Source organism: Acinetobacter sp. TG2027 (genome assembly GCF_000302435.1).
GTDB classification, from domain to species: domain Bacteria; phylum Pseudomonadota; class Gammaproteobacteria; order Pseudomonadales; family Moraxellaceae; genus Acinetobacter; species Acinetobacter pittii.
This window is the reverse complement of the sequence record NZ_AMJN01000054.1, coordinates 55,451-170,793: the sequence shown is the minus strand read 5'-3', so window position 1 is coordinate 170,793 and position 115,343 is coordinate 55,451. Positions and strand designations below refer to the sequence as shown.

Annotated in this window: 107 protein-coding genes and 3 pseudogenes (2 of these 110 running past the window's edge); 68 read left to right on the top strand and 42 right to left on the bottom strand. The window is 38.9% G+C overall.

Features of this window, described 5'->3' with window-relative positions; genetic code table 11:
- The 13 genes from pilQ to B806_RS0116985 all read left to right on the top strand — a co-directional run.
- Window positions 1-1,989, top strand: the 3' portion of a protein-coding gene (gene pilQ / locus B806_RS0117045; protein ID WP_017387053.1) for a type IV pilus secretin PilQ. Its footprint begins 177 nt before the window's first position; only the last 1,989 of its 2,166 coding nucleotides appear in the window; its start codon lies beyond the left edge, outside the window; its stop codon occupies window positions 1,987-1,989.
- Between the two features lie 11 nt (window positions 1,990-2,000).
- Complete coding sequence (gene aroK / locus B806_RS0117040) at window positions 2,001-2,570, top strand: shikimate kinase AroK (protein ID WP_002116987.1); 570 nt, start codon at window positions 2,001-2,003, stop codon at window positions 2,568-2,570.
- A 28-nt stretch (window positions 2,571-2,598) separates the two neighbouring features.
- A complete protein-coding gene (gene aroB, locus B806_RS0117035; RefSeq protein ID WP_017403271.1) occupies window positions 2,599-3,681 on the top strand; it encodes a 3-dehydroquinate synthase in 1,083 nt (360 codons plus the stop codon).
- 16 nt (window positions 3,682-3,697) lie between these two features.
- On the top strand, window positions 3,698-4,567 hold the full coding sequence (locus B806_RS0117030; protein ID WP_017387052.1) for a hypothetical protein: 870 nt from the start codon (window positions 3,698-3,700) through the stop codon (window positions 4,565-4,567).
- Window positions 4,568-5,028: 461 nt separating this feature from the next.
- Window positions 5,029-9,504, top strand: a complete 4,476-nt coding sequence (gltB, locus tag B806_RS0117025; protein WP_171057080.1) for a glutamate synthase large subunit — start codon at window positions 5,029-5,031, stop codon at window positions 9,502-9,504.
- Between the two features lie 69 nt (window positions 9,505-9,573).
- Complete coding sequence (locus B806_RS0117020; protein WP_017387050.1) at window positions 9,574-10,995, top strand: FAD-dependent oxidoreductase; 1,422 nt, start codon at window positions 9,574-9,576, stop codon at window positions 10,993-10,995.
- Window positions 10,996-11,169: 174 nt separating this feature from the next.
- Entirely contained in the window at window positions 11,170-12,057 is an 888-nt protein-coding gene (locus B806_RS0117015; protein ID WP_014207824.1) for a metal-dependent hydrolase, read from the top strand.
- 130 nt (window positions 12,058-12,187) lie between these two features.
- Window positions 12,188-12,778 (top strand): LemA family protein, encoded by a 591-nt coding sequence (locus tag B806_RS0117010; protein WP_002117090.1) that lies wholly within the window; start codon window positions 12,188-12,190, stop codon window positions 12,776-12,778.
- Window positions 12,779-12,802: 24 nt separating this feature from the next.
- Window positions 12,803-13,885, top strand: a complete 1,083-nt coding sequence (locus tag B806_RS0117005; protein WP_017403270.1) for a TPM domain-containing protein — start codon at window positions 12,803-12,805, stop codon at window positions 13,883-13,885.
- Window positions 13,879-14,439 (top strand): TPM domain-containing protein, encoded by a 561-nt coding sequence (locus B806_RS0117000; RefSeq protein ID WP_017387048.1) that lies wholly within the window; start codon window positions 13,879-13,881, stop codon window positions 14,437-14,439. The genes B806_RS0117005 and B806_RS0117000 overlap by 7 nt, the downstream gene beginning before the upstream one ends.
- Window positions 14,440-14,788: 349 nt before the next feature.
- The gene (locus tag B806_RS0116995) at window positions 14,789-15,250 is read left to right on the top strand and encodes a pilin (protein ID WP_000993711.1); all 462 of its coding nucleotides are present in this window, start codon (window positions 14,789-14,791) and stop codon (window positions 15,248-15,250) included.
- A gap of 56 nt (window positions 15,251-15,306) precedes the next feature.
- A complete protein-coding gene (locus B806_RS0116990) occupies window positions 15,307-16,620 on the top strand; it encodes an O-antigen ligase family protein (RefSeq protein WP_017387047.1) in 1,314 nt (437 codons plus the stop codon).
- Window positions 16,621-16,725: 105 nt separating this feature from the next.
- Window positions 16,726-18,354, top strand: coding sequence for an O-antigen ligase family protein (locus B806_RS0116985; RefSeq protein WP_017387046.1), 1,629 nt, complete (start codon window positions 16,726-16,728; stop codon window positions 18,352-18,354).
- 43 nt (window positions 18,355-18,397) lie between these two features.
- Here the strand turns inward: B806_RS0116985 and bfr are convergent, their stop codons facing one another.
- Entirely contained in the window at window positions 18,398-18,862 is a 465-nt protein-coding gene (gene bfr / locus B806_RS0116980) for a bacterioferritin (RefSeq protein ID WP_017387045.1), read from the bottom strand.
- Between the two features lie 243 nt (window positions 18,863-19,105).
- A complete protein-coding gene (locus B806_RS0116975; RefSeq protein WP_000289091.1) occupies window positions 19,106-19,300 on the bottom strand; it encodes a bacterioferritin-associated ferredoxin in 195 nt (64 codons plus the stop codon).
- Window positions 19,301-19,402: 102 nt separating this feature from the next.
- Here B806_RS0116975 and B806_RS19805 point away from each other — a divergent pair.
- Window positions 19,403-19,503, top strand: a pseudogene (locus tag B806_RS19805) (hypothetical protein).
- Between the two features lie 16 nt (window positions 19,504-19,519).
- On the opposite strand, the gene B806_RS0116970 reads toward B806_RS19805, so the two are convergent.
- The 5 genes and pseudogenes from B806_RS0116970 to gmk all read right to left on the bottom strand — a co-directional run bounded on the left by B806_RS0116970 (window position 19,520) and on the right by gmk (window position 23,346).
- Window positions 19,520-19,903 (bottom strand): RidA family protein, encoded by a 384-nt coding sequence (locus B806_RS0116970; RefSeq protein ID WP_017387044.1) that lies wholly within the window; start codon window positions 19,901-19,903, stop codon window positions 19,520-19,522.
- Between the two features lie 147 nt (window positions 19,904-20,050).
- Entirely contained in the window at window positions 20,051-22,156 is a 2,106-nt protein-coding gene (locus B806_RS0116965) for an HD domain-containing protein (protein ID WP_002116807.1), read from the bottom strand.
- A 15-nt stretch (window positions 22,157-22,171) separates the two neighbouring features.
- Window positions 22,172-22,327 (bottom strand): annotated as a pseudogene (locus B806_RS19800) (hypothetical protein).
- Window positions 22,328-22,365: 38 nt separating this feature from the next.
- Complete coding sequence (gene rpoZ, locus B806_RS0116955) at window positions 22,366-22,644, bottom strand: DNA-directed RNA polymerase subunit omega (RefSeq protein WP_002116990.1); 279 nt, start codon at window positions 22,642-22,644, stop codon at window positions 22,366-22,368.
- 72 nt (window positions 22,645-22,716) lie between these two features.
- Entirely contained in the window at window positions 22,717-23,346 is a 630-nt protein-coding gene (gene gmk, locus B806_RS0116950) for a guanylate kinase (RefSeq protein ID WP_002116973.1), read from the bottom strand.
- Window positions 23,347-23,468: 122 nt separating this feature from the next.
- Between gmk and ispH the strand changes: the two genes are divergently transcribed.
- The 12 genes from ispH (at window position 23,469) to rplS (ending at window position 34,557) form a co-directional block, all read left to right on the top strand.
- Window positions 23,469-24,419, top strand: a complete 951-nt coding sequence (ispH, locus tag B806_RS0116945) for a 4-hydroxy-3-methylbut-2-enyl diphosphate reductase (protein ID WP_017387043.1) — start codon at window positions 23,469-23,471, stop codon at window positions 24,417-24,419.
- 169 nt (window positions 24,420-24,588) lie between these two features.
- Window positions 24,589-25,062 (top strand): GspH/FimT family pseudopilin, encoded by a 474-nt coding sequence (locus B806_RS0116940; protein WP_017387042.1) that lies wholly within the window; start codon window positions 24,589-24,591, stop codon window positions 25,060-25,062.
- Window positions 25,056-25,616, top strand: a complete 561-nt coding sequence (pilV, locus tag B806_RS0116935) for a type IV pilus modification protein PilV (RefSeq protein WP_079381023.1) — start codon at window positions 25,056-25,058, stop codon at window positions 25,614-25,616. The genes B806_RS0116940 and pilV overlap by 7 nt, the downstream gene beginning before the upstream one ends.
- The gene (locus tag B806_RS0116930) at window positions 25,616-26,617 is read left to right on the top strand and encodes a PilW family protein (protein WP_017387040.1); all 1,002 of its coding nucleotides are present in this window, start codon (window positions 25,616-25,618) and stop codon (window positions 26,615-26,617) included. The genes pilV and B806_RS0116930 overlap by 1 nt, the downstream gene beginning before the upstream one ends.
- A complete protein-coding gene (locus tag B806_RS0116925) occupies window positions 26,614-27,423 on the top strand; it encodes a PilX N-terminal domain-containing pilus assembly protein (RefSeq protein WP_005078460.1) in 810 nt (269 codons plus the stop codon). Before B806_RS0116930 ends, B806_RS0116925 begins: the two co-directional genes overlap by 4 nt.
- 11 nt (window positions 27,424-27,434) lie before the next feature.
- Window positions 27,435-31,289, top strand: coding sequence for a PilC/PilY family type IV pilus protein (locus tag B806_RS0116920; protein WP_017403269.1), 3,855 nt, complete (start codon window positions 27,435-27,437; stop codon window positions 31,287-31,289).
- 10 nt (window positions 31,290-31,299) lie between these two features.
- On the top strand, window positions 31,300-31,782 hold the full coding sequence (locus B806_RS0116915) for a type IV pilin protein (protein WP_017387038.1): 483 nt from the start codon (window positions 31,300-31,302) through the stop codon (window positions 31,780-31,782).
- Window positions 31,779-32,204, top strand: coding sequence for a type IV pilin protein (locus B806_RS0116910; protein ID WP_017387037.1), 426 nt, complete (start codon window positions 31,779-31,781; stop codon window positions 32,202-32,204). The genes B806_RS0116915 and B806_RS0116910 overlap by 4 nt, the downstream gene beginning before the upstream one ends.
- Window positions 32,205-32,351: 147 nt before the next feature.
- A complete protein-coding gene (gene rpsP / locus B806_RS0116905; RefSeq protein ID WP_000260334.1) occupies window positions 32,352-32,603 on the top strand; it encodes a 30S ribosomal protein S16 in 252 nt (83 codons plus the stop codon).
- 19 nt (window positions 32,604-32,622) lie between these two features.
- Window positions 32,623-33,171: a ribosome maturation factor RimM gene (gene rimM / locus B806_RS0116900; protein WP_002116736.1), complete on the top strand. Its 549-nt coding sequence runs from the start codon at window positions 32,623-32,625 to the stop codon at window positions 33,169-33,171.
- Window positions 33,172-33,213: 42 nt separating this feature from the next.
- Complete coding sequence (trmD, locus tag B806_RS0116895; protein WP_017387036.1) at window positions 33,214-33,969, top strand: tRNA (guanosine(37)-N1)-methyltransferase TrmD; 756 nt, start codon at window positions 33,214-33,216, stop codon at window positions 33,967-33,969.
- A gap of 219 nt (window positions 33,970-34,188) precedes the next feature.
- On the top strand, window positions 34,189-34,557 hold the full coding sequence (gene rplS, locus B806_RS0116890; protein WP_002116654.1) for a 50S ribosomal protein L19: 369 nt from the start codon (window positions 34,189-34,191) through the stop codon (window positions 34,555-34,557).
- 50 nt (window positions 34,558-34,607) lie between these two features.
- Here the strand turns inward: rplS and B806_RS0116885 are convergent, their stop codons facing one another.
- Both B806_RS0116885 and B806_RS0116880 read right to left on the bottom strand, forming a co-directional pair.
- Window positions 34,608-35,549 (bottom strand): alpha/beta fold hydrolase, encoded by a 942-nt coding sequence (locus B806_RS0116885; RefSeq protein WP_014207808.1) that lies wholly within the window; start codon window positions 35,547-35,549, stop codon window positions 34,608-34,610.
- Between the two features lie 115 nt (window positions 35,550-35,664).
- The gene (locus B806_RS0116880; RefSeq protein WP_017403268.1) at window positions 35,665-36,696 is read right to left on the bottom strand and encodes a lipase secretion chaperone; all 1,032 of its coding nucleotides are present in this window, start codon (window positions 36,694-36,696) and stop codon (window positions 35,665-35,667) included.
- A 153-nt stretch (window positions 36,697-36,849) separates the two neighbouring features.
- Here B806_RS0116880 and truB point away from each other — a divergent pair, with 153 nt between their 5' ends.
- The 3 genes from truB to B806_RS0116865 all read left to right on the top strand — a co-directional run bounded on the left by truB (window position 36,850) and on the right by B806_RS0116865 (window position 39,206).
- Window positions 36,850-37,755: a tRNA pseudouridine(55) synthase TruB gene (gene truB / locus B806_RS0116875; protein WP_017403267.1), complete on the top strand. Its 906-nt coding sequence runs from the start codon at window positions 36,850-36,852 to the stop codon at window positions 37,753-37,755.
- A 19-nt stretch (window positions 37,756-37,774) separates the two neighbouring features.
- The gene (locus B806_RS0116870) at window positions 37,775-38,551 is read left to right on the top strand and encodes a TSUP family transporter (RefSeq protein WP_000525218.1); all 777 of its coding nucleotides are present in this window, start codon (window positions 37,775-37,777) and stop codon (window positions 38,549-38,551) included.
- A 211-nt stretch (window positions 38,552-38,762) separates the two neighbouring features.
- On the top strand, window positions 38,763-39,206 hold the full coding sequence (locus tag B806_RS0116865) for a hemerythrin domain-containing protein (protein ID WP_001019905.1): 444 nt from the start codon (window positions 38,763-38,765) through the stop codon (window positions 39,204-39,206).
- A gap of 7 nt (window positions 39,207-39,213) precedes the next feature.
- Here B806_RS0116865 and B806_RS0116860 read toward each other — a convergent pair whose 3' ends face one another.
- The 3 genes from B806_RS0116860 to serA form a co-directional block, all read right to left on the bottom strand.
- Window positions 39,214-40,077, bottom strand: a complete 864-nt coding sequence (locus tag B806_RS0116860; RefSeq protein ID WP_017403266.1) for an EamA family transporter — start codon at window positions 40,075-40,077, stop codon at window positions 39,214-39,216.
- 90 nt (window positions 40,078-40,167) lie between these two features.
- The gene (locus B806_RS0116855) at window positions 40,168-41,052 is read right to left on the bottom strand and encodes an EamA family transporter (RefSeq protein WP_017403265.1); all 885 of its coding nucleotides are present in this window, start codon (window positions 41,050-41,052) and stop codon (window positions 40,168-40,170) included.
- A gap of 98 nt (window positions 41,053-41,150) precedes the next feature.
- Window positions 41,151-42,383, bottom strand: a complete 1,233-nt coding sequence (serA, locus tag B806_RS0116850; protein WP_002116919.1) for a phosphoglycerate dehydrogenase — start codon at window positions 42,381-42,383, stop codon at window positions 41,151-41,153.
- 379 nt (window positions 42,384-42,762) lie between these two features.
- On the opposite strand from serA, the gene B806_RS0116845 reads away from it, so the two are divergent.
- Together B806_RS0116845 and B806_RS0116840 are read left to right on the top strand one after the other, a co-directional pair.
- Window positions 42,763-44,172, top strand: a complete 1,410-nt coding sequence (locus B806_RS0116845) for an FAD-binding oxidoreductase (RefSeq protein ID WP_017403264.1) — start codon at window positions 42,763-42,765, stop codon at window positions 44,170-44,172.
- Between the two features lie 93 nt (window positions 44,173-44,265).
- Window positions 44,266-44,634 (top strand): hypothetical protein, encoded by a 369-nt coding sequence (locus tag B806_RS0116840; protein ID WP_017400479.1) that lies wholly within the window; start codon window positions 44,266-44,268, stop codon window positions 44,632-44,634.
- A 45-nt stretch (window positions 44,635-44,679) separates the two neighbouring features.
- Here the strand turns inward: B806_RS0116840 and B806_RS0116835 are convergent, their stop codons facing one another.
- Entirely contained in the window at window positions 44,680-44,994 is a 315-nt protein-coding gene (locus B806_RS0116835; RefSeq protein WP_017403263.1) for a putative quinol monooxygenase, read from the bottom strand.
- 13 nt (window positions 44,995-45,007) lie between these two features.
- Entirely contained in the window at window positions 45,008-45,595 is a 588-nt protein-coding gene (locus tag B806_RS0116830; protein WP_002117050.1) for an NAD(P)H-dependent oxidoreductase, read from the bottom strand.
- 237 nt (window positions 45,596-45,832) lie between these two features.
- Between B806_RS0116830 and B806_RS0116825 the strand changes: the two genes are divergently transcribed.
- A complete protein-coding gene (locus B806_RS0116825) occupies window positions 45,833-46,201 on the top strand; it encodes a hypothetical protein (RefSeq protein WP_079381024.1) in 369 nt (122 codons plus the stop codon).
- 368 nt (window positions 46,202-46,569) lie between these two features.
- Complete coding sequence (locus B806_RS0116820) at window positions 46,570-47,799, top strand: MFS transporter (protein WP_017403261.1); 1,230 nt, start codon at window positions 46,570-46,572, stop codon at window positions 47,797-47,799.
- 40 nt (window positions 47,800-47,839) lie between these two features.
- On the opposite strand, the gene yccS is transcribed toward B806_RS0116820, so the two are convergent.
- From yccS to B806_RS0116800, 4 genes are all read right to left on the bottom strand, one after another.
- The gene (gene yccS / locus B806_RS0116815; protein WP_017403260.1) at window positions 47,840-49,990 is read right to left on the bottom strand and encodes a YccS family putative transporter; all 2,151 of its coding nucleotides are present in this window, start codon (window positions 49,988-49,990) and stop codon (window positions 47,840-47,842) included.
- A gap of 203 nt (window positions 49,991-50,193) precedes the next feature.
- A complete protein-coding gene (gene sodC, locus B806_RS0116810; RefSeq protein WP_075383285.1) occupies window positions 50,194-50,763 on the bottom strand; it encodes a superoxide dismutase family protein in 570 nt (189 codons plus the stop codon).
- A gap of 125 nt (window positions 50,764-50,888) precedes the next feature.
- Window positions 50,889-52,007 (bottom strand): AI-2E family transporter, encoded by a 1,119-nt coding sequence (locus B806_RS0116805; protein WP_002117074.1) that lies wholly within the window; start codon window positions 52,005-52,007, stop codon window positions 50,889-50,891.
- A 124-nt stretch (window positions 52,008-52,131) separates the two neighbouring features.
- The gene (locus B806_RS0116800) at window positions 52,132-52,776 is read right to left on the bottom strand and encodes a ParA family protein (protein WP_005804567.1); all 645 of its coding nucleotides are present in this window, start codon (window positions 52,774-52,776) and stop codon (window positions 52,132-52,134) included.
- Window positions 52,777-52,934: 158 nt separating this feature from the next.
- On the opposite strand from B806_RS0116800, the gene B806_RS0116795 reads away from it, so the two are divergent.
- Window positions 52,935-53,402, top strand: coding sequence for a Holliday junction resolvase-like protein (locus tag B806_RS0116795; protein ID WP_002116954.1), 468 nt, complete (start codon window positions 52,935-52,937; stop codon window positions 53,400-53,402).
- 139 nt (window positions 53,403-53,541) lie between these two features.
- Window positions 53,542-54,105: a hypothetical protein gene (locus B806_RS0116790; protein WP_017387028.1), complete on the top strand. Its 564-nt coding sequence runs from the start codon at window positions 53,542-53,544 to the stop codon at window positions 54,103-54,105.
- A 53-nt stretch (window positions 54,106-54,158) separates the two neighbouring features.
- Here the strand turns inward: B806_RS0116790 and B806_RS0116785 are convergent, their stop codons facing one another.
- Entirely contained in the window at window positions 54,159-54,689 is a 531-nt protein-coding gene (locus tag B806_RS0116785) for a hypothetical protein (RefSeq protein WP_017387027.1), read from the bottom strand.
- Window positions 54,690-54,715: 26 nt separating this feature from the next.
- Window positions 54,716-55,504: a class I SAM-dependent methyltransferase gene (locus B806_RS0116780; protein ID WP_017387026.1), complete on the bottom strand. Its 789-nt coding sequence runs from the start codon at window positions 55,502-55,504 to the stop codon at window positions 54,716-54,718.
- 127 nt (window positions 55,505-55,631) lie between these two features.
- Here B806_RS0116780 and B806_RS0116775 point away from each other — a divergent pair, with 127 nt between their 5' ends.
- The 8 genes from B806_RS0116775 (at window position 55,632) to astE (ending at window position 67,279) form a co-directional block, all read left to right on the top strand.
- Window positions 55,632-56,909, top strand: coding sequence for a hypothetical protein (locus B806_RS0116775; RefSeq protein ID WP_017387025.1), 1,278 nt, complete (start codon window positions 55,632-55,634; stop codon window positions 56,907-56,909).
- Between the two features lie 413 nt (window positions 56,910-57,322).
- Complete coding sequence (locus B806_RS0116770; protein WP_017387024.1) at window positions 57,323-58,750, top strand: amino acid permease; 1,428 nt, start codon at window positions 57,323-57,325, stop codon at window positions 58,748-58,750.
- Window positions 58,751-59,787: 1,037 nt separating this feature from the next.
- Window positions 59,788-61,059, top strand: a complete 1,272-nt coding sequence (locus tag B806_RS0116765) for a Glu/Leu/Phe/Val dehydrogenase (protein WP_017403259.1) — start codon at window positions 59,788-59,790, stop codon at window positions 61,057-61,059.
- A 136-nt stretch (window positions 61,060-61,195) separates the two neighbouring features.
- Window positions 61,196-62,410: an aspartate aminotransferase family protein gene (locus tag B806_RS0116760; protein WP_005078409.1), complete on the top strand. Its 1,215-nt coding sequence runs from the start codon at window positions 61,196-61,198 to the stop codon at window positions 62,408-62,410.
- A gap of 18 nt (window positions 62,411-62,428) precedes the next feature.
- Window positions 62,429-63,460: an arginine N-succinyltransferase gene (astA, locus tag B806_RS0116755; protein ID WP_002116871.1), complete on the top strand. Its 1,032-nt coding sequence runs from the start codon at window positions 62,429-62,431 to the stop codon at window positions 63,458-63,460.
- A complete protein-coding gene (astD, locus tag B806_RS0116750) occupies window positions 63,460-64,929 on the top strand; it encodes a succinylglutamate-semialdehyde dehydrogenase (protein WP_017387022.1) in 1,470 nt (489 codons plus the stop codon). Before astA ends, astD begins: the two co-directional genes overlap by 1 nt.
- A gap of 19 nt (window positions 64,930-64,948) precedes the next feature.
- Complete coding sequence (astB, locus tag B806_RS0116745) at window positions 64,949-66,292, top strand: N-succinylarginine dihydrolase (RefSeq protein WP_017387021.1); 1,344 nt, start codon at window positions 64,949-64,951, stop codon at window positions 66,290-66,292.
- 12 nt (window positions 66,293-66,304) lie between these two features.
- Window positions 66,305-67,279: a succinylglutamate desuccinylase gene (gene astE, locus B806_RS0116740; RefSeq protein WP_017387020.1), complete on the top strand. Its 975-nt coding sequence runs from the start codon at window positions 66,305-66,307 to the stop codon at window positions 67,277-67,279.
- Between the two features lie 59 nt (window positions 67,280-67,338).
- Here the strand turns inward: astE and B806_RS0116735 are convergent, their stop codons facing one another.
- Complete coding sequence (locus tag B806_RS0116735; protein WP_017387019.1) at window positions 67,339-68,133, bottom strand: hypothetical protein; 795 nt, start codon at window positions 68,131-68,133, stop codon at window positions 67,339-67,341.
- A gap of 586 nt (window positions 68,134-68,719) precedes the next feature.
- On the opposite strand from B806_RS0116735, the gene B806_RS0116730 reads away from it, so the two are divergent.
- Window positions 68,720-69,028, top strand: a complete 309-nt coding sequence (locus B806_RS0116730; protein WP_005078399.1) for a hypothetical protein — start codon at window positions 68,720-68,722, stop codon at window positions 69,026-69,028.
- A gap of 35 nt (window positions 69,029-69,063) precedes the next feature.
- Complete coding sequence (locus B806_RS0116725; protein ID WP_017387018.1) at window positions 69,064-70,419, top strand: S8 family serine peptidase; 1,356 nt, start codon at window positions 69,064-69,066, stop codon at window positions 70,417-70,419.
- A 102-nt stretch (window positions 70,420-70,521) separates the two neighbouring features.
- Here the strand turns inward: B806_RS0116725 and B806_RS0116720 are convergent, their stop codons facing one another.
- The 3 genes from B806_RS0116720 to B806_RS0116710 form a co-directional block, all read right to left on the bottom strand.
- A complete protein-coding gene (locus tag B806_RS0116720; RefSeq protein WP_017387017.1) occupies window positions 70,522-70,956 on the bottom strand; it encodes a hypothetical protein in 435 nt (144 codons plus the stop codon).
- A gap of 96 nt (window positions 70,957-71,052) precedes the next feature.
- On the bottom strand, window positions 71,053-71,472 hold the full coding sequence (locus B806_RS0116715) for a hypothetical protein (RefSeq protein ID WP_017387016.1): 420 nt from the start codon (window positions 71,470-71,472) through the stop codon (window positions 71,053-71,055).
- 147 nt (window positions 71,473-71,619) lie between these two features.
- Complete coding sequence (locus B806_RS0116710; protein WP_017387015.1) at window positions 71,620-72,486, bottom strand: LysR family transcriptional regulator; 867 nt, start codon at window positions 72,484-72,486, stop codon at window positions 71,620-71,622.
- Between the two features lie 108 nt (window positions 72,487-72,594).
- Here B806_RS0116710 and B806_RS0116705 point away from each other — a divergent pair, with 108 nt between their 5' ends.
- A complete protein-coding gene (locus B806_RS0116705) occupies window positions 72,595-73,497 on the top strand; it encodes a DMT family transporter (protein WP_017387014.1) in 903 nt (300 codons plus the stop codon).
- 55 nt (window positions 73,498-73,552) lie between these two features.
- Window positions 73,553-73,837, top strand: a complete 285-nt coding sequence (locus B806_RS0116700; protein WP_017387013.1) for a YciI family protein — start codon at window positions 73,553-73,555, stop codon at window positions 73,835-73,837.
- A 51-nt stretch (window positions 73,838-73,888) separates the two neighbouring features.
- On the opposite strand, the gene glyS is transcribed toward B806_RS0116700, so the two are convergent.
- The 3 genes from glyS to B806_RS0116685 form a co-directional block, all read right to left on the bottom strand.
- On the bottom strand, window positions 73,889-75,958 hold the full coding sequence (gene glyS, locus B806_RS0116695; RefSeq protein WP_017403258.1) for a glycine--tRNA ligase subunit beta: 2,070 nt from the start codon (window positions 75,956-75,958) through the stop codon (window positions 73,889-73,891).
- The gene (glyQ, locus tag B806_RS0116690; protein WP_002044989.1) at window positions 75,958-76,935 is read right to left on the bottom strand and encodes a glycine--tRNA ligase subunit alpha; all 978 of its coding nucleotides are present in this window, start codon (window positions 76,933-76,935) and stop codon (window positions 75,958-75,960) included. The genes glyS and glyQ overlap by 1 nt, the downstream gene beginning before the upstream one ends.
- A gap of 68 nt (window positions 76,936-77,003) precedes the next feature.
- Window positions 77,004-77,486: a hypothetical protein gene (locus B806_RS0116685; RefSeq protein WP_017387011.1), complete on the bottom strand. Its 483-nt coding sequence runs from the start codon at window positions 77,484-77,486 to the stop codon at window positions 77,004-77,006.
- A gap of 738 nt (window positions 77,487-78,224) precedes the next feature.
- Between B806_RS0116685 and B806_RS0116675 the strand changes: the two genes are divergently transcribed.
- The 4 genes from B806_RS0116675 (at window position 78,225) to B806_RS0116660 (ending at window position 82,238) form a co-directional block, all read left to right on the top strand.
- Window positions 78,225-78,737, top strand: coding sequence for a hypothetical protein (locus B806_RS0116675; protein ID WP_017387009.1), 513 nt, complete (start codon window positions 78,225-78,227; stop codon window positions 78,735-78,737).
- A gap of 205 nt (window positions 78,738-78,942) precedes the next feature.
- Window positions 78,943-80,205, top strand: a complete 1,263-nt coding sequence (locus tag B806_RS0116670) for a putative DNA modification/repair radical SAM protein (protein ID WP_017387008.1) — start codon at window positions 78,943-78,945, stop codon at window positions 80,203-80,205.
- Window positions 80,206-80,207: 2 nt separating this feature from the next.
- The gene (locus B806_RS0116665; RefSeq protein WP_017387007.1) at window positions 80,208-81,005 is read left to right on the top strand and encodes a TIGR03915 family putative DNA repair protein; all 798 of its coding nucleotides are present in this window, start codon (window positions 80,208-80,210) and stop codon (window positions 81,003-81,005) included.
- A gap of 132 nt (window positions 81,006-81,137) precedes the next feature.
- Window positions 81,138-82,238 carry an HPP family protein gene (locus tag B806_RS0116660; RefSeq protein ID WP_002117107.1) on the top strand — a complete coding sequence of 367 codons (1,101 nt, stop codon included), beginning with the start codon at window positions 81,138-81,140 and terminating at the stop codon, window positions 82,236-82,238.
- Between the two features lie 63 nt (window positions 82,239-82,301).
- Here B806_RS0116660 and B806_RS0116655 read toward each other — a convergent pair whose 3' ends face one another.
- Window positions 82,302-82,556: a PspC domain-containing protein gene (locus tag B806_RS0116655; RefSeq protein ID WP_017387006.1), complete on the bottom strand. Its 255-nt coding sequence runs from the start codon at window positions 82,554-82,556 to the stop codon at window positions 82,302-82,304.
- Between the two features lie 248 nt (window positions 82,557-82,804).
- Between B806_RS0116655 and B806_RS0116650 the strand changes: the two genes are divergently transcribed.
- Window positions 82,805-83,452 (top strand): hypothetical protein, encoded by a 648-nt coding sequence (locus B806_RS0116650; RefSeq protein WP_017387005.1) that lies wholly within the window; start codon window positions 82,805-82,807, stop codon window positions 83,450-83,452.
- Window positions 83,453-83,521: 69 nt separating this feature from the next.
- Here the strand turns inward: B806_RS0116650 and B806_RS0116645 are convergent, their stop codons facing one another.
- On the bottom strand, window positions 83,522-85,345 hold the full coding sequence (locus tag B806_RS0116645; protein WP_002116803.1) for an acyl-CoA dehydrogenase C-terminal domain-containing protein: 1,824 nt from the start codon (window positions 85,343-85,345) through the stop codon (window positions 83,522-83,524).
- A 257-nt stretch (window positions 85,346-85,602) separates the two neighbouring features.
- Between B806_RS0116645 and B806_RS0116640 the strand changes: the two genes are divergently transcribed.
- Window positions 85,603-87,945 carry a hypothetical protein gene (locus B806_RS0116640; RefSeq protein ID WP_017403257.1) on the top strand — a complete coding sequence of 781 codons (2,343 nt, stop codon included), beginning with the start codon at window positions 85,603-85,605 and terminating at the stop codon, window positions 87,943-87,945.
- A gap of 47 nt (window positions 87,946-87,992) precedes the next feature.
- On the opposite strand, the gene aroE is transcribed toward B806_RS0116640, so the two are convergent.
- The 3 genes from aroE to ribA all read right to left on the bottom strand — a co-directional run bounded on the left by aroE (window position 87,993) and on the right by ribA (window position 90,642).
- The gene (aroE, locus tag B806_RS0116635; RefSeq protein WP_017387003.1) at window positions 87,993-88,781 is read right to left on the bottom strand and encodes a shikimate dehydrogenase; all 789 of its coding nucleotides are present in this window, start codon (window positions 88,779-88,781) and stop codon (window positions 87,993-87,995) included.
- Between the two features lie 179 nt (window positions 88,782-88,960).
- Complete coding sequence (gene hemF / locus B806_RS0116630) at window positions 88,961-89,911, bottom strand: oxygen-dependent coproporphyrinogen oxidase (RefSeq protein ID WP_017403256.1); 951 nt, start codon at window positions 89,909-89,911, stop codon at window positions 88,961-88,963.
- 128 nt (window positions 89,912-90,039) lie between these two features.
- Window positions 90,040-90,642: a GTP cyclohydrolase II gene (gene ribA / locus B806_RS0116625; protein WP_017403255.1), complete on the bottom strand. Its 603-nt coding sequence runs from the start codon at window positions 90,640-90,642 to the stop codon at window positions 90,040-90,042.
- A 303-nt stretch (window positions 90,643-90,945) separates the two neighbouring features.
- On the opposite strand from ribA, the gene dxs reads away from it, so the two are divergent.
- The 9 genes from dxs (at window position 90,946) to B806_RS0116575 (ending at window position 99,715) form a co-directional block, all read left to right on the top strand.
- A complete protein-coding gene (dxs, locus tag B806_RS0116620) occupies window positions 90,946-92,850 on the top strand; it encodes a 1-deoxy-D-xylulose-5-phosphate synthase (RefSeq protein ID WP_017403254.1) in 1,905 nt (634 codons plus the stop codon).
- 121 nt (window positions 92,851-92,971) lie between these two features.
- On the top strand, window positions 92,972-93,802 hold the full coding sequence (locus B806_RS0116615) for an inositol monophosphatase family protein (protein ID WP_002117045.1): 831 nt from the start codon (window positions 92,972-92,974) through the stop codon (window positions 93,800-93,802).
- 405 nt (window positions 93,803-94,207) lie between these two features.
- Window positions 94,208-96,070, top strand: a complete 1,863-nt coding sequence (locus B806_RS0116610) for a DEAD/DEAH box helicase (protein WP_016143582.1) — start codon at window positions 94,208-94,210, stop codon at window positions 96,068-96,070.
- Between the two features lie 106 nt (window positions 96,071-96,176).
- Window positions 96,177-96,386: a hypothetical protein gene (locus tag B806_RS0116605; protein ID WP_025466710.1), complete on the top strand. Its 210-nt coding sequence runs from the start codon at window positions 96,177-96,179 to the stop codon at window positions 96,384-96,386.
- A 90-nt stretch (window positions 96,387-96,476) separates the two neighbouring features.
- Window positions 96,477-97,295, top strand: coding sequence for an ABC transporter ATP-binding protein (locus tag B806_RS0116595; protein ID WP_002116999.1), 819 nt, complete (start codon window positions 96,477-96,479; stop codon window positions 97,293-97,295).
- On the top strand, window positions 97,292-98,068 hold the full coding sequence (gene mlaE, locus B806_RS0116590) for a lipid asymmetry maintenance ABC transporter permease subunit MlaE (RefSeq protein ID WP_002117010.1): 777 nt from the start codon (window positions 97,292-97,294) through the stop codon (window positions 98,066-98,068). The genes B806_RS0116595 and mlaE overlap by 4 nt, the downstream gene beginning before the upstream one ends.
- Window positions 98,068-98,748, top strand: a complete 681-nt coding sequence (locus tag B806_RS0116585; RefSeq protein ID WP_005067241.1) for an outer membrane lipid asymmetry maintenance protein MlaD — start codon at window positions 98,068-98,070, stop codon at window positions 98,746-98,748. The genes mlaE and B806_RS0116585 overlap by 1 nt, the downstream gene beginning before the upstream one ends.
- Before the next feature lie 26 nt (window positions 98,749-98,774).
- Window positions 98,775-99,416 carry an ABC transporter substrate-binding protein gene (locus B806_RS0116580; RefSeq protein ID WP_002116826.1) on the top strand — a complete coding sequence of 214 codons (642 nt, stop codon included), beginning with the start codon at window positions 98,775-98,777 and terminating at the stop codon, window positions 99,414-99,416.
- A gap of 11 nt (window positions 99,417-99,427) precedes the next feature.
- Window positions 99,428-99,715, top strand: coding sequence for an STAS domain-containing protein (locus tag B806_RS0116575; RefSeq protein WP_005078357.1), 288 nt, complete (start codon window positions 99,428-99,430; stop codon window positions 99,713-99,715).
- A gap of 72 nt (window positions 99,716-99,787) precedes the next feature.
- Here the strand turns inward: B806_RS0116575 and B806_RS0116570 are convergent, their stop codons facing one another.
- On the bottom strand, window positions 99,788-100,801 hold the full coding sequence (locus tag B806_RS0116570) for a magnesium and cobalt transport protein CorA (RefSeq protein ID WP_005078356.1): 1,014 nt from the start codon (window positions 100,799-100,801) through the stop codon (window positions 99,788-99,790).
- Between the two features lie 158 nt (window positions 100,802-100,959).
- On the opposite strand from B806_RS0116570, the gene B806_RS0116565 reads away from it, so the two are divergent.
- Both B806_RS0116565 and B806_RS0116560 read left to right on the top strand, forming a co-directional pair.
- Complete coding sequence (locus B806_RS0116565) at window positions 100,960-101,541, top strand: TIGR00730 family Rossman fold protein (protein ID WP_017403252.1); 582 nt, start codon at window positions 100,960-100,962, stop codon at window positions 101,539-101,541.
- Window positions 101,542-101,555: 14 nt separating this feature from the next.
- On the top strand, window positions 101,556-101,957 hold the full coding sequence (locus B806_RS0116560) for an NUDIX domain-containing protein (RefSeq protein WP_017403251.1): 402 nt from the start codon (window positions 101,556-101,558) through the stop codon (window positions 101,955-101,957).
- 1 nt (window position 101,958) lies between these two features.
- On the opposite strand, the gene B806_RS0116555 is transcribed toward B806_RS0116560, so the two are convergent.
- Together B806_RS0116555 and recG are read right to left on the bottom strand one after the other, a co-directional pair.
- On the bottom strand, window positions 101,959-102,588 hold the full coding sequence (locus B806_RS0116555) for a phosphoribosyltransferase family protein (protein ID WP_017403250.1): 630 nt from the start codon (window positions 102,586-102,588) through the stop codon (window positions 101,959-101,961).
- Window positions 102,581-104,626 carry an ATP-dependent DNA helicase RecG gene (gene recG / locus B806_RS0116550; RefSeq protein ID WP_005078352.1) on the bottom strand — a complete coding sequence of 682 codons (2,046 nt, stop codon included), beginning with the start codon at window positions 104,624-104,626 and terminating at the stop codon, window positions 102,581-102,583. The genes B806_RS0116555 and recG overlap by 8 nt, the downstream gene beginning before the upstream one ends.
- Before the next feature lie 20 nt (window positions 104,627-104,646).
- On the opposite strand from recG, the gene B806_RS0116545 reads away from it, so the two are divergent.
- Both B806_RS0116545 and B806_RS0116540 read left to right on the top strand, forming a co-directional pair.
- On the top strand, window positions 104,647-105,462 hold the full coding sequence (locus tag B806_RS0116545; protein WP_017403249.1) for an NAD-dependent epimerase/dehydratase family protein: 816 nt from the start codon (window positions 104,647-104,649) through the stop codon (window positions 105,460-105,462).
- A 79-nt stretch (window positions 105,463-105,541) separates the two neighbouring features.
- Complete coding sequence (locus tag B806_RS0116540) at window positions 105,542-106,525, top strand: putative solute-binding protein (RefSeq protein WP_025466709.1); 984 nt, start codon at window positions 105,542-105,544, stop codon at window positions 106,523-106,525.
- 46 nt (window positions 106,526-106,571) lie between these two features.
- Here the strand turns inward: B806_RS0116540 and plsB are convergent, their stop codons facing one another.
- Window positions 106,572-109,145 carry a glycerol-3-phosphate 1-O-acyltransferase PlsB gene (gene plsB / locus B806_RS0116535; protein ID WP_017386989.1) on the bottom strand — a complete coding sequence of 858 codons (2,574 nt, stop codon included), beginning with the start codon at window positions 109,143-109,145 and terminating at the stop codon, window positions 106,572-106,574.
- A gap of 276 nt (window positions 109,146-109,421) precedes the next feature.
- On the opposite strand from plsB, the gene B806_RS0116530 reads away from it, so the two are divergent.
- Window positions 109,422-110,294: an acyl-CoA thioesterase II gene (locus B806_RS0116530; RefSeq protein WP_002116924.1), complete on the top strand. Its 873-nt coding sequence runs from the start codon at window positions 109,422-109,424 to the stop codon at window positions 110,292-110,294.
- A gap of 109 nt (window positions 110,295-110,403) precedes the next feature.
- Entirely contained in the window at window positions 110,404-111,669 is a 1,266-nt protein-coding gene (locus B806_RS0116525; protein WP_031944608.1) for a dicarboxylate/amino acid:cation symporter, read from the top strand.
- 45 nt (window positions 111,670-111,714) lie between these two features.
- Here the strand turns inward: B806_RS0116525 and B806_RS0116520 are convergent, their stop codons facing one another.
- The 6 genes and pseudogenes from B806_RS0116520 to B806_RS0116500 all read right to left on the bottom strand — a co-directional run.
- Window positions 111,715-112,665 carry a metal-dependent hydrolase gene (locus B806_RS0116520; RefSeq protein WP_075384066.1) on the bottom strand — a complete coding sequence of 317 codons (951 nt, stop codon included), beginning with the start codon at window positions 112,663-112,665 and terminating at the stop codon, window positions 111,715-111,717.
- 124 nt (window positions 112,666-112,789) lie between these two features.
- Window positions 112,790-113,566, bottom strand: a complete 777-nt coding sequence (gene yihA, locus B806_RS0116515; RefSeq protein WP_002116788.1) for a ribosome biogenesis GTP-binding protein YihA/YsxC — start codon at window positions 113,564-113,566, stop codon at window positions 112,790-112,792.
- A gap of 100 nt (window positions 113,567-113,666) precedes the next feature.
- Window positions 113,667-114,104 (bottom strand): Rrf2 family transcriptional regulator, encoded by a 438-nt coding sequence (locus B806_RS0116510; protein WP_002116968.1) that lies wholly within the window; start codon window positions 114,102-114,104, stop codon window positions 113,667-113,669.
- 87 nt (window positions 114,105-114,191) lie between these two features.
- Window positions 114,192-114,956, bottom strand: a complete 765-nt coding sequence (locus tag B806_RS0116505) for a globin domain-containing protein (protein ID WP_014207751.1) — start codon at window positions 114,954-114,956, stop codon at window positions 114,192-114,194.
- Between the two features lie 2 nt (window positions 114,957-114,958).
- Window positions 114,959-115,110 (bottom strand): annotated as a pseudogene (locus B806_RS19795) (hypothetical protein).
- Window positions 115,100-115,343, bottom strand: partial view of a helicase HerA-like domain-containing protein gene (locus tag B806_RS0116500; protein WP_017403247.1) — the 3' portion only. The gene runs 1,304 nt beyond the window's last position; only the last 244 of its 1,548 coding nucleotides appear in the window; the start codon falls outside the window, past its right edge; the stop codon is at window positions 115,100-115,102. Before B806_RS0116500 ends, B806_RS19795 begins: the two are co-directional and overlap by 11 nt.

Below are 115,343 nucleotides of genomic sequence, written 5' to 3'. Positions count from 1 at the left end.
AATCCTTCACGTTTGATTTTAGATTTTAATAAAGCGCAGCAGAATTTAATACAGTCAAAAGTAGCGATTGGAACGAATGAAGCGAGTTCGGTCGATGTAAGCTCCGATGATCAGCGTTCACGTTTAACTGTAAATTTGAAAGAGGCAGGTGCTTTTACTACTCGTATTGAAGGCAACACTTTTATTTTAAAGATTAATTCTGCGCAAGCTGTAGCTAAACCTGTATCAGCAAGTGCAATGCAAACCCAAGGTGTTTCAAACATCGGCTTCCAACGCGGTAGTCAAGGGGAAGGCCTTATCGTTATTGACCTGTTGGGAGGTAATACCCCTGTTGATGTGCAACAACAAGGCAGCAAAGTTGTAGTAAAAACTTTGGGTTCTAAAATTCCTACACATCTAGCTAAACGCTTAAATGTAAATGATTTTGCGACACCTGTTTCGACAATTGAATCTTATAATGAAAAAGGCAATGGCGTTATTACGATTCAATCTACTGGTAGCTATGAATATATGGCTTATCAGGCAGAAAATAAATTAACCATTAGCCTCAAGCGTCCGCAGGACAAAAATGTAACCTCTTTATATAAGACGCCTAATTACTCTGGTAATAAGCTTTCTCTCGATTTTCAAGATATTGAAGTTCGTCGCGTTTTACAGTTACTTGCTGATTTTACTGGTATTAATATGGTCGCGGCTGATAGTGTGCAAGGTAATATCACTTTGCGTTTAAAAGATGTACCATGGGACCAAGCACTTGATATTATTTTAAAAACTAAAAATTTAGATAAACGCAGAAATGGAAATGTAATTTGGATTGCTCCAGTTGCGGAACTGATCAAGGCTGAAGAAGAAGAAGCAAAAGCTGTTGCACAGAGCGTGAAATTAGCCCCATTACAAACTGAGTATATTCAACTTAAATATGCGCAAGCTCAGGATATTATGAGTTTAATTACTCAAGGCTCAAATAATAGCAATGGTATGCAGCGCACATCTGATGGTGGAAATTCTACATCTACTAATTTAAATACTGGTGTTGATAGTTTAGGTAATAATGTAGGAAGTTTATTGAGTCCCCGTGGAACAATTACTCAAGATGATCGTACCAATACCTTAATTATTAATGATACGGCTCAGTCGATTGATCAAATTCGTAAAATGATTGATCTGTTGGATGTACAAGTTAAACAGGTTATGGTTGAGGCGCGAATTGTAAGAGCATCTACTTCTTTTACCAAAGAGCTCGGTGTTAAATGGGGTATATTATCGCAAGGGATCACTAACAATAATAACTTGTTAGTTGGTGGTAGTGAAACGACCTTGTGGAATTTACGAGAGCCCAAAAAGGATGAGACTACGGGTGGTTATAAATACACGATTGAACGTCCAGATAACTTAAATGTCGATTTAGGTGTAACCAATCCGGCTGGGAGTATTGCCTTTGGCTTGATTAGTATGTCTGATTTTATGCTTGATCTTGAACTTTCTGCATTACAAGCTGATGGCTATGGTGAGGTTATTTCTACCCCTAAAGTAATGACTGCAGATAAACAGCCTGCAAAAGTTGCAACAGGTCAACAGGTCCCATATCAAACTACAACTAATTCTGCTGCTGGTGCTACAGCAAGTACCTCTTTTAAAGATGCACTATTAAGCCTAGATGTTACCCCGAGCATTACGCCTGATGGTAAAATTCAAATGAAATTGGATATTTCAAAGGATTCGGTTTCGGGTGCGGCTCCTAATGGTGAATTGATCCTAAATAAAAATAATATCAAGACAAATGTGTTGGTGAATAATGGTGAGACAGTCATTTTAGGAGGGGTGTTTGAGCAGACAACCCTTAACTCTCAAACCAAAGTTCCTTTCTTTGGGGATTTACCGGGAATTGGACGCCTATTTAGGAAAGATCAGAAATCTGATGATAAGCAAGAGTTGCTGATTTTCGTTACGCCACGAATTGTTAATGACACTTTGGTGAGAAATCATTAATATATTTTTTAATGAAAGCAATTGAAATAGGTGGCGCCTTGCCAAGCAAAGCGTTTGAAACCCTGCCAAATATTTATTTGGTAGGGCCCATGGGGGCAGGAAAAACAACCGTTGGACGTCATTTAGCCGAACTATTAGGGCGTGAATTTTTAGATAGTGATCATGAAATTGAACGCAAAACAGGTGCCACTATTCCCTGGATTTTTGAGAAAGAAGGGGAGTTTGGATTTCGTACTCGTGAAACAGTAGTGTTAAATGAGTTGACTTCCCGTAAAGCCTTAGTGTTGGCGACAGGTGGAGGTGCGATTACTCAAGCACCCAATCGCGAATTTCTAAAGCAACGTGGTATTGTTGTTTATCTTTACACTCCTGTAGAACTACAATTACAACGCACTTACCGCGATAAAAATAGACCTCTATTACAAGTTGAAAACCCTGAACAAAAATTACGTGATTTGTTAAAAATACGTGATCCTCTATATCGTGAAGTTGCGCATTACACGATTGAAACCAATCAGGGTGCTGCTCGTGATCTTGCTCAAAAGATTTTGCAACTTATTTTGTCCAACCCGCTAAAATAGCCAAACTTACTTGTGGTTTTATAAACTCATGCAAACTTTACATGTTGAATTAGGCGAACGCCGTTATCCTATTTTTATTGGCAGTCAACTTGATCCTAAGCAGTTGCTTGAGCCTTATATTCATGGTCAACAGGTCATGATCGTGAGTAATGAAACGGTCGCTCCTTTATATTTATCTCATTATCAAGAAGCTTTAAAAAGTTTGGGTAAAACTGTAGCGACTTGTATTTTGCCAGATGGTGAGAAATATAAAGATATTCAACATCTAAATTTAATTTTTGATGCTTTACTTGAAGCTGGTTTTAATCGTGATTGTACGGTTTTAGCTTTGGGTGGTGGTGTTATCGGGGATATGGCTGGTTTTGCGTCAGCATGTTTCCAACGTGGTGTTTATTTTATTCAGGTTCCGACTACACTTCTTTCACAAGTAGACTCAAGTGTGGGTGGTAAAACGGGGATTAATCATCCTCTTGGTAAGAACATGTTGGGCGCATTTCAGCAACCTCAAGTTGTTTTGGCTGATATGGCTCAACTCGATACTTTACCAGATCGAGAGTTATCTGCTGGATTATCAGAAGTCATTAAATATGCCTTGTTGGGTGACGCTGATTTTCTTGTTTGGTTAGAGCAGAATATGGATGGGTTAATTGGGCGAGATGCTGAACTTTTAGCAGAAGCTGTTTATCGTTCATGTGCTCATAAAACGCGTATTGTTGCTAACGATGAAAAAGAGCAAGGCGAACGAGCTTTACTCAACTTGGGTCATACTTTCGGTCATGCGATTGAATCTTACCTTGGCTATGGCACTTGGTTGCATGGTGAAGCAGTAGCGACAGGCATGGTGATGGCGGCTGATTTATCACAACGTTTAGGTTGGATTTCAAGCGATGATGTAGAGCGTACAAAAAAAATTATTCAACGCGCTAATTTGCCGATATCATGTCCAAAAATTCCATTGGATGAATTCCTTGGATATATGGCGCATGATAAAAAAGTTCTCAATGGTCAATTACGTTTAGTGCTCTTAAAGCAACTTGGGCAAGCAGTAATTACTAAAGACTTTGATGTTGAACTCATGAAACAAGCTATTTTGGCAAATCAACACGGATAATAAATTAAGGTAACACATGACTGTATCACGTACACTTTGGCAGAATGTTCAACAATATATCTGGTTGGTGGGTGGTATCGTCTGCTTGTTGCTCGCTTTTATTTTTTGGGTAATGACCGATAGTAAAAAGCTGGTTGAAGTTGAAAAATCAGCTGATTCGGATGCGCCAGTGCAAATTCAGCCAGAGAAGGTGGCAACAACGGCTAATTTAGGGGCTTTAGCTGATGAAGTTAGACCTCTTGATTTAACAACCCGTACGGTTGCTTCTGGTCAACATGAGGCAGAGTTCCGCGGTACAAAATTTATTAATGAAAACAAGAAACAATGGACACTTGAGCTTTTCCGTGCGTCTGATGAAGATATTATTAAAAACTTTTTAAAAAATCGTCCAGAACGGAATAAATTTATCTACTTCCGTTTAAGCGGAGATAAGCAATCTGAACAATATGTTTTGACATATGGTGTATTTAAACGTTCTGAAGATGCAATTCAGCAGTTAACCCAACTTAATCTTGATTTACCTGAATCAATTAAACCTCAGCCGCAACAATTTTCGACCTATGCGCCATTAGTCAATGATTTAGGTGCGGATGAAATGAAAGGTGGTATTAGCCAAACTTATGAAGTGCGGTTACGTCCAGCTGCTCTGCCTAAAATTGATGAGTCTTTACTTATAGGGGGCGGTGTGGCTACACAACCTAAAGTGGCGGCTCCAGCAACAAACTCTACAACTCGTACAACGATTATTCGTCGAGATGCTGAGGGGAATGTTGTGGATGTACATCAGTCTAATTCGGCAGTTGATATGGCTAAAAAGACTCAACAGAATCGTACAACAGAACCTTCAGTAAAAAATGCAACAAATGAGGGCACAAGAGGTAATTAATTATAAGGATGTGTTGCACAGATATGGTGCAATAATAATAGTTATATATATTTTTTGATCACCTGTGGTGCATATTTAGTCATTTATTAAAATGATAACGCGAATAAAATCGATCTATTTTCAATAATTATAAATACTTAATTGCAAAAAATAACATTGGCATAGTTTTTGCTTTATTCTTGTGCTTATTAATGTGCTGTAAACTATTTTAGCGCTCTAAAGAGTAAATTCTATGCAGAGTCGAGGGGTCGAACTGCTTTAAAAGAGTGCGAAATAAGTCAAAACATTTTTCTAGCAAAAACCAGTGTACGTAAAAATGGAACAGCGTATATTGGCTTATCAGCCCAAAAATTTTTTTTGTGAAACATTGAGCTAACTGTCGTCCGTAGGCACTATCGCAAAAAGAAGTTGTTTGTTTGACGCTCGAAAGAGCCTTATTGAAAGAAGGGTACGCTATGCACATGCCATCGCCTAATACTGTAGCTCCCGCTCAAGGTTTATATCAACCTGATGAGTTTAAGGATAACTGTGGTTTTGGACTGATTGCCCATATGAAGGGTGAATCAAGTCATCATCTAGTTGAAACCGCGATTCACAGTTTAAGTTGCATGACGCACCGTGGTGGTATTGCCGCAGATGGCAAGACGGGAGATGGTTGCGGCTTATTATTGGCGATGCCAAAGCAATTTTTCCGTGATGAAGCAAAAAAACTGAGTGATATTACACTGAGTGAAATTTTTGCTGTGGGTACTGTATTTTTAAATACTGATCCGGCATTAGCGCAACATTCTAAAAATATTTTAACGAAAGAAATCGAGTCAGATGGCCTACGTGTACTGGCTTGGCGTGTTGTCCCTACAAATAACGATGCACTAGGTGAAATTGCGCTTCAATCTTTACCGGCTTTTGAACAGGTCATTGTGAACTGTCCAATGGGTGTAACTGAAGTTGAATTTAACCGTAAATTATTCTTGGCACGTCGTCGTGCAGAACAACAATTACAAAATGATCCGTCATTCTATGTGACTACGCTTTGTTCGACAGTAATCAGCTATAAAGGCTTGATGATGCCGGCTGCAATTGCTGAGTTCTATACAGACTTAGCTGATGAGCGTTTAAAATCACATATCGTGGTATTCCACCAACGCTTCTCTACTAATACACTACCGCGTTGGCCGTTGGCTCAACCATTCCGTTACCTTGCTCATAATGGTGAAATCAACACAATTACAGCAAACCGTAACTGGGCGTTGGCGCGTACTCCTAAATTTGAAAACCCATTATTACCAGGTCTTACTGAGCTTAACCCAATCGTTAACCGTACAGGTTCGGACTCTTCAAGCTTAGATAACATGCTTGAGATCTTAGTAGGTGGTGGTATGGATTTATTCCGTGCCTTACGTATGCTCGTACCACCAGCTTGGCAAAACGTAGAAACTTTAGATGCAGACTTACGCGCATTCTATGAGTTCAACTCTAAACATATGGAAGCTTGGGATGGCCCGGCAGGTCTCGTTATTCAAGATGGTCGTCATGCAATCTGTATGCTTGACCGTAACGGTTTGCGTCCTGCGCGTTGGGTAATTACCAAAAATGATTACATTACCTTGGCATCTGAAATCGGTGTTTGGGGTTATGAGCCTGAAGATGTAGTTTCTAAAGGTCGTGTAGGTCCTGGCCAAATTTTGGTAGTTGATACCTTAACAGGCAAAGTACTTGATACTAAAGATGTTAGTACACATTTGAAAAACATGCGTCCGTACCGTGAGTGGTTACGTGATCATGCGATTCGTTTAAATGCAAACCCAGAACTTGAAGAACAATTAGTCGATAAAGGCTTAACTGGCGACGCTTTAAAAGCGGCTCAAAAAATGTTTATGGTGACATTTGAAGAGCGCGACCAGTTGTTACGTCCAATTGCTGAAAGCGGACAAGAAGCTGTTGGTTCTATGGGTGATGATACGCCAATGGCTGTATTGTCTCGTCAAGTACGCCACGTAACAGATTACTTCCGTCAACAGTTCGCTCAAGTTACGAACCCGCCAATTGACCCGCTACGTGAGTCAATTGTAATGTCGCTTGAAACCTGTTTAGGTCGTGAGCAGAATGTATTTGAGCAAGGCCCTGAGCATGCTGACCGTATCATCATCTCTAGCCCTGTATTGTCAAATTCAAAAATGCAGCAAATCCGTAGCATCGAGCGTCCGGGTTATGAAGCGGTTGATATCAATTTAAACTATGCCGAAGAAGAAGGCTTGCAAGCTGCGATCACGCGTATCTGTGAAGAAGCGGCGCAAGCAGTTCGTGATGGCAAAACTTTAATTGTTTTAACAGACAAAAATATCCGTCAAGGTTTACTGCCAGCAAACGCAGCACTTGCAACAGGTGCGGTACATCATTACCTCATCAAAACTGGCCTACGTACTGATGCAAACATCATGGTTGAAACTGGTTTTGCACGTGATCCGCACCAATTTGCGGTATTACTAGGTTTCGGTGCAACCGCTGTTTACCCATACCTTGCATATGACGTGATCAATGATTTGATTGCGAAAGGTGAGCTTTTAGGTGATCCAATCCATGCGCAAGCAAACTTCCGTAAAGGTATTGAGAAAGGCTTATTAAAAGTTCTTTCAAAAATGGGTATCTCTACAGTTGCTTCTTATCGTGGCGGTCAGCTATTTGAAGCAGTAGGTTTATCATCAGAAGTGGTAGATCAGTGTTTCTTAGGTGTTCCAAGCCGTATTCAGGGTGCAACATTTGCTGATCTTGAAAAAGACCAGAAAAAACTAGCAGCGACAGCTTGGTCAAATCGTAAGCCAATTGATCAGGGTGGTTTGCTCAAATTCGTATTTGATAAAGAATACCATGCGTTCAACCCAGATGTGATTAACGCATTACACAAAGCCGTTCGCTCTGGTAAATACGAAGACTTTAAAGAATATGCTGAGTTGGTGAATAATCGTCCAGTAGCGACTATTCGTGACTTATTTAAGTTAAAAACAACTAACTCAATTCCAGTTGAATCGGTTGAATCAGTTGAAGATATCTTACCTCGTTTTGACTCGGCAGGTATGTCTTTAGGCGCTCTGTCCCCAGAAGCACATGAAGCAATTGCAATCGCGATGAATACGATTGGCGGTCGTTCAAACTCTGGTGAAGGCGGTGAGGATCCTGTTCGTTACGGCACAATTCGTAACTCGAAAATCAAACAGATCGCATCTGGTCGTTTTGGTGTAACTCCTGCATACCTAACTTCTGCTGAAGTATTGCAAATTAAGGTTGCTCAAGGTGCAAAACCAGGTGAGGGTGGTCAGTTACCGGGTGGTAAAGTAAATGGCTTAATCGCACGTTTACGTTACTCGGTACCGGGTGTAACGCTAATTTCACCTCCTCCACACCACGACATTTACTCAATTGAAGATTTGTCTCAGTTAATTTTTGACTTGAAACAAGTTAACCCTAAAGCAATGGTATCGGTGAAATTGGTATCTGAGCCGGGTGTAGGTACGATTGCTGCTGGTGTTGCAAAAGCATATGCGGACTTCATTACCATTTCAGGTTATGACGGCGGTACCGCAGCATCTCCACTTTCTTCAATTCACCATGCGGGTTCTCCATGGGAATTAGGTTTGAGTGAGGCGCATCAAGCACTTCGTGTAAACGACTTGCGTGGAAAAGTACGTGTACAAACTGATGGTGGTTTAAAAACTGGTCTTGATGTGATCAAGGCAGCAATTTTAGGTGCTGAAAGTTTCGGCTTTGGTTCAACACCAATGATCGCTCTAGGTTGTAAATACCTCCGTATTTGTCACTTAAATAACTGTGCAACTGGTGTTGCAACTCAACAAGATCATTTACGTCAAGAGCACTACATTGGCGAGCCAGAAATGCTCATCAACTTCTTCCACTTTATTGCTGAAGAAACTCGTGAATGGTTGGCTGCACTAGGTGTTTCTTCATTGAAAGACTTGATTGGTCGTGTTGATTTGCTTGAAGTATTACCGGGCGAGACTGAAAAACATGCTCACCTTGATTTAAGTGCTCTGTTAACTTCGCATCCTTCTGCCGAAGGTAAAGCACAATACTGTCAAGTAGAAGGTAATGCACCATTTGATAAAGGTGTATTGGCTGAGAGAATGGTGGCTGAAATGCTTCCTGCAATTGAGTCAAGCGCTGGTGGTCAGTTCAACTTCAACGTCGTGAACTGTGACCGTTCGATCGGTGCTCGTGTTTCGGGTGAAATTGCTCGTCGCTACGGCAACTTGGGTATGGAAGCTCATCCAGTTGTAATGAACTTAACTGGTACAGCTGGTCAGTCGCTTGGTGTTTGGAATGCTGGTGGTTTACACATCCGTCTTGAAGGTGATGCAAACGACTATGTAGGTAAAGGTATGGCGGGTGGTCGTATTTCGATTTTCCCACCACAAGGTTCACCTTTCCAAACACAAAATACAGCAATTATTGGTAATACCTGTTTGTATGGTGCAACTGGCGGTAAGCTTTTTGCAGCAGGTACAGCGGGTGAGCGTTTTGCAGTTCGTAACTCTGGCGCATTTGCTGTAATCGAAGGTGCGGGTGATCACTGCTGTGAATACATGACAGGTGGTGTTGTGACTGTACTTGGTAAAGTAGGCCATAACTTTGGTGCGGGCATGACTGGTGGTTTTGCTTATGTACTTGACCTTGATAATGACTTCGTAGATTACTACAACCACGAGTTGATTGATTTAAATCGTATTTCAACAGAATCTATGGAAGATCATAAAGAGTTCTTGTTGCGTATTATCGATGAGCATATCAAAGAAACTGGTAGTGCTTGGGCTTATAAAATCCGCAATGAGTTCGATTTCTACAGCCGTAAATTCTGGCTTGTGAAACCAAAAGCTGCTAATTTGCAAACGCTTTTGAAAACAACACAAGCTGACCCACAATAATTCCACGACTGCAAAGACATAGGCAGGTGCGGGCAACAAGGAAATCCGCGCCTACCCACGGAGAGAGACATGGCAGAACGCCTAAATAATGACTTTCAATTTCTGGATGTACCACGTCAAGATCCAGAGAAAAAAGATATTACTGTCCGCAAAGCAGAATTTGTGGAAATTTATAAGCCTTTTACATCGGAAACTGTCACTAATCAGACTCACCGTTGTTTAGGCTGTGGTAACCCATATTGCGAATGGAAATGTCCTGTACATAACTACATTCCAAACTGGTTAAAACTGATCGCTGAAGGCCAAATTTTCCAAGCTGCTGAGCTTTGTCATCAAACCAACACACTACCTGAGGTATGTGGTCGCGTATGCCCACAAGACCGTTTGTGTGAAGGTGCTTGTACCTTAAATGATGGTTTTGGTGCAGTAACCATTGGTAATGCTGAGAAATATATCAATGACACAGCTTTTGCTTTAGGCTGGCGTCCAGATATGTCAGGCGTAAAATGGAATGACAAAAAAGTTGCAATTATTGGTGCTGGTCCTGCTGGTTTAGGCTGTGCAGATATTCTAGCTCGTGGTGGTGTTAAACCAGTTGTATTCGATAAGCGTCCTGAAATTGGTGGCTTACTTACATTCGGTATTCCAGAATTTAAAATGGAAAAAGATGTGATGAAACGCCGCCGTGAAATTTTCACAGGTATGGGCATCGAATTCCGTTTAAATACTGAAATTGGTAAAGACATCACGATTGATGAATTGCTTGCAGAATATGATGCGGTATTCATGGGTATGGGAACTTATACCTATATGAAAGGTGGTTTCCCGGGTGAAGATCTTGATGGCGTTTATGATGCACTTGATTTCTTAATCTCTAACGTGAACCGTTGCCAAGGTTGGGAAAAAGATCCAAGTGAATACATTAGCCTAGATGGTAAAAAAGTTATTGTTCTTGGTGGTGGTGATACCGCTATGGACTGTAACCGTACTTCTTTACGCCAAGGTGCTCACGATGTAACTTGTGCATACCGTCGTGATGAAAGCAATATGCCGGGTTCTGCACGTGAAGTAAAAAATGCCTACGAAGAGGGTGTGAAATTCCTATTCAATCGTCAACCAGTCGAAATCGTTGGTGAAAACGGCAAAGTGACAGGCGTAAAAGTGGTAACGACACAAATGGGGGAACCAGATAGTCGTGGCCGTCGTAGCCCTGAGCCAATTCCGGGTTCTGAGGAAGTATTACCAGCTGATGCAGTTTTACTTGCTTTCGGTTTCCGCCCAAGCCCAGCAGACTGGTTTGGTAATGTGAATATTAATCTTGATGGTTCAGGCCGTGTTGTCGCAGCTGAAAAGCAAGAATTCAAATTCCAGACATCAAACCCGAAAATCTTTGCTGGTGGTGATATGGTACGTGGCTCAGACCTTGTCGTGACTGCTATTTGGGAAGGCCGTCAAGCTGCCGAAGGTATTTTGGATTATCTTGGTGTTTAATAAATTAATTTGTTAAATAACTGAAAAAAAGCCTACTTCAAGTAGGCTTTTTTATTGTCTACCATTAGTCACTTTGATGTTTTTGGCAAATATAATAAGCTTTTTTGCCCTTTTTAGCGTTTAAAGCTCGCGACATACTCGAAACTTCCTTCTTCAATACAGTAGGTGTTGAATATGAACATCGCAGGTATGACGGCAGAAAAATCATATTTAAATCGTCGAAAAGCGTTGGGTATTACAGTGCGTCGTCTTGAATTTAATCCAAAAGCGATCAAGCGGCACTATTTTGCAAATTCACCTCTCATGTCGCATTTTTTAACTGCACTCTCATCAACGTTTCCGGTGGGTGAGCAATTTTTTGTAAATAGTGTACGTAATGTACGTGATAAAGTCTCAGATCCTCAGCTACAAGCGCAAATTGCAGCGTTTATTGGACAAGAGGCCATGCATTCCAAAGCACATGGTGAGTTTAATGAAGCTTGGCGACGTGATGATTATAATCTGGACAGTTTTCAAAATTGGCTAAATGAGCGCGATAAATATTTAAGAACAATTCCACCTAAGCTGCAATTGGCACTCACCTGTGCATTTGAACATTTCACTGCTTTACTTGGGGGATATGTTTTACAACATCCAGAGTTATTAAAAACGCTAGATGAAGATGCGCTAAAACTTTGGGTATGGCATGCGATTGAAGAAATTGAACATCGTTCGGTTGCATTTGATGTTTATCAACATGTATATGGTGATGATCGTATCCGTCGTTTACTCATGCGTAGCGTCACAACAGGATTTGCGAGTCTCGCTTTTTATGGGACAACTCGTTTATTTTGGCAAGATAAATGGAATAGCTTACCTAAAATCGGGGGTAATTTATTTGGATTATATTTACTGATGAAGATGCTTGTTCAGTTAATGCCAGAATACTTCGCATATTACAAAAAAGATTTCCATCCGAGCCAAAAAGATTATGGCAGGATGGTTAATTATTGGAAAAGTTCTTTAGCAGAAGAATATCAAATGGCAAGTTTTGAACAAGAAAAAGATCAGCGATTGAGCTAATAGATAACCGGATTTAAAAGTCCGGTTTTTTAAAATCAATAAAATAAAAGCAACACAATAATGCCTAATTCATCATACAATCAGGTAAAGAGGTTAAAAATATAAAGAAAAACTTGAGGATAATGTGCCGATGAAAACGTTGAAACAATTTGCGATCGCAACAACACTTGCCAGTACCTTACTGTTTTCGGGGTGTGGCTATAATACTCTACAAGTAAAAGATGAGGCTGTAACAGCAGCGTGGTCTGAAGTACAGAACCAATATCAACGTCGATCAGATTTGGTACCAAATCTTGTAAACGTCGTTAAAGGCTATGCTAAGCATGAAGAGCAAGTATTAACCGAAGTAACACAGGCTCGTTCTAATGTTGCAGGTTTAAAAGTTGATAAAGAAGTTTTAGAAGATCCGGCTTTACTTGAAAAATATCAACAGGCTCAAAGTCAATTAACAGGGGCATTATCTCGACTCATTGCTGTTTCGGAAAATTACCCAGATTTGAAAGCCAATACTCAATTCCAAGAACTACAAGTTCAGCTTGAAGGTACTGAAAACCGTATTGCTGTTGCGCGTAATCGTTATATTACAACAGTACAAGACTATAACTCATATGTGCGTCAGTTCCCTCAGGCAGTAACAGCAAAAGTAATTGGTATGCATCCAAAAGCCAATTTCTCTGCAGAAGCATCTGCACAACAGGCTCCAAAAGTTTCTTTTGATTAATTTTATAAATCAAAGGAGTGCCGTATGAGAAATACTCTATTGCTTCAACCAAAGCAAATTAAGGTCTTTATCTCGACCTTAATTTTGCTCTGTTGTGGTGTTCTTTTTCAGAATACGGCATGGAGTGAAACTAATATTGCAACTGCTACCGATGAGGCTGATGCAATAGTTGCTGGCAAAATTATTCAAAAGCAACAAACTCAAGCTGCTGCAACTAAACTAGAGGGGCAAGCTGCTTCAAGTCCTGCTCCTCAAGTCCAAGTTGCGAATGATATGGCTGATGGGGAGTCAATTCGTGGTTTGCCAACTTTAAACCAGCCTGTTATTGATCAAGCCAATATCTTAAGCGAAGCTGAGAAGCAGCAACTTGATCAAAAAATTCTAAGTTTATACCAACAAGGCAAAGCGCAGATTGGTATTGTGATTGTTCCTACCACTGGCCAAGAAGATATCTTTGATTATGCATTACGTGTTGGTGAAAAGTGGCAATTGGGATCATCTAAACGTGACAATGGATTACTCATTGCAGTCGCTGTAAATGACCGCCGTATACAAATACTAACCGGTTATGGCTTAGAAGGAGTATTGCCGGATATTGTGGCAAGTCGGATTATTCGAAACCAAATTACACCTTATTTTAAACAAGCCCAATATGCCCAAGGTTTGAGTGCAGGTCTTGATGAAATCGGAAGAATTTTAAATTTAGATCCAGAAGTAGCACAGCAATCTGCCCAAGATTTAAAAGAACGTCAGCATCAAGCTGCAGAAGAACAGCAAGCCAAGCAGACAACGCTGACAATGGCTTTATTTATTCTTGTTGCTGGAATTGTGGGTTCGTTTATTGTTGGTCGTCCGCTTAGTGCATCTACAGCAGGAGTTGCTGCTGCGGTAGCAGGATTTGTAAATGGGGCGGGGCTAGTCACTAGCTTACTACTTGGTTTTGGTATTTTCTTTTTACTTATTACATCAATTGCCCAACTTATTTTACAGGCCATTTTAAGTGGTTCTGGTGGCGGTGGACGTGGAGGAGGCTTCGGCGGAGGTGGCGGAGGCTATGGTGGCGGCGGAGGTCGTTTTGGCGGTGGAGGTGCTTCAGGCTCATGGTAACAACATCAGAAACAACACAAATTATTACTCAACCAAAAATTGAGGAATCTGTAGAGCCAAGTCTAAAACGTTGGTTTAAACATCTATGCTATTTACCTGCCAGTAGTCGTTATTTTTCAAAACAAGATAAGCAAGCTATTGCTGATGCTGTACAACAAGCAGAACATGGCCATGTTGGAGAAATACAGGTTGTAATTGAAGGCCATATTCCAGTGTCACAAGCCTACAGACAAAATACTCGTTTAAGAGCACAGCAATTATTTGCAGAATTAGGTGTTTGGGATACCGCCTTAAATAGTGGCGTATTGTTATACCTAAATTTATGTGAACGAACAGTAGAAATTATATTTGACCGTGGCATTCGAAATGTGACTAATGATCAAGTCTGGCAACAGATTTGTGAAGCAATAGTACAGAAGCTTAAACAACAACAATATCAACAAGCTGTAGTGATTGGCGTACAACAAATTGGAGAGGTATTGTCACGTTTTTATGATGAGAACATGCCAGATCAATCCAATGAATTGGGGAATGCTCCGATTATCCTTAATTAACTCGCTTTGTAATATTCCTATATTAGCTAATTTTCATAATTTTACTTTTTAAAGCTGACTGACAAAAAATGTCACCTACTTATTTATTTTTAAAGAGATTTTGTTCACATAAATAAACATAAACTTTGAGTTGTGTAATTTATTTTTTTTAATGCGTGAAGTGTTTTCATAAAAATTTATATGACATTTTTTGTCACTTACTTACACCTATTTAATATTTAAGAATAGTTAATTATGGAATAAGTATTTGTTTTTTAATTAAAATAAAAGTTGGCATGGATGCTGCAATATAGTTGATAGCTGAAAAAGCTTATATAAAAACATACATACAATCTTTGGGGAAAAGGCTATGAATGCACAAAAAGGTTTTACATTAATTGAACTCATGATCGTAGTTGCCATTATTGGTATTTTGGCAGCAATCGCGATTCCTGCGTATCAAGACTATATCGCTCGTTCTCAAGTTAGTGAAGCTATGGAGTTAGCTAGTGGATTGAAGGGAGCTGTTGCAGAGACTTTTAGTCAAGATGCTACTTGCCCAACAAATGGTACTAATGGAATTGCTACTGCTACTGATATTAATGGTAAATATGTTGCTTCTGTAACCACGGCAGGTACCGCTGCTGCCTCAGGTGGATGTACAATTACTGCAAAAATGCGGGCAACTGGAGTTTCAAAAGGTATTCAAAATGGAGAGCTTACTCTAACTCTTAGTAATGCAGATAAAGGTTCAAATGTGTGGAGTTGTACTTCAACTGGTTCAAACAAAATTGAACAAAAGTACTTACCTAAATCATGTACTTCTTCATAATATTACTGTCCTAAAAAGAGAGGTTTGCCCTCTCTTTTTTATTAAAGAAAATAAATATGTTAGTAAAAAATATTACCTCTTTGGGGGTGGTAATTTATCTTATTACAGCATTATCTGGGTATCAAATTGGCTGGTCTTTCGTTCAATATGACGAACTTCGTTTATTACAATTTCCCTTAGCATTATATGCTTTATCGGTTTTAATATTTACCAAAAAAATAGAATATTCAATTTTTACTCAAATTACTTTTTTACTTATAGGTTTATTAACTGCTATACAGATAACAACTTATAGTATTTTTCAGTTTCAAGAAATTTGGTCTGGGATAGCATTACTATTTATATTTTCTGTTTTAACATATGAGTTAAAGAATATAGAAAATATAGAACATGGCTTAGTATTTATTGTCGTTTCAGCATTTATTCCTTGTTTATTTATTTGTATTTCTATCACTAATTTTATTTTCTACAAACAATGGTTTGACTGGCAATTTAACTCTGGCACGATCCGAATTTATGACAGTGTTATCGTGCCTATATTCTTTTTTCTAATTTTTTTAAAAAATAAAAAATACCCTTATTTTCATTACTTTTATCCGTTTGCTATTTTCTTTTTTGCTCTAGCGTGGTTTTTTGACGGAGCTAGATCCGCCTTGCTTGCTGTAATGACAGGATTGTTGATTTTCTTTATATACTCTCGAGAAAATCGAAAGCTCATTTTGCAAAGCTGTATTTACATTTTTTTAGCTTTTTTAGTTTATAAAACTACTATTTATTTCGCTGATAAAAATACCATGACCGTAATAAGGGTTGGGACATCAATGCGTTCAGAGATGTGGAGTTTTGTTTTTGAGCAATGGAAAGAAAAACCATGGTCTGGTGTGGGGGGAGGTTATCTCTCAGAAATTCAATATAAATATGGACATCACATACATAACCTATATTTAAGGTTAATTTTTGAATGGGGAATAGTTGGATGTATTTTTTTAGTTTGGATGATATATCAAGTTATTAAGTTGTTCCGAGATAAGAATGCTTTACCTATTGCAAAAGCTGGCGTGGTTGCAATTTTAGTTGATGCGATGTTCTCAGGAAGTATGGTTTATCCTGCTTCACAAATGGCCTGTATATTATTTTTAGCATTTGCTTTTTCTCAGCGCCAACAGTCTAAAGAATATTTGAAATATCCCTATAGACTCACGAAACTATTAATTGCTTTATGGGGAGTTGTCTTCATATACATCACGATCGTTTATTTAGCACAAGATATAATGTGCTGGGGCTGTGGTAGCTATGACGGAAGAATGGCGCCAAACTTTTGGTTTTATGGTGCTGCTGAGCACTTGATACCAGCTTCACAAATTCCTTAATTTTTTGAAGTAAATCTTATCAAGATCTTTTCATAGAGAGTTCATACATTTTCTTTTAGGCTTCCATGTATAATTCCCACAAGTTTTGGTCTCTAACCTCTCACTATGCAAGTATTCTTCCTATTTCTCGCTGCAATCCTGTTGGGTTTTGCATGGTTGTCTCCATTTCACTACAGCCCTTGGGTCATGTTCTCAAGTGAAGTCAGTACTTTCGGGGCTGGGTTATGCGTATTAGCTGCCCTAATTCAACAAAATATTAAAATTCCTAGAGCACAGATATTGTTGCTTCCATTTACTTTAATTCCTATTGTGCAGTGGGGCTTTGGTTTAGTTTTTGATTTAAGTACGGCCTTATTAAGTACATTTTACTTATTAGGTTTTTGGTTTATGGTCTTGGCTGGCTACAACCTATCTTTAGATCAAAAAAAGAGAGATCAAATTTTTTCTGGTTTTAGCTTATTAGTAATTATTACATCGCTATTAACTAGTCTTATAGCAATTTTTCAATGGTTGAATATTGAATCACATTTAATTTACACCCTTCACTTGATCGGTAACCGTCCTTACGGAAATTTTGGTCAACCCAACAACATGGCGACATTCTTAATTATTGGGTTGTTAGGATGTTTATATTTATATGAAAAAAATAAAGTAACATTGTGGTTATTATTGCCTTCAGCATTGATTATTTTATTCACAATTGCTCTAAGTCAATCACGAACATCATGGATCGTTTTTCCATTCTTATTCATCTACTGGATACTTAAACAATTTGGAAAACAAAAAAGATTTGGATTTATTCAAGGTTTTTTGTGGTGTGTTGGTTTTTTTGTAATGGCAGGCATAGTATTGCCGTTTGCTACTAGTTTAATTGAAGCATGGGCAAGTACTGATGTAACCCAGGCAAGTAGTTTGGTTGAAAGAGCAAGCTCTGGGTATTTGCGCTTTAATATCTGGTCACAAATGTTGCTTGCCGTACAGCAGCACCCTTGGTTGGGTTATGGTTGGAATCAAACCAGTGTCGCACAAATGACGGTTTATCATGCTTTCCCAACAGGAGAGTGGACCACCAGTGCTCATAATGTACTGCTTGATCTAATTATCTGGAATGGTATTCCACTGGGTGCTGTAATCATTACCTACTTTGCTTGCTGGTTTATTTGGTTAAATCAACAGGCTAAAAATGCCATCTCGATTATAGCGATTATGATGGTATGTACAGTACTTATTCATGCCATGTTAGAGTTTCCACAACGTTATGCTTATTTCTTGCTTACTTGCGGGTTCCTACTTGGTATTGTGCAAGCCCAGACTCCTGTTCTGAAAGGAATTATCCTCAACAAACATATTCTTCGCTTATCATGGGGTGTAAGTTTACTGCTTATTATTGCGATTTTACGTGATTATAATGTCTATGTTTTAAATAGTAATTTGCTTTTTAATAATAAGCGTCCAAATGCCGAATTTATGGGAAGCGGTAAAATTTTTGTTTTAACGCAGTTTGAGCAGCGTTTACGTTGGATTGAACTTAATCCCCACACACTATTATCTGAAGCTAATTTGGATCAATGGGAAAATTTTGTGAAGAATAAACCTACTCCATATAACTTGCGTAAATACGCAAAATTACTGGCTTATAATGAAAAAGTGGAGCAGGCACAGCAGCAAATATTTATTTTACAGCGACTCTATAAGCAAAAAATAACGCTATCAGGGTTATTAAAAGAAAAGTAATAAAAAAATCCCCTTGTACTCAAGGGGATTTTTTTATGAGAAATTACATTTTGCTCTGGATATAGTTTTCAATACCTACGCTGCCAATAAGATCAATTTGGGTATCTAACCAATCCCAATATTCTTCTTCTTTTTCTAAAATTTCTTGAACAAGGTCACGGGTGACATAGTCTTGCTCTGTTTCAGCTAAAGCAACCGCTTTTTGAATTGCTTCTATATTTTCTTTTACTTTACGAATGTCACAGTGCAGAACTTCTTCTGTGTGTTGACCAATATAAAGCTTGCCTAAATGTTGGAGGTTAGGTAGTCCTTCTAAAAATAAAATACGTTCAATGATTTTATCGGCATGTTTCATTTGACGAATTGATTCTTTATATTCAGCAGAGCCAAGCTGCTCAATTCCCCAGTCATTAAACATGCGTGAATGTAAAAAGTATTGATTAATTGCAGTTAAATGATGATACAGCACTTGATTGAGCTGATTAATGACATCACGATTGCCTTTCATTGTAGCTACTCCAAAACAATTTCTGCCTCAAACTTAATTAAGGCAATCTATAAATCCATTTTAGTGAACAATGATGGAGATGGCGAGTAATTTATGGAACAGCAAATGAAAATCGCAATCAAAAACAACACAATATTAGAAAGGATGTTTTCAAGCCAAAAAAAACCGCTTGAATGAGGAACTATAAAGGTTCCGCAAAAAGCGGTGGAGGAGTCAATAAATTTTGTTAAATATTAATTTTTATTATGCAGCTACAGAAATACGAGCAGCGATTTCTGCTAATTCTTCGCTAATGATAGCGCGGGCTTCTGGTGCACAGCGTCCACAGCATGTACCAAGATCAAGCAAGTCGCGAATTTCACGATAGCTTTCAGCGCCATTTTCAATAGCGTCTTTAATATCCTGATCGGTAATGCCACGACACAAGCAAACGTACATGGGAGTGATCCCCAAATATAAATGCGATAATTGATATTATTGATAATTATTATCGTTTGTCAATGAAATTCATTTAAAATCTCATTTATCATTATTGGGATTTTGGATAAAAAAATACCACCTAAGCGGAAATCTAAAAAGAATTTAGATTTTTATGCCAAGGTGGTTCGTTTTTTAAAAACTAAATATTTAAAATTGGATAGTTTGAAAATTTATATCTTATTGATTAATAATTACAATTCCGTCCATTTCCACTAATGCGCCTTTTGGCAAGCTTGCTACACCAAGAGCTGCACGTGCAGGGTAGGGTTGAGCAAAATATTCACCCATAATTTGGTTTACGAGTTGGAAATTTGATAGATCAGTTAAAAAAATATTGAGCTTAGCAATATTTGCAAGTGAACCACCGGCAGCTTCACAAACTGCTTTTAAATTATCAAATACACGGCGAATTTGAGCTTCGATACCTTCTACAAGTTCCATACTGTATGGGTCTAAACCAATTTGCCCTGAAAGATATAGCGTATTATCTACTAAAATAGCTTGAGAGTATGTGCCGATAGCAGCAGGGGCATTTTCAGTATGAATGACTTGGCGGGACATTTGGTTCTCCTTGATTAAATCTATTTCCATCATAATCGATGATAGCTTTGGACAAAAGTATCATCGATTTAATTGATTAAGTGAATTTGGAAAGTTTGATTTTGTTAAGGAAACAAAAAATTTATAACCAATAGTCTCTATAAAGATTTAACTTACTTTTGAAATTTCCATTTGCGGAGCAGGAGCGTCTAAACGTTCAATCCGTGGGAAACCATAGTGCATGCGTAAATCACGAATGACTTTTGCAATATGTTTTCGGTTATTCACTACAATATTCACAAAAGTTCTTTGCTCATTTGAGTGAACCATCTCTACCCCAGCGTTATTTTTACGACATTGGTAGATCAGGTCTGATACTTGTTCATCATTCATTGCCATATAAATAGCGAGGTATGCTGTAAAACGGACATCATCTACATCATCTGCTTTCCATTGAAGCGGCATGATATTTTCAGGATGTAGATGTTGTTCATGTAATAAGTTATGACAGCGAATGCGATGCACAATTAACCCGCGACGCGTTAAATGTCCTTGAATTGGATCGCCTAAAATTGGATTGCAACAGTGTGCATATTTAACGTCGACTCCTTCCGTACTTTGAATAAGTCGATCTGAGTTTTCTACTTGCGGATGTTTGTCATGAGCAAACAAGTGATTTGCTACAAGTTGAGGTAGTAAATCGCCAACCGCAATTTGTTCAAATAATGTATTTTTATTATCGATGTGGCGCCACTGCAATAGATCTAACCAGTCAGCTTCAGAAAGATCATTGATTGAACGATTAAAAAGTTTCAATGCTCGAGAAAGGGCTTGTGCACCAACTAGACGCTGTTCTTCGATATCTTGATCTTTAAGCACATGCTGTAATGCACGACGCGCTTTTTGCGTATTAATAAAGCTTAGCCAGTCTGGGTTTGGTGTCGCTAAAACATCCGTAATAATCTCGATAACCTGACCACTAACTAATGGGGTAGAGAGTGGTTTAATCTCTCCATCGACTTTTGCACCAACCGCATGGTTACCTAAAAATAAGCTTGCTGAATAAGCAAAATCAACTACGGTAGCGCCTTGCGGTAGCTCATGCAGTTGACCGTGTGGTGTATATACCCAGATTTTTTCTTGATGTAGATAATCAAGTAAATCATTAAAAGTTGTTTTAGCACATTCACCGTCAATCAATGTATTTAAGTTCTGCATTGAAGCCTGAATGGCAGAGCGGCAAGTTTGCGGCGCATTTTCACCTAACACTACCCCAAAACGGGCAGCTTTACGCATGAGCTCGGTTTGAATGGTAAGAGATAGTGTTGTTTTTTCGCCTTTAAGCTTTATCAATAAAGACTGATTACCGCCAGGTAGTGGGCGACGAATATGGTCTTGGTACTGGATAACCTGAAAATTTTCTCTTAATGCTTCTTCTAGGCGGTCACAGTCGGCAATGCTTTGTAGAACAATTTCAAAAGCATGACTATGGGTAAGCTCTTGGAGATCCATCTCGTTTTTAACGAAATGGCGTAATAATTCGATATTGTTATTTTTCTTTTTAATACGGCCTTGAATATGATAATTATGCAGAAGTTCAGCGAGGTTTTGTTCCCAAATACTTTGATATTTACAGCGTTCTGGCTTTGTCTGTAGCAGAGCATTCTGAACGTTATCAAACATATCAAGGTCAAGGTTTTGATAGCAGAGATTCTCTAGATTATCGCCCATTTCATTCATGCCGACTAATCTTGCCATCGGTACAAATATATCAAAAGTTTCTTGAGCGATACGGGCTCGTTTATCTGGGCGTAAAGCACCTAGAGTTGTCATATTATGATAGCGATCTGCTAATTTAATAATGATGACACGCGGATCTTGTAAGGTCGCTTGCAGAATTTTTCGGAATGAAGCTGCTTTATTATATTCTTTATCGCTTGATTGGCTAAGTTTGGTTACACCATCAACTAGCTCTGCAACGGTTAGGCCAAACTTCTCAATAATATCTTCTTTTGTATACTGAGTATCTTCAATAACATCATGCAAAAGTGCTGCCATTAAAGTTTCAGCATCTAAACGCATGTTTGCAAGAATACAGCTTACAGCAATCGGATGCAGAATATAGGGTTCGCCACTTTTACGTGTAATGCCAGTGTGTGCTAGGTCGGCAAAATCACAGGCAGCAAGCACTTTTTCGACTTCACTTACCGATAAGTAAGGGTCGATAATTAATTTGAGCTGTTGCTTGGCTTGGCTGACCTCTTCGCCTGGCATAAATCACCCTTTTTCCTATTGCTGAAAAACTAAATCTATCTGCTTCTTAATGAAAAGCATATTGCGGAACTTGTCAATTTTTTCATTTGAAAAAGTGTATTTTTTTTTCAATGAAAATAATTGCTTTTCTCAATATGTTTAAATATGGGACAAAGCCAAATAAAAAACCATCGCAGAAAAACGATGGTTTTTTTATGAAACAGGGTGAATTAGAAAGAAAAACCTTCTAAATTCAAGCTGTTTGTAGAAAGGGCAAGATCAAGACTAGAAGTTTGGTAATCTTGCTCACGTTGTTTAAGAATTTCTTTCGTAACGTGCCCTGCCGCGATTTCGCGCAAAGAAACTACAGTCGGTTTGTCGTTATCCCATTCTACAGTTGGCTCCATGCCTTGACGTGCCAATTGACGAGCACGTTTACTTGCAACGAGCACAAGCTCAAAACGGTTGTCTACATGATCTAAACAATCTTCAACGGTGACGCGTGCCATAAAAGTTCTCGTTCTGGAATGGTAAATTTGAACAGACTAAATAGTATAAAAGGCTTTCGATCTAGACTCAAGTTATTCCTGTTTTGGTTGAGGAGTAATCAAGTCCTGAATTAAAGTTTGGTGACGTTTTGCTTGCTGAGATAGCACCAAACGGTTCGCTGTAATCACAGCTTCAAGCTCATGCAAGGCTTTATTAAAATCATCATTGATAATGATGTAATCAAAGTTCGTGTAGTGCTGCATATCTTCTACTGCACAGCTTAAACGATGCTCAATGACTTCAACTGAGTCAGTGCCGCGATTAGATAAACGCTGACGTAAATCAAATTGAGTTGGGGGTAAAATGAATATTTGCTTGGATTCAGGGAAAAGTTTGCGTACTTGTTCTGCACCTTGCCAATCAATTTCAAGTAAGACATCGTGTCCTTGAGCTAGCTGTTGTTTTACCGTAGCTTGAGAAGTGCCATAGTAGTTACCAAATACTTCAGCGTATTCGATAAATCCATCATGGTTGACTTGGTCTAGAAATTCATCTTTTGTAGTGAAGTGATAGTGAACACCATCTAACTCACCGGGACGTTGACCTCGGGTTGTATGCGAGACTGAAACATGTAAATTGCTCACACGGTCAAGCAGGGCTTTTACCAAAGATGTTTTGCCCGTTCCTGATGCAGCAGAAACGACAAACAATAGACCCGACATGATATTTTTCCTGATATGATAAAATATCTTCGCTATTGTAGTGTACCGTGCGTTTAAACTGAATAGTTTTAATTGCAAATATTCAAGAGAAATTCCCCTGTTTTATTAATTTTGAGGCTGTTATGGAAATTGTGTTAGCTAATCCGCGTGGTTTTTGTGCCGGTGTTGATCGAGCCATAGCAATCGTCAATCGGGCTCTGGAATGTTTCAATCCTCCTATTTATGTACGTCATGAAGTTGTACACAATAAATTTGTGGTAGATGACTTACGTCAAAGAGGCGCCGTTTTTGTTGATGAGCTAGATCAGGTGCCAGATGACTCAATTGTAATTTTTAGTGCGCACGGTGTTTCAAAAGCAGTTCAACAAGAAGCTGAACATCGAGGCTTAAAAGTTTTCGATGCGACTTGTCCTTTAGTGACTAAAGTTCATATTGAAGTGACTAAATATGCGCGTGAAGGTACTGAAGCTATTTTAATTGGTCATGAAGGGCACCCAGAAGTCGAAGGCACAATGGGGCAATATGACAAATTAAAAGGCGGTGATATTTATCTGGTTGAAGATGAAGAAGATGTTGCTGCACTTACCGTACGACATCCTGAAAAACTTGCATTTGTGACTCAAACGACGCTTTCTATTGATGATACAGCTAAAGTTATTGATGCTTTGCGTGCAAAATTTCCGCATATTCAAGGTCCGCGTAAAGATGACATTTGCTACGCTACTCAAAACAGACAAGATGCTGTACGTGATTTAGCTGAGAAGTGTGATGTCGTATTGGTTGTAGGTTCACCTAACTCATCAAACTCAAATCGATTACGTGAGCTTGCAGAGCGTATGGGTAAAGCCGCTTACCTTGTAGATAATGCTGATCAGTTAGAGCAGTCATGGTTTAATGAGACGTGTAAAATTGGTGTTACTGCCGGTGCCTCTGCGCCAGAAATTTTGATTAAACAAGTGATTCAACGTTTACAAGATTGGGGTGCTCAAGCACCGAAAGAATTAGATGGGCGTGAAGAGAACATAACCTTTAGTCTTCCTAAAGAATTACGCATTCATGTGACTCAAGCGTAAAGTGTGATGTATTTAACACACTGATTTTAAAAAGTTAAACAGATAATTGTTGATATGACAGTTATCTGTTTTTTTATACCCTTTATCTGCTTTGTATTTGTTTTGTAAACATAAGACGTAAAATTTAATTAATAAATAAAAAATTTTAAAGTTTATTTGGGGTGTGGGGATGAGGGGAATTATTCCGCAAGATGGGTTCACCTTGGTTGAGCTTATGGTGACGATTGCGGTTATGGCTATTATCGCGATGATGGCTGCACCATCTATGTCGAATTTATTAGAAAGCAAACGATTAGATGGAAACCAGCGAGATCTAATAAATACTTTATCGGAAGCAAAGAGCCAAGCCATACTTGGTCGACAAGACGTTTCTATTAATCTGAATTCAACAGCTTTAAATACTCCCACTTCCTTGAATTGGAAAGCTGATTCCAATAACAGTTTTGAACTTAAAAATATCGCTGCTGATGGTACGCAGAGTTCATTAACAGCGACGACTTTAACTTTTAATGCGAATGGGGTGATAACCAATATCACCCAAGATACACTTTTATCTATTTGTAATTCAAAAATAAATAAAAAGAAAATTCTTATTTTAACAAAGCTTGGCACATTAATTTTTAAAGCTGAGGAGACATGTTAATGCAGGGCTCTAAACGAAAAGCTCAAGTTGGGGTGGGTTTATTAGAAGTGTTGGTTGCCTTAATTTTAATTGCGATAGGGGTTTTAGGATATGTTGCCTTGCAAGTCCGTGCTATGGATGCTTCTTCAGAGGCATTAAGCAAATCTCAAGCGATTATGATCATGAGAGGATTAGCAGAAAACATTCGCGTAAATAGTTCTCAAGCTAGTCAGTATCCCGCATTTGTCCGTAGTTATAGCAATTATTCATCTACCACCGCAGCTCCTACGTTGTGTTTCAATGCAGCTTGTACACCTTCTCAGCTTGCCCAATTTGATGCATATCAAGCAGCAAGAAATGCTGATCAACTTGGCATGAAAATTACAATGACAAATTGCCCAGGGGTTACAAGCACAATGGCCCAGCAGAGGCAATGTTTGTTTGTTTTTTGGGGAAAAACCGCTCCAGTAATTACAACAAATGAGGGAGTCACGAGCGCGGATGTGTCGAGCTGTATGAGTACAAATGGCGTTTATGTCAATAATTCGAACTGTTTAATGATGGAGGCATATTAATGGCTCACTCATTTGTATCATGGAAGCAGCGAGGCTTTACATTAATTGAGCTGATGGTTGCATTGGCTTTAGGTCTAATTTTAGTAGCCGCGGCGACTCAATTATTTATTGGTGGACTTCTATCAAGCCGTCTACAAAAAGCAAATGCTGAAATACAAGATAGCGGTATTTTTGGTTTGGAATATATTGCCCGTGATATACGGCTTCTAAATTATGGAAATGTAACCAACCCAATATTAACTGATACAACCCCTTGGGGCGGTGTTGTATTAACTGGCTCAACTGCAACCAATAACAACAATGTTAATTTTGTCCCTAACGTTGGAACAAATACCTATATTGCTGACACATTACTTAGTCATGGTGCAGGCGATACGGTGAGTACTGTGAGTAATCACTGGAAAGGTCTTTCAAATATACAGAACACTTCAAATGCTGCTGTGCAAAGTGATCAGCTGACTATCCAATTTATTGCACCTACGAATATGACCAATTGTGAAGGTGTAAATGTACTTGCAGGTGATTTAATTGTAGAGCGTTATTTTTTACGTCTGGATAGCAATGGTAGTTCCCAGCAAGATTATGCACTTGCATGTGATGCAAATACTCCCTCTACTGTAGCCACAGCTCAACCGACCACTGTTGCTGGGTTAGGCGACGCTGGTCAAATTGTATTGCCGCGTATTGATCATTTCCATGTGCTGTTTGGTGCAAAAAATGCGGCTGGCAATTTTGCTTATTATACCATTCCCCAATATCGCGCTGCTGCACAGGCTGCCCGAGATGCCACACCATCTGTGATGCCGCCACGAATTCTTTCAATACAAATATCTGTATTAGCGCGCTCTACTAATAATGCCCAAAGCAAAGCAATAGATCCTGAGCAATCTTTTTTTATGTTAGATCAAACCGTGCATGCTTCTGATAATACAACTCGATTCTTACGCCGCACTTATAACTTAACAATTGCTCTACGCAATGCGATGGGGGAAAGTCTATGACCCATTTAATTCATAAGAGTAGATCTAAGGAAAAAGGGGCAACCCTTATTGTTGTGCTTATTATTTTATTGATTGTTATTTCTGTAGGCGTTTTAGCAATAAGAGTGGCTATTGTTTCTTTAAAAGTTGCTACCAATAGCCAAGTTAGCCAATTAAATTTTCAGTCATCTGACACTCCTTTAGAACTCATTGTGCAGATGAATCCTACCACCCTAACTAATATTACTAATGTGATTGGTGCCGCGCTTAAAGAGCATGAAAGTAACCCTGGTGCGGAATACAACTTTTGTTATAAGCCTGTTTCTACAGCAACAAATTTTGCTCAGACCAGAGGTGCAAGTTTACTTCGAGCAGGAAGCGCTAATAATGCAGTCGTTGAAGATGGCGGCGTAGCGGGTTTCTGCGATTTAACAACTGACTATGGAAGTAATCGTCAAGCAGTGGTCACCCAAGTTGCTGTAAGTGTTCCAACAGACGCTGCTAGCGATATTCCAGGCTCAAATTTACCACGAGGAACAAACACCTCGGAAGGTACGCAACTTCCTAAAAGTATGTTGTCTACGCAACGTATTCGAGTGATTACAACTGCTTTTTTGCCAGCCTATGCATCTACCTCTATTGAAACTTTACAAAGAGATTGCTTAAGCACGAGTTCGGCAAAAATTAGCGACAATTTTGATACCGCATTAACAGCTAAACAAACATTGGCGGAGTGTTTGGCAAATCATAACGTGCCTTTTAGTACTCAAGTTCAAGAATTTAACTATACCAATAAACTCACTCAAATTACGGCACCAGGTTCATAACGGGGAATATCGTGAAACTAAAATTGAAGAATTTTAAGCCAAATAATTTATGGTATGCCATCTGTTCGAGTTCAGTTGCTTTTACATGGCTAACGACAAGCTCCGTTGTGCAGGCGAGTGATTTACAAATTTATGCTTCACCTACAGCTGGTAAAAAAACCATTGTGATGATGTTGGATACATCAGGAAGTATGACCAACAATAGTTATGGCGAAAACCGTCTGGCTATGCTTAAAAATGGTATGAATGCTTTTTTAGCAAGTAATAATCCTGTTTTAAATGACACTCGTGTGGGGTTGGGAAATTTCTCTGCAAATGGTGATAGCCGAAGTGGGCAGGTTCTAGTGGCTGCTGCTCCTTTAGGAGATGCGAGTACGTTAAATACAGTGGGTTCTCAACGTTATAAATTAAAACAGGCTGTTGCAAATTTAACTGCTGGCGGGTCAACGCCTTCAGCACATGCTTATGCGGAAGCTGCTGCTTATTTGATGGGTACAACGACCTATTCAGAGGCAAATTATGCCATTCGAAAAGATAGCTATATAAGGCGTGTGCGAAAATCTGATAATAGAACGGAATACTCATATTGTACGAATTATCGCGATTCACAAATCGATACTACAAATCTATGGCAACCTTGTCGTTCTAATAACTATTGGAGTAACTGGTCAACTTCTAATCCGGGTGTCGATACGGCAACTGCTTATGATACTTCTTCGGATTGGACCTATTCTTATACTTATTACTACACCACCTTTAATTATGCTGTAGCAAATGCAGATAGTGGTATCCCAAAATCAAAATCAAATGATACAGCTAGCAATCCGAATATTGTTGTAGATAGAAATGCCTCCAATTTAAATGCTATTTACCAATCTCCTTTACCTGCAGTGGCCAATCGCCAGAGTTGTGATGGGCAAGGAATCTACTTTTTATCAGATGGGGAGCCGAACAATACAACAAATACACGTTCTGCAACTGTCATGTCGACAGCCCTAGGCAGCACTTTGGGAGCAAATTTTACTTGTTCTGGAGGTTTGTCTAACACGACAGCAGACTCTGGTTGGGCCTGTATGGGGGAATTTGCAAAAAGATTATTTGATAAAACAAAAAACCCAGCTGGAGTTTCTATTCAAACAGCATTTGTCGGTTTTGGTAGTGACTTTTCTAGCTTAAGTTCTTCTGATGTAAAAAATGCCTGTCGTTTAAGTTCGAGAACCCAATCTGATCGTAAAAGTGATGATAATTGTTCGCCGAATCAGACCACAAATGCGGTCGCTGCACCTGGTTATGGAAATGGAGGCTTTTTCCCTACCCAAAGTGCGCAAGGTGTAACAGATAGTGTTATCGCATTTATTAATAACTTAGATAAAGTTCCTTTAGAACCCTTAACCACAGGTGCTATCTCTGTTCCTTATGATGCACTAAATCCTAAAAATTTACAGGAATATGGTTACTTACGTGCTTTTGAGCCAAACCCGGCTAACACCTACTTAACATGGCGTGGAAATTTAAAGAAATATCATGTTGTTTTATCGGGAACAAATGCTGGTGCTTTTGAAGCGAATACTGGTGGGTTGGTTTACAACGCAACTGGGGCATTTAGAACGGGTACGAAAGATTATTGGAATAGCTCTACTTATAATGATGGAGGTAAAGTCTTTTTTGGTGGTTCATATGCAAAAGTTCCTTTACCAATTGCTGGACAAAATGAAACACGTGATGAAGAAGGAAATATCACAAAATATTATTACGCAGTACAAACTAAAATCCGCAACTTATTTACTGATGTTTCCGCTGTTGCGGCGGATGGTAGCTTAACGAAAATATCGACTTCTGGAACTAATTTGCTAAAAATTCCAGCTACTCCAACAGAAGGAACTAATCCTTTTGATAGTGTGGCTAATACAGCAAGTTATGTTTTAGGAAAATTTAATGCATCAACTGGACAAGATATTTTAAAAGCTTTCCCGATTAGCTTGAAATTAAAAATATTAAATTATCTAGGTTACTCAACTGATATTAGTGCTACGACCTTACCTTCGTCATTAGTTACATCGAATGAACCCTATTTATCGATGGGCGGTAGTATTCATTCTTTACCGGTACAGCTTACCTATAATGGAACATTAGATGAAAATGGGAATTTAACTTCTGCGCGTAAACAATCCATTCTCTATGGAACGATGGAAGGCGGTCTGCATATTGTGGATGCCTCAACTGGTGTAGAACAAATGGCTTTCGTTCCTGCCGATATATTAAATGATCCAGTTGCATCAAAAGCTTTAGTGGTTGGCCAAAGTGATGCTACAGCTCCTGCTCACGGTATGGATGGAGCTTGGGTATCTGACCCTGCATATAGTATTACTACAACGGGAAGCGGTAGCTCAGCAGTATCAAAAGTAACTGCAAAGCAAATGAATATTTATGGTGGCATGCGAATGGGGGGCAGCAGCTATTATGGCTTAAATGTCTTAAATCCTGCATCACCTAAGCTCCTGTTTAGAGTAGGAGCAGATCAAACTGATTATAGTCGCATGGGGCAGAGTTGGTCTAAACCTGTACTTGCAAATATACGTTATAACGGGGTGATTAAACGCGTTATGATTGTTGGTGGTGGCTACGACCAATGTTATGAAAACCCGAATATTACCTTGAGTAGTTCTTGCTTTACGAATGGAAAAGCAAAAGGGAATGCTGTTTATATTATTGATGCTAAAACTGGGGAACGCTTATGGTGGACTAGTGATACAGGCTCTAATATAGATAACTCTAATATGAAGCACAGTATTGTTAGTCGCATTAGTACCTTGGATCGAGATGCTGATGGTTTAGTCGACCATTTATATTTTGGTGATTTAGGCGGGCAAATCTTCCGTATCGATCTTAATAATAACCAGACAAAAACAAATTCAACTTATAGCAGTTTCGGTATTCGAGTTGTTCGATTAGCGAATTTAGCAACAAATGACTCAACTTATGATGCTTCGAATGACTATACCGCTGGGAATGCGCCGCGTTTTTATGAACCGCCAACAGTGACAATTCACGATTATGGAATCCGCACTTTTATTACTGTCGGTATTGCTTCAGGTGACCGTAGTACACCTTTAGATGTTTATCCGCTTACAGGTCGTGAGGGGATGTCACCGAGCACCGCATTAAGTGGAAGACCTGTAAACAATGTTTATGGAATTATCGACAAAGACTTTATTAAAAAGAATTTAATGTCTTTAACAGATAGCCAGCTTGAAACAAAAGATATTACTCGATCGACGCTTCGAAAAAATCCACAAATTTTACGATCTGGAGAAACACGAGTAGCACAGATTTTCTTTCCCAACACTGGGGCGGGACAAAACGGTTGGTATCGCTCACTTTCTAGTATGAGCGATGGCACAGAGAAAGCTAATAATAGTTTCCGTATTAAAGGTGGACTGAAAGCTTTTGAAGAACCTATGGCCGTTACTGGGACTTTAATTGTGCCTGTTTATGATCCGCAGGGAACAGGCATTGTAGCGGCAGACCCATGTTTACCCCGTGTAGTAGGTGAAACTGACCAGCAGACGTTCTGTTTACCATTTGGCGCCTGCCTTAATTCTGATGGATCAATTGATCAGAATAAAGAGAATGGAAGTGGATTTAAAACACAAACTGGTACTAATTGCCCAGTAGGAGCTTCTGAATGTAATAAAAACGTTATTGGCTCCGGTATTCGCGGCATAGCATTTGTTCCAAAAAGAGATGAACCTCCAGTGACTAATAGTTGTGGGAAATTACAACTGTCTGGAAACGAGAGTGGAACGGGCGAGTGGCAGTGTACAAGTCATTTAGTTCCTACACGCTGGTATGAGCGTTATCGCTAAGGTATGACTGATGAATAAATATTATATTCTGCGGTTTAATCAGGGTGTTACCTTGATTGAGCTCATGGTTGTCATCGTGATTGTCGCTATTTTTGCTTCGATTGCTATCCCTTCATATCAAAGTTATAGCCGTAGAGCGACGGCTTCTGCTGCTAAAGGTGAAATTCTAAAATTGGCAGAACAGTTGGAACGGCATAAATCCAAGAACTTTACCTATAGAGGATTTACCACCACATCTGTAACTTTGCCACGGGGTGGTTATACGATTGAAATTAGTGATGATACGACGACAGGAAATTTATTGACGAATGCTGCTGCAAATGGGCAAACATGGGTCATTAAAGCGACAACTACAGATTCAAGAAACTTTAATTTTATTGCTAAGAATTCAGGTTTGCGCTGCCAAAGTTTAACAGCTACAGCTGTTGATAATGACTGTGGTGGAACAGTCACTTGCAATGTATGTGAAACAAATAGTGAGAATTGGCAATGAAGAATGGTTTTACCTTAATAGAACTCATGATTGTAGTAGCAATAATTGCAATTTTAGCAGCTATAGCGACACCTTCGTATTTGCAGTATTTACGCAAAGGGCATCGTACAGCTGTTCAGTCTGAAATGATGAATATTGCCCAAACATTAGAATCAGAAAAAGTAGTTCACAATCGTTATCCGTCGAATGCGACGATTACTTCGATTTATGGTTCTAATGTCAGTCCTCAACAAGGCCAAGCCTTATATAACTTAGCTTTTTCTAGCATAACTGATTCAAGCTGGGTGTTAACTGCTACACCTATTGCTACTAGTTCTCAAGCTGGTGATGGGATCATTTGTCTTAATGATCAAGGGCAAAAATTCTGGGCAAAAGGTGCAACTGATTGTGCGTTATCTGCCACATCAAATTGGCTACAGTAATTTTAAATTCAAAACTGCGGATAACTCAAAAAATAATCTTTCTTTCAGGGCGAAAATCACGTAGAATGTCGCCCTCTATGAAAGGGGTTTGAAGTGTTGCCGATGGTCGGCGCAGGGATAATCCGTAAGAATTATAAGGCTTTTATCATGGTTGTTATTCGTTTAGCACGTGGCGGCGCAAAAAAACGTCCATTCTATCAAATCGTTGTGACTGACAGCCGCAATGCACGTGATGGTCGTTTCATCGAGCGTATCGGTTTCTTTAACCCGACTGCACAAGGTCAAGCAGAAAAACTTCGTTTAGATGCAGACCGTTTTGCTCACTGGGTTTCTCAAGGTGCTCAACCTTCTGAACGTGTTGCTTCTTTAGCTGCTCAAGCTAAAAAAGCTACTGCATAATTTTTGTAGTAGGTAGCCCATGACATCAACACAGAATGTTCCCGAAGATCGTATTCAGATTGGACAGTTACGTTCAGCTTATGGATTGAATGGGTGGCTCTGGGTGTATTCAAATACAGAACCTATGAGCAACATGTTTGACTACCTGCCTTGGTACATTGAGACCAAGGCCGGTTGGCAAACAATAGATGTAAAACGTTGGAAACCACATGGCAAAGGCCTAGTTGTTGCGTTGAAAGGTGTGAGTGATCGCACTGGGGCGGAAAGCTTGGTTGGTGCTAATATCTGGATTGCTAAGTCTCAACTGCCAAAAGCAGATGTAGATGAATACTACTGGTCAGATTTAAAGGGCTTAACTGTGTTAGGTCTTGATGAAGAAGAACAGGAAGTAAACTTAGGGAAAATTCATGAGTTGTTTGAAACTGGAGCTAATGATGTGATGGTGGTGCATGCTACCCCAGACAGCATTGATTCAGAAGAGCGCATGATTCCTTGGCATAAAGATGTAGTACAACGTGTTGATCTTGAAGCTGGTCGTATTTACGTCAATTGGGGCGTAGATTATTAATCCTTTTAGGATTAATACAGCAGGAAAATAGAGGAGTCTGTGATGTTTTTTGCAGTCATTACGCTTTTTCCTGAAATGTTTGAAGCGATTACAGCCTACGGCATCAGCGGACGTGCGGCAAAACGAGATATTGTACAAGTCACTTGTATTAATCCTCGTGATTTTGCTGAGGGAAACTACAGAAGAGTGGATGAACGTCCATTTGGTGGTGGCCCAGGTATGGTGATGATGGCTGAGCCTTTGGCGAAAGCAATTGCACATGCCAAACAGCTTGCCTTACAAGCAGGACGTGTTCATGTTCCTGTGGTGTATATGTCCCCACAAGGCAAAACCTTAAATGAACAGGCAGTACAGCAGTTTGTTGATTATGACGGCTTAATTGTACTGTGTGGACGTTATGAGGGGGTAGATGAACGTTTGATCCAGCATTATGTTGATCAAGAATGGTCAATTGGTGATTATGTTCTATCTGGTGGTGAACTGCCCGCTATGGTGTTACTTGACAGTATTATTCGCCGTTTGCCGAATGTAATGTCAGATGAACAATCAGCAGTACAAGATTCTTTTGTTGATGGTCTTTTAGATTGTCCGCAATATACAAAGCCTGACCATTTTGAAGGGCTGGATGTGCCAGAGGTATTAAAATCTGGACATCATGGCAACATTGAAAAATGGCGCTTTTTGCAGCGATATCAACGAACTCTAGAGCGCCGACCAGAGTTGGTCGAAAAGGTTGAGTTGACTAAGCAGCAAAAAAAATGGCTAAAAGATACGCAATTGAATAACGGTAACTCTTAATCGTTATTCTCAAGAACGAAAGTTCTGCAACAAGACGAGAAGCAATGCTTCGAGTTAAAGCATAATTCTATTTATTGAATAGTTTTATGTAAATTTAAAGGCTCTTTATAGACATATTGTCGTAAAGGGAAAGATAAACGGGTTGATATGCGCTTTAGCCTCTATCCCCAGCGGAAATTCAGACCTCTTCTGACTCCGCACATATTGGAGATTCCCACAATGAGTGGTAAACATCCTTTAGTTCAAGCTGTTGAAAATGCACAGTTAAAATCTGATATCCCTGCTTTTGCTCCTGGTGACACTGTCATCGTTCAAGTAAAAGTAAAAGAGGGTGATCGTGAACGTCTTCAAGCATTTGAAGGTGTTGTAATCGCTAAGAAAAACCGTGGTTTGAACTCTGCGTTCACAGTACGTAAAATTTCTAGCGGTGTTGGTGTTGAGCGTGTATTCCAAACTCACTCACCAGTTGTTGCTAAAATCGAAGTGAAACGTCGTGGTGACGTTCGTCGTGCTAAACTTTACTACCTTCGTGACTTGTCTGGTAAAGCTGCACGTATTCGTGAAAAATTACCAGCTCGTAAAGCGTAAGCTTATAGCGAGTAAAAAATGCGCCTTTTGGCGCATTTTTTGTTTAAAAACTATAGTCCTTGAAGTTTCAGACGATTTGCATGTTGACGGTAAACCGAGACAGGATCGGAAGCAAAAATAGAACGTATACCAAGCACTTGGTTCACTTCATCTAAATGATTCCAGTTGTAATCATCACGAATTGTTTTTCCAAATTTGGCACTGCATCGGGAAACAAGTCCATCATTATCACCAAATGGATCGACTACTAAACTACTGCCTGTAAGCGCAATATCAAATGGATCTAATGGATTGGTCAGCGCTTTATTCCCCGAGAAAGAATACATATAAATACCTTTCTCTTGATATGTCCCTTCACCACAAGAAGTAGTTGGTACACCCATAGGGAATTGAGCATTAAATTGAGCTGAACCTTGAGTTGATAAGCTATGAGCACCTGCTAAAGAGTCATGCGGATAGCTTGTTGGGTCTAGGCCTCCTGCCCAAGTAATGGCTGCTGAAAACCAGTTTACTAACGTTGCCAGTCCAGACAGAGGAGTACCCTCAACGTTCAGGATCACATCTGCCATTGGTGATCCCTTATGAGGCGCACCAATTGTAGTGAGTGAGGCAACTTTCTCTGGCATGATACCGGCCACATAACGAATTGTCGGGCCCCCATGGCTATGACCGATCAAGTTGACTTTAGGTTTACCAGTAATGGCAATAATCTCTTCTACTTGCTGGGCAAGTTGTTCACCACGCACTTCTGTTGAGTTAAAAGGTGACACTCTGGTGGCCCAGACATTTCCTCCATTACGAGCAAGATCCGGAAGGATTTGGTACCAGTAATCGAGACCAAGTGTATCTGTCCCAACTCGGTTAAAACCCGCCATACCGTGGTTAAAAACCAGTGGATATTTGGTTTGTGCATAAGATGAATAGACGAACGAGTTTTTAACTTGTTCAGCATTTGTGGCATGGGCCGCTGAAATACTCAGTCCTGAGAGCATTGCAGCGCAAAAAAACGTTAACTTCCTTTTCATTTTTTACTCACTATTTTTATTTTGTATGAAAAGCAGCTTCTTACTGCTAGTGCTTGTTTAGCCAGTTCCTAAAAGAAAAGGCTTAATAATTAAATGGCAGTTCACCTCCCTGATCATGGACCGTTTCAAAAGTTCGAAGTCTTAATTGTTCTTGTGATGAGTTAAATTGTTGTTGGCGTAATTGTTGTATGGCTTGGTTTTTAGCACTATCGCTCATATTGCTTTTAATAATTTCATCTCGTCCACTCAAGTAACTTGTGACCCTCTGCTGCCAAGCACTACGCTGTGTATCTAAAGTTTCTAATCGTTGAGTCGCCTCGGCTCCAACAAGTGCTGTACGCATTTGTCTAAGTTCTTCTGCAGAACCATGACGAGCTTTAATTTGTTTAGTCAGCGTATGTAAATCATCAAGTTTAGAGAGCTCTTGTAGGTTTTGTTGCCAGTCTTCAGGTAGTTGTTCAAAGCGTTCTTTAAGTTTTTGTACTTTTTCAATTTCGCTTAAAGATGAGTCCTCAAGTATTTGCATACGATCAAGCGTATAGTTCTGATAGATATCTTCGGTTGAGAAGAGCCCTTCAATTTCAGCGGATGAAAAGAAACGTTTTCTTAGATCTTGCATTGAATTAAAGATCTTTTGAAAATAATTTTTATCTTGTTGTTTTGATGGAGGTGTTTGGATTTGAGCAAGCTGTTCACGGTATTTTAAGTAGCGGGTCCATAAATCCAGAATCTGTGAGCGAGCTGGCTCTAAATATTTCCCCTGAATAAATTGTCCAAAGTGATTTTTAATTTGCTCTAAATCATTTTCTCCATATTGAGTAATAAAATATTCAAAGCAGTCACGAGTTTGACTGTTAACAACCAAATGTTGGGAACTATCAATTTTTAACTGACAGTTAACTTCAGTATCTTGCTGACTTTTACTATGGTAAGCATCTGCATTTAGCGATGAATGATTTGTGGGTTGAGCCGATGATAAATTTTGAGCTGTGGTTTCACTGACTTGGGCTAATGTGTTTTTTGAGTCAGGCTTTAACCAATAGACACATGCAATGAGGCTCAAAATAAAAAATCCGAGCACGCACCACAATACCTTCTTCTGCATCCCTTGCATAAAGATATCTTCCTTAAGTTTTAATTTGTTGTTTTTTTACTCGATCATTAATGTGCCATAAAATAAGTGAAAAGGCACTTAAATATTGTGAAAATATCTTGCCGAATTTGCTAACATGTCGGCACTTTTTTCTAGCTTTGTGTTCCAGTAAAAATGACGACAAAAAATCAAAAAATTTCTCGTCGCCATATCAGTGGTGTATTTCTATTAAATAAACCATTAGGCTTAAGTTCAAATGCCGCTTTGCAAAAAGTGCGTTGGTTATATCGCGCCCAAAAAGCAGGCCATACTGGAGCGTTAGATCCCTTGGCGACAGGTTTGCTCCCGATTTGTTTGGGAGAGGCAACCAAGTTCTCACATTATTTGCTGGACTCAACAAAGCGTTATCAAACCACTGTTCGATTGGGACAGACCACAACAACAGGTGATGTGGAAGGGGAGATTTTACAAGAGCGTCCTATTCCTGTTCTTAACCAAGAACTTATTGAACAAACTTTAGAAAAGTTTAGAGGCGATATTCAACAAGTTCCGCCCATGTATTCGGCTTTGAAAAAAGAAGGTAAGCCGTTATATGAGTTGGCGAGAAAAGGTATAGAGATTGAGCGAGAAGCGCGTCCAGTCACGATTTATGCTTTAGAGCTTATTGAATTTACCGAAAATAGTATCACTCTGGATGTAACCTGTTCTAAAGGTACATACATCCGTGTATTAGGTGAAGATATTGGTGAAGCACTTGGTTGTGGTGGGCATTTAACGATGCTGAACCGGACTCAAACAGGATATTTTGAGCTTATACCGAGCTATACCATTGAATATCTGGAAAGTTTAACAGAAGAGCAAAGAGAAGCTTTGCTACTTCCAGTTTATGCACCAGTTGACCATTTCTTAAAAATTCAGGTTCCGGAAGGGCGTGAAAAATATTTTTGCAACGGTTTAGAAAGCAATATTGAGCATTCTGCAGAAGCAGAAGTTTTGGTGTTTTCGGGTGAGCGCTGTTTAGGCTTAGCCGAGATTACTGATAAAAAACGGTTGGTACCTAAGCGTATCTTAAATTTGTAGTAGATGTAGAGTATAGAGCATGGGCATGGAATGGGACGTTATCCTTAGTTTGATCTTTTTTGCGTTTACTGCAGGAGCAATTGATGCTGCTGTAGGCGGCGGTGGACTCATCCAGATTCCCGGGATCATGAGCACTTTTCCTAACATGTCGACTGCTACGGTGATTGGTACCAATAAAGTCTCATCCATTTTTGGTACAGCATCGGCGGCTTATACATTTGCTAAAAAAGTTAAGTTGCAATGGAAGCTTTTAGCCGTTATTGCCATTTGTGCCTTGATTAGTTCTTTTGCTGGCGCGGCATGTTTATCACTTATTCCTCAATCGGTATTGCGTCCTTTCGTTTTCGTGATGTTGATTGTGATTGCGATTTATACCCTGGTTAAAAAGAACTTCGGTCAAGTTCATACCGAGCAAAAAATTACCACGAAAATGTTAATTTTAGCTGGTATTGGTAGTTTGGCCATTGGTTTCTACGACGGTATTTTTGGGCCGGGTACTGGTAGTTTCTTTATTTTCTTCTTTATCCGTTTTTTACAAGTTGATTTCTTGCATGCTTCAGCTTTGTCAAAAATTGGTAATTTTATGACTAACTTAGCTGCGCTGAGTTTTCTCATCCCGACTGGTCACGCTATTTTACATATTGGTTTAATGATGGCAGCGGCTAACGTGCTAGGTTCTATTGTTGGGGTACGTACTGCACTTAAATATGGCAGTGGTTTTGTACGAATTATCTTTTTAATTTTGGTGAGTATTCTGATTTGCCGTTTGGGCTATCAAATGTTTGTTACGGGTTAAACAAGATTGAAAGTATGAGCTGTCCCTAAAATGCAGTTCATACTTTTATGTATCATTTAAAGCTAGAAATATAAAAATCATTACAGAAATTTACTAGAAAGAAAACTGTGTAAAAAATAGTCTCATTTTAAGCTACTTAAACATTATAAATTTCAACGTATGATAAACCTTGAAATAAAAAAGATTTTTTAGCTAAAAAATGAGGAAGAGAATGAATATTTTCGAAGCATTAAGAGAAAGCCATGAAAATCAACGAAACCTTTCTGAACAACTCATTCAGACACACGGTTTAACCGAAGAACGAAAAGAATTATTTGATGCATTAAAAAATGAACTTTATGCCCATTCAGTTGCCGAAGACCGTTACCTCTATATTCCTTTAATGTTTGATGATGTCGGTTTAGATATTACGAGACATGCTTTATCTGAACATCATGAAATGGATGAGTTGGTCGAACAACTTGAAAAAACCGATATGAGTAGCCCGAGCTGGTTAGCAACCGCCAAACAGTTGAGTGAAAAAGTCCATCATCATTTAAAAGAAGAAGAACATAAATTTTTTCAGCAAGCCGGAAAAATTCTGAAAGACAGCGAAAAAGAAACGCTGGGTAATAAATATTTAAAGGAATATAAAAAATATAAAAAACAGCAGTAGAGTAAACCTATGCAGCCTTTTTAGTACTTCTTAAAGTAACACCAATAGAGGCCAGCATTACGCAAGCCAAAGCCACCCATTGCAGCATGCTGATTTCTTCGTGAAGCAATAAGAAACCCGTTAATGCTGCCAATGCTGGTGCTAAACTCGTTAGAGTCCCGTAAGTTAATTTATTGAGTTGTTTGAGAGCCATTAAATCGAGTGCATATGGAATTGCAGTCGCTAACACCGCAATAAGTAAGGCTTTGCCCCAGTACTGTGTTTCAAGTAATGCAGAAGCATTGTGCCAGATTCCAATTGGCAATAAGGCAAGTGCAGATACACCGATCCCAATCGTTAATGCATGCATCCCGATATTTTGGGTCACAACTTTATGACCGAAATAGATATAGAAAGCCCAGCAAAGACCAGCACCTAGCGCACATGCTGCACCTACATACGAGAAATGGTGTTGAATAGGGTTTTGCCAAGGTACCATGAGTGCAATGCCTAACATGGCCAGTGCTACCCAAATGTAGTCGCTCTTTTGTTTAATAGAAAGAAGCGCAAGACCCAATGGACCAATAAACTCTAATCCAACAGCAATACCTTGGGGTAGTTTTCCAAGTGAGGTATAAAATAGGATATTCATTAAGCCTAAAGAAGCGCAGTACATCAATAAATCACGCCATTTTAAATAGGATAAGCGTGACCAGATTTTCCAAGATCGGAACATAATTGCGACAATAACCGTTGCAAAACTCAGCCTTAAAACTGTAACGGTGAGAGGGTCTAATGTTGCAATGAGCTGTTTGGCAAATGAAGCGCTGATTTGATATGAGACCATAGACAAAATCATATACAGCACAGCAATAATTGGAAGATTTTGCATGGAAAATACTCTAGCGCTTCATCTGATGTCTAAAAATAATGGTGGACAATTATAACGAATACTATGTTTTAGCTGGCAGTTTTCATTAAATTAACTTGCGGCTTTTTCACGTTCTTGGCGAGCTTTTTGGGTGGTTACGGTACAACCAACAGAGGCAGTGATAATGGTTGCAAGTGCTAGCCATTGATTCCATAAAAGATATTCACCCAAGAAGATAAACCCAGATAGTGCTGCAACTGCGGGCTCTAGGCTCATCAATGTTCCAAAGCTTAGAGGTGTCAAATTGCGCAGTGCTAACATTTCTAAAGAGAATGGAAGAGCACTGGCTAAAATGGCCAAACCAATAAAATAAAAAAGATAGGGAAGTTCTATAATTTGTGCAATTGAGCCTGAAAAAAAGGTAATGGGTAATAAGATGCATGCACCTACACTCATTCCTAAACACACCGTATGATTACCAGAAATACCAGAAGGTTTCTGCCCGGCAATAATGTAAAGTGCCCAACAAGATCCTGCACTAATTGCAAATAAAACGCCGATCCAATCTAGGCTATGAGCCTGATTGAAAGGGAAAAGTAAAATCAGCCCAATAATTGCGAAGCTCACCCAAACAAAATCATATTTTTGGCGTGCGTGGTATAAGGCTACACTTAAAGGACCAATAAATTCAAAAGCAACTGCAATTCCAATCGGTAAGCGTTCGATCGACAGATAAAATAAAGCGTTCATGCCTGCAAGCGCAAATCCATAAGCTAAGATTGCTTTCCAGCGGACCTGACTAAAATTAATTCGCCAAATTTGAAAAATAATCGCAAGAATAATTGCACCTAAACATAGCCGCATTGCAGAAACAGTGAGTACAGGAAAGTTCTGAAATAAAATTTTAGCTAAAGATGCGCTACTTTGAACGCTTAACATAGCGAGGATGAGAAAACCCAAAGCATGTAGCTGAGATTTCTGGTTTAAAGTGGACATTTTATTATTTGATCAATTGGTATACTTTTCACATGATAATGTAAATGCCCATAAAAAAGCCACAGACAATGCTGTGGCTTTTGAATTTACAGTTCGGATTAGAACAATACGCGCACGCGAATTGTACCTTCAACTTCATGCAACATATCTAAAGCTTCTTGAGAAGCAGAAGCGTCAACATCCATTACGAGGTAACCGATGTCACCTTTAGTCATAAGTGACTGACCAGAAATGTTGATGCCTTGTTCAGCAAACAAGTTGTTGATTTTAGACAATACACCTGGCACGTTTTTGTGGATATGCAATAAACGGTGTTGACCAGCTGTCAATGGTAATGCGATTTCTGGGAAGTTCACCGCAGAAAGTGTCATACCTTTGTCAGAGTAAGCAACAAATTTCTCTGCAACTTCTAAACCAATGTTTGCTTGCGCTTCCATGGTTGAACCACCAACGTGAGGAGTTAAAATCACGTTGTCTAAGCCGCGAAGTGGGGATTGGAATTCTTCACCATTTGCTTTTGGTTCTTTCGGGAATACGTCAACCGCTGCACCAGCAATATGACCAGACTTGATTGCATCAGCTAAATCTTCAATCACTACACATGTACCACGTGCAGCATTTAAGAAGATCGCGCCTTCTTTCATTTTCGCAAATTGTTCTTTAGTGAAGAAGTTACGTGTAGACGGAACATCTGGCACATGCAACGTTACAACATCTGCAGTTGCTAAAAGTTCATCTAAAGAACCAACTTGGCGAGCATTACCCATTGGTAATTTGGTTACTGCATCATAATAAATAACATGCATACCCATACTTTCAGCAAGAACTGAAAGTTGAGAACCGATGGAACCGTAACCCACAATACCTAAAGTTTTGCCACGAGTTTCAAAAGAACCGACAGCAGACTTGTCCCAACCACCACGATGACAAGCCGCCGATTTTTCAGGAACACGGCGAAGAAGAAGAATCGTTTCAGCAAGTACAAGCTCTGCAACCGAACGCGTATTTGAATACGGTGCGTTGAATACAGGAATACCACGTGCCATTGCTGCTTTAAGATCAACTTGGTTTGTTCCGATACAGAAACAACCTACTGCGATCAATTTGTTTGCAGCTTCGAAAACTTCTTCAGTCAATTGGGTACGCGAACGAATACCAATAAAGTGAGCATCTTTAATTGCTTCTTTAAGCGCTTCGCCTTCAAGAGCAGTTTTACGATAGTCAATATTGGTGTAACCCGCAGCGTTTAAAGTATCGACTGCGTTTTGGTGAACGCCTTCTAACAAAAGGAAACGGATTTTATCTTTAGGTAGTGAAAGATGTTGGCTCATTACGGCTCCGCTACAAAGGCCAAATTTGGTGGCGGTATAATAACATAATGGGCGGTGCTATAGATATTTCGTTTATACCATCGCCTTATGGCAATTTTATCTATGTCTAATCACTTCTGTTTATGGCTTGTCCAGCATTTTAAAATATGCTTTGGTTGTTATTTAAATGCGATTTTTCTCTGAAAGCCCTATAGAAAGTATTTATTTACGTTAAACATGTTTTGTAGTGACAGTATCTCTATTCTGAACTTTATCGCTTGCGCGGATACATGTAGAATATAGGAGTTCCTTGAACATTATGGCTTTGCTCAGGTGAGAACCTTGAGAATTATGAGGTCATAGTCCCACCACAGTTTACTTCTTGCTAGGTCTGCAAACGATGAATGCTCCAGTCGCTTTAACACCTGAGTTACTCACCCAATTAACAGCAATTGTCGGTGAAAACCGTATTAAAACTGATGCTGATAGTCTCGAAAACTGGGGTAAAGATCATACCAAGCATTTTAATCCGAACCCATCGGTCATCGTTTTTCCGTCAACGACTGAACAAGTTCAGGCAGTTGTAAAGCTTGCGAACCAGTTTAATGTTGCGATTACACCGTCAGGTGGTCGTACTGGTCTCTCTGCTGGTGCGGTAGCAACCAATGGTGAAATTGTCATTAGCATGGACAAAATGAACCAAATTCTTGAGTTCTTCCCGGCAGATCGTATGGTTCGAGTGCAAGCTGGTGTTGTGACTGAGCAATTGCAGAATTATGCAGAAGAACAAGGCATGTATTATCCGGTGGACTTTGCTTCAGCGGGTTCTAGTCAGATTGGCGGTAATATTGGTACCAATGCTGGTGGTATTAAAGTTATTAAATATGGCATGACACGTAACTGGGTGCTTGGCTTAACCGTAGTGACTGGTAAAGGTGATATCCTGCGTTTAAACAAAGGCATGGTTAAAAATGCAACTGGTTATGCATTACAGCATTTGTTTATTGGCGGTGAAGGCACATTAGGTTTAGTGACCGAAGCAGAAATTAAACTTGAGCGTCAACCACAAAACTTACAAGTTTTAGTTTTAGGTGTTCCAGATTTCGATGCAGTAATGCCTGTGTTACATGCTTTCCAAAAAGACATCGACTTAACTGCATTTGAGTTCTTTGGTGAACTTGCAATGCAAAAAGTTTTAGATCATGGCCATGTACAACGCCCATTCGAAACTGAATGCCCGTTCTATGTATTACTTGAGTTTGAAGCTCCATATGAGCCGATTCTCGATAAAGCAATGGAAATTTTCGAGCATTGTATGGAGCAGGGTTGGGTACTTGATGGCGTAATGAGCCAGAGCCTTGACCAAGTAGAAAGCTTATGGCGTTTACGCGAAGATATCTCTGAATCAATCGCGCCATTTATTCCATACAAAAACGATATCTCAGTATTAATTACTCACGTACCTGCATTTATTCGTGAGATTGATGCAATTGTTCAAGAAAACTATCCTGATTTTGAAATTTGCTGGTTCGGTCATATCGGTGACGGCAACTTGCACTTAAATATTTTAAAACCTGAAAACTTAACCAAAGATGAGTTCTTTGCGAAGTGTCAGGTGGTAAATAAATATGTGTTCGATACCGTTAAAAAATATGACGGTTCAATCTCTGCCGAGCATGGTGTAGGTATGACGAAAAAGCCATATTTGGAATATTCACGTTCGCCTGAAGAAATTGAATATATGAAAGCTTTGAAAAAAGTATTTGACCCGAATGGTTTGATGAACCCAGGTAAATTATTCGATCTTTAAATTAGATCTATTTTGTAGGACTACATAGTTTCTACAGAGTAACCGACAAAGCCATAGCATCATAAAGCTATGGCTTTTGTTTTGGTGATAAAAATGCAACGTTTATTTTTAATTTCAGCGCTTTGTGCTGGGCTTTTCACTGGGTGTGCGACGACCAGTAAATTAATTCCTTTTGTGGGTTCGGAAACTCCGATGCAACAAGTACTTAAAGCCCAGCCTGAGATCGTAAAAGAGCATAACAATACCTCAGTTCAGCAAGTATTTAACCGAGTAGAATCTCCAACAGTTTCCCGTATTACCGTTATCCAAACAGGTTTAATGGATGATTCTGTTTCTGCAATCCGAACAGAATATTCATTCAAATTGGTTGATGAAAAGTGGCAATTGCAAAATAAGCAAAAGAGCTATCAATGCGCGAGAGGGAAAGGCTCTAGAGGTTTTCAAACCCAGCTTTGCTCTTAAAAACAAAAAAGACGATAAATATATCGTCTTTTTTAATGACCTAAATTATACGCCGCTTTCTAAAATTTTAATTTTGACGTCAACTACATCATCTTTAACGGCTGCATGATGCGCTTGCATATGAGGCGTCGCTAAATGTGCTTCAAGATGGGTAACACTTTCCCATTTTTCTAACATCACAATAATGTCTGGGTCTTTGTTTTGGAAGCTCGCATTTGAGATGTGGTCAACTAAAGGTTCATAACCATGACAACCATCTTCTGCTAAAACAGTTGGAATGATTTTTTGAAAGGCATCCAATACGTTCTGGCGATGCTGTCCACCCGATTTAGTACGAATTTCCGCAATAATGGTTAGCATGGATTTCTCCTTATTAGGCTGCTGCAAATACAGTATTTAAGTGTGCTTTATATTCTTCAACATAACTATCAACGTTAGGCATTTTAATTACGTCATTTACGATAAATGTCGGAAGGGTGCTCATGCCTAAGAACTGATTGGCTTTATGAAATGGTAAATAAACACCATCTACACCTACGCCGTGGAAGAATTGATCTGCATCTTCAAATGCTTCCATTGGAGCATTCCAAGTCAATGACAGCATATATTTTTTGTCATGAATTAGACCACCTGAACCATATTTTTTTGAGGCATCAGAACGGCTACGCCCATCACTTGCATAAAGTGAACCATGACCAGTGGTAAAGACATCATCAATATACTTTTTGACTGTCCAAGGTGCGCCCATCCACCAGCCTGGCATTTGATAAATAACAACATCTGCCCATAAGTATTTTTCAACTTCACTTTCAGCATCATAATTGCTGTCTGCACGGGTGACTTGAACTTCGTGGCCGAGTTCCGTGAGATGTGTGGTTGCTAGGGTGGTTAATGTGTCATTTAATTCACCGTTTGAGTGGGCAAATTGTTTAGCACCATTAATCACTAAAATCTTACTCATGGAGGTTGCTCTCATTAAATTCCTGTATTTGACGCATACTGTATGAGATTTACTGTTGTAGAAAAATGCATGAATAGGAAAAATATTGTTGATAAAAAATCAATAATAATTATTGGATTTCTATTTAAAACTAATCTATCTCATTAATATCAATAAATTTATACCTATTTACAAAGCTCAAAAGGAAAAAGTGGCCTATTATCTTTAGCATTAATTTTGAGTAAATAGAGGGGAAGAGTGATGAAAAAGAATGGTTTGTTGATTATTTTCAGCTTAAGCATATTAACAGCTTGTGCTCCACCTCAAAAATCTTCTGCTCAACTTGCTGATAGTCCTATACAGGCTGTATTACTCGATCAACCAGATCTTTTAAATGATGCAAGCAATTTAGATATTTCACAGCAAATGAATGCTTCGGATGATCCTTCCAGTGCGCAAGTTACTATTTTGCAAATAGAACCTAGTCCAGATGCGGTGTCGAAAACACGTACTGAATATTTATTAAAACGAGATCAGCAAATCTGGAAAATTGTGAATAAAAAGCAAAGCTATCAATGTACAAAAGGAGAGGAAACTACAGATTTTCAAGTTAATCCTTGCCCATGATGCTTAATTTTTTATCGAATATGTGGATAACTTTGAGTTTGTGCACAACCATAATTTGCATGCCCTTTTGTGCAAAAAACTGAAATTTAAGCTTCTTGAAATTGCATGATTGCTGATCAATTTAAAAAGTGCTATTGTTGCGCTCGGCAATTGTGCCAATTGGTAAAAATTACCGAATCTCACGTCATATATTTTTTCTCGTTTTAGACACCTTGTGAATACGGTGTTTCACACTCTAAACATGCACTCTCACGGCATATAACAACTTAACTAAAGATTGATTGACCATACATGTCATCGTCATGACTACATTTTATTTTATAGGTAGTCGCACAGACATATGGCCGCTATTTTGAAGTGTACAACTCATGAAAAATATTCAAACGACAACGTTGAACCGTACAACGTTGATGTTTCCGTTGGCCTTAGTGCTATTTGAATTTGCGGTTTATATTGGTAATGACCTGATTCAGCCAGCCATGTTGGCAATTACTGAAGATTTTGGTGTAAGTGCAACTTGGGCACCATCTTCGATGTCATTTTATTTATTAGGTGGCGCATCTGTTGCATGGTTACTTGGTCCTTTGTCGGACCGCCTCGGACGTAAAAAAGTACTATTAGCAGGAGTTTTATTCTTTGCTCTATGCTGTTTTTTAATTTTACTGATGACGCAAATCGAGCAATTTCTAGCTTTAAGATTCTTGCAGGGAATTGGCTTAACCGTAATTTCAGCAGTTGGATATGCGGCTATTCAAGAAAGCTTTGCTGAACGTGATGCGATTAAAGTCATGGCACTCATGGCAAATATCTCATTACTTGCACCTTTGCTAGGACCTGTACTTGGCGCTTTCTTAATTGATTATGTGTCATGGCACTGGGGCTTTGTCGCCATCGCAGTATTGGCATTACTTAGTTGGATCGGGTTGAAAAAACAGATGCCAAGCCAGCAAGTCAGTGTAACCAAGCAACCTTTTAGTTATCTTTTTGATGATTTTAAAAAGGTGTTTGCCAACCGCCGTTTTTTAGGTTTAAGTCTCGCATTACCTTTAGTGGGTATGCCTTTAATGCTATGGATTGCTTTATCTCCAATCATTTTAGTAGATGAATTAAAGCTCACCAGTGTGCAATATGGCTTAGCTCAATTCCCCGTATTTTTGGGTTTAATCGTAGGCAACATTGTCTTAATCAAAATTATTGACCGTTTGCCTTTGGGTAAAACAGTCATGATGGGTTTACCGATTATGCTCACTGGTACACTCATTTTAATATTAGGTGTGGTATGGCAAACCTATCTCATACCTTGTTTGCTTACAGGGATGACACTCATCTGTTTTGGTGAGGGAATTAGCTTTTCAGTCTTATATCGCTTTGCACTCATGTCATCTGAGGTCTCAAAAGGAACTGTTGCAGCGGCAGTTTCAATGTTACTGATGATGAGCTTCTTTGCAATGATTGAGCTTGTACGTTATCTCTATACACAATTTCATTTATGGGCTTTTGCATTGTCTGCATTTACCTTTATTGCTCTTTGGTTTAGCCAACCGCGAAGTGCTTTGAAGCAGGAAATGCAAGAAAGACTGCAACAAGGTAACAATTAAATAAAAAATACCGGAAGTGATATTCCGGTATTTTTTTATTCTACTTAATCTCTTGTTCTAAAAGTTTGTCTTTAAGTGTTAATAATTCTGGCAAGGTTTCTAGCAATAAACTGATTTGTTTTAACACGAGTGTGTAATTCTCTGAAAAGTGCTCATGAGTAGTTAGGCTTTGAATTTGCGCTAAAGTCTGCTCAAGGAAATTGAAATCAATATAAGCCGGATCAAATAAGCTCTGTTTAAGAATTTGCTGACAATCCAGTAAGAGTTGTAATACCTGTTGATCATCAATTTTTTGTCGTTGGCTTCCTAACGCTGCTACGTAACTCAGTTGGCTGTGGCTATAAACCAGATAACGAAAAGCATAATGGATGAGTTGAGGGTTCGGGTTCGGTTCAGCACTTAAGCTTGAAATCATGTTGGATAGCTCAATCTGAGCGTTATGTGCAGCACGGCGAATTCGGCGGTACTCTATATCCTGATTTTTGCCATATTGATATTGCTCAACAATCACATTGAAATAATCTAAGGTGGCTTTGCTGCTTTTATTAATATTGTTGGGGATGTTCCGAAAGTTCCAGTCGGGCCAAATAAAGTTTACGGCGAGCCATGCAATAAAGCAGCCTAATAAGGTATCTATCAGTCGAGGCAAAATAATACTGTAGCCAGCGCCTTTTAAGTTGAAAATTAATAGCACCATAAGGGTGGCCATGAGTGTAGCCAAAGCATATTTCTTTTGACGTAAGTAAAAAAAGCAGACTCCACAAATAATTGTAATGATGAGCTGGCCTTCAATACTGGGTACAAAATATAAAATTGGTATTCCTAATAAAACGCCGAGTAGGGTACCAATCGTTCTTAATTTAAGACGGCTTTTAGTCGCAAAATAAGTAATCTGACAAACAAACAAACTGGTCAGTAAAATCCAGTAACCATGCTGCGCAAACGGTAATAATGAAATTGCATAACCTGCGGCGAAAACCACAGCAATTCGTATGGCATGCCTAAACAGTGCTGACTGTGGCGTAAGTTGTTGCCGAAGTTTTAAGATAAGATCTGAAAATCCTTGAATATCATCATCAAGTAAATTTAAGTGTTCTTGTCTTGTTTGAGTGTTATTTTCAGGAACAGGTTGGGCATATTGCAGTTGTTCAAACTGTTCATGCATTCCTTTCAAATTATCAAAAATAAGTTTTAAATTCTTAACTTCAAAATTTTGTGGATGTTGTTGTATCCAATCTTTTAAAGAACTTTCCAAATGTCCTAATACTTTCTGACTTTCTTGCGAAGGCTGATATGGCTGGTTATATAAAATACATTGAGCTAAGTCTTGGCATGCTTGTGCTTGTAGACGCAGGTTTTTTTGGAAACGGAAAATAAGATCACTACGGCTAAAATTCTGTTGAATATGTTCGTAATGTAAATAATTTGAAGTTGCTTGCTCATGAATATCTCGTGCGAAAAAGTATAGGTTTAACCAATAGATACTTTTATTACTGACTCTGGAAGCTTTGAGCCGAGTAAGTAGAGAACTGCGTATTTGATTGAGGCTTTGAGCAACTTGCGTATTTTGTAGAGATAATTCATATAAAAGCTGCTCAACATTCTCTTTATTGTCCGGATCAAACAAACGAGCTTTTGCTTGTAGTAGAACAGAAATTTCTTTAAAAATTTGTGAGAGCTTATCTTGTAAGGGAAGTGTCGGTTTAATAATAAAAAATAAAATAGAAGTTAAACCGTACCAGAGAGCGCCATAAACAAAATAAGTAGGTTGTTGATACCAATGTGCATATTCGCCTAAACCGAACATACTATAAATAGAGAGCAAAATAGTACCAAAAGAAATCGTGGCATAACGTTGCCCTAAGGCGCCTAGTAATATGAAAAAAGCGCTTGAGATAGAGAGATATAAAATAAAGAAAATTTTGTAAGGAGCTAAAAAGCCAAGAATACTACTGACTGTAAAAAAGAGCAGGCAGACATAGACCAAATTGCGTAATCGAATACTTAAGCGATCATCAAAGTCTGTTAATGCTGCTGCAATTGCGCCTAAGGTGACAGGAACAATGAGTTGATTATAGCCTAGCCAAAGCAAACCTAAAGTTGTGCCAGTGAGTACAATCAGAATTTGCAGGCAATAAATTAAAATAGAGTTCGTCTTAAAGCTATTAAATATTTGGGTCAGATAATTCACGGCTTTTGTTCTAAATTAGAGAATACGTGAGGAAGCAGTATGTAACTTTAAATTTTTATTACTTCAAAAATATTATTCTTTTTATCTACAAAAGTCAGTCATTTTTTAAGATTTTATTAGACTTAAACCAAGTTGTAACGATCAATAAATTAACAGAATTGTGGATATCTTTTTAGATACCCACAATTTAAAAAATACATAAATTATTTAATCACGCCACACGCAATTCGTGCTCCGCCACCGCCAAGAGGTTGAGGTGAGTCTGAATAATTGTCACCACCCGCATGGATCATAATCGCTCGACCCTGAATATCAGCAAGTTTTAATCGAGGTGCGATTACGGCAGTTGTTGCAACACCTGTATTATCAACAACCAAAACAGGTAGATCACCTAAATGGCCAGTGGTTGGAGTACCATGATGAGGGGCTTGGTTCGGGTTATAGTGGCTACCAGCAGCTAAAGCAGCGCCAGGTTTTCCATCTTTTACAGCAGGTGCACAAGAAGCGTTTTCATGAATATGGAAACCACGAGTACCACTTGGTAAGTCAGCAAGAGCAGGGGTAATAATTAAACCTTTGTCGCTATCTTGAAAGCTAATCGTACCTATTTTTTTGCCAATACCGTTAGCTGTCACTTCATTTACATCGACCACTTTTTTTGTATGCATTGAGGTTAATGCTTGGGCTGTGTCTGATACAGTTTTAGTTACCGAACTACAGCCAACGGTAAAAAGGGCTGTAAGCGCACAAACTGCGCCAATTTTATTAAACATCTGCATGATTGGATGTCCTTATAAATATATATGATTGTTTGATTCAAACAAACACAGGTCTGACCTACAAGTTAATTTAAATAGTTAATTTGTATCTAGAAACATTTTTAAATTAAATCTCTATGTCACTTTTCATCATTAGACGATTCACTCTCAGAATCATAAATCATGGTCGTTTTTGGCATAGGTTCAGGCTCAATCGTCTCATGTAACCATTCACGCCAAATTGCCAGTAAAATAGCCAAAATTACAGGACCAATAAATAATCCAACCAAGCCAAAACTCGCAATACCGCCTAATACACCAAACATAATTAATAAGAACGGAATTTTGGTGGCACCAGAAATGACGAGTGGTCTAATCACATTATCTGAGCTACTGACAATCAGCACACCCCAAACCACAACACCAATTGCCTCCATAGTTTGCCCCTGAGAGAACAACCATAAACCAACGCCTAAATAAGAAATTGGAGTACCAAATGGAATTAAAGCCAATAAGAAAGTAACAATAGTGAGTACCATAGGGTTTGGTACACCTGCTACGAAGTAACTTAATCCAGCTAAAACGGCTTGAGCAATTGCAGTTAAACCCACACCATATACGACTGCACGAGTTGTTTCAGAAATTGTATCGAGATAATGATGAATACGAGGGCCAATGACCATTTCTAAAGCTTTACTCACTTGAGATAAAATCATTTGACCATCACGATAGAAGAAAAATAGGCTAAATACTGCAAAGCCAAGTTTGACAATATTTTTACTAATTTCACCAAGCAGCACACGGCCATAACTTAAATGGCTTTGTACCCAAGCTGCGATATTTTGAATCGTACTATTAGGATCGTTATTTAATTCATTGAGTGTACGAGAAATCTCTTTTCCTACAAAAGGAAGATCACGAATAAAATCTGGAACGCTTAAATGACCCGAAAAAACCTGACGTTGTAAATCAAAATATAAGTTACGTCCCTCATGCTGCAAAATAAAAACCGCGCATGTAAAGGGGATACCAACTACCAAAATGACCAGACTAATCATTAGGGTTGCGTTTAAAGTATTACGTGATTCTCCAAAAAAACGCTGAATTCTTAAATAAATAGGCCAAGTCATATATGCAATGATGGCAGCCCAAAGTACAGGAACAATAAAATATTTCAGGATATTAAATCCTAAAAAAATCAAAATAAAAAACAGCCCAAACAATAAAACGCGCTGTAAATTAGGAGCGTATGGATGCACGAACAATATTTCTCTAATTTTCTACATAGAATAAAGTCATATTAACTGAAAAATAACCTGAGGCAAATTTTAAGGCCGTAATGTAAAGAACCTTATACATCCAGTTTCAAAGGCTAAAATTCCTTTAAAACCACTCAGCTTTATCTTCAATTAACTTGTTTAGAACAGGTTGCCATTGATTTTGGATACTAATAAAGTTCTTTTGCGGTTTATCAAAAATGCTTAAACCTTGCATTGCTAAGCTGCCATAGGCAGTGCGTTCAGCAATCCATGCAACAGGTTCCTGTTCAATTTTTTCAAAGAACTGTTGAATATCTTTTGAGCTGGCACTGTTTGGTTTTACACGGTTAGCAAGAAGCAAAATCTGTACTTTGCCTTTGCGAATACGTTTAATATCTTGTAAATGCTTCAAAAATCGACGAGTACTGTCTATGTCAAAAAATGAAGGCTGAAGCGGAGTAATAATGGCATGAGCTTCACTAATAAGTTGTTCAGCATGCTCACCTGAAAGTGCACCAGGCGCATCAATAATTAAATAGTCCAGATTTTTGGGTGCATCACCAATTGATTTCTCATGACGCCAGTCTAGGCTTTGAATCGTTGCAACGGTATCAGGGCGCTGTTTTAACCATTGTAAAGCCGATTTTTGATTGTCCGAATCTGCTAATGCTACTTTATATCCTTTTTGTGCCAATGCTGTTGCTAACGTAATGGCCGTCATGGTTTTTCCGCATCCGCCCTTTTGATTTGCAATAAGTATCGTTTTCATAAATCCAATTATTTTCAGCAGCACATTTGTTTATGTTTTATACCTTAGCATCTTTTTATGTGAAGGAGATGACCACATTTGACAAAAGTTTAAGCTGTTTCGTTATTTTAGATATGATTAGATCTGTAATCTTAATTCGTGCTTTTTAAGGAAAATTTATGTCTGTATGGCTTGCCATGCTTATTGGTGCTGGAATTGGCATCATTATCACTACTCTTATTTTATCAAATACACGTAATGGACGAATTAAGGCTGAATATGAGCAATATATTGCTGAACTTGAACTAGAGCATCAACAAGCGCTTACTCAAGCACAAAAGAGAAGTGTAAATACAAGTCGTGCGGTGTTGAAAGGAAAAATGGCAGAACAATTTGCTCCGGTTTTACCTGAATTTCAGTATTTACCAAGCGATGCAAAATTCATGGGCGATCCGGTGGACTATATTATTTTTGATGGATACACCGATTTTCGCGATGGCGATGGTACGGCAGAAGACATTAATATTATTTTGCTCGATGTAAAAAGTGGTGGAGCTAGACTTACCAAGGGTCAACAGGCAATTGCTCAAGCTGTTCAACAAGGCAAGGTTCGTTTTGAAACGTTGAGAATAGATTTCGAAGATTAACAAGCTGTTTAATTCAGCACAAAAATAGACGAAATTGATCTGTATTGTTACTAAATTTCGATATTTTTTTCATCGCTTAAAGCTATTATAAATTGAAGATCTATTCACTTTGATCTAGCAATATTTGAGGTGTAACACGATGAAAAAACAACGTTTGATGATGGGCTTACTCGCCGCGATTGGCATGAGTTCAACATTTGCATCGACCTCAAGTGAATATAATATTGCCAATGGTTTGAGCCCTATAGAAAAAGATCAATCTATTTCTGTATTACAACCTTTTCAAGGTAATTTCAGAATCTTGGGTTCAAAAGTTTATCAAAATGATGAACAAGCTAAGTTTTCTCCTATCGACTATGCCGTAAGCTGGGGATTGTTTGCACAGCCTGAAATCGCACGTCATATTTCAGTGAAACAATATGACCGTTATTTAAACTGGAAAATTCCTAAATTACCTGTTCCAGCAGAGCAAGCAATGCAAATGGTGTCTAACATGCACATCATTCCTGCGAACCCTGAGATTGCTCAGCAGATTAAACAGGTTAAACGTGGTGATCTGGTCTATCTTAAAGGTGACCTTGTCGAGATTAAGGACAAAAATTTAGTCTGGAAATCTTCACTTACGCCAACTGATACGGGTGATGGTGCATGTGAGTTATTCCGCGTTCAGGCAATTCATTGGGTTGAAAAGCAAAATATATAATTTATAAAAAAGCCTTCATAAGTTTGAAGGCTTTTTTATAACCACTACATTGCTTATTTCTGTTGCGATGCTTTCCAATATTTTAATTGATTTTGTGCTTGTAAATAGTCGGCAAGATCATTGATCTGTTCATCTTTATTGGCTTGCTTATCACTCAAGTGTTTTTCTTGGTTTTCCCAATATTGATAAAGTAGACCCTGAATGTAACGGCCCTGCTCAGTTTTTAGATCTAAATCTTTTAACATGGTTAGAGCAGAGCGCACATTATCGAGAGTACGCTGTTGCTCAAACTCTGTAGTGAGGGTTCCAGCTTCATGCATTTTTGCTAATTCACTTTCCATCTCGTCACTCATTTCTGTAAAGCGACGGTCATAATCCTCTAACAGCCCAATATCATGTGCATCGTCAGCAGTGGCAGGGAACGTCTTAACAGGTCTTTCATTCAATTTTTCTAAAACCTGATCGGTGGATGAGGTGCTAGAAGGTTGCTCCGTCTTAGCAGGCTCATCCGCTTTTTTACAAGCAGTCAGAAATAGGCTAGAGCAAAGCAAAGACATTAATATGATTTGAGGTGTTTTCTTCATAACTTTCAACCAAACCTATTCACTAATTATTTAATGGGTAACGTACTTTTTTGAAAGTGATATGCATACGTAACATATGGAAAATCAATCTGATCTTGAGGACCTAATCCCGTAAAATCATAAACAATTTTTTCAAACTGTGCTTTGAGTTGTAATTGATCTTTTTCAGTCATTGCAGCAATAAAACTCGTAGAGAGTAAACGTTTACTCACGACTTGTTCGACAGAACCGTGTTGTGACTGTGTGAATGTTTGTAGGCTATCAAATACAAATAAATCTTGTTGTTCAAATACACGTTTCCACTTTTCACTATGATAACGAGGTGTATCGCCTTCAAGTGGAAGTAAGAAATCAGCTAAAGCCTTGACCCAATCTATACGTTCATCACGTTGATTCCAAACTAGCCCTAAATGTCCTTGTGGTTTTAATACTCTATGTATTTCTGTTAGGGTATCGAGGTTGTCAAACCAGTGAAAAGATTGCGCACAAATAATGGCATCAATTTTATGGTCTGCTACAGGAATTGAATGGCTAAAAGCCTGTAATGTTTTGATATCAGGATAAACTTGTTGAAGCTGCTGTAACATCTCGCCAATTGGCTCAACTGCAATAACATCTGCATGTGTTTGTTTTAAGTAGGGTAAGAATTTGCCAGTACCCGATCCAAGATCAATAACAGTAGAGTTTTCCTGTATTTGTAGGCAATTTTGCAGCCAACTTACTATTTCTGCGGGATAATTAGGTCTAACTTGCTGATATAGTTCAGCAGCTGAGCTGAAGCCTTTTTGAGCGGCAGGATGTAAGGATTGTGTCATATTTTGCGCTTTTTAATCTGACTGGCATCTATAAAATAAGATACTCCGCAATCATAAATTGGCAAAACACCTATTTTGTTTCATTTTTGACGTTGTATGTGGGAGTAAATTTTCTTTCGGTGTGAGCATGGATAAGCAAATTATTTTTGAAGACGAACACATTAGAGCCATTTTTTTACCAGGCGATTCTAATACATTGGTTCTCTCTTTTGGCGATTTGATTACCCGAGCGAGTGGCTTATCTATCAATGCTGAAAAGTCCCTAATTAAATACCAATATAATGTTATTGGGGTAATGCCAAAACAAAAATCATGGTTTCCTCAAGCAAGCATGATTGAGCTGGCAAAAGCAATTTCGCCTATTCTAAAAGGCTTTAAAAATATTGTGGGTTATGGCGGTTCAATGGGCGGCTATGCGGCAATCAAATATTCTAATTTATTGAATATGAACCGTGTGATTGCATTTGTGCCTCAATATTCAATTGACCCAGAGCATGTTGAAGACCGACGCTACGCTGAGTTTTTTGATTCGGTAGCAAACAAGGACATGCAGATTCAGCCGCAAGATGTCGATTCAGCGCGTGAATACGTTATTGTTTATGACCCATATTTCTCGATTGACCGTGAACATTACTTAAAAATAAAAGAGCTGTTACCAAGCTTACATACGATTCATTTGCCATTTACTGGTCATGAAGCATTGTCTGTATTGGCTAGTTCAAGTTTATTACATGATTTTATTGAACATGATTTCGATGAAATCTATTTTTATCAGCAAGTTCGTAAGGTCAAAAAACAAAGTAAGTTTTACTTCCGTAATGTACTTGCGCATGTTCTTACCCAACATGATGAAATGTTGTTAAAAATATTGCGTCAAAATGATTTTCAGTTAGATGAACGTTATTTTGATAACCCACTTAAACAGGCTATTACACGTAGTCTGATAAAAACAAATCAAGCAACTGAGTTAGACTTTCAAAAGCTTGGTATTAAAGTGCTGCGAATTCAAGAAGATGCAAATTACAAAGAAGGCTTGCAGATTAGCTTTGGTTTAATTTTGGTATTCAACCTCATCAACTCAAAATTTGAAAGTTACACGGTAGACACTCTACTGGCGAATAAATCTTATTTGGTTCCAATTGTAGCTGAGCAAACTGGTGTAGTGCATATTGAATTAAATAATGAAGTTTATTTGTTAGCGATGAATGATCGTAAGATTATTAAATTGTTCAAGAGTGAAGAGCCTTTAACATCGGATATGAGTCCTTTTGTAATCAAAAAATATTCCGACTGCTTTGCGATTAGCTATAAGCAACTAAATTTATCTTGTGATGAACAAGGGTTGTGTGAATTTACGGAAGGTTCAATTCAACCTACAGGACAGTTGACTACCATCAGCTATTAAAACTTTATAGTGTTTAAATAAAGCTCAGACCTTTAGGTTTGGGCTTTATTTTTTGCTGAAAAAATATTTTTTTATAAACTTATTTGTATATTATTTTAAAATTCATTATTTAAATAAATAGTAGGTTTATTATATGGTGATCTGCTGTATTTAAAGTAGGCATAACCAGTAATGTATATAAATATTATATTTAAAAATAAATGGGTTTTCATAATACATAAATTGTAGAAATAATATAAGATTAATTAAAATACAGTTATAGCTATAGAAAAATATAACTAAATGTTTTTACTATATATTTTATTTTTACCTGAAGGGCTTGGTTAAAATAAGTTCACTATTCAAAGATAATTGCATATTTATTTTTTTCTCCTAAAATGATTTTTTACTAAATTGTCGTTACAGTTTTTTATATGCAATCATTAAATTATCGGAATAATGATGCATCGCAACATGGAAGTTCTGCACCTTTGAAACGAGCAATGAGTACTCGACATTTGGTGATGATCTCCCTTGGCGGTGCCATAGGTACAGGTCTTTTTTTAGGGTCTGGTGATGTAATTTCCCAAGCAGGCCCAATTGGCGCAATTATTTCTTATTTTTTGGGCGGTTTAATTGCCTATACCGTGATGTTATGCCTGGGAGAACTTGCGGTTCATGTACCGGAATCAGGTTCTTTTGGGGAGTATGCGCGTCGTTATATTGGTCCGGGTACGGGCTATATGATTACTTGGCTCTATTGGTTAACTTGGACTGCAACTTTAGGAACTGAGTTTACCGCTGCGGCTTTACTGGTTCAGGAGTGGTTTCCATCTACCTCGGTATGGGCTTGGACTCTTTTTTTTGGCGCCTTAGTTTTTTTCCTTAATATCAGTTCAACTCGATTATTTGCCGAATCTGAATTCTGGTTGGCCCTCGTCAAAGTTGTCACTATTATTTGTTTTATTGGTTTAGGTCTACTGGCAATTTTTGGTTTTATTCCTTACCACGGACATGAAACAGCGCCATTATTTAGTAATCTAACTGCTCACGGTTGGTTCCCAAACGGCCTCTTCCCAATTTTTGCTACTATGCTGATTGTTAACTTTGCTTTTTCGGGCACAGAATTAATTGGAGTAGCGGCGGGGGAAGCTGAGAATCCAGCACAGACAGTTCCTAAAGCAATCAATGCGGCTATTTGGCGTTTACTGATTTTCTTTGTTGGTACAATTGTGGTGATTAGTTCATTACTGCCGTTCCAGCTTGCAGGCCTTAGTGCAAATGAAGTAAGTAATAGTCCTTTTGTGACGGTATTTAACTATATTGGTATTCCATACGCAGAAGACATTATTCGCTTTGTAATTATTACGGCTTTACTATCTGCTGCAAATTCTGGTTTGTTTGCTGCTTCACGTATGATGTGGTCGCTTTCGGCAAAAAATCAATTACCAAAAATATTTTCTAAATTAACTCCTTCTGGAACACCGATTGTTGCCATTACTGTAACTATGTTTGGTGCAATTCCTGGATTGCTTTCAGAACAATTCGCGCCAGAAACAATTTTTAAGAATTTGTTGGGCGTTGCAGCTTTTACAATGGTTGTGGTTTGGATTGCGATTTGCATTTCACAGTTTAACTTCCGTAGACAGTGGTATAAGTCGGGTAAAACAGCAAAAGATTTACGCTTCGCGGCACCTCTTTTCCCTCTTACTCCAATTGTAGGTGGGCTGTTTTGTATCGTTACCTGTATCAGTATGGTGTTTGACCCATCTATGCAAGTTGGTTTTATCTGCTGCATTATTTTTATCATTTTATGCTATGCAAGCTACTTCATTTTTTATCGAAAGAAAGATCTAGTGTAAAGCTAAGCTTTTTAGTCGAAAAATGTGTTTTTAAAGGTCCCGAAAGGGGCCTTTTTTGTGCCTTAAAGGAACTGCAAAAGAAAGAATTTCTGTATTTTTTTTAAAAATGAAGTTTTATTTTTAATCATGAAAACAAATATTGTTTTATAAAATTACCATTTATCGGATTCTTATTAATATTTATTTATTATTAATAGTTGATTAAGTCTATGTTTAGCTTGGTTATTTGATAAAGAGCTTTTTGGGTTTTTATAAAATATGAATTAGAAATGGACTTATTATAGATTTAATGTAGAGGTGGTATAATTTTTTGACAAATTCATGAAGGTGATTAATTTTTAAGTTATTGTTATTTATAATTTTAATTTGATATATTTTTTTAAATTATGAATTTATGTTTCCTATAAATTTTTTTTATTAAAGTTAAGCTTTTTTTAATATTTGTTGTTTTTTTATTATAAGGATTAGTGCGATTTGATTATTTTTTCTCTGCTTATTTATTTTAAAATGTTCTAAATGAGTGTGCTCTATGCTATATTTATTGGAAGATTTTATAGCTATGTTCCGGCTTAATTTTAAGCGGTATGTGTAGAGATAATTAATCTGTAGCATTATTGAACAATGTTTATTTTTAAAAAGACTAATGGAGGGATCTATCGATTAGTCAAAATAATTTTTATGGACATATGATTTTTTTATAAATCATCGTTCTTTTTAACTCCCAAACGGTTATGCCATTTCTTTTGTATTTATATTTCAGCCGACTGGATTAAGTGGGTTGTGGTTAAACTTTGCTTTTATAAAGATAGCTTTATAAACAGTAAGTTACATGAAAGAAAGCTTGTAAAAGATATCGATATATAAAAGTAGATCATACTTTTAGTATCAACAAATGGAATTTAAAAAATCTAATGCTTTAGAAGAGCAGAAGGTTTAGTAAATAAACTAAGACTTTGTTATTGCAAGGTTTTGGTTGCTGAATAATAAAGACTACAGATTTATCAAATCTGAGTCTATGAAGGTATATAGGAAAAAAGATGTCAGATCTTTCATACGTAAACGAACATAGCAATGCATGGCAAACTTACTTGGCACAAATTGACCGTGTAGCGCCATATTTAGAACACTTAGCTGATTATATCGATACTTTAAAACGTCCTAAGCGTGCGCTTATTGTTGACGTGCCAATCGTGATGGATGACGGTTCGATCCAGCACTTTGAAGGTTACCGTGTACAACACAACTTGTCTCGTGGTCCAGGTAAAGGCGGTGTTCGTTACCATCCAAATGTTGATTTGAATGAAGTGATGGCGTTGTCTGCATGGATGACAATTAAAACTGCTGTTTTGAACTTGCCATTTGGTGGTGCAAAAGGTGGTATCCGTGTTGATCCACGTAAATTATCAACTCGTGAATTAGAGCGTTTGACTCGTCGTTATACGACTGAAATTGGTCATATTATTGGGCCTCAAAAAGATATTCCTGCTCCAGACGTTGGTACGAATGCCAATATCATGGGTTGGATGATGGATACTTATTCTACTAGCCAAGGTCACACGGTAACTGGTGTTGTAACTGGTAAACCAGTTCACTTAGGCGGTTCTTTAGGTCGTGTGAAAGCAACTGGTCGTGGCGTATTCGTTACAGGTCGTGAAGTAGCAGCAAAAATTAATTTACCAATTGAAGGCGCGAAAGTTGCTATTCAAGGTTTTGGTAACGTAGGTAGTGAAGCAGCTTTCTTATTTGTTGAATCGAAAGCGAAAGTTACACACGTTCAAGACCACACTGGCACAATTTTCAATGCTGATGGTATTGATCTTGAAGCATTACGTGATCACGTAAATGCAAATCAAGGTGTTGGTGGTTTTGCCGGCGCTCAATCAATTGCTGACGAAGATTTCTGGACAGCTGAAGTTGACATTATTGTTCCAGCTGCACTAGAAGGTCAAATCACTGTTGAACGTGCTCAAAAACTTAAAGCTAAGTTGATTTTAGAAGGCGCAAACGGCCCGACATATCCTAAAGCTGAAGACGTATTAGTTGAGCGTGGCATTGTTGTAGTTCCTGACGTGGTATGTAACGCCGGCGGTGTAACTGTAAGTTACTTCGAATGGGTTCAAGACATGGCGAGCTACTTCTGGAGCGAAGAAGAAATCAACGAGCGTTTAGACAAATTGATGGTTCAAGCTATGGAAGATGTTTGGAATACAGCAAACAGCAACGCTTGTACTTTACGTACAGCGGCTTACATCTTGGCATGTGAGCGTATCTTAAAAGCTCGTAAAGAACGCGGTATTTTCCCAGGCTAATCTGCGGAAATTACTTTTAGAAAAAGTGGTCTGAACAAATATAAAGGATGTTATAGGGTTTATTTGTTCAGCCCCTTTTTCTGAATTATTTAAATTTAAGTGTTATCGAATATATTAAATAAATACTGAGGTAAGCATGGAACAGCCAATTTCTGTAACTCGAAGCAACTTTAACGACTGGATGGTTCCAGTTTTTGCACCGGCAAATTTCATTCCGGTACGTGGCGAAGGTTCACGTATTTGGGATCAAGAAAATAAAGAATATATCGATTTTGCAGGCGGGATTGCAGTAAACGCATTAGGTCATGCGCATCCAGTGGCAGTAAATGCTTTAACAGAACAAGCAACAAAACTTTGGCACGTTGGTAACGGTTATACAAATGAACCAGTACTACGCCTTGCAAAACAACTCACTGAAAATACATTTGCAGACAAGGTTTTCTTCTGTAACTCAGGTGCAGAAGCGAACGAAGCAGCATTAAAACTAGCTCGTAAAGTTGGACTAGACAGCGGTGTTGCTGGCAAAAGTGGCATTGTGGCATTTAACAATGCTTTCCATGGCCGTACCTTATTTACCGTTTCGGCGGGTGGTCAACCTAAATATTCACAAGACTTTGCACCACTTCCGAACGGTATTAATCATGTTGCCTTTAATGATTTAGAAGCTGCAAAAGCGGTCATTAATGAGCAAACTTGTGCAGTTATTGTTGAGCCGATCCAAGGTGAAGGCGGCGTTATTCCTGCTGACATCGAATTTTTAAAAGGTTTACGTGCACTGTGTGATGAGTTTGGTGCATTGCTGATTTTTGATGAAGTACAAACTGGTGTTGGTCGTACTGGTGCACTTTATGCCTACATGAACTCTGGCGTTATTCCGGATGTATTAACCACTGCAAAAGCACTAGGTGGTGGTTTTCCAGTCGGTGCAATGTTAACAACAGATAAATTTGCTCCGCATTTCTCAGTCGGTACACATGGTACGACTTATGGTGGTAACCCGTTAGCGAGTGCGGTTGCAGGTGCAGTGTTTGAGTTTATTAATACGCCTGAAGTACTTGAAGGTGTAAAACATCGTCATCAATATTTCCTAGACGCATTAAATAAATTGAATACTGAATACCCGATTTTTGAAGAAATTCGTGGTCAAGGCTTACTCATTGGTTGTGTATTAAAAGCTGAGTATGCAGGGAAAGCGAAAGACATTACGACTTGGGCGGGCGAAGAAGGTTTGCTTGCTTTAATCGCGGGACCAAACGTGGTTCGTTTTACACCGTCTCTAATTATTCCTGAACAAGATATTGATGAAGGGATTGCTCGTTTAAAACGCGCATTGGCAAAGTTGGCTAAATAAAAAAAAGGAAAGCTAGCCATGATGATCGTCCGTCATGCCGAGTTTCGAGACCTTGAAGATATTTATAAATTAGCAGGTAAGTCGGGTGTAGGCCTGACTTCCTTGCCACAAAATATGGATACACTTTCGGCTCGAATTTCACGTACTCGCAATACTTTAAATGGCAATGTCCATAAAAGTGAACAAGGTTATCTATTTGTTCTTGAAGATACAGAAGCTCAACGTGTTATTGGATTAAGTGCAATTGAAGTTGCTGTAGGACTCATTGAACCTTGGTACAACTTTCATGTTGGTACTCAAGTACACGCTTCAAAAGCATTAAATGTCTATAAGTCATTACCTACTTTATTTTTAAGTAATGACAGAACAGGTAGTAGCGAACTCTGTACACTATTTTTAGATCCAGAGCGTCGTGAAAACCAAAACGGTAAATTCTTATCGAAGATCCGTTTTATGTTTATCGCTGCCTTTAAGCAATATTTCGAGAAAAAGTTAATTGCTGAAATGCGTGGTTTCTCAGACGAAAATGGATGTTCTCCATTTTGGGATGCGATTGGTCACCATTTCTTTAATATGGATTTTTCAACAGCAGACTATTTGAGTGGAATTGGGCAAAAAGTATTTATTGCAGAGCTTATGCCACGTTTCCCAGTCTATGTAGATCTCTTGCCAAAAGATGCGCAAGAGGTAATTGGAAAAATGCATCCACAAACTTTACCTGCTTATCATGTGCTTGAGTCGGAAGGCTTACGCTATCAAGGATATGTCGATATTTTTGATGCTGGTCCAACTATTGAAGCCAATATTGATGAATTGCGAGCAGTAAAAGAAAGTCAGTTACTAAACGTCAAAATTACAAGTGAAGCTGCGGTCGGTAAGACCCAATATCTCATTGCCAATGATAATTATCATGACTATAAGGCAATGCTGTTAAAGCTTGATCTTGTTGATAACACAATAAATTTAACACATGAACAAGCTGAAAAACTCGGTGTACAAGAAGGTCACGTTGTTCGTGTGTTATCACTAAATCCAATGGAAGTATCCTGATGTCAAACTCTTTATTTATAAACGGTGTCTGGTTACAAGGCAGCGGCGCAACATTTGAGAAAACAAATCCTGTTGATAACCAAACTGTATGGTCAGGTGCCGAGGCTACTGCTACTAATGTAGAACAAGCTTGTCAGGCAGCGCGTACTGCGTTTCCAGCTTGGGCGCGTTTACCACTTGCAGAGCGTGTAGCGATTGTTGAAAAATTTGCCGCTTTGCTTGAAGAAAATAAAAAGCATTTAGCAGAAGTTATTAGCCAAGAAACCAGTAAGCCATTTTGGGAAACGTTAACTGAAGTTCAATCAATGATTGGCAAAGTTGCGATTTCGATTCGCGCTTACCACCAGCGTACAGGCGAAAGCTCAACTGAAATGGCCGATGGTGTAGCATCTTTACGTCATCGTCCGCATGGTGTGCTTGCAGTTTTCGGTCCATATAACTTCCCGGGCCATCTACCAAATGGGCATATTGTTCCTGCATTGCTTGCTGGCAACACAGTTGTATTTAAACCAAGTGAATTAACACCTTGGACTGCTGAAGAAACTGTAAAACTTTGGCAGCAAGCGGGTTTGCCAAATGGTGTGATGAACTTAGTGCAAGGTGGTCGTACCACTGGTGAAGCGCTAGCTGCTTCACATGAAATTGACGGTTTATTGTTTACTGGAAGTGCAAACACGGGTTATCACTTGCATAAGCAAATGGCAGGTGCTCCTGAGAAAATCCTTGCGCTTGAAATGGGCGGCAATAATGCATTGATTATTGATGAAATTATTGATGTCGATGCTGTGGTTAATCTCACTATTCAATCTGCATTTGTTTCGGCAGGTCAGCGTTGTACATGTGCACGCCGTATCTTGGTGAAAAATGGTGCAGAAGGTGATGCATTTATTCAACGTTTCGTTGAAGTCGCAAAAAATCTAAAAGTTGGTCGTTGGAATGATGAGCAACAACCATTTATGGGTGGCGTTATCTCGTCCGTTGCCGCATCAAATATGATGCTTGCTCAGCAAAGGTTACTTGAGCTGGGTGCAAAAAGTTTATTAGCCATGACACGTCCTCAAGAAGACAGTTCTCTACTTACTCCGGGTATTGTTGATGTCACAGGCGTGAAAGATATTCCGGATGAAGAATATTTTGGCCCGCTTACCACCATTCAACGTTATGACAACTTTGATGAAGCATTAAAAATTGCTAACGCAACTCGTTTTGGCTTGTCAGTTGGTTTGGTTTCACCAAAACGTGAACTGTTTGATGACTTACTCATTGAAGCACGTGCGGGTATTGTGAATTGGAATAAGCCGTTAACTGGAGCTTCAAGTGCTGCACCGTTTGGTGGTGTAGGGGCATCAGGTAATCACCGCGCGAGTGCTTTTTATGCTGCCGACTATTGTGCTTGGCCAATGGCATCACTTGAAAGTGACAGCTTAACCTTACCAGAAAAATTATCTCCAGGGATTGTGTTGCCTTAAACACTAGGGAAAGAAAAAAATGAAAGGATATGAAGTAAATTTCGATGGTTTAGTGGGACCAACACATCACTACGCGGGTTTGTCGTTTGGTAATGAAGCATCGACAAAAAACCGTAATAATACCTCGAATCCAAAATTAGCAGCTAAACAAGGTTTGCTAAAGATGAAAGCTTTGGCTGACATGGGAATGAAACAAGGTGTACTTGCTCCGCATGAGCGTCCACATGTTCCAATGTTACGCCGTTTAGGTTTTACAGGTGATGACATTAGCGTTGTTGCTCAAGCAATGCGTCATTCACCTGAACTATTGTCATCTTTAAGTTCAGCTTCTCCAATGTGGACTGCCAATGCGGCTACTGTTTCACCTTCGGCAGATAGCCAAGATGAGCGTGTGCATTTCACAGCAGCGAACTTGAACAATAAGTTTCACCGTTCAATTGAAGCTGAAACTACAAGCCAAGTTTTACAAGCAATCTTTAAAAATGAACGCCACTTTGTACACCACGAAGCATTACCACAAGTAGCTTTGTTTGGTGACGAAGGAGCAGCCAATCACAACCGTTTAGGTGGTGATTATGCTAAGCGCGGTGTTCAGGTTTTTGTTTATGGTCAACAACATTTAAATAATGGCTTGCCGGGACCAAAACGCTATCCGGCTCGTCAAACGCGTGAGGCAAGTGAAGCAATTGCACGTTTGCACCGTTTAGATGATGCACATACTGTTTTTGTTCAGCAAAATCCGGATGTAATTGATCAGGGCGTTTTCCATAATGATGTGATCGCGGTAAGTAATCAACAGGTTTTATTCCATCATCAACATGCCTTTTTAAATCAAGATCAGGCTTTTGCTGAAATTCGTCAAAAAATGGCAAGCATCGGTGAAGACTTTATTTCAATTGAAGTCCCTGAAAACCGTGTTACCGTTGACGATGCCGTAGCAACCTATTTATTTAATAGCCAAATTTTGACTCGTCCAGATGGTGGAATGACTATTGTTGTACCAGAAGAGTCTCGTCAAAATACAGCTGTGTGGGGCTATTTAAATGACATGATTCAAATGGGCACACCAATTGATGCTATTCAGGTATATGACTTACGCGAAAGTATGCGTAACGGTGGTGGTCCAGCTTGTCTACGTTTACGTGTAGCTTTAAACGAAACTGAGTTAAATGCCGTAAATCCAAAAGTACTCATGAACGATCAGTTGTTTGGCACACTCAATCAATGGGTTGATAAACATTATCGTGATCGTTTAGCACAAGAAGATTTGGCTGATCCGCATTTGTTAATGGAAAGCCGTATGGCACTTGACGAACTGACCAAAATTTTAGGTTTAGGTTCGGTTTATCCTTTCCAAAAATAATGAGGAGGTGACATGCAAGATTTTCTAGCATTAACCTTACAAGGCGAGCAGCCTACAACTCGCGAAGGAAAACAAAATAATTTTTCTTGGCGCTGGTTGGATGAAGGACTTCTTGAATGTACGCCAAACGCACAGTACGACAAAGCTGTCGTACTGTCAGCTGGAGTGCATGGTAATGAAACAGCACCAATTGAATTGTTATCTCATCTTTGCACGGATTTATTTGCAGGGCGTTTAAACCTTGCTGTGAGGTTGCTGCTTGTATTGGGTAACCCTTATGCAATGCGTCAAGGCAAACGCTATGTGCATGACGATGTAAATCGAATGTTTTGTGGTGGATATAAAACTCTAGCCGTGACTGAAGAATCAAAGCGTGCTGAAGTTTTAGAGCAAGTTGTCACAAACTTCTTTCAAGAAAGTGCAAGTGACGCTAAACGCTATCACTATGATTTACACACAGCAATTCGTGCTTCATTGTTACCAACGTTTGCTTTATTTCCCTATCAAACGCATGGCTATGATGCTGATTTAACAGCAAGTCTTGAAGCAGCCGATTTAGATGCTTTGGTTTATCACAATGCGGTAGGTAAAACGTTTACACATTTTACGAGTGAGAATTTTAAAGCGGCGAGCGCAACTTTAGAGTTAGGCAAAGCCTTGCCATTTGGGCAAAATGACTTGAGCCAATTTGCTGCAATTGATGAAGTTATTCGTAATGTAGTTTCTGAGCAAGCCTTACCGCTACGCAATAAAACAAAAATTCGAGTCTTTAAAGTGTCTGATTCTTTAATTAAAAAAGATGAAGACTTCCAGATGAATTTATCTGCTGAAGCTCCGAATTTTTCGACTTTTACCAAAGGTGAAATCATTGCAACTCAACCTTCTGGTAATTATGTGGTTGAGCAAGATCAGGTCTGGATTTTATTTCCAAACCCAAATGTGAAGCTTGGTTTGCGTGCAGGCTTAGTTTTAACTGAAACGAGTTGAATACTTGATTTTGAGAAATAAAAAAGGGCAATTAATTGCCCTTTTTTATTTATAACGGATTAGTTATTACCGAAAAGACCTTTAATAAAAGATTTCTTTTCAGCTTTTTGTGTAGTCGCTTGAGCGCCTGCATTTACGTTTGCATTTGCATTAATACCAGCAACATTAACACCAACGTTTACACCTGTTTGAGCGTTAACTCCATGAGCTGGTTGAGCTGCATTTAATTTTGCTTGAGCATCAGCTTTAGTGTCAGCTACAAATTCTTTTTGCTCAGCTTGGTTTTGAGCTACACGAGTTTTTACTGCATCTACATGCGCTTGAGCATTAGCTTGTTTTTCAGCAGTAAATTCTTTTTGGTCTGCTTGTTTTTCTGCAACTTTAGCTTTTACAGCATCAACACCTGCTTTTGTATCAGCTTTCGCTTCAACTGCTAAGTTTTTAGTACCGTTTGCAGCTTTAGTCGCTACATTTTTAGTACCTGTTACTGCTTCGGTAGCAAAATGTTTAGTACTAGTTGCGGCTTTAGTTGCTACATTTTTAGTACCTGTCGCAGCTTCGGTAGCAAAATGTTTTGTACCATTTGCAGCTTTAGAAGAAAGTTCAGTCACTTTTCCTGTTGTTTTTTTTGTTGCTTTAACTGTAGTGTCAGCCGCTACATGACCAGCATGCTTCGCTGAGCTACCTACATTATGAGCAGTATTTTTGACTGTATTGGCTACGCCACTAACAAGACCACCCGGTTGTACATTTACTTGAGCAGAAGCACCTGCATTAACGTCCGCACTTTGTGCAAAAATAGAGGCAGAAGCAAGAACACTTGCAGTAACGATAGCTGTTTTCATCATTTTCATTGCGATATCCTTCAAAGAATATACCCTTTTAGTGAGGTATTTCATAAACGCAAACGAATCATAGCCAAGGGAATATAGTCTTGTGAACTGTCTTCATCAAAATGTTACAACAGTGTTACGTTGAGTAAACAGACTAGGGATAAATTGTGAAGATTAATAAAAATTAATAATAAAGTGAAAAAGAACATCTATTTGTTAGATATTCTAATTAGACTCTCTTGTCTTTCCTCTTTTAAAAAATATCCTTTAATTTTTTCTCTTTCGGTTTTTCTCGACTTGTCCTTTATATCTTTAAATGTGATGTGAATCTAATTATTTATTAGAGGAAACGGCATAATTATTGCTTATTATGAGAATGGAGTGCTTTTTTAGCACTTTTTTGAACCATATTCTGCCAGAAATATAAATGTACAGGGCAGAACTGTATTTTTGCTTATTCGGGAAAAGGTACTTTAGCTTTTCTCAGGGTTGTACATTTTATGAAATAGAAATTTCACATGAAATGTATTGAAAGAAATAGCGCTTTATTTCGAATAATCAAAAATAAAAATAGATATCTATAAACAAAAAAACAGAGATATGACAGATGAAAATTATTGCTTCCCTTCTTGTATTGGTCGGCTTGGTCGCCGTTGTTCTCTATCTTAAGCCGACAAGTGGTGCATCTGATGTGTTCAATTCTGCTTTACATGAGTCGAATTCGCCACAACCAGACACCTCGTCCTTTCTTTCTAAACTTAAGGAGCCTACTCAACCTAAAAATCTATCTCAACATTCAACTCATCCTCAATCGGTATCAGCTGATACCGTTCCTTTTTATGACACAAAAAGTGATCTTTCTATTCAACCGATTGATCCGGAAAAAGATCCAGCAAATGAAATAAAAGCGAAATAAGCAAATTGTTAGTTGAAAAACTACGGAGAAAAATAATGCAAAGTAAAACGTTATTTCTATTAGGTCTATGTACGATATTAAGTACAACTGCATCCGCTCTTCCTTTGGATTCTCAAGGTGCTAAACAGCGGTTAAATCAAGCAGCAAAACAAAAAGTATTTCAGGGCAAAATCGATTTGGATGCCTTGGTCAATAATGATTCGAATGATTTAATCGTCGAATACAATATTCCTTCGGTGAGTGTGCCTTCCGGTTTAGAACGGCGGAGTTATATTGCAACAAATAAAAAGAATATACAGGCAAGGTTTAACCGTGCTGGTGGTGTCCAAGTACTTCGGGACTACAATAATTTGCCTTTAGCTTTCTATCGAATTAGTAATCGCGAAGCTTTGGTGACTTTATTAAATGATCCAAATGTTAAAGCAGTTTATCCGAACCGTATTAACCGGACTACGACCAATGAAAGTTTACCTTTAATTAATCAACCACAGGCCAATACCAATGGTTTTACGGGCGAAGGCTCTAGTGTGGCAGTGATTGATACAGGTGTGAATTATCTTCACTCTGATTTTGGCTGTACGGCAGTAAATACACCATCAAGCACATGTCGAGTGGTTTATTCATTTGATAGTGCACCAGATGATGGCGCTTTAGATGATGATGGACATGGAAGCAATGTTTCAGGCATCGTATCTAAGGTTGCTACCAAAACCAAAATTATAGGCATAGATGTTTTTAGAAAGGTCAGATCCCAAGGTAAATGGGTAAGCACAGCTTATGATAGTGATATCCTCGCAGGGATTAATTGGGCTGTAAATAATGCACAAACCTATAATATTAAAGCAGTCAACTTAAGCCTTGGCGTACCGGGTGTTAAATATACCTCGGAGTGTAGTGATAGTAGTTATGGAACTGCATTTGCCAATGCACGAGCTGCTGGGGTAGTGCCTGTAGTTGCTTCAGGCAATGATGCATTTTCAGATGGCATCTCATCTCCTGCTTGTGTTGCTGGGGCAGTAAGAGTGGGGGCTGTTTATGATAGTAATATTGGTGGTGTGTCATGGGGGAATCCGGTGAAATGTTCTGACCCGACAACTGCAGCAGACAAGGTGGCGTGCTTCAGTAATGGCGGTAGTCTTGTGACCTTATTAGCACCGGGAGCAATGATTACGGCAGGTGGTTATACCATGGGCGGTACATCTCAAGCGACACCGCATGTAGCTGGCGCGATTGCTTTATTAAGAGCAAATCGTGTGAGTCCGACAGAAAGTATTGATCAAACGATTAGTCGTTTAAAAACGACAGGTAAACCAATTACTGACCCAAGAACGGGATTGGTTTTCCCTCGTATTGATTTACTGGCAGCAACAAATGGTTTGACTATTAATTAAATAGCTTATTTATAATTTTTTAAATTTGGTCCAAGAAATTTATAAATGGCTATAACCCGTTGCAAAGGGTAACTTCTGCAACGGGCTTTTTATGAAAAAGTATTAATTACACTTTGCTAGATTCGCTGGATTAAAGTTGCTTTGGAGTTTCTTGAAATTATTCTGAATTTCTGGATCTTGAATATTAAAAGTCGTTGAGCTTTTGGTTGTAGAGTTGGTTGCCTGATTTAATATGCCTGATTCATCAGGATATTGCATAGTTGAAGAGGTCGCTGAAATCAGACCATTATTATTAAAAGTCCAGTGCTCAGTTACATGTCCACCCCCTAAATAGCCAGTAAATTCAATCATACAAGCCTGTTTATCTTGTTTAATGAGTTTGGCTACATTACCTGTGGTAGAGGGATAAGCCTCGATATTCGTATCTTGTTCTAAGACTTGTGCCTGAGAATAAGATGAAGAAGGAGGTGTAGAGGTCGCACATGCAGTTAATGTTAAGCAGCATAGTGTTGAAAAGAGGAGTTTTTGACTATTCATAAGGCAGATTCCCAGCTTTCTTATACTTAATGACATTATTTCTAGATGAATATCTGTGTTTATAAGCACGCGAAGTTATCGCGCTATCCAAAAAAATTAGTTAGCTGTTGTGCTTGATTTACTTAACTCACCTTGCTCGATCGGGATATTTTCACCATTTCGGCTACTGGTAATATTTTGTTTGGCTTGTTCTATTTTTTGTTCAGTAAATACTTTGGCTGTATCTGCCTTTTGTTGAACGACTTCTGCTTTTTCAGCAGTAAATTCTTTGGTGTTTTGCCATTTCTCACTAATTTTATTCGATGTTTTTTCAGAAGCACCTTGAATAGAGTCTCCTAAATTTTGTATGCCTTTGCCTGTTTTATACAACAGTACGCGTCCTAAGCTAGGATTGTCACCATAAGGTTGTGTTTTAGGTGTCGTTTCAACAACTTGTTGTGGCTGTGTTGTTTCTGCAAATAAGGTTGATGAAGCCAATATAGAACTTGCAACGCATAACACTTGTAAGGTTTTCATATGGATCAATCTCCCCAACCAGAATCAAAAGATGAAGTGGTGATCTTACTGTTAAAAATAAAGCTTGTACTGCAATGAGATAAAACCCATACGATTTGATTACGATAAATCATCATTTAATAGCGCTAAACCAATCATTGCAATGATTCATAAGCTAAATTCAGTCTTAATCAATTCTATAAACATGTCTCTCGCTTTATGGTTACTCACATTTTTGTGCCAGAAAAAGTGGTTCTGCATAAAAGCAAGATATTCAAATTTATAACTTTGGATATGGGCCAAATTTTTATATTGCTCATAAATACTTTTAGGTACTAACGCCACCCCTGAGCCTGCACTGACACAGCCAATAATCGTGGCATAGCTGGTAATGCTGGTGATGGGAAGAGAGATATTCTTCAGTTTAAGCCATTCTTCAAGGGCTGCACGGTAAGGACAGCCTTCCGTCCACATAAAAATTTCTTTACCAATCAGGTCTTCTTGGCAATGAATCTCTCCCAAAGAGTGAGATGCAATTAAGACCATATCTTCATGGTAAATACCGAGCTTATTTAACATTGGAAAATCAATATTGCCGGCAACAATTGCCCCATCAAGTTTGTGCTGAGAAATATCGACTAATAGCTGTTTCCATGTGCCTGTAATAATTTGAATAGAAACCTCTGGATAGCGCTGATGATATTTCGCAAGTAAGCTAGGCAGACGAGTTGTGGCAGACGATTCAATCGCTCCAATTTTGAGTGGGCCAGAGGGCGGTGCATCAGGGTGAATACTACGTTTTGCCTCATCACATAACGCTAAAATTTTATGGCAATAATTTAGGAAAATTTCTCCTGATGGGGTGAGTTTTAAAGCTTTACCTTCACGATAAAACAGCGGTGTGCCTAGTTCTTCTTCGAGTTGTTTAATACGCGTTGTGATATTGGATGGTACGCAATGTAGTTGCATTGATGCTTTAGCCATTGTTCCGCATTCAACCACGGTTTGGAACATCTTTAATTGAGCGATATCCATGTTTTATCATTCACTTTTAATGAATATTAAACTCAATATAAGTTAATTTTATTCAACTATCCATGCGCATATGATGAAAGAGTTCCATTTCATTAGTGCAGATTTAACATGGCAATTTCTCTTGCTGCCGAAACCCAGCCTCCCGCATTTAAGCTCTATTTATGTATTGCTGTGACTGTCTTTTGTTGGGGCTATTCACCTATTGGCGTACATAGTGCCTTGCATTCATATACACCGCAGCATATTGCGTTGCTTCGCTTTTTGATCGCATCGGTTTTTTTACTGCTTTTGGTCATGAAAAAAGCCATTCAACCTTTAAAGTGGAAAGATATTCCTGCGCTTGCAGTATTAGGATTTTTCTCTGTGACGCTGCATCATCTGCTTATCAATACAGGGCAGCAATATGTGACTGCGGTTGCCTCTAGTATTTTGAGCCAATCTATTCCGTTATTTACCTTTATTATTTCAGCTTTGCTTTTTAAAGAAAAAATTCGTTTCAAACAATGGTTGTGTATTTTGCTAGGGCTTTGCGGTGCCGTGTTGGTGGTCAGTGGAGATCATGGTTTTGGTGTACCGAGTCCTTATAGTTTATTTATTGTTTTGGCTGCAATTGCATGGGGTCTCTACTTTAATTTATATAAGAAATTTGCTTTAAATTATGATGCTTTGAGCATGATGTGCTACATCATTTGGTTTGGGACCATTCCTTTACTATTTTATAGTACTCATTTACCCCATGAAATTTTACATGCTACTTGGCAAGCCAATATGTCTATAGTTTTGTTGGGTATTTTCCCAAGTGCGATGGCTTATGTACTTTGGGGCTATGTTCTTAAAAATATGCCGTTAACGATTGCATCGAATTTTTTATATTGTTCGCCCATTGTCGCAATGAGTCTGGCAGTTGTTTTCTTAAATGAAAAACCGTCAATAATGGTGCTGTTAGGTGGGGTGATTATTGTGGGGAGTTTGGTATGGATGAATTGGGGGAATAGGCGTACTATCGAATAAGCTATTTGTAGTTTAATGTTCCTATGTTATGCGCTACTTGCTTTAAGAGAATGAAATGATAGTTGTTACCCTGACCTATAAAAAACCGTTAGCCGAAGTTGATGCTGTACTGAAACAGCATATTGCATTTTTAGATCATTACTATGAGCAAAAGAAGTTTCTAGCATCAGGACGTCGAGAAAATAGAGTAGGCGGAGTAATTTTAGTTTTAAGCTCTTCGGTTCAAGAAGCTGAAGAAATCATGAAAAATGATCCGTTTTATATTCATGATGTAGCTGATTATGATTTTATGTGGTTTGAGCCATCGAAAAGTTTAGAAGAAATTAAAGACTTTGTTTAATTTAAAAATAAAGGGATCTATAAAAGATCCCTTTATTTCATAATAAGCTAATTAACCCTGCAACACGCTCACATCAGCCACAGCAGTAAACAAGTTACGCAACTGAGCCAATAAACGTAAACGATTTGCCTTCAGGTCAGCATCATCTGCCATTACCATTACGCCATCAAAGAATGCATCAATCGGCGCGCGAAGTGCTGCAAGCTTAGAAAGGGCAGCAGTGTAATCTTTTGCTGCAAGTAATGGCTCAACCACAGGTGTCACTGCTTGAAGCTCAGCAAATAATGCTTTTTCAGCAGCTTCAACCAAGTTTGCTTCAACTACAGAACCTTCTGGTGCTGCTTCTTTTGCAAGAATGTTAGCAACACGTTTATTTGCAGCAGCAAGTGCCGCAGCTTCAGGTAATGTGCGGAAGTGGTTAACAGCATTTACACGCTTGTCAAAATCAAGTGGAGATTTTGGTGCAAGTGCTTGAACAGCTTGAAGTACGTCAACGGCAACGCCTTGGTCTTCGTACTTAGCTCGGTAACGACCTTCCAAGAATGCAACTGCATCAGCACGAGTTTTGTCGTGGTCTTTAACGATATCGCCATAACCTTGAAGCGCAAGATTTACTAATTCTTCAATTGTTACGTCTAGCTCATTTTCAATGATTAAACGTAAGATACCAATTGCTGAACGACGAAGAGCAAACGGGTCTTTAGAACCTGTAGGCGCTTGTCCAATGCCAAAAATACCAACCAGGGTATCTAAACGGTCAGCAAGCGCAATGGTTGTACCTGTTTTAGTTTTAGGTAAAACATCACCCGCAAATTTTGGTAAATATTGCTCACCTAAAGCTTCTGAAACTTCAGTGTTTTCACCTTCAATACGTGCGTAGTAAGTACCCGCAATACCTTGAAGCTCGGGGAACTCACCTACAAGTTCAGAAGTTAAGTCACATTTAGCAAGTAATGCAGCTTTTTCAGCATCTGCTGGGTTTGCACCAGTGATTGCAGATAATGCAACTGCAAGTTTTGCAATACGTGTTGATTTGTCCCAAAGTGTACCAAGCTGAGCTTGGAATACCATGTTTGCTAATTTTTCTTTACGAGATGCAAGCAGTTGCTTTTGATCTTGTAAGAAGAAGAACTCAGCATCAGACAAACGAGGACGAACAACTTTTTCGTTACCTTCAATAATTTGAGTTGGGTCTTTAGACTCAATGTTTGAAACAGTAATGAAGTAAGGCTGTAATTTACCTTCGCTATTGATCAAGCAGAAATATTTCTGGTTGTCTTGCATCGTCGTAATGAGTGCTTCTTGAGGAACAGCAAGGAAGCGCTCTTCAAAGTTTGCACGAAGAGCAACTGGCCATTCAACGAGGCTTGTTACTTCATCAAGTAAATCCACTGGAACAATTGCAGTTGCGTTCACTTCATCAGCTAACTTTTTCACTTGTTCTTGAATGGTTGCTTGACGTTTTTCAAAGTTCGCAACAACATACGCTTTTTCTAAAGCAGCTAAATAGTCATTTGCATGCGCTAAAGTCACAGCTTCAGGTGCATGGAAACGGTGACCATAAGTCACATTGCCAGCTTTGTGATCTTGAATAGTTGCGTCAACAATTTGGTCATCTTTAAGTAAAAGAACCCATTTCACTGGACGTACAAATTCGGTACGGCTTGCAGCAGAGCGCATACGCTTAGCAATTGGTAAATTGTCTAATGCAGTTTGTAAAATTTGTGGAAGTAAAGCGTCAAGGCTTTGACCTTTTACATCTTTTAAATAGCAAACTTTTTCAACTTTACCTGCTTGGAAAGTAGAAAGCTGATCAACAGTAATGCCTTGACCACGCATAAAGCCTTCAAGTGCTTTAGTCGGTTTGCCTTCTGCATCGTAAGCCGCTTGAACAGCAGGGCCGTCAAAACGTTTTTGTGTATCGGCTTGTGCAGCATCGATATCAACAATTTTAAGCGCTAAACGACGTGGAGCAGCATAAGCTTCAACTGATGCGAAGTTTAAGCCCGCATCTTTTAAGCCTTTTACCGTTTCTGCTTGTAGTGCATCACGTAAAGTTTTTAAGCTTTTTGGTGGAAGCTCTTCACAGCCAAGTTCGAATAAAACAGTATGTTTGCTCATTAGTTTTTCTCCGCCTTTGCTGCTTCACTTTCAGCTTGTGCTTTTAGCTGTGCCAATACTTCATCACGTAAGTGTGGTTCTGCCATTGGGAAGCCAAGCTCTGCACGTGCTTGTACATAACTTTGTGCAATAGCACGCGCTAAAGTACGTACACGTAAAATGTAACGTTGACGCTCAGTCACAGAAATTGCGCCACGTGCATCAAGCAAGTTAAAGGTATGAGACGCTTTAACCACTTGCTCATAGGCAGGAAGAGAAAGTTTTGCTTCAATTAAACGGTTTGCTTCTGATTCGTAAAAATCAAATAGTTCAAATAGTTTTTCAACTGGAGCGTATTCAAAGTTATAAGTCGATTGTTCAACTTCATTTTGATGGAATACGTCGCCGTAAGTTACCGTGCCGAATTGGCCTTTAGTCCAAACAAGGTCATAAACCGAGTCAACACCTTGAAGGTACATTGCAAGACGTTCTAAACCGTAAGTGATTTCGCCTGTTACTGGGTAACATTCAACACCACCGACTTGTTGGAAGTAAGTGAACTGAGTTACTTCCATACCGTTAAGCCAAACTTCCCAACCTAAGCCCCAAGCACCTAGCGTTGGAGATTCCCAGTTATCTTCTACGAAACGGATGTCGTGAGTAAGCGTATCAATCCCGATTGCTTTTAAAGAATCGAGATAAAGCTGTTGGATATTGTCTGGATTTGGCTTAAGTACCACTTGGAACTGATAGTAGTGTTGCAAACGGTTCGGGTTTTCACCATAGCGGCCATCTTTTGGACGACGTGAAGGTTGAACGTATGCAGCATTCCAAGTTTCAGGCCCTAAAGCACGTAAGAATGTTGCGGTGTGGAATGTTCCAGCGCCCATTTCCATGTCGTAAGGTTGTAGTACGACGCAACCTTGTTCGGCCCAATAGTTTTGTAGGGCAAGAATTAAACCCTGAAATGTATCAATGTGCGAGATGGCGCGACTCATGTAGCATCCACGAATTTATGAGAAAAATTGCCACTAAGTATAAGGATTTTGTGGGGGAGTGGCAAAGGCTAGTTTGGGAATTTCAGATTTGATTGTTTAGCTGCTTTTTTTAAAGTTTTGAGTAGCAAAACCCAATATGTAAGAGCAAAAATTAAAGAAAAGAAACTGACCATAAATATGATTTCTATTGGAAGGATTTGCCATGGGGTGATAAATAAAATTGCTAAAATATTTGGAATTAAAAAGCTAAGAAAAATTGCGCTAACAAGAATAGAAACGAAATTAAGGAAATTGAATTTCAATAAAAATAGTTGTAAAAAATAAGCAGGTATAAAAACCAATATGTAATAAATGGCTGCAATAAAGAGTAGTCCGACAGGAGTGTTTAGTAAAATCTCAAAAGAAAAATCTTTATGGATGATTAAAGAGCTTAAAAATATGAATAAAGTAACTATGTATAAATAGATGGGTGTCATGATTAGACAATGCCAAATTTGATCTTTATCTGGATCTAAATTTTGAATGAAGATTTTTAAAAAATTAAAAGGCATTTTTGCACTCTGTAATAAAGGCTTTCTAGCAGATCTAAGAGAAATTTTGGTCTTGAGATTTTTCTGATTTTTTTAAAGTTTTTAGCAATAAAATCCAATATGTAATAGCGAAAGTCACAGAAAAATAACTAAAGAAAATGATTGTTTCTATTGGGGCGAATTCGAAACCTATTAAACTAAGAATTAACGTAATAAGTATGATCGCACTAACAATAATTGAGAAAAAATTTATGAAATTATACTTTTGCAAGAAGAGTTGAAATAAATAAGCGGGAACAAATGCGAGTATGTAATAGGTCATTACAACCGCAAAGAGTAGTAGTGGCAAACTAGCTATAGTTTTTAGAATTTCTAAAGTGAACCCTTCATTCAGCATTATGGTGAAGCTCCATAGAAGCCATGCAGGTATAAATAAGTAGAGTGGGACTTTAAAAAGGCTATATAAAATTTGGCCTTTGTTCGGATCCAAATTTTTAATAAAAATTCTAAAATTATTAAAAATAGTTTGTTTCATATAAATCAATGCAAGTTTGATTCTTATAACTATGTATAGCATGAATAAAGGTTAATGTATTCGGAAATTCGATCAAACCAAAATGTTTAATTAATATCATCCAGCTTATAAAAAAATTATAAGGGGAAATAAAGAAGTTGCTGTTCATAATAGGGTAATTAAACAACTAGATAATTAAAAAACTTGATTTATCATAAGCCTAAATTTATTGGGAAATTAAAAGAATGTTTAAATTTTTTTGTTTTGCTTCTGTATTCCTACTTTGCTCTTGTAGTAGTACGCCTGTAGCACTTTATTCTGACCCTAATATCAATTCATCCGAGATTGTGACAATTACGAATAAGTGTGATGCTACATGTAAAAATACAATAAAACAGCAGCTTGGTGCAGATTCTCATTACCAGATGAGTGAAGGTTTATTGCTTGAAGTTAATGGTAAACAAGGTACTTGGCAGGTAAGAAATGGAAAAGCATTTAATTCATCTACACATGGTGGATTAATTGTTAAAGTTAAAGAAGGGAAAACCGAGCTTGTAATTGACCATAATTCACAGCTGGTTATTGGAAAGCCTGAAAGAATTTCTGTTGATCTTGTAGGTGGACATACATATGTAGTAGGGCGTATGCGAGTAGAAAGGATTAGAATGGCGTACTATGAATGGTTTCCAGTTGTATTTGATGCCACTGAAAATAAACTTATTTACGGTAACCCAAAGCAGGATTCTTCAAAACAATAATTCTTTTAAATTATTAAAAAGAACTTATTTCGAGTAAATGCATCATCATTCGAAATGAATGATGATGCATTTACTCATTTATGGAAGTAAGTTGGAACGTTAAAATTCTATACGTCACCTCATGACGCCGAGCGTACTTCACTGGATTAAATTTAAGAATGCAAAATGATATTTTTTAAACGATGCCATAAATGAGTCGTTTGATATGTCTGATCGCATTCGAGAAAAACTACAGATTCTTGCTGATGCTGCTAAATATGATGTGTCATGTTCATCAAGTGGCAGTGACCGTAAAAATAAAGATAAAGGTCTAGGGGATGCCAGCCATTCAGGAATTTGCCACAGCTATACCGAAGATGGCCGCTGTGTATCTCTCTTAAAAATTCTATTTAGCAATGTTTGTATTTTTGACTGCGCCTACTGTGTTTCACGCCGTTCTAATGATGTCCAGCGTGCAGCATTTACGGTGCAAGAGGTTGTAGATTTAACCATTAATTTTTATCGCCGTAATTATATCGAAGGCTTATTTTTAAGCTCAGGCATTTTTAAATCGGCAGATCACACGATGGAGCGTATGCTTCAAGTTGTAAAGAAGTTGCGCCTTGAAGAAAACTTTAATGGTTATATTCATCTAAAAACGATTCCGGGAGCATCGCCTGAACTGATTCATGAAGCAGGTTTATATGCTGACCGTATGAGTATTAATTTAGAGATGCCGACTGAAATTGGGCTAAAAACTTTTGCGCCAGAAAAATCACATCAGGAAGTGCAAAAAGATTTAGGTTTGGTCCGTGATAGACTGATTCAGCTTAAAGATGAGCGACAAATCATTAAGCATGTACCGAAATATGTGCCAGCAGGGCAGACCACTCAAATGGTAGTGGGGGCCCATCAAGAGTCAGACCATGATGTCTTGTTTATGGCAGACAAGCATTACAAAGAATTTAAACTCAAACGCGTCTATTTTTCTGGTTATATCCCAATTAATACTGAAAATAATTATTTACCAGCAGTGGGTTCTGCACCGCCATTATTGCGGGAAAACCGACTCTATCAAAGCGATTGGCTAATGCGTTTTTACGGTTTTGAAGTTAATGAAATTGTCAATGAAAAACACCCAAACTTAGACCTTGATGTAGACCCGAAATTAAGTTGGGCTTTAAGGCACCCTGAACAGTTTCCAGTAGATTTAAATCGTGCCGATTATCAAATGATTTTGCGTGTGCCGGGTATTGGAGTGAAATCGGCCAAGAAAATTGTGCAAGCTCGCCGTTTTGGAAAAATCCATATCGATTTACTTAAAAAACTCGGCGTAGCTTATCAGCGTGCAAAATTCTTTATTCGCTGTGAAGACAGTCCAAAATTCCAAAAAGAACTATCATCAAGTTTTATTCGGCAGCAGATTTTAACGCAGGGATCTTCGAAATATGTGCAGCAACTCTCGCCACAATTAAGCCTTGGGTTTTAGTCATGTTTAATGATGAAGTAGCTTACTATTTTGATGGTTCAATGGTTGGGCTGCTGAGCTGTGTTTTTCGTGCATTTCAATTTAAAGAATTACAGGTCAGGCTTTGCTTGAATGATGCGGCTCAACATGGCTTATTTGCTGATAAAATTGAGGTTTCAAATAACGAGCAGCATGCCGAGCGTGTTTGGTCAGCGCTACAAAAAAAGCTTTCATCTTCTTCATTAAAACAATTTTATTTTGCCTCTTTATCTGAATCTTTAGATGCCTATCAGCACTTATTTAATTACTGTATCTATGTGTTTACTAGTCATGTTTCCATAGAAAAAGATTATTCAAATCCGAGTGTTTTAGCGATTGCGCAGTGGACGAAAAAGGTCGGGCGAGAGAAGCATCGGATGGAAGCTTTTATTCGGTTTAAGAAAACTAAAGATGAGCTTTTTTTAAGTTTAGTACGTCCTGATTTTAATGTTTTACCGCTTATTCAGCCGCATTTTAAACGGCGTTATCAAGATCAACGTTGGCTTATTTATGACGAGCAACGCAAGTTCGGACTGTATTATGATTTACAAGAAATACATGAAGTTTCACTTGAAGCCTTGGATGTTGATCGCAATTTAAAAAATGGAATGAGCCAAAGCTTTCAGCTTGAGCTTGATGAGCAGGAGGTTTTATATGATCAGCTTTGGAAGGATTATTTTAACAGCGTAAATATTACTGAACGCCAGAATATAAAACTTCATGTGCAATATTTGCCGAAGCGGTATTGGCGCTATTTAAATGAAAAATTTATGGAATATTAAAGTTTTAAAATCATAAAAAATAGTTCAGCCAGTTTTCTTATTGTTGAAAGGTATAATTTAAATGCACTTTATGTGGCTTTGGGCGTATACTTTTGCCCGTTATAAATGACGGCATATCCCCTAAGGTGTACTGTGAGTGTTATACAGCGAGAATGGTTACAGATTTTAAAGCCAAATTTTAAGGTTTTACCCTTAAAAGAACGGTTACTTTGCGGTATTGGAGCGTTGTGTGGTTTAGCAATTTCCTCCTTAATTAGCTGGTATGTTCTCGGTGGAATTAATGCATGGTACATCGCCCCAATGGGCGCCTCATCTGTTCTTCTTTTTGCTGTGCCGACTAGTCCTTTGGCCCAACCATGGAATGTAATTGTTGGTAATACCTTAGCCGGAATTATTGGTGTTGCCTGTGCACAGTGGATTCCTGATTTAACCACGGCTTTTAGTGTGGCTGTGGGTTTTGCTATATTTTTAATGATGACCACCGACTCTTTGCACCCGCCGAGTGGGGCGGTTGCGATTACAGCCGTGTTGGGTGGCGCAGCAATTCATAAATTAGGCTTTTATTTTATTTTTTATCCAGTTTTACTCAATTCGTTACTTCTACTTGGGTTCGCTGTTTTCTTTAATCGATTGATTGGGCGACATTACCCAGTTACCGCACATTTAAATGAACGTAGTAAAGACCCAACGCCAACTCAAAAAGTATCAATTCAGCCGAAAGATATTGAGTATGCATTAGGGCATCACACTGAACTTTTAGATATTAGCCAATACGACTTAGAAAAAATCATTTTAGAAGCTCAGGAACATGCCAATGAGCGTATGGTAAATCAATATATCTGTCAGGATATTATGAGCCGTGATGTGATTAAACTACATGAAGATGATGATATTCATCAGGCACTCGATAAGTTTAAACAAGTGAACTTAATGAGCCTACCTGTAGTAAATGCAGAAAACCATTTGGTCGGAACTTTAGCGTTATATGAAGTCGTAGAGTGGTTTAAAGGGGCAGCCGACCCGAGGAATTCTTGGCAGCATTATGTAAAACAAATCATGAGCCGTCGAGTGGTTACCGTACTGCCAACTCAACCTATTCAAGATTTAGTGCCATACTTTGTTGAAAAGTCTTTTAATTACATTCCTGTTGTTGAAGATCGTAAGCTTATAGGAATGATTAGCCGTGCAGATATGATTGCTGCATTACAGCAACAGTTAAATCGAAAGTTATAATTTTTAGAATAAAAAAAGCTACGGTTGATTAGGGGATGCAACCGTAGCGACCAAAGTTATGAATTAACGTACTTGTTCTTCATTTACTGCTCGGACGGATTGTCGATAGCCTTCAATATGTTCTGGCTGTTTTTTCGGAATCACTAACCATAAAACCAGATAAACTAAAATTCCTGGAAAGGCAGCACTCATAATTGAGATCAAAACAAAAATGACACGTAGTAAAGTTACGTTCCAACCAAAACGTTCAGCAATACCACCCATTACACCGGCGATCATGCTGTGTCGGTTCGAGCGATATAAACCAGAACTGGCCATCTAATTCTCCTTAAAGATAAAAGTTACAAGAAGCTATTGCTCTTGCTTAATAAAAATATGGAGACGAAATAACGGGTTTAAAGTCCTTTAAAAAGTAAAATAGTTAAAATATGTAAAGGATTGAAAGGAACGAAACCAACATCTACTAAAATGCACCTTTTCAGGGCTTAAGAGTTTAAAGCGGCAATCAGCTAATACTTGATTTGAAGTGTAAATAGAGCTGTTGCTGTTATCTGTGAATAATGTATATGTCTTTGAAGTGGTCTCGTTTTTCAGTTAAGCATGTGGTTGTAGTGGCTGCACTGTGCATGACACTGAGTGCTTGCGATATAAACCATACCAATTCAAAAGATCACTCGACTACAAGTTCTAGTTCTAATCATGAAGAAAACTTAATAAAAAGTAGTACATCTATAAAAACATTGGATTATGTCGCTGGACGAACTTTCTTACCTGAAGATACCTCAGATCAAACCCAAAAATTAAACGAAGCCTCATTGCAATATGTAGGGCGATATCACACTCGTATTTCATGTGAAGATGCTTTTGCTGATTGTGAATCAGGCGAAGCAGAGTACATTTTAAATTTATTACCAAATGGGTCGGCTTATTGGAATGTTGTCCATTTTGGTCGTGTGGGAAGTAAGGACGGTGCTAAAAGTGCCGCTGTAAATCAATTATGTCCTACTCTAAATTGGAAAGTGGAAGAAAAAGAGCATGAGTTAACAATTCAATGTCCACTATCTAAAGTTAATTTTTATTTTAATATTGATTCAAATAAAAGATTGGTCACAAATTTAGAAAAATTACTTTATAGCGACTATGGAAAAAATCGTGAATTTTTAGAGCAAAATTATTTTGTTCCAAATCAGGCTTATGTTTTAACTAAAGAATAGATATCCGATAAATATAAAAAAGAGCGCAATATTAAATTGCGCTCTTTTTATTTTATGACTTAAAAATCATTAGTAGTCGAAGCTAAAGTGTTCAACTGGTAATGATGTTAGTGTGCGAGATGTAGTCACCATTGATTCTGCATGACCTTGAGCGCGTGGCAATAAACGGTCAAAGTAGAAATCAGCAACTTTGATTTTTGCTTTATAGAACTCAGCAGTTTCTTGGCCGTTACCTGCTTCTAATTTTTCAGAAGCAACCACAGCTTGTTGAGCCCAGAAATAAGCCATCATCACGTAGCCTGAGAACATCAAGAAATCTACAGAAGCAGAAGATACGATGTCGCGGTCTTTACGTGCAGCAAGCATGATACGAACTGTTAAAGTGTTCCACTGAGCACAAAGCTTAGTTAAGTCCCAAGCAAAACGACGTAAATATTTATTACGTGCATGTGCAGCACAGAATTTTAAGATTTCAGCAGTGTATTCACGAACTACTTTACCTTTTGAACTTAACAACACTTTACGACCAATTAAGTCGAGTGCTTGAACACCAGTTGTTCCTTCATACAAGGTCGCAATACGTGCATCACGTGCGATTTGCTCCATACCCCATTCTTTAATATAGCCATGGCCACCGTAAACTTGCATACCGTGGTTAGCAGCTTCTAAACCAAGTTCAGTTAAGAAACCTTTTAAAATTGGTGTATAGAAACCAAGTTTATCATCGTAGTCTTCAAAAGCAGCTTGATCACCACGTGCTAAAGCATCTGTCATTTTGTCAGCGATTTGAGCAGCGTAGTAAATCATAGAGCGACCGCCTTCAGCGATTGCTTTTTGAGTTAACAACATACGGCGTACGTCTGCATGGTGAATGATTGCATCAGCAACTTTATCCGGATCTTTTTTACCAGAAAGCGCACGCATTGACATACGATCTTTGGCATATGGTAATGCACCTTGGAAAGATAACTCAGCGTGTGCAATACCTTGAACAGCAGTACCAATACGTGCTGTATTCATGAAGGTAAACATTGCATGTAGGCCTTTGTTCACTTCACCGATTAAATAACCAGTTGCATTATCAAAGTTGAGTACCGCAGTTGCAGATGCACGGATCCCCATTTTGTGTTCGATTGAACCACAAGCGACTGTATTACGCTCACCAACACCGCCATCAGCTGTAGGCATGAATTTTGGTACGATGAATAATGAGATACCGCGAGTACCAGCAGGTGCATCTGGAAGGCGTGCAAGTACGATATGAATGATGTTTTCAGTTAAATCATGTTCACCAGCAGAAATGAAGATTTTTGTACCGGTGATTTTGTAACTACCGTCTGCTTGAGGTTCAGCTTTAGTTTTTACCTGACCTAAGTCTGTACCACATTGAGGTTCGGTTAAGCACATTGTGCCGCTCCAAGTGCCTTCAACAAGCTTAGGCATATATGTTTGTTTTTGCTCATCAGTACCGAATTGCAAAATAGTGTTCATACAACCAGAACTTAAACCTGGGTACATGGTAAATGACCAGTTTGCAGTACCCATCATTTCTGATTTAATCAGGTTTAAAGACATTGGAAGGCCTTGACCACCAAATTCTTCTGGGTAAGAAAGACCTTGCCAACCGCCCATTACGAATTGGTCATAAGCTTCTTTAAAGCCTTTAGGAGTAGTTACTTCGCCGTTGTCAAAATGGCAACCTTCTTCATCACCAGATTGGTTAAGTGGCGACAATACGTTTTCACAATAATCTGCCGCACCTTCAAGAATCATATCAACAGTATCTGGATCTGCATTTTCACCATTTGATAAAGTTTTATAGTGAGCAGGGTAATCTAGTACTTCATTCATTAAGAAGCGGATATCGTGTAGCGGGGCTTTATATGCTGGCATGGCTTTAATCCTAATTTTGAATCATTGTGGGATTATCTGTATCGATGATTTGATTATTCACTCACATGATAAAAATACAATGTTAATCGCACCCGAAAGAAATGTCAGAAAAGCGAATTTTGTCGAAAATAAATACACCTGAAATTATAATTTCTGCTACATTCAGGACTTATACTTTTATGTGAAAAAACAACTAATTTTCTTATTTTTAGCAAGTTTTGTTAAAAAGATAAAGCGATAAGGTTTTAAAAAAGGTTATGCATTTAAAATATCTCAGTTTATGTTTATTTAGTTTGGGTTTGACCGCTTGTGCGCAGCATAACCTACGTCCATCGGTAGCATCTACTCAGTTAGATCAAAAAGTCATTCAGGGTATGAATGCAATATATGAATACCCAAGCTATGACTATCGTGGGCATTTTAAAGTTAGTGTTGATCCAAATCAGTCAAAAAAAATAAATAATGTAGAAAAAACAGTGCAGCTAGATGCTGCAGTGCAAAAAAAAGTAGATCAATATTTACGTGAACAAAAAATTAATTTGAATAAAAAACAGAAGCAGGCCCTGTATGCCGCAATTGCAAATGAGCAAGCGGATTCAGGCATTTCTGGTGAATCACGCTCAGAAAAAGTAAACGCCGTATTAATTAATTTATTAAATGATCTTCAATTTAGTTACGATGGTTCGGTTCATTATCGTCAAAAAATGGGGTCTTTAAACCTTACAGCAAGGTATGAAAAGCCGACACTTTTGGTACAGGCAAAATTGCCAATGGTACTTGATCTGAAGGATTATAAATTTTACGTTAACTATTTCGGATTAATGCCTTATCTGGTCAATAAAGATAATCAAAATAATTTAGCGTATGTCGATTTTTCAAAGTATAAAAATCTGTTTACGAATGTCGATATGCAGAAATTCGTTGAATATGCGAAAGCTTCTGGCGCTGTATCTTATCGTTTGGCTGAACCACAAAATTTACAGCGTTTATCAGTTAGTGACGCTGAGCGTAAAGCGGGAATTGTAGAAAAAATTCGTTTAAAAGATACGGTTGAAGCGTTATTGCTACAATCAGAGCTCTATAGTCAGGTCAATGCTAAATATTTGCAAAAAAATGTTTTTGGTTTTGATGAAGAAAAGATTGCCGAAACTATAGCAACTGAATTAGCTGCTTCGGAAGCGAAGAGTAAAGAGGGTAATGCTGATGGGCAGAAAGTTTCTTCAGAAGATGCAGCAGCAGTTAGCCAGCAACTTTATTCACTTATTAATGCTCATTTCGGTAATGCTTTAGATTCTGAATATGGTGATGAAGACCGATCAAGTGCAGCTCAAGCTGGGGCAGCCGAAGAGGATGCTTCTGATACGGCCCAAGCCGAAGATGTTGCTGTAGCAGATGCTGAAGAAGTCACACAAGATGAAGAAGTGGCTTCACTTACAGAAGATCAGTGTGTCGAATTACAGTCTCAAAAAAGTTCCGTTGCCTTAGGTGATATTAATTACTGTCAAATTTACGGTATTGATGTGCTTGATCGGAGTGCTGTAAATACCGAAAAAACTCAGATTAAAGCTCGTCAAGCTGCCTTGAAACAAACTTTTGCTGCTTATGATCAAAACCAGTTTGTTGATGATGAGGCATTCAAGGCTCTATGGATCAAGCATAAGGCAGAAATTGAACAAGCTTTACCAAAACAAAGAAATCCGGTTGCGATTGATGTCGGACTGGATGAAAAGGGCCGTTTAGTCAACGCGGATTATGATATTGCGTATACACCAGCTGAATTTAACCATCGCTTTAATATTAAAGCAGACATGCAAATTCTCAATTATGGTAAAGCGACCCCAATTAATCAGCAGCAGCTTAAACAAGCTAAATCAGTTGCAGAGGCAAGCAAAGGTTCTTTATTTGAAAACTTCGTAAAAGGATTTAGTGAAAAACTTGGGCAGAGTGATGTTTCTGAGCATCCAGTTGGTGCACATAGCGATGTACAAGATTTAGATTCGAGTCTAGCGCTGTTGGCTAACCAAACTTATGATGCAACACATGCTTATGACAAAACATATAAGGCTGTGTTTATTGCAAAATTGACTGCCGAAAAACCGTCATATATTAATTATTATTCAGTTCAACAGTTGCAAGAAATTGCCGAGGTTTATGCTTATTGGTTCTCTGAAGAGGAAACTTATAACCCTCAAGGTAAAGCTTTAGAACGTATTGAGGCATTGCAGAAAAAGCATCATCTTGAGCAAGAAGACCAATTTGATAATGACTTAGGCCGAGCTGTGGACCATATTGTGATCACAACAATACAAGGTGAAGCTGGGCGTGAAGCATGGCAAAAACTACAGAAACAATATAAGCAACCTGAACAGCTTTTCTCAAAACAGTATCAATTAGAGTTTGAAAAACAAAATGGTAGTTCTGATGAAGAAAAACATTTGTTGTCAGAAACAGCTGATATTTTAGGTAAAGTTTATGTCGCTGCTCGCAAACAGCAACTTACGGAAAAAACAATTCAGAAGTTAAAACCTGAACATAATGAATTTATTGATTATGAGATTTTCCGAGATGTTTATAAGCAGATGGTTACAGCTAAAAAATAATAGATGAAATAAAAAAGAACCTACTTCGTGTAGGTTCTTTTTTTGACTTATAGAAAATCTTTTAATTCTGGCTTTACGCCATTCCAGATATAGAAGGCTTCAATGGCTTGGCCAACTAGCATGCCAAAACCTTCTGCATAAGGCACATTGCGTTGTTTAGCTTGATCAAGAAAGCTAGATGGCTTGCCATAGGCCATCTCAAAGGCATATTTGAACTCTAGACTTTCAGGTAGTTGTAATGCATCACCAGACAGGCTTGCAGAAGTTGCATTAATTACAATATCAAATTTCCCTTCTAACTCATTTAGAGAAATTGCTTGTAATTGAGCTTGAGGAACTGCCGCTTTTAGGTCATCTACAAGTTGTTCAGCACGAGCAAGAGTTCGGTTTGCAATCACAATCTTTTTAGCACCAGCCTGAACAAGCGGGTAAATAACACCACGAGTTGCACCACCAGCCCCTAAAATTAAAATAGCTGTATTTTCTAAGTTCCAATCTAAAGCTTGAATTGCGGCAACTAAGCCTTGGCCATCTGTATTGTCACCATGCAATTTGCCATCTTCCATCCAAAGTGTATTTACAGCTTTGGCAATTTGAGCACGTTCAGTCAGCACATCACACAAAGCAAATGCCTGTTCTTTAAACGGCACGGTAACGTTCATGCCACTCCCACCATTTTCAAAGAAACTACGCATACTCGGCTCAAAATCATCAAGAGGGGCAAGACGTTTTTGGTAGTCTAGGTCAATACCTGTTTTTTGAGCGAAAGCATGATGCAATTCAGGAGAGCGTGATTGTTCGATTGGGTTGCCAATTACTGCAAACTGTTTGGTCATTCTTATATCCAAAATTTTAAAATGGCATGAGGCAGATAAAGTCTGTACTGAATTTTCAGCAGGCCTCACTATAAGCCAAATTTTAATAAGAAAAAATATTTGAATGAGATTCAGAAAATTGAAAATAAAAAAGGAGATTCTTTAGGGTGGAAGCCAAAGAATCTCCAAAAAGCAAAAAATTAAGCGACTTTTTCTTTTAGGTTTAACCAGTCACGAGGTTTTAAGTAATAGTCGGTTAAACGTTTCTCTGGTGAGTCTTCATCCCATTCTGGACGATATGACCAAGCTGCAAGATTAGGCAGGCTGACTAAAATAGATTCGATACGTCCACCTGTTTGTAAGCCAAACAATGTTCCGCGGTCATACACTAAGTTATATTCGACATAGCGACCACGACGGTAAAGCTGGAACTCTCGTTGAGCTTCGGTATAAGGCTGTTCACGGTGTTTTTCAAAAATTGGCAAAATGGCATTTAAATAACCATTACCTACAGCTTGAATATATTTAAAGCAGGTTTCGAAATCCCAGCAATTTAAATCATCAAAGAATAAACCACCGACACCACGCTGTTCATCTCGATGTTTTAGATAGAAGTAATCATCACACCATTTTTTATGTTCAGCATAGACATTGTCACCAAAAGGCTGGCATAGGTCATGTGCGGCTTGATGCCAATTGATAACATCCTGTTCATCTGGATAGAACGGTGTTAAGTCAAAACCGCCACCAAACCACCAAATCGGATCTTGTCCTTCAGGCTCTGCAACAAATAAACGTACATTTGCATGGGAGGTTGGAATATTCGGGTTTTTAGGGTGAATCACTAATGACACACCAAGCGCTTGTGCTTTAGCACCAGCAATTTGAGGATGTCTTTCTGTAGCAGAAGCGGGCAGTTTACTAATGTTAATGTGAGAAAACATCACACCACCTTTTTCAATCACGGTGCCATTTTGTAAAACTCGTGAACGACCGCCACCACCTTCTGGACGTTCCCAATCATCAATAATGAATTCACCCGTACCACTGCCAGCTTTTTCTTGTTGTTCTAAACCAGCACAAATACGAGCTTGTAAATCGAGGAGAAATTCGCGGACACGTTGAATATCTGTTGAAGTCGGATGCTGCATAGTGACCCTCAAAGATGATTGAGATAGGAGATAGATACATCAAAACACAAAACCATAAAAAAAGTAAGGGATTTTTAAGAAATGTCTTAAAAATCCCTTCCAATTATTTTTAAATTTATAATTTTGTTTTAGAAATCATCTTTTTGATAAAGGTGATCCATGCGTTCACGTTTAGTTTTTAAATATTGTTCATTAAAAGGATTACGTCCAACCGTTAACGGAACACGACCAACCACATTAATACCTTGATCCTTGAGTGCCTGAATTTTCAAAGGATTGTTAGTAATTAACTTAACTTCTTTTACTTTTAAATGATCAAGCATAATGCTACACATGTCATAACGGCGCGCATCAGCTGGCAAATTTAAAAGTAAATTTGCATCTACCGTGTCATGACCTTGATCTTGTAAGGCATACGCACGAATTTTATTTGTAAGCCCAATACCACGTCCTTCTTGACGTAAATATAAAATAACGCCTTGACCTGCTTCGTTAATGAGCTTTTGAGTTGCCTGTAATTGAGGGCCGCAGTCACATTTTAATGACGCAAAAGCATCACCTGTTAAGCATTCTGAATGAACACGTACTAAAACAGGGCCTGTGTGTGGATTTTCTAACCCTTTAGAAAGTGCCACATGTTCTTCACCTGATACTGGATCTTGAAACACAGAAATATTGAATTCACCAAAAGCGGTCGGGAGTTTTGATGTTGCAATGAACTCTATAGGCACAGATTAACTCATCTTTTAACCGAAAACGGTTTAAAGTATAGCGTAATGCTGGGAGATTGGTCGAATTGTCATAATCATTTTGAGCACTAAGGTTTTCTTTTTTGTATAAAGAAGACGATAATAGTTGATAAATAGTCAGATTATTCAGGATAATCTGCCAACCATACCCATACTGTATGAGAGACTGCTTTGCATGACCTCGTTCGCAAATGTGGCTGATTGAAGGTGACTTCATTCGATTGTATGATCGACCCATTTTGACCCAGCTTAGGATTTGCCAGGCTTATAAAGGCTTTGCCACATATGTTGTATACCGAAATTCCAACTCAACGCCCTGTTACGCCATTGTTAGATGCAATTGATCATCCTCAACAATTACGTCAGCTCGAGCATAGCCAATTGGTTCAAGTGGCTGATGAGTTGCGTCAATATATTTTATATGCAGCAGGCCAGAGTGGTGGCCATTTCGGTGCTAACCTCGGCGTGGTTGAGCTGACGGTTGCGCTGCATTATTGCTTTAATACTCCAAATGACCGATTAGTTTGGGATGTAGGACATCAGGCGTATCCACATAAAGTCTTGACTGGTCGCCGTGAGCAAATGACAACAATCCGTGCTAAGAACGGTTTAGCAGCATTTCCAGCTAGAGAAGAATCAGTTTTTGATACTTTTGGCGTAGGGCATTCATCAACTGCAATTTCAGCAGGTCTAGGAATGTCTTTAGCACGCCGCTATCAAAATGACCCATGTGAAGTCGTTTGTATTGTGGGTGATGGCGCAATGACAGCAGGTATGGCATTTGAAGCCATGAACGATGCTGTGGCACACGATGCCGATTTAATTGTTGTACTTAATGACAATGACATGTCGATTTCTTGCAGTACAGGTGGTTTTGCTAAACATTTAGCTGCAATTTGGGAAAAAGGCCATTTAGTTAATGTCGATGAACATGGCGAGGCTTATGTACAGCCACATCCGAAATGGACGTACAACTCTCGTTTACATCAATCGGCAACAGATGCGGCCGATAATTTATTTAAAGCGATTGGTTTTGATTACTTCGGTCCTTTCGACGGACATGATGTAAATCAACTCGTTCAAGTATTTAACGCATTAAAAAAACGTAAAGGTCCACGCTTAGTCCACGTCTATACTAAAAAAGGTAAAGGTTTTACTCCGGCAGAAGCTGACCCAATTACCTATCATGCAATTGGCAAAATTAATGCGACTTCAGCAGGTAAAACACCGCCAAAATATTCTGATGTATTTGGTCAATGGTTGTGTGACGAAGCTGCACAGGATGAACGTTTATTAGCGATTACCCCAGCCATGTGTGAAGGATCGGGCATGGTTAAGTTTGCTAAAGAATTTCCAAAGCGCTTCTTCGATGTTGCAATTGCCGAACAGCATGCAGTAACACTTGCAGCAGGCATGGCTTGTGAAGGCTTGAAACCTGTTGTTGCGATCTATTCAACATTCTTGCAGCGTGGTTACGACCAGCTTATTCATGATGTCGCATTACAAAATCTTGATGTGACTTTTGGAATTGACCGTGCAGGCTTGGTTGGTGAAGATGGTCCAACTCATGCTGGTGCATATGACTATGCATATATGCGTACAGTTCCGAACATGGTCATCATGGCACCAAAAGATGAAAATGAATGCCGTCAAATGCTACATACAGCCTATGCTTATAATGGGCCAGCAGCAGTACGTTATCCACGTGGTGCGGGGGTAGGCGTTGAAATTCAGCAAGAGCTAACCGCTATTGAGTTAGGTAAGGCAGAAGTAGTTGCTGAAATTAAACCTGCTTGTGATGAGCAGATTACGATTTTAGCGTTTGGTAGTCGCGTTATGGTTGCTCTAGAAGCTGCTGAGCAATTTGCACAAAAACATGATGTTGGTGTGCGTGTTGTAAATATGCGTTTTGTGAAACCACTTGATGAAAAAATTATTCGTGATTTGGCTGAACATACACAATTATTTGTAACTGTTGAAGAACACGCTATTATGGGTGGTGCAGGCAGTGCAGTAAATGAGTTCATGGCTCAAGAACAAATTGTTAAACCTATCATTAATTTAGGTCTGCCAGATTTGTTCTTGCAGCAAGCGTCACATGGTCAAATGCTACAAGATTGTGGGCTAGATGCTAAAGGTATTTTGAGCTCAATTGAACGAGCTTGGCTTAAGCTAAATCAGGTGGTTTAAGCCTTTAATAAAATTTTTGAAACATTTTTTCCCATAAAGCGCATTCATTTGCTAAAATGTATGCGCTTTTATGCATTATTCTTTGTCAAAATCTTCAAATTTGTATTGTAGTGGGTGTTCAATGGAACCTATGGTGGTTATGGCTGCGCGTGCGGCTCAAACAGTTGGTCAAGAGCTTTTAAAAGCGCATCAAAATCGTCATAAACTCGATTTGCAAGTTGAAGAGAAAGGCATTGATGGCCCAGTAACACGTGTAGATCGTTATTTGGAACAATTGACGATTGATACATTACGTAAAAGTTATAAAAACCATAGCTTCTTAGGTGAAGAGTTCGGTTTGCAAGAAGGCAAAGGCCACGATGCAGACTGGTGCTGGGTAATCGACCCGCTTGATGGCACGCAAAACTTTATTAATGGTTTCCCTCATTTCTGTATTTCTATTGCAGTTCAGCATAAAGGCGTTACTCAACACGGCGTAATCTACGACCCAGTACGTGACGAATTATTCTCTGCAAGTCGCGGTCGCGGTGCAGTTATGAACCAACGCCGTATCCGTGTAAATGTAAAAGATACTTTAGAAAATACATTCTTGGCAGTAGGCCATCCTTACCGTGCTAAACGTGCTGGTGAGATCGTATCTTATGCAGAACAACACTTTGCTTCATTATTAGCTGTGACTCAAGCAGGCGCACAAATTCGTCGTGGTGGTTCAGCTGCTCTAGATTTAGCATATGTTGCTGCTGGTCGTTTTGATGGTTTCTTTGAACTTGGTTTAAAACCATGGGATATCGCTGCTGGTGAGCTTATTATTAAAGAAGCGGGCGGTGTAGTGGTTGACGCACGTGGTGGTAATGAGTCTCTTGAAAACGGTCAAGTGCTTGCAAGTTCACTCAAAATGCTAAAACCTTTAATGCAAACTGTAGTTCCAGCTTGGGGTCAAGCTGCAAAATAATTTAATTATTTATAAATAAAACCCTCTATTATCAGAGGGTTTTATTTTTTAAGTAATTGGTAAATTTTAGTTAGTTCAATAAATATGAAGAAAGTTGATTAAAACACATGACTTTTAATTTCTTTCTGCTATAATCCGCCCACGCACTTAAATTTCCGTTCATTACCTGAACATTCTGTTCTATTCATTGTAAGCGCACGCTGTCCATAGAGAGGACCATTTCTTGCGCCCCGATCGCTCAGCGATTCTTCAGGTTCGGCCGTAATCAAGCGTGCGTTTAGTCCACATCGTCGTTACTCGGATTGCTGCTGAAAAAACGTTTCAGCTAACTTTGCTTTGCCGCTTTGTGCCGATGTCTATTTTGTATTTATTAAAAATGGAGCACCCACTAGGGTGAAACTCTCTATGAGCAAAACTTTTGCCGAATTTTCTTTGCATGAAACCTTACAACAAGCGCTTGAAGGTTTAGGTTTTACTACCCCGACTCCTGTGCAAGAACAATCTATTCCTGCAGCTTTAGAAGGAAAAGACCTTCTAGTATCTAGCCAGACTGGTTCTGGTAAAACTGCAGCATTTTTATTACCGACATTACATAATTTAGCTGGTCAAGAAACTTTTGTTCCGTTCAAAGAACGTATGAAAGCTGTGACCCAACCTAACATTTTAGTTTTATGCCCAACACGTGAATTGGCTCAACAAGTTAGCCAAGATGCGATTGCTTTCGTACGTCACATGAAAGGTGTTCGTATTGCTGCAATCATGGGTGGTATGCCTTTTGGTAAGCAAATCCAACAGCTTAAAGGCGCGCAAGTTATTGTTGCGACTCCAGGTCGTTTATTAGATTTAGTAAACCGTCGTCAATTAAAGTTAGATAAAGTTGAAGCTTTAATCGTTGACGAAGCTGACCGCATGTTAGACCTCGGCTTCTCTGAAGATTTAGAAGCGATCAGCGATTTAGCTGGTAACCGTCGTCAAACATTAATGTTCTCTGCAACTTTCGCTGACCGTATTATTCGTCTTGCTGAACGCATGATGAATGAACCTGAGCGTATTGCAATTGAAACAGGTCACAGTACAAACACTGACATCACCCAAACTTTACACTGGACAGATGGTTTCGAACACAAGAAGAAACTTCTGACTCACTGGTTGGCTGATGAAACTCTTGATCAAGCGGTTGTATTCGCGAGCACTCAAGAAGATACAGATATGTTGGCTGAAGAACTTGCAGAAGCAGGTCACTCTGTAGTTGCACTTCACGGTGCAATGCCACAAACAGTTCGTAACCGTCGTTTACGTAGTATTCGTGAAGGTCGTGCAAAAATCTTGGTAGCGACAGACGTTGCTGCACGTGGTCTTGATGTACCGACAATTTCTCACGTAATTAACTTCGGTTTACCAATGAAACACGAAGACTATGTACACCGTATTGGTCGTACAGGTCGTGCTGGTCGTACAGGTCAAGCAATTACTTTAGCGACTTATCGTGAACGCGGTAAAATCCGTGCGCTTGAAGACTATTTAGATGCACGTTTAAGTGTTTCTGAAATTGAAGGCTTAGAGCCATCTCCACCTCCTGCTCGTTCAGGTCGTGATGGCGGTGGTCGTGGTCGTGGCGGCAACGGTGGTCGTGATGGTCGTCGTGGTGGCGGTTTTGGCGGTGGTCGTCGTTTTGAAGGCGAAAGCAACTTCAAACGCCGTGAAGGTGGTCGTGATGACCGTCCACGTCGTAGCTTTGATGACAAACCACGTGGTGAACGTCCATTCGGTGGTGAAGATCGTCCACGTCGCGAGTTCAATTCAGATCGCCCACGTCGTGAAGGTGGTTTTGAAGATCGTCCACGTCGTGAGTTCAACTCAGATCGTCCGCGTCGTGAAGGTGGATTCAACGATAAACCGCGTTTTGACTCAAATGATGACAACCGTGGTAACCGCGTAGATTACAAACCACGTCGTGAAAATGGTTTTGGTGATCGTCCAAAACGTAGTTTCGGTGGTGAAGATCGTCCACGTCGTAGTTTTGATGACAAACCTCGTGGCGAGCGTCCATCATTTGGTGGCGAAGATCGTCCACGTCGTGAGTTCAACTCAGATCGTCCACGTCGCGAAGGTGGCTTTAACGATAAACCGCGTCGTAGCTTTGACGATAAACCACGTGGTGAGCGTCCAGCGTTTGGTGGCGAAGATCGTCCAAAACGTAGCTTCGGTGGTGAAGATCGTCCACGTCGTAGTTTTGATGATAAACCGCGTCGTAAATTCGACCGTTAATCAAAAGTTCGTTTAAAAAAAGGCCAGTAGAAATACTGGCCTTTTTTATTTTTCAGTTTTGTTATAAAATAACAAAGTGTGAATTGGTTCAATTTTTTATTAAATAATGAGTAAAAGTAAACGAAAAGAAACAATAATGGCAAAGTTGAAGAACTTATTAGTTCAGCACGGCTTGCCTTATCTTTTTATTGCACTTGTTTTGTGTAATGGGGTTTATTTTGCCTATGCTTTTATAACTGGAAGTTCTATTGAGCAGTTTCAAATTTCTGAATTAACCTCTTTTTACGAACATACCTCTTCTATTTCTAGCAACTAACTTAGCTTTGCTTTTGTCAAAATAACAACAAGTTTGCCAATTTTCAGTGTTATAGTATGCGTGCATAAAAGTGCAGGAACGATTGCCATTATGAATAATAAAACTCCTCTCTCGACTCAACCACTTATTGAAGTGAAAAATTTGAGTTTTAATCGAGGGGAACGCGTCATTTATGACAATATTAGTTTAAATATACGTCGTGGCCAGATTACGGCCATTATGGGACCTTCTGGTACAGGTAAAACAACATTATTACGTCTGATCGGTGGACAATTAGTTCCTGATCAGGGGGAAGTTTTGCTCGACGGTAAAGATATTGCAAAAATGTCTCGTCAGGAACTTTTTTCAGCCCGTGCACGTATGGGAATGCTATTTCAGAGCGGTGCTTTATTTACGGATATGTCGGTCTATGAAAATGTGGCATTTCCGATTCGAGCACATACCAAGCTTCCTGAAAATCTAATTGCTGAACTAGTTGCATTAAAACTGGAATCAGTAGGTTTGCGTGGTTCTGAACAATTAATGCCTACAGAACTCTCAGGTGGTATGAACCGTCGTGTCGCTTTAGCACGTGCGATCGCGCTTGACCCTGATTTAATCATGTACGATGAACCGTTTGCAGGGCAAGATCCTATTGTAAAAGGCGTGTTGACACGTTTAATTCGTTCATTGCGAGAAGCTTTAGATTTAACCACAATTATTGTTTCGCATGATGTTCCCGAAACCCTTTCTATTGCTGACTACATTTATGTTGTAGCAGAAGGAAAAATTCAGGGGGAAGGAACACCAGAAGAATTACAGGCATATGCTTCTCCATTTGTGCGCCAATTCTTAACAGGTTCGGCAGAAGGACCAGTTGAATACCAATTTAGTCATCAAGCCTATTTAGATAACGAGGTTCGTCCATGAATACGATTGCCTGGTTAGGTAGACTCGTTATTGAGCGGATTCGAGGGATTGGTGTTGCGGCACTAATGCTCTTACAAATTGTTTTTTCTTTTCCTTCATCTGGTGGGTTTGGACGATTTATTTACCAAATGCATCGGGTAGGGGTGATGTCTTTGTTAATTATTACTGTATCGGGCCTATTTATTGGTTTAGTACTGGGTTTACAAGGATATTCAATTTTAGTGAACGTCGGCAGTGAATCAATGCTAGGCACCATGGTGTCTTTAACATTGCTGCGTGAATTGGCACCTGTGGTTGCTGCGTTATTATTTGCTGGTCGAGCAGGTTCTGCATTAACAGCAGAAATTGGTTCAATGAAGCAAAGTGAACAACTTGCCAGCATGGAAATGATCGGGGTTGACCCATTAAAACAAATCGTATCACCACGTCTTTGGGCGGGAGTGGTCAGTTTACCGATGCTAACTGTCATTTTTGCTGCGATTGGTATTGTGGGCGGTAAAATGGTAGGTGTCGATTTTCTTGGCGTCGATGAAGGCTCATTCTGGAGCGGTATGCAAAACAACGTGCAATTTGGGCATGATGTCGTAAATGGCATTATCAAAAGTATTGTGTTTGCTTTGTTATGTACATGGATTGCGGTATATCAAGGATATGCGTGTGATCCGACTCCAGAAGGAATCGCAACTGCAATGACGAGAACAGTTGTATATTCTTCATTATGTGTTTTAGGTTTTGATTTCGTGTTGACTGCGGTCATGTTCGGAGGGATTTAATGAAATCACGTAGTAGTGAGCTGGCCGTAGGTATCTTTGTCATTATCTTCGGTATTGCCTTGTTCTTTTTAGCCATGAAAGTTAGTGGCCTCGTTGGTACTAACTTAAATGATAGTTATACCATGAAGGCTCAGTTTGATAACGTCAATGGTTTAAAGCCTCGTGCTAAAGTAACGATGAGCGGTGTCACAATTGGTCGTGTTGATTCAATTACCCTTGATCCAGTTACGCGTTTGGCTACAGTAACCTTTGGTTTAGATGGAAAATTGACAAGTTTTAATGCTGAGCAGCTAAAAGAAGTTCAAAAAAATGCTTTAGATGAACTACGTTATAGTTCTGACTATACGCAGGCTTCTCCAGAGCAACAAAAAGCAATGGAACAGCAACTGATCAGTAACATGTCCTCCATCACCAGTATTGATGAAGATGCTTATATAATGGTTGCAACCAATGGTTTGTTGGGTGAGAAATATTTGAAAGTCGTTCCAGGTGGTGGTTTAAACTATCTTAAACGTGGCGATACAATTTCAAATACCCAAGGAACCATGGATTTAGAAGATTTAATTAGTAAATTTATTACTGGTGGTGGCGCAGGTAAAGTTGCCGCTGGTTCATCCTCAGCAGAAGAAAAAGCTCCTGCAAGTACCGACAGCAGTGCACAGCCGTCATTTGTTGAGTAAGAGTTTATTTGAAGGAGTGGTTCCAGGTGAATACGTTGTTTAAACAAACCCTGACAGCAAGTCTTTTGTCTACTATGATTGCAGGTACAGCTTTTGCTGCACCTTCAGAAGCACCACCTGATTTTATCAAGCGTGTTGCTGATGGCTTGATCGCTCGTTTAAAAGCAGATCATGCTAAGTTGCAGAACAATCCTGCTTTAGTAAAATCAATTGTACGTCAGAACTTAGACCCATATGTTGATTCACAAGCGTTCACTCGTATTGTGATGGGTACTTATGCGACGAATCAGTATAGTACAGCTGCACAGCGTGCTCAGTTTGAAACAAACTTCCGTAATACATTAATTGAAAATTACGGTAGCGCATTTGCTAAATATACAAATCAAAGCTATACCATGCGTCCTTACAAGGCAACTGCGGGTAAAAACCCTGTAGTGACATTGGACTTTAATCACAATGGTGAAAAAATTCCTGTTTCTTTCCAGTTAGCTGACAAAGGTACTCAATGGAAAATCCGTAATATCAATGTCTCTGGTATTGATCTAGGATTACAGTTCCGTAATCAGTTCGCTGCAACAGTGAAACGCAATGGCGGTGATTTAAATAAAGCAATTGCAACTTTCCAACCCGATGCAGACGCAGCGGTTAATCAAAACAAAAAGAAATAAGTAGGTGACGTGTGGTTCAGTATCTCAACCAACAATTGGTTGTTTCGGGAAAAATTGATTTTGAAAATGCGGAACAACAGTATCAAGCAGGTTTAGCTATCATAAAGAAGCAGCAAAGCTTCCCACTTGTGGTGGATTTAACTGAGCTTGAGCATGGTAGTACCTTGGCCTTGGCTGTTTTAGTTCAATGGTTACGAGAGACTCCAAAAAATACTGGTTTGCATTTTAAAAATGTACCTGAAAAAATGCTGAAGATCATTCAAGCCTGTCATTTGCAGGACGATCTGCAAATGATCTGATGTTTTTGATGTAAAAAAGCACCTATATTTAGGTGCTTTTTTATGCTCGAAATTAGCATTTTATTACAAAGCTTAGATCCATTTTTTCCAGCGGAAATAAATGATCGGCCCAATAAAGAAACCCATAATAATCAGCAAAACAATAAAGAAACTGGTCGTACCATGTGCAAAAGGTAATACGTCTGTGTTCATACCGTAAATACTGGCAATAAGCATTGGAGGAGCTAACATACTTGGTAAGATCGAGAATCGACGAATCGTGTCATTCTGTTCTGTGTTAATGAATCCAGACGTCGTATCAAGTAAGAATCGTACTTTTTGGAATAAGAACGCATCATGTTCTACCAGTGAGCGCACATCTTCACTGAGCTCTCGAATGTCTGCGTCATAAATATGACTGCCTAAAGCACGTGGACGCGATAAGAAAGTAAGTACACGTCGTAAGTCAATGAGACAAAGCTGTGCTTTTCCTAGCATGTCTTCTTGTTGAGCTAGGCGTGTAATCATGTCATCAAGATCTAGAATTTTTTCGCGTTGGTGGTTATTAAGAACCTCTGTAGAGTATTTTTCTAAATCTTTGTGGATATCTTCTAAGATATCCGCAAGCTCATCGAGTTTTGCTTCAAGAAGGCCTAATAAAATCCACGTTGGATCTTTATAGTCCATGTCATAGTCATTTCGGCGAGCACGGGCACGAAAGGCACGAAACGCAACTAGTTTTTCTCCACGCATCGTAAAGAGGCGGTCTTTATGTAAAATAAAAGCTACGGTTTGCACCATGGCAAGCATATGTGATGACTCTTCAGCGTCGCCATCCACCTGATAATTTTTATTTTTCGTTAAAAAATAAGTACTGATGTGCAAAATACCGTCATCATCACGGTAAAATCGTGCAGAAGATGAAATATCTTCAAGCGACTTTAGTGTTGGTAAATTTTGGTCATAGGCATCTAATACCCATTGTTGCTCTTCTTGCGAGGGTGCAATAAGATCAAGCCAGACTAATTCGGGATGTAGATCAAATCCACCATTGATGGTGGCATCTTCCAGACTTCCGCGTTCTGTGGCATAAAAGGCTTCAAGCATGTGTCTTTTTTCCTCACGCAGTCTGATGGAAATGGATGGGTGTATTTTAGACAAGGATTTGCCGAAAAACACTTGCCAATACGCTATTTTGCAAAAAAAAACTCTATCGATAGTTTAGTTTGTCAGCATGACAGTTCAATAAAACGGTTTTTTACACTATGAAATCAATTTGTATTTTCTGTGGTTCATCTCTTGGTTCAAACCCAATTTTCCAAAAAATTGCCCAAGCTACAGGCGAGGCTATTGCAAAACAAGGGAAGACCTTGGTTTATGGTGGTGGTCGCTCAGGCCTAATGGGTGTAGTTGCCGATAGCGCCTTACAAGCAGGTGGACAAGTCATTGGCGTGATCCCTCGTGCTTTAGTTGATCGTGAGTTAGCTCATCCAAGCCTAACCAGATTATATGTGGTTGAAAATATGCATGAGCGTAAAACCAAGATGGCGGATCTTTCAGATGGCTTTATTGCTTTGCCGGGTGGCGCTGGTACATTGGAAGAAATCTTTGAACAATGGACGTGGGCGCAATTAGGTATTCATCAAAAGCCATGTGCTTTCTTAAATGTAGCGGGCTTTTATGAAGATTTACTTAAAATGATTCAAGGAACGGTGGATAATGGATTCAGCCAAGCACGGTTCGTTGATAAATTGATCTCATCAGATAAAATTGAAGATATTCTTCAACAATTTGAGCAATATCAGGCTCCTGCTCCAAAATGGACAAATGCAGATGTCCAACCATAAACGAGGTTAAATAGGTGAAAACAATTACGGTCGCTGCCGCAGTGATCTTAAATGAGCAAAAACAGTTGTTGCTTGTAAGAAAGCGTAATACACACGCTTTTATGCAAGTAGGTGGCAAGCTGGAACCTAATGAGGCACCAGAGATCACCATGCAACGCGAAATTTTAGAAGAAGTCGGAAGCTCTTGTGTGATTGAGCAATTTATTGGTCATTTCGAAACAGCAGCTGCCAATGAGCCAGATCATATTTTGGTGAGTCATTTATATCTTGTTCAGCTCGACCAAGCACCTAAAATTGCAGCCGAAATTGCAGAAATGAAGTGGATAGATTTAAATGATTCGGAAACTCAACTTGCACCATTGACCAAAGAAATTGTCATTCCTTGGTGTGAAGAGTATTTATCTACAGTGCAATAGCTTAACTCTTCGGCGTCGCTGCTAGGCACGCCGTATGAATGGATGTGCAGCCTAATTGTTTAAGTGCCTGACTGAGCGCATGAACAGAGCTTCCCGTGGTTATCACGTCATCAATAATGAGAACGCGGCGATAACGTCGTTTCTCTTGATGATGAGGTAAAAATTGTTGTTCGATATTTTCAAAGCGTTCTAGCCGAGAAAGTCCTTTTTGAGAGTGTTCATTTAAGCGTTGAATTGGTTGCCAAACAGGTATTTTTAAGTGTTTGCTTAATATATTGGCGAGTACTAAGGATTGATTGAAACCACGCTCGATTAAACGTTGATTGGAAATTGGCATAGGTACGATCGCTTGTACCTTGGGAAATTTTAATTGTTTTAAAATTTCACCTAATAAGATCTGATAATGTAATTTTTGTTCATATTTAAACTGCTGAATAATCCGGTTAACCGGATAAGCATAATTACAAGCCACAAGAACAGAGTGATTATTACGTTGAATCGTTTGTTTAAGCCAAGGTAGCTGTTCCCAACAGTCTTTACAGAGCGAGTATTTTTCTCGCGTGCCTAACTCGCACAATGAGCAAGGTGAAAATAACTGAATAAGATGTTGGAAGTTTAAAAAATTAAACATAGGCGTAGCGAGGCGCCTCAGGAAGCCAACGTTTTAATAAAGCATCTGCCTGTTCTGGATAATCTTTTAAAACTTGCTGTGCCACATAGTGGGCTTGACTCAGTAGGTGATCATCTCGCTCTAAACGAGCCACTCTAAATCCCATATCTCCGGTTTGTTTAGTCCCTAATAATTCACCCGGTCCGCGTAATTCCAGATCTTTTTCCGCAATAACAAAGCCATCATTACTTTCTCTTAAAATAGAAAGTCTCTCTTGTCCATTTTGAGAGAGAGGGGTTTTATATAAAAGTACGCAAAAACTAGCTTGAGCACCTCGACCTACGCGACCTCGTAATTGGTGTAGCTGAGAAAGCCCTAAACGCTCGGCATTTTCAATGACCATAATAGAAGAGTTAGGAACGTCTACTCCAACTTCAATCACTGTCGTTGCGATAAGAAGCTGTAACTCATTATTTTTAAATGCTTGCATGACGGCTTGCTTTTCATCGGCTTTCATTTTGCCATGCACCAAGCCAATGTTGAGCTCAGGAAAGCGTTCTTTCATCTCTTGGTAAGTTGCTTCTGCTGCTTGAGCATCTAAAGTCTCAGACTGCTCAACCAATGTGCATACCCAATACGCCTGTTTCCCATCTCTACAATTCGAAGCAATACGTTGAAGCACTTCCTCTCGACGATCAAGAGGAATCGTAACTGTTTGAATTGGGGTACGGCCTGGAGGTAACTCATCAATTATAGATGTGTCTAAATCACCATAAGCACTCATTGCTAGAGTTCTTGGAATCGGAGTGGCTGTCATCACGAGTTGATGTGGGGTGAACTGCTCAGCACCTTTATTGCGTAAAGCTAAACGTTGGTCTACACCAAAACGATGTTGTTCATCAATAATCACTAGCCCTAATTTAGCGAAGCCAACATTATCTTGAAATAAGGCATGTGTACCGACAATAAGTTCCGCGTGGCCTTCTTTAATTTGCTGCTCTGCTTGGGCACGGGCTTTACCTTTTTGTTTACCGGATAACCATGCAACAGTAATACCTAATGGTTCAAACCAACGTTTAAAGTTTAAATAATGTTGTTCTGCAAGAATTTCAGTCGGAGCCATTAATGCAACCTGCCAATCTGCTTCTAAAGCATGGCAAGCGGCTACAGCTGCAACTAGGGTCTTTCCAGCCCCTACGTCGCCTTGTACTAGACGTAGCATAGGTTGGTGTTGTTTTAAGTCATTTAAAATTTCTTTAGATACACGTTTTTGTGCATTGGTCATTTGAAATGGTAAAGCTTCTAATAGTTTTTTAGCTAATACTTTACTGCTTGAAAAAGCAGGTGACGCAATTTGACGAATATAAGCACGGCGATTAAGTAAACTAATTTGGTGTGCAACCAACTCTTCAAAAATAAGCCGTTGCTGTGCAGGGTGCGAGCCTTGGGCCAATTGCAGCATGTTGGCATCCACAGGAGGCTCATGAATGTAATACAAAGCCTCTTTAAGCGCATAGCCATTGGTATATTGCTTTGGGAGTAGCTCTGGTAGGGCATCACTATGATGTTTTAAAGCTTGTTTAACGTATTCGCGTAATTTGGGTTGAGTTAACCCATCGGTACTTGGATAAATTGCTGTAAGCTGAGTTTTTGGTAGAGGCGTATGTTCATGAATGAGCTGAATTTCGGGATGATACATCTCAAGGCCGCGGGCACCCACACGGACTTCACCAAAAATACGTAAGCGATGACCGGGTTTTATTTTATCAGTCAGGTTTTTATAAATATGATAAAAGCGTAAGGTGACTTTACCGAATTCATCTTGCACCAAGGCTGCCATAGATTTTCGCTTTCCCGGAGGGAAATCAATTGATTTGACTTCTCCTTCGAGTAAATAGCTCCGCCCAACCACAAGTTGATTCATTGGAATAATCGTACTGCGGTCTTCATAATCACGTGGCAGATGAAACAATAAATCATCTGTGGTAAAAATATTTAGTTTTTCGAGTAGGGCTGCTGAAGCCGATCCAACGCCTTGTAACTGATGGACTGAAGTCATGTCCCCTCAACGAGTTTTCTATGCATATATTATTTATCGGTTATGGTAAAACATCTCAGCGTGTTGCTAAACAACTATTTGAGAAAGAACATCAAATTACCACAATCAGCCGTAGTGTAAAAACGGATAGTTACGCAACACATCTTGTTCAGGATATTTTTTCGCTCGATTTAAGTAAAATTGAACCTGTGGATGTCGTATATATTTTACTTTCTCCAAACGAGAGTACGGTTGAGGGCTATCAACATACTTATGTAGATAGTATTGAACCGATTCGAGAAGCATTAAAAATACATCCAGTAAAAAAAATAATTGTTGTCTCTTCTACGCGGGTGTATGGTGAAAATGCAGGGGAGATCATTGATGATTTTAGTGAAATTCATCCAAATGATGCACAAGGCCATATATTGCGTAATATGGAGTTACTCTGGCAAAAATATTATCCAACTCAATCTGTAATTGTTCGTCCTACAGGTATTTATGGAACTTCTATTGCCCGCTTAAAGAAAATGGCTGAAAATCATCAAAGTTATCCAAATATACATTATAGCAATCGAATACATATTGATGATTTAGCAAGATTTTTGGCTTTTATGGCTGATTACGAAAGTCATCAAGCAAGCTATATTGTGACTAATAATCAACCATTGCCTTTGCATGAAATTATTGTGTGGTTTCAAAAACAATTGGGATTGCCAGAATTAACTTTAGAATCAAACCAAATTTCAGGTAAAAGAATTTATGCAAGACATTTATCTACAACAGGTTTTCAGTTAGAACATCCGATTTGCTTTAATGACTATTTATTATGTTTAAATGTTCATAGCACTAAATGAAATTTTGATTAAACTTTAAATAAGAACATAAATACCTGATGAGGCAGTCAAATTGCCGATAAAGATAAAAAGGTTGAAAGTGAAAAAAATTTGTTTAGCTCTTATCTTGAGCATAACAGCTGTTGCGAGTTGGGCTGAGGATCAGGTGTGGTGTGCCTATGATCCTATCGGGTCCCAAGGGGATATTACTCGCCGTTTAAATGACATTCGGCTATATGCCCAGCAATATCAAGTCAAATTTAAAGTAGTTACCTATCAAAAAGAACAGCAGGCCATACAAGCTTTTGATGATGGGAAATGTTCAGGTTTAGCGGCATCTAATTTTAATACTTATCGTTATAACCAGTTTATGGGAAGTACTGCAGGTATAGGGCTTATTCCTAATAACCGTACGGCCAAAAGCTTTTTGCAGCTTTTAAATCACCCTACAATTGAGAAAAGGCTGGTTTCTAAGAATTATGAAGCTATAGGAATGATTCCAATTGGAACTGCTTACATGGTTCTAAAAAATAAGAACCTCTCTAGAGTCGCTCAATTAAGAAATCAGCGTATTGGGGTGCTACCTAACAATCCACCACAGCAAGCACTGGTACGGAGTGTAGGTGCTCAGCCAGTCTATGTCGATTTATCTAACGCGATTGCGCAGTTTAAGCAAAATAAAATCGATATTATTGCTGCCCCCGTGTATGGTTTATTGCCATATAACTTACAAAAAGAATTTGGGCCGGATACTCAAGTCATCAATTTTCCGTTGGCATATTTCGGCGTCAATTTAATTATTAAGCCGCAAGCTTATCCTGCTAATTTTGGCCGGAAAATTCGAGGATGGTTCGTTCAAAATAGCCAATTGCTGACGAATCGTGCGACACAATGGGAAAATCATTTACCTGCTTATTATTGGGTAGATGTCTCTTTTTATGAGAAGCAAAGTTATGACGTAATGGTTGCCAAAATACGTAATCAGTACGTTCTTTCAGGTTATTACGATGCTTATTTCGTTCAGCTTATGAAGCGCTTACGTTGTATGGATGATCCACGTTATTTTGAATGTCCAATTCGCTAATAAAATAAAAGGCAACCGAAGTTGCCTTTTATTTTGACTGAAGACATTAAGCTTTTTTGCGTTTTAAACGGCGTTTAGCTTGTTGAGATGCCATTGCTTCAAGAGCATCTTTCAATTCTTCGTCAGTAAAGGTGGTGATATGCTGCAACATTTGCAAGGTTACTTCATCAAGCACCAACTGTGCGCCAGCAGCCATTTGACGGAAGTTGTCATCAAACTCAATTTGGCCTTGGTCATTGGTACGAATGTAATTTTGCTGCGTAAGTACTTTTAAGAAGCTTTGGAATAAAGCTTTGTCGAAGAACTCTGGCGAATTAAATTCATAGAGAACTGATAAACGTTGCCCTAATAAATGACTTAATTCTTCAACTTGTTTAGCAGAAATATTACCAGAACCACGTTGAGTAATGAGCGCAAGTGTCATGTAGTAGCGCTCAAGACTTTGCTTAACTGGCGTTGCTAAAACAACAAGCTGATTATGCTCTTCTGTATTTGGCGCAGAGCTAATCAAGTTACCTTCATCGTCTTGTTGAATAAGGTTAGATTGAACTAGAGCATCTGCATATTGCTCAACTTGTGCTTTAAGCTCGCTGCTCTTCCATTTAAGGAATAACTCAGCTTTCAAGAATGGATAGAGCGTATAGATGACATTGGTTAAATCTGAACGACTGATTTTTCCATTATGCTCAACAAGTGATGCTACTAGAGAAGGTAAAACAAAAGCGTGCAAGATGTTATTACGGAAGTAAGTCAAAAGAACAGCTTGATTATCTTCAATCGCAATAATATCGCCAAGCGCATGCTGAACGCGTTTAATGAGTTTAAGCTTTAAACCATACGCAATAATTTCTTTACCAGAAAGTGGTGTTACTTCCATACGTTGGTCATATGGGAAGTTTGATGCCAAGTTGCGGTAAGCTTCTAGCTGCTTAATACAAATTTCTTCATCAAGCGTATGCTTTGGAGTTGCAAGCAAAATAATAGAAAGTAAAGAAACAGGGTTAATCACCACCGCTCGGTTAATATTTTCTAAAATTGCATGTGCAGAGCTATTTACTGCATCTGAAACGGCTTGAGGGATTGGGTCGTCATTTTTCTCAATGTAAACGTTTTCTGCATTATGTTGCTTAAGCAGATCATCAAGGAAAACAGGTTCACCAAAGTTCACGTGGACTTTACCAAAAATACGCTCAATTTTTCGTAAGGTTTTCACAATACCAAAAATAGATTCGGCTTCTTTTGGCTTACCTTGCATTTCGCCTACGTAAGTTGAGCCTTCCATGAGTCGTTCATAACCAATATAAGTTGGTAAGAAAACGATCGGTTTAGCACGGCCACGTAAATGGCTGTGAACTGTCATGGCAAGCATACCGGTTTTAGGCGGTAATAAACGTCCAGTACGTGAACGTCCACCTTCAATAAAGTATTCAAGTGGCGTGTTGCGTGACAAAATACTATATAGATATTCTTTAAATACAGTAGTGTAGAGCCCATTTCCACGGAAAGAGCGGCGAATAAAAAATGCACCGCCTCCACGTAAAAGTTGACCAACAAAAGGTAGGTTTAAGTTATCACCTGCAGCAATATACGGAACCATCAAACCACGTTTATAGATCACATATGACAATAGTAAATAGTCAATGTGACTGCGGTGGCAAGGTGTGTAGACAACTTCATAGTCTTTTGCTAATTCACGAACGGTACTAAAGTTATGTACTTCTACGCCGTCATAAAGCTGGGTCCATAGGCGTGTTAAGGCAAGATCGGCAAAGCGCACTGCTGAGTGTGAATAATCCGATACGATTTCATTCACATAGCCAATCGCACGGCGTTCAGCTTCAAGCATGCTCACTTTTCCGCGAATACTTTCACGGCGGATTGCTTCTTGCACATCACGAGATTTAACAACCGATTGCATGACATTGCGGCGATCCGACAAATCGGGGCCTAACACGACTTCACGCTGACGGTCTAAATAATCATTTAACGTACTTACAATATAAGTTGCTGGTGAAAGATTTGGATAATGCTGCTGTGCATATTCAACCAATTCACGTAGCGATTGTGGTTCATGAAATTCTAAATAAGACTGACGGCCATGCAAACCAATATTAACCAGCTGCTTAACTGTGCTTGGTGTTGCCCATGTGTCTGAAAATAATAATTTAAACCAAGAATCTTCTTTATCTGGCGAACGGCCCCATAAAACTGTAACCGGAACAAGCTCTATATCAAGTTCAGGGTTTTCTTGTAAAACTTCAATCAGTTTTATTAAACGCGGTGGAAAAGCATGAGGAGGCGGATTCAGTAAATTATTTTCATCATTGTGCTGTAAAAATAAAACTGATGCTTTTTCCTGATGAGTACCCACAATGAGTGGGTCTAACGCAGGTTTTAAATTTAAACGACGCGTTTCTCCATCAACCACTAAAGCATTGCTTCGAGAGTGGTTTTGTAAGACGTAACAAACCACTTTTTGGCGGTCAGTTTTTGCTTCTGCTTCTGTTGTTTCTGGTACTGGTTCAGTAGGAACTTCCCCAAGAACATGTGGTGTTACCACGAGGTCAAGTAGTTTACTCGAAAGCCGACGATACATTTGACCAAACCCACTCTTGGACATAAGAACTCCTACTTCTTAAAGACAAATCCCAGCACCAAATGCAGAGGGTAATTATTTTGCGGCATTTATTAAAAAAAACAATATGCTACTTTCTTATAAATTATAATGCTTTTGGCATATTTTATCGTTAAAAATCGTATTTTTAGCTGTTATATGAGCAATGTTCGTCAGAAGTTGACTGATTGTTCCATGTTCAAATAGTTTTTTATGGCACAATAGATTCTACACATCTGTACTTTAATACGATTTTTTACCTGAAATATGAAGGTATCTCTCATGAATGCGTTAACCCAAGAACTTGTCGATCTTCTTACTTTAGAAAAGCTAGAAGAAAATATTTACCGTGGCATAAGCCGTAATCTTGTCGGTAAACGTGTCTTTGGTGGGCAGGTTTTGGGTCAGGCTTTACGTGCGGCATCTTATACAACCGATCGCCCAGCGCATTCTTTGCATGCATATTTTTTATATGGTGGCGATATTAATGCCCCAATTATCTATGAAGTAGACCGTTTACGTGATGGGAAGAGTTTCGTAAGCCGTCAGGTTCGTGCCATTCAACACGGACGAGTTATCTTTTCTGCGATGGTTTCTTTTGCTAACCCCGAAGAAGGCTTGAACTATCAACATCAAGAACCAGAGTATCCTGCACCAGAGACTCTTAAATCTGAAAATGAGCTCAAAGAAGGTATTTTAAATTTCGTACCTGAAAATGTTCGTGCTAGTTTCATGCGTGAGCGCCATGTAGAAATCCGCCCAATTGATCCGGTAAATCCGTTTCAGCCTCAACCTGAAGCGCCGTATAATGCACACTATATCCGCACACATGACCGTATTCCAAAACAATTAGATGATATTGCCCTCCATCAAGCGATTGTTGCGTTTTATTCAGACTTTACTTTAATGACAACTGCTTTGAGACCGCATGGGCTCAGTTATATTTCTCCAAGTTTACAGTGTGCGAGTATTGATCATGCCATCTATTTTCACCGCCCGCTGCGTGCTGATGAATGGATGCTTTACGATATGGAGGCAACCGTTAGCGCAGCTTCTCGCGGTTTGAACTTTGGACGTATGTGGCAAAATGGCCAACTTGTATGCAGTACCGTGCAAGAGGGTTTAATTCGTTTGCGGGAAATTGAAACGCAATAAACTCATTTATAAAGCCATCTCATCAGATGGCTTTTTTATTTTTAATTGAAACGATGTGACAAAAAATTGCTCGTATGAAAAGCGAGCTCATGTCATATTTGCAAAAGGATTGCCAACTGAAAAAAATAATGCTGATATGAACTTAAACACACAAATTCTTATTGCTGCCATTTTAGGCTTAGCCTTTGGTTTCTTATTAACGTTGTATCCCGATACTGCGTTTGTAAAACATAGTTTATATGGGCTGGGTATATTAAGTAGTGTCTTTATTGGGCTACTTAAAATGTTGTTGGTGCCTTTAATTTTTAGCTCGATTGTTGTGGGTGTCTCTAATTTGCAGGCGGGAGGGCAGTTAGGTCCAGTCTGGAAAATTACCTTTTTATGTTGTTTGACCACAACAACACTAGCTTTAATTTTAGGTATAAGTTGTGCTCATCTATTTGAAGTAGGACGTGGTATAGATATCTCTATTTTCCAAACGTCTATGCAAAACTATCAGGCACCAGATAGTTTAAACCCTGCAAGTTTTTTCACCAATTTTATTCAAAATACATTAATTAACCCATTTAAAGCATTCAGCGATGGTAACGTTTTAGCTGTTGTGGTGTTTGCACTATTTGTTGGTGTTGCTTTAGTCCATGGCGGTGAGCGTTTTAAAAGTATTCGCTTATTAAGTCATCAATTTTTTGAAATGATGATGATGCTAGTCGGCTGGGTAATGAAGCTAGCACCTTTGGGTATTTTTGCTTTATTAGCAAAATTAATGGCAACCGAAGATATTTCAGTTTTAAGTCGTTTGGCTGAGTTTGCTGTTGTAGTGACAGGGACTACCATTTTTCATGGTGCTGTTGTTTTACCGTTACTACTTTGGATTTTTGGCCGCATGAGTCCTTGGGCTTTTTTCAAAGGAACACGTACAGCGCTAATTACAGCATTTGCAACCAGCTCTAGTTCTGCCACGATGCCACTTAGTATGAAATGCGCACAGGAAAACTTAGGTGTTCGTCCGCAAACAGCTGGTTTTGTAATTCCTTTAGGTACACAGCTTAATATGGATGGCACTGCACTATATGAAGCAGCCGCTGCATTATTTGTCGCAAATTTGGTGGGGCTAGACTTAAACCTGACACAACAAATTATTGTGTGTTTAACAGCAATGATTGCATCACTAGGGGCCCCTGGAATTCCAAGTGCTGGTATGGTTACCATGATTATGGTTTTACAGTCTGTAGGTTTACCGGCTGAAGCAATTGCAATTTTACTTCCGATTGATCGTCTATTGGATACGGTAAGAACAGTGGTAAATGTGCAGGGTGATATGATGATTAGTGTGGTTGTCGACCGTTATACAAAAGATAAAGATATCAGTGTCTAATCTCCTAAATAAAAAAGCAGGATTTTAAATCCTGCTTTTTTATTTTTAAGCCGCTTGTAACTCGGCTCTTTTTGCTGCTGGAGATTGCGATAAATAACTTACCGCATCTTCAGTGCTGCCTTCTTTAACTGGATCATACCAAGGCATGAGGTAATCAATTTGTTGAGCAATAAGCCAGATTGGGTTTGGTAAAACCTGATTATCTTTTCTGCTAATTTTATACCACTCTACAGCAACCCATACTGGGAAAAATCTAGATTTAGCAGCATCAGCAAAACGTGGATCTTGTTTCATAATATGTGCAGCGCCATCTACCCATAATCCAAGCACCAGTACAATCACTGCAAGGCTTAAATAGTAGCGTGGAATATATCCACCACCCAAATGGCGATATAAATCAAAAGCAACGGTACGGTGTTCAATTTCTTCTGAACCATGCCATTTAACCAGATCGACCATTTCAGGGTCAGCGCCTAATTCTTCCCAACGCTCGTTATAGAGTGCATATTTCCCTAATACACAGGTCATATGCTCAACAGTTGCAATAACGCCTAAACGGAAAAGGTCCCATTGCCCTTGTAGAAATTGAGGGACTTCTTTGTCGAATGGTTTATCTGCTAAGGCAGTGGTAAATAGATAATTCATAATGTCCAGATTTCGCTGGATATCAATATTACGTGCGCTTAAATATTCTTTATTGGCAGAAGTATGCGCATTGGCATGCATAGCTTCTTGACGGATAAATGCTTGTACATCCTGTTTAAGTTTTTCGTCTTTAATTTGCGGTAAAACTTTATTGTACAAACGGCAAAACCAAAATTCTCCAGCAGGTAAGATGTTATTAATTTCATTAATAAAATAACTTGCGAAAGGCTGATTTGGAATCCAGTCAACAGGGGTATCTTTCCAGTCAAATTTTACTTTACGTGGAAGAATTTTATAGTCAATAGAAGAACCTAAAGCCTTGTTCTTCAAAAAAGATAACAATTTCATCATTTAGTCCTGATTTTTAACTCGATGAAGTTATAACGAGTATAAAAAAAGCCCCTACATTTGTGTTTAGCAATAGGGGCCAATTTGAAAATAAATTTAATAAAGAAATTGTATCTGTTTTGACGATTTACTCTTCAGTATCCTCATCTGATGCTTCAGGGATCGCGTCAACGTCAAATTCCGGCTCTTGATCAAGCGTAAAATGCAGGCGTCCAGCCATAACACTTGCTAGCTCTTCTAAACCTAATTTATTAAGTGATGAGAAAAGTTGAATCGAGAAATCAAGCTTCATTTTTTTCAGTTGTTGCTTAACTTCTAATAGCACTTTGTTTGCAGGGCCACGATTAAGTTTGTCTGCTTTCGTTAAGAGAATATGAACAAAAAGATGACGTGAATAAGCCCACTCTAGCATCATCATGTCGAAATGCTGTAGAGGATGGCGAATATCCATCAGTAATACTAAGCCTTGTAAGCTTTTACGATGGATTAAATAGTTCTCTAATTCTTTTTGCCATACTCGTTTCATATCTTCAGGTACGGCTGCATAGCCATAGCCAGGAAGATCGACTAAACGTTGATCGGGGTTGCCTAGACTAAAGAAGTTAATCATCTGAGTACGGCCAGGTTTTTTAGAGGCGCGCGCTAGCTGTTTTTTGTTAGTTAAGGCATTGATAGCACTGGACTTACCGGCATTTGAGCGTCCTGCAAAAGCGATCTCGTAGCCACTATCTTCAACACAAAGTGCCAATTTAGGTGCACTCATTAGAAACTCAGCTTGGCGTAACCAGTTGAGTGATTGCACAGCATATGCCGTGATCGCTGGATCTGGTTTCTTTTCATAGCTGATCTTTTGCTTGGGTGCGAGTCTGGCTTTGGTGTCTTTCGATTTTTCACTACGACGCATAAAAAATAACTTTTTAAATGAGAGGGCTCGCGCCTAGTATAAAGGAGCTTGGGTATTCTTGCTAATTTTCAATAAGTCGACTTATTAAAATCAGTAGAACTTAGATTTGTAAAAATGCAATAGGGGAGTTGGCAGGAGCAGATTTTGATTGCTGCAAAACTTCTCCGAGTGTGTATTGATCTAGGCTTTGATAAAAGCTTTCTAAAGCCTGATCTAAAATACCTTTTAAACCACAGTGACTACGTAATACGCAAGGTGGCGTATTACATTCAACGATTTGATTGTCGCCCTGTAATATTCGAACAATTGAACCTAAATTTGAGTTAAGTGCATCTGGATTTAAGCGAATTCCTCCGCCTTTTCCACGAATGGTAATAATCCATTCCTGCTTGCCCATGAAGTGAACAACTTTAACTAGATGGTTTTGTGAAACATGCAAATCTTTCGCGATTTCTGCAATCGTGTAGGGTGCATCACTTGGGCGTGCAACATACATTAAGAGTCGTAATGCATAATCGGTAAATTTATTAAGCTGCATGATCACCAAAAATGGAAGAGATTAAAAGGATGATCATCTTAGCCTGAAAGTCTAAATAAGAAAACTTTCAGGCAAGAGGTTTTTACATTACAGCGTTAAAGGGGCTGAAACCTGTACTTGATCACCCACTCTATAATGCTCAAGTAAAATATTAGCAACCGAAAACTCAGTATGATTTTCTTCAGGCTGCACTTCAAAATGATATGAGTTATCCTCTTGAGCTTCAGTAAATTTAAACGCTTTTGGTTGTTCAAGTTGTTGTTCGGGAACTTGTACTTTAACTGAAATAAAGGCATTTGCTGGGCTAGTCAGTACGTCTTCATGGTCAGTTGCTTTTAAAGTGAAGCGTTTGCCAGATTCCAAAGGATCAATTTGAGTAATTTCAAATGAACGCCAGCCAGCCCATCCACCTTTTAAGCTTTCAAGTTGTTCATATTTTTGTTTTTCAACACCAATCAAGATATCAGCCAACTGTAAGTATGCTTGTTTCCACGCTTCAATAAGCTCTGATTCGAATGGCACGTTAAGTACTTCACTAATTGAATGAAGCAAGTTGTCCCCAACAATTGCATATTGGTCTGGTTGAATATCTAAGCTCACGTGTTTAGTGGTGATGCGTTCTACCGCTTTAGCTAGAACAGTAGGGTTCTCAATATTTTCTGCATAAGCAAGCACAGCAGCTGCAAGAGCACGTGGCTGACGTAAGCTGGTTTGGTCATCTAAATTAAAAACATTTTTTAACTCGGGATTGTTATTAAGCATGCGCTTATAAAAGTATGTAGTCAGCGTAACGCCGTGTTCACGTAAAACCGGTACAGTAGATTTAACAAGTTCAATTTGTTGTGGAGTCATGGCTAGACCTTATTTATCTGGCTATATAAGATGTATTTAAAATACATCTTTAAAAAATTAATGGCAATAACTTTTTATAAAAAACCATAAAAAAATTAGGGGATATAAAATCCCCTAAAATTAAAGCAATTTTTTTAATATTTTTATTTACCAAATAAAGAGCCGAGCAAGCCCCTTACGAGTTTTTGGCCGGTACTTCCTCCTAAACTGCGTGCAGCACTTTTGGCAAAAGTTCCCACAATGTCTTGTGTGAGTTTAGCTCGTTCACGGGCTGCTCTTTCTTCCTCTTTTAATTGCTCACGTGCCAAACGTTCCTGCTCTTTAGCTTGCTGTTTTGCTAAAGTTTCTTGTTCTTTAGCTTGTTGTTTTGCAAGTTCGGCGTCTTGC

What these genes read in the sequence shown, in the direction of transcription:
- aroK (WP_002116987.1), top strand. Translation starts at nt 2,001, where the DNA reads ATGAAAGCAATTGAAATAGGTGGCGCCTTGCCAAGCAAAGCGTTTGAA.
- aroB (WP_017403271.1), top strand. Translation starts at nt 2,599, where the DNA reads ATGCAAACTTTACATGTTGAATTAGGCGAACGCCGTTATCCTATTTTT.
- B806_RS0117030 (WP_017387052.1), top strand. Translation starts at nt 3,698, where the DNA reads ATGACTGTATCACGTACACTTTGGCAGAATGTTCAACAATATATCTGG.
- gltB (WP_171057080.1), top strand. Translation starts at nt 5,029, where the DNA reads ATGCCATCGCCTAATACTGTAGCTCCCGCTCAAGGTTTATATCAACCT.
- B806_RS0117020 (WP_017387050.1), top strand. Translation starts at nt 9,574, where the DNA reads ATGGCAGAACGCCTAAATAATGACTTTCAATTTCTGGATGTACCACGT.
- B806_RS0117015 (WP_014207824.1), top strand. Translation starts at nt 11,170, where the DNA reads ATGAACATCGCAGGTATGACGGCAGAAAAATCATATTTAAATCGTCGA.
- B806_RS0117010 (WP_002117090.1), top strand. Translation starts at nt 12,188, where the DNA reads ATGAAAACGTTGAAACAATTTGCGATCGCAACAACACTTGCCAGTACC.
- B806_RS0117005 (WP_017403270.1), top strand. Translation starts at nt 12,803, where the DNA reads ATGAGAAATACTCTATTGCTTCAACCAAAGCAAATTAAGGTCTTTATC.
- B806_RS0117000 (WP_017387048.1), top strand. Translation starts at nt 13,879, where the DNA reads ATGGTAACAACATCAGAAACAACACAAATTATTACTCAACCAAAAATT.
- B806_RS0116995 (WP_000993711.1), top strand. Translation starts at nt 14,789, where the DNA reads ATGAATGCACAAAAAGGTTTTACATTAATTGAACTCATGATCGTAGTT.
- B806_RS0116990 (WP_017387047.1), top strand. Translation starts at nt 15,307, where the DNA reads ATGTTAGTAAAAAATATTACCTCTTTGGGGGTGGTAATTTATCTTATT.
- B806_RS0116985 (WP_017387046.1), top strand. Translation starts at nt 16,726, where the DNA reads ATGCAAGTATTCTTCCTATTTCTCGCTGCAATCCTGTTGGGTTTTGCA.
- bfr (WP_017387045.1), bottom strand. Translation starts at nt 18,862, where the DNA reads ATGAAAGGCAATCGTGATGTCATTAATCAGCTCAATCAAGTGCTGTAT.
- B806_RS0116975 (WP_000289091.1), bottom strand. Translation starts at nt 19,300, where the DNA reads ATGTACGTTTGCTTGTGTCGTGGCATTACCGATCAGGATATTAAAGAC.
- B806_RS0116970 (WP_017387044.1), bottom strand. Translation starts at nt 19,903, where the DNA reads ATGTCCCGCCAAGTCATTCATACTGAAAATGCCCCTGCTGCTATCGGC.
- B806_RS0116965 (WP_002116807.1), bottom strand. Translation starts at nt 22,156, where the DNA reads ATGCCAGGCGAAGAGGTCAGCCAAGCCAAGCAACAGCTCAAATTAATT.
- rpoZ (WP_002116990.1), bottom strand. Translation starts at nt 22,644, where the DNA reads ATGGCACGCGTCACCGTTGAAGATTGTTTAGATCATGTAGACAACCGT.
- gmk (WP_002116973.1), bottom strand. Translation starts at nt 23,346, where the DNA reads ATGTCGGGTCTATTGTTTGTCGTTTCTGCTGCATCAGGAACGGGCAAA.
- ispH (WP_017387043.1), top strand. Translation starts at nt 23,469, where the DNA reads ATGGAAATTGTGTTAGCTAATCCGCGTGGTTTTTGTGCCGGTGTTGAT.
- B806_RS0116940 (WP_017387042.1), top strand. Translation starts at nt 24,589, where the DNA reads ATGAGGGGAATTATTCCGCAAGATGGGTTCACCTTGGTTGAGCTTATG.
- pilV (WP_079381023.1), top strand. Translation starts at nt 25,056, where the DNA reads ATGTTAATGCAGGGCTCTAAACGAAAAGCTCAAGTTGGGGTGGGTTTA.
- B806_RS0116930 (WP_017387040.1), top strand. Translation starts at nt 25,616, where the DNA reads ATGGCTCACTCATTTGTATCATGGAAGCAGCGAGGCTTTACATTAATT.
- B806_RS0116925 (WP_005078460.1), top strand. Translation starts at nt 26,614, where the DNA reads ATGACCCATTTAATTCATAAGAGTAGATCTAAGGAAAAAGGGGCAACC.
- B806_RS0116915 (WP_017387038.1), top strand. Translation starts at nt 31,300, where the DNA reads ATGAATAAATATTATATTCTGCGGTTTAATCAGGGTGTTACCTTGATT.
- B806_RS0116910 (WP_017387037.1), top strand. Translation starts at nt 31,779, where the DNA reads ATGAAGAATGGTTTTACCTTAATAGAACTCATGATTGTAGTAGCAATA.
- rpsP (WP_000260334.1), top strand. Translation starts at nt 32,352, where the DNA reads ATGGTTGTTATTCGTTTAGCACGTGGCGGCGCAAAAAAACGTCCATTC.
- rimM (WP_002116736.1), top strand. Translation starts at nt 32,623, where the DNA reads ATGACATCAACACAGAATGTTCCCGAAGATCGTATTCAGATTGGACAG.
- trmD (WP_017387036.1), top strand. Translation starts at nt 33,214, where the DNA reads ATGTTTTTTGCAGTCATTACGCTTTTTCCTGAAATGTTTGAAGCGATT.
- rplS (WP_002116654.1), top strand. Translation starts at nt 34,189, where the DNA reads ATGAGTGGTAAACATCCTTTAGTTCAAGCTGTTGAAAATGCACAGTTA.
- B806_RS0116885 (WP_014207808.1), bottom strand. Translation starts at nt 35,549, where the DNA reads ATGCTCTCAGGACTGAGTATTTCAGCGGCCCATGCCACAAATGCTGAA.
- B806_RS0116880 (WP_017403268.1), bottom strand. Translation starts at nt 36,696, where the DNA reads ATGCAAGGGATGCAGAAGAAGGTATTGTGGTGCGTGCTCGGATTTTTT.
- truB (WP_017403267.1), top strand. Translation starts at nt 36,850, where the DNA reads ATGACGACAAAAAATCAAAAAATTTCTCGTCGCCATATCAGTGGTGTA.
- B806_RS0116870 (WP_000525218.1), top strand. Translation starts at nt 37,775, where the DNA reads ATGGGCATGGAATGGGACGTTATCCTTAGTTTGATCTTTTTTGCGTTT.
- B806_RS0116865 (WP_001019905.1), top strand. Translation starts at nt 38,763, where the DNA reads ATGAATATTTTCGAAGCATTAAGAGAAAGCCATGAAAATCAACGAAAC.
- B806_RS0116860 (WP_017403266.1), bottom strand. Translation starts at nt 40,077, where the DNA reads ATGCAAAATCTTCCAATTATTGCTGTGCTGTATATGATTTTGTCTATG.
- B806_RS0116855 (WP_017403265.1), bottom strand. Translation starts at nt 41,052, where the DNA reads ATGTCCACTTTAAACCAGAAATCTCAGCTACATGCTTTGGGTTTTCTC.
- serA (WP_002116919.1), bottom strand. Translation starts at nt 42,383, where the DNA reads ATGAGCCAACATCTTTCACTACCTAAAGATAAAATCCGTTTCCTTTTG.
- B806_RS0116845 (WP_017403264.1), top strand. Translation starts at nt 42,763, where the DNA reads ATGAATGCTCCAGTCGCTTTAACACCTGAGTTACTCACCCAATTAACA.
- B806_RS0116840 (WP_017400479.1), top strand. Translation starts at nt 44,266, where the DNA reads ATGCAACGTTTATTTTTAATTTCAGCGCTTTGTGCTGGGCTTTTCACT.
- B806_RS0116835 (WP_017403263.1), bottom strand. Translation starts at nt 44,994, where the DNA reads ATGCTAACCATTATTGCGGAAATTCGTACTAAATCGGGTGGACAGCAT.
- B806_RS0116830 (WP_002117050.1), bottom strand. Translation starts at nt 45,595, where the DNA reads ATGAGTAAGATTTTAGTGATTAATGGTGCTAAACAATTTGCCCACTCA.
- B806_RS0116820 (WP_017403261.1), top strand. Translation starts at nt 46,570, where the DNA reads ATGAAAAATATTCAAACGACAACGTTGAACCGTACAACGTTGATGTTT.
- sodC (WP_075383285.1), bottom strand. Translation starts at nt 50,763, where the DNA reads ATGTTTAATAAAATTGGCGCAGTTTGTGCGCTTACAGCCCTTTTTACC.
- B806_RS0116800 (WP_005804567.1), bottom strand. Translation starts at nt 52,776, where the DNA reads ATGAAAACGATACTTATTGCAAATCAAAAGGGCGGATGCGGAAAAACC.
- B806_RS0116795 (WP_002116954.1), top strand. Translation starts at nt 52,935, where the DNA reads ATGTCTGTATGGCTTGCCATGCTTATTGGTGCTGGAATTGGCATCATT.
- B806_RS0116790 (WP_017387028.1), top strand. Translation starts at nt 53,542, where the DNA reads ATGAAAAAACAACGTTTGATGATGGGCTTACTCGCCGCGATTGGCATG.
- B806_RS0116785 (WP_017387027.1), bottom strand. Translation starts at nt 54,689, where the DNA reads ATGAAGAAAACACCTCAAATCATATTAATGTCTTTGCTTTGCTCTAGC.
- B806_RS0116780 (WP_017387026.1), bottom strand. Translation starts at nt 55,504, where the DNA reads ATGACACAATCCTTACATCCTGCCGCTCAAAAAGGCTTCAGCTCAGCT.
- B806_RS0116775 (WP_017387025.1), top strand. Translation starts at nt 55,632, where the DNA reads ATGGATAAGCAAATTATTTTTGAAGACGAACACATTAGAGCCATTTTT.
- B806_RS0116770 (WP_017387024.1), top strand. Translation starts at nt 57,323, where the DNA reads ATGCAATCATTAAATTATCGGAATAATGATGCATCGCAACATGGAAGT.
- B806_RS0116765 (WP_017403259.1), top strand. Translation starts at nt 59,788, where the DNA reads ATGTCAGATCTTTCATACGTAAACGAACATAGCAATGCATGGCAAACT.
- B806_RS0116760 (WP_005078409.1), top strand. Translation starts at nt 61,196, where the DNA reads ATGGAACAGCCAATTTCTGTAACTCGAAGCAACTTTAACGACTGGATG.
- astA (WP_002116871.1), top strand. Translation starts at nt 62,429, where the DNA reads ATGATGATCGTCCGTCATGCCGAGTTTCGAGACCTTGAAGATATTTAT.
- astD (WP_017387022.1), top strand. Translation starts at nt 63,460, where the DNA reads ATGTCAAACTCTTTATTTATAAACGGTGTCTGGTTACAAGGCAGCGGC.
- astB (WP_017387021.1), top strand. Translation starts at nt 64,949, where the DNA reads ATGAAAGGATATGAAGTAAATTTCGATGGTTTAGTGGGACCAACACAT.
- astE (WP_017387020.1), top strand. Translation starts at nt 66,305, where the DNA reads ATGCAAGATTTTCTAGCATTAACCTTACAAGGCGAGCAGCCTACAACT.
- B806_RS0116735 (WP_017387019.1), bottom strand. Translation starts at nt 68,133, where the DNA reads ATGAAAATGATGAAAACAGCTATCGTTACTGCAAGTGTTCTTGCTTCT.
- B806_RS0116730 (WP_005078399.1), top strand. Translation starts at nt 68,720, where the DNA reads ATGAAAATTATTGCTTCCCTTCTTGTATTGGTCGGCTTGGTCGCCGTT.
- B806_RS0116725 (WP_017387018.1), top strand. Translation starts at nt 69,064, where the DNA reads ATGCAAAGTAAAACGTTATTTCTATTAGGTCTATGTACGATATTAAGT.
- B806_RS0116720 (WP_017387017.1), bottom strand. Translation starts at nt 70,956, where the DNA reads ATGAATAGTCAAAAACTCCTCTTTTCAACACTATGCTGCTTAACATTA.
- B806_RS0116715 (WP_017387016.1), bottom strand. Translation starts at nt 71,472, where the DNA reads ATGAAAACCTTACAAGTGTTATGCGTTGCAAGTTCTATATTGGCTTCA.
- B806_RS0116710 (WP_017387015.1), bottom strand. Translation starts at nt 72,486, where the DNA reads ATGGATATCGCTCAATTAAAGATGTTCCAAACCGTGGTTGAATGCGGA.
- B806_RS0116705 (WP_017387014.1), top strand. Translation starts at nt 72,595, where the DNA reads ATGGCAATTTCTCTTGCTGCCGAAACCCAGCCTCCCGCATTTAAGCTC.
- B806_RS0116700 (WP_017387013.1), top strand. Translation starts at nt 73,553, where the DNA reads ATGATAGTTGTTACCCTGACCTATAAAAAACCGTTAGCCGAAGTTGAT.
- glyS (WP_017403258.1), bottom strand. Translation starts at nt 75,958, where the DNA reads ATGAGCAAACATACTGTTTTATTCGAACTTGGCTGTGAAGAGCTTCCA.
- glyQ (WP_002044989.1), bottom strand. Translation starts at nt 76,935, where the DNA reads ATGAGTCGCGCCATCTCGCACATTGATACATTTCAGGGTTTAATTCTT.
- B806_RS0116685 (WP_017387011.1), bottom strand. Translation starts at nt 77,486, where the DNA reads ATGCCTTTTAATTTTTTAAAAATCTTCATTCAAAATTTAGATCCAGAT.
- B806_RS0116675 (WP_017387009.1), top strand. Translation starts at nt 78,225, where the DNA reads ATGTTTAAATTTTTTTGTTTTGCTTCTGTATTCCTACTTTGCTCTTGT.
- B806_RS0116670 (WP_017387008.1), top strand. Translation starts at nt 78,943, where the DNA reads ATGTCTGATCGCATTCGAGAAAAACTACAGATTCTTGCTGATGCTGCT.
- B806_RS0116665 (WP_017387007.1), top strand. Translation starts at nt 80,208, where the DNA reads ATGTTTAATGATGAAGTAGCTTACTATTTTGATGGTTCAATGGTTGGG.
- B806_RS0116655 (WP_017387006.1), bottom strand. Translation starts at nt 82,556, where the DNA reads ATGGCCAGTTCTGGTTTATATCGCTCGAACCGACACAGCATGATCGCC.
- B806_RS0116650 (WP_017387005.1), top strand. Translation starts at nt 82,805, where the DNA reads ATGTCTTTGAAGTGGTCTCGTTTTTCAGTTAAGCATGTGGTTGTAGTG.
- B806_RS0116645 (WP_002116803.1), bottom strand. Translation starts at nt 85,345, where the DNA reads ATGCCAGCATATAAAGCCCCGCTACACGATATCCGCTTCTTAATGAAT.
- B806_RS0116640 (WP_017403257.1), top strand. Translation starts at nt 85,603, where the DNA reads ATGCATTTAAAATATCTCAGTTTATGTTTATTTAGTTTGGGTTTGACC.
- aroE (WP_017387003.1), bottom strand. Translation starts at nt 88,781, where the DNA reads ATGACCAAACAGTTTGCAGTAATTGGCAACCCAATCGAACAATCACGC.
- hemF (WP_017403256.1), bottom strand. Translation starts at nt 89,911, where the DNA reads ATGCAGCATCCGACTTCAACAGATATTCAACGTGTCCGCGAATTTCTC.
- dxs (WP_017403254.1), top strand. Translation starts at nt 90,946, where the DNA reads ATGTTGTATACCGAAATTCCAACTCAACGCCCTGTTACGCCATTGTTA.
- B806_RS0116615 (WP_002117045.1), top strand. Translation starts at nt 92,972, where the DNA reads ATGGAACCTATGGTGGTTATGGCTGCGCGTGCGGCTCAAACAGTTGGT.
- B806_RS0116610 (WP_016143582.1), top strand. Translation starts at nt 94,208, where the DNA reads ATGAGCAAAACTTTTGCCGAATTTTCTTTGCATGAAACCTTACAACAA.
- B806_RS0116605 (WP_025466710.1), top strand. Translation starts at nt 96,177, where the DNA reads ATGAGTAAAAGTAAACGAAAAGAAACAATAATGGCAAAGTTGAAGAAC.
- B806_RS0116595 (WP_002116999.1), top strand. Translation starts at nt 96,477, where the DNA reads ATGAATAATAAAACTCCTCTCTCGACTCAACCACTTATTGAAGTGAAA.
- mlaE (WP_002117010.1), top strand. Translation starts at nt 97,292, where the DNA reads ATGAATACGATTGCCTGGTTAGGTAGACTCGTTATTGAGCGGATTCGA.
- B806_RS0116585 (WP_005067241.1), top strand. Translation starts at nt 98,068, where the DNA reads ATGAAATCACGTAGTAGTGAGCTGGCCGTAGGTATCTTTGTCATTATC.
- B806_RS0116570 (WP_005078356.1), bottom strand. Translation starts at nt 100,801, where the DNA reads ATGCTTGAAGCCTTTTATGCCACAGAACGCGGAAGTCTGGAAGATGCC.
- B806_RS0116565 (WP_017403252.1), top strand. Translation starts at nt 100,960, where the DNA reads ATGAAATCAATTTGTATTTTCTGTGGTTCATCTCTTGGTTCAAACCCA.
- B806_RS0116555 (WP_017403250.1), bottom strand. Translation starts at nt 102,588, where the DNA reads ATGTTTAATTTTTTAAACTTCCAACATCTTATTCAGTTATTTTCACCT.
- recG (WP_005078352.1), bottom strand. Translation starts at nt 104,626, where the DNA reads ATGACTTCAGTCCATCAGTTACAAGGCGTTGGATCGGCTTCAGCAGCC.
- B806_RS0116545 (WP_017403249.1), top strand. Translation starts at nt 104,647, where the DNA reads ATGCATATATTATTTATCGGTTATGGTAAAACATCTCAGCGTGTTGCT.
- plsB (WP_017386989.1), bottom strand. Translation starts at nt 109,145, where the DNA reads ATGTCCAAGAGTGGGTTTGGTCAAATGTATCGTCGGCTTTCGAGTAAA.
- B806_RS0116530 (WP_002116924.1), top strand. Translation starts at nt 109,422, where the DNA reads ATGAATGCGTTAACCCAAGAACTTGTCGATCTTCTTACTTTAGAAAAG.
- B806_RS0116520 (WP_075384066.1), bottom strand. Translation starts at nt 112,665, where the DNA reads ATGATGAAATTGTTATCTTTTTTGAAGAACAAGGCTTTAGGTTCTTCT.
- yihA (WP_002116788.1), bottom strand. Translation starts at nt 113,566, where the DNA reads ATGCGTCGTAGTGAAAAATCGAAAGACACCAAAGCCAGACTCGCACCC.
- B806_RS0116510 (WP_002116968.1), bottom strand. Translation starts at nt 114,104, where the DNA reads ATGCAGCTTAATAAATTTACCGATTATGCATTACGACTCTTAATGTAT.
- B806_RS0116505 (WP_014207751.1), bottom strand. Translation starts at nt 114,956, where the DNA reads ATGACTCCACAACAAATTGAACTTGTTAAATCTACTGTACCGGTTTTA.